The sequence below is a fragment of the Variovorax endophyticus genome (assembly GCF_025376855.1).
In the GTDB taxonomy this organism is placed as follows: Bacteria; Pseudomonadota; Gammaproteobacteria; order Burkholderiales; family Burkholderiaceae_C; genus Variovorax.
This window is the reverse complement of sequence record NZ_JAHUTH010000011.1, coordinates 109,576-222,663: the sequence shown is the minus strand read 5'-3', so window position 1 is coordinate 222,663 and position 113,088 is coordinate 109,576. Positions and strand designations below refer to the sequence as shown.

The following is a 113,088-nucleotide window of genomic DNA, read 5'->3' as shown; positions in this document are numbered from 1 at the left end:
CCGCGCCCAGGCTCACGGCGCGCGTGCTCGTGGTGTCGCCGGTCACGTGCAGGGTGGTGCCCTCGAGCGCGAGACCACCGGTGGCCGCGCCGAGGTTGGCGTCCGATGCGATCTGCAGGATGCCGCCCTTGACGGTGGTGCCGCCGCTGTAGCCGTTGCTGCCCTCGAGCACCAGGGTGCCCAGGTCCTCCTTGACCAGGCCGCCGGTGCCGTTGAGTGCCGAGGCGATGGTCGCGGTCATGCCCGCGCCGGCCGCGGTGCCGTCGCCCACGCGCACGGTGGTGGCCGCGTTGCCGAGTTGGATCGCGTCGCCCTGCACGCGGTAGCCGTCGGTGGCGAACTGCGCGCCGGTGATGCGCACGGTGCCGTTGCCGCCGTCCACGCTGACGATGCTGGCGGTGCCGCTGAAGACGGCGAACTGGTCCTGCACCCAGGCCGCGTTGATCTTGCCGTCGGCGCCAGTCCAGCCGTCGCCCGGTACGCCCACGCGCCAGGTGCCCGATCCGCCGGCGATCTGGCCGTCGTTGTACTTGCTCGCGTCGCCGCCGTCCCAGAAGTTCAGCGACAGGCCCGCGCGGTTCACGAGGTTGACCTGCTTGGCCACCGAGGTCTGCACCTGCAGATCGGCCTTGGCGCCGGGTGCGCTGCCGATGTCCAGGCCGGCGTCGATCAGGCCGCCGGTGTAGCTGATGAGCCGGTACAGGCCCGCGCCGAAGCTGCCACCCGTGGACTGCGCGACGTTGAGCGTGCCGTCCAGGCGCAGGTCGCCATTGACGTTGACGAGGTCGTTGAGCGGACCGCCCACGGTGTTGGCCTGGCCGAGCTGGTAGTTCAGCACGGCGCCGTCGGCGAGGCTCAGGCCGCCCACCGTCAAGGTGCCGGGGCCGCCATTGCCGGCCGACAGCACGCCACCCTTGGCAATGCTGACCGCGCCCGCGATGCTGCCGCTGCCCGCGAGCGTGGCGCCGGACTGCACCTGGACCGCGCCCGTGCCCGTGGCGCTGCCGAGCGGGTTGTTCACGGCGAGCGTGCCCGCCGCGACGGTGGTGCCGCCGGTGTAGGTGTTGGCGCCGCTCAGCGTGAGCGTGCCGCTGCCCACCTTGACGATGGACCCGCCCGTGCCCGAGCCCGGCTGCGTGAACACGCTGCCCTTGTCGCTCACGGTGCCCCAGAGGGTGTCGGTGGTGTTCAGCCCGCCCACGGTGAGCTGCGTGGCGCCGAGCACCACGTTGCCCGCGCCCAAGAGCGAACCCAGTTCGACGCCGGTCTTGGCGGTCGAGCCCGACACGTCGACCACGCCGCCCGCGGCGTTGCTGACCGTGGCTCCCGCGCCCGAGCTGCTGTCGGCGAAGCGCACGAGGCCGCCGAAGGCATTGCTGATCTGCGCGCTGCCCGCCGTGGCGGTGCCGCCGAAGCCCAGCAGGCTCTTGGCGCCGTTGGCGATGGTCGCCGACCCGGCGCTGGCGTTCTCGAAGAAGCTGATCGAGCCGCCGGCATTCGTGATGCTCGACGTGCCCGCGCTCGTGTTGCCGCTGAACTGCACCGAGTTCGCGCCGACCATCTGCCAGGTCGCGCCATTGAGCGTGATCTTCGAGTTCGCGGCCGTGGCGTTCTGCGAGAACAGCAGCATGTTGCCGGCGTCCGCGCTCAAGGCGCGGCCCACGGTGTAGTCGTTGCCGCCCGCGCTCGCCGTGCCGGTGTACAGCAGCAGCGTGCCGTTGCCCTGCTGGCGCACCGCGCCGCTGCCGAGCACGCCGCTCGCGGTGGTGGTGATGCTCGCGCCGTCCTGCAGCAGCGTACCGCCGCTGTAGCTGTTGGCCGTCACCAGGCCCAGGGTGCCGCCCTTGCCGGTGACGGTGAGCAGGCCCGTGCCGCTGACGAGGCCGCCCACGCCGAAGACGCTGTTGCCCAGGTCGATGGTGGCGCCGCCCGCGCCGAGCGCGAGCGCGCGCATGCTGAAGAACGGGGTGGAACCGGCCGCGATGCGCAAGGTGGCGCCATCGATCGCGAGCCCCGTGCCGAACGCGCCGAGGTTGTTGTCGGCCGCGATCTGCAGGATGCCGCCCTTGATGGTCGTGCCGCCGGTGTAGCTGTTGTTGCCGCTGAGCACCAGCGTGCCGCCGTCGTCCTTGACCAGTCCGCCCGCGCCGCCAATCGATGCGGCGATGGTCGCGGTCATGCCCGCGCTGGCATTGGTGCCGTCGCCCACGCGCACCACCGTCTGCGGGGCGCTGATCGTGAGCGGGTCGCCGTTGATCGTGTAGCCGTCGACCGCGAACTGCGCGCCGCCCAGGCGCACCGCGCCGCCCACGCCCTTGTTGTCGACCGTGACGGTGCCGGCCTTGCCGCTGAAGATCGCGAAGCCGTCCTGCACCCAGGTGCCGTTGGCCAGGCCGTTGGCATCGGTCCAGTTGTCGCCGGGACTGCCCGCGCGCCAAGTGCCCGTGCCGCCCGCGATCTTGCCGTCGTTGAAGTTCGCGCTGTTGCCGCCGTCCCAGAGGTTGAGCACGAGGCCGTCGCTGTTGATCAGGTTGACCTGGTTCGCCACCGAGGTCTGCACCGCGAGCTTGTTCGTGGGTGCCGTGCCGATGTCCAGGCCGTTGTCGGTCAGCGTGCCGGTGTAGTTGATGAGGCGGTACAGCCCCGCGCCGAACTTGCCGCCCGCGGTCTCGCTCACGTTGAGCGTGCCGTCGAGCTGCAGGTTGCCGTTGACGTTGATCAGGTCGTTGAGCGCGCCGCCCGCCACGCCGGCCTGGCCGAGCTGGTAGTTCAGCACGGAACCGGCCGCGAGGCTCAGGCTGCCGAGCGTGAGCGTGCCGGCACCGCCCGCCACACCCGCGTTGCCGGCCGACAGCACGCCGCCCTTGGCGACCGTGACCGCGCCCGCGATGCTGCCGCTGCCCGCGAGCGTGGCGCCTGATTGCACCTGCACGCTGCCCGTACCCGTCGCGCTGCCGCTCGCGTTGTTCACGGCCAGCGTGCCCGCGGCGATGGTGGTGCCACCGGTATAGGTATTGGCCCCCGTGAGCGACAGCGTGCCGCTGCCCACCTTGACGACCGAACCGCCCGCACCGCTGATCGTGCCCGACACCGTCGTGCTGGTGTTCAGCCCGCCCGTGGTCAGCGCCTTCGCGCCGAGGAACACGTCACCCGCGCCTTCGAGCGAGCCGATGCCCACACCCGCATTGGTGAGGCTGATGATGCGCAGTTTCCCGCCCGCGTTGTTCACCACCGTCGCCTGGTCCGCGCTCACGCGATCGGCCAGGTTGATCACCCCGCCGCTCTCGTTGACCAGGCGTGCCTGGCCCGCGCTCGCATCGTCGAGCAGGTCGACGCGACCGCCCGCGAAGTTCGTGATCTGCGCCTTGCCGCCATCCGCGTTGAACCACAGCGTGGTTGAGCCGCCCCGGTTCTCGATCACCGAGTTGCCCGCGCTCGATGTGCCGCGGAACTCGACCGTGGCGTCCTTGTTCGCCGTGATGGTCGCGCTGCCGGCAGAGCTGCTGTCGCTGAAGGCCAGGAAGCCGCCGTTGTCGGTCGGCGCACTGCCGCGCTGTGCCACGGTGATCGCGAGCTTGCCCGCGTCGGCCTTGTTGGTGAAGACCAGCGAGGCATTGCCCGCGACCGACACCGGGCCCGTGCCCAGTGCGCCCGTGACCAATGCCTCGACCGAGCCGGTCGCCACTTCGGTGCCGCCCGCGTAGCCGTTGGCCGCGCCGAGTTGCAGGGTGCCCAGGCCGGTCTTGCGCAGGCTGCCCGCGCCGCTGACCGTGCCGTTCAGCGCGACCGTCCGGTCGATGTCGAAGCTGTTGACGCCCGCGCCCAGGCTCACGGCGCGCGTGCTCGTGGTGTCGCCGGTCACGTGCAAAGTGGCGCCCTCGAGCGCGAGGCCGCCGGTGGCCGCGCCGAGGTTGGCGTCCGACGCGATCTGCAGGATGCCGCCCTTGACGGTGGTGCCGCCGCTGTAGCTGTTGGCGCCCTCGAGCACCAAGCTGCCCAGATCGTCCTTAACCAGGCCGCCGGTGCCGGTGATGTCGGACGCGATGGTCGCGGTCATGCCAGCGCCCGCGGCGGTGCCGTCGCCCACGCGCACCGTCGTGGCCGGAGCGCCGATCGTGAGCGCATCGCCGTTGACCGTGTAGCCGTCGACCGCGAACTGCGCGCCACCGATGCGCACCGCGCCACCCGTGCCCTTGTTGTCCACCGTGACCGTGCCGGCGGCGCCGCTGAAGATGGCGACACCGTCCTGCTGCCAACCGCCATTGAGCGTGCCGTCGACGCCGGTCCAGTTCGCGGTCGAACCGCCCGCGCGCCAGGTGCCGCTGCCGCCCGCGACCTTGCCGTCGTTGAAGTTCGCCGGATCGGCGCCGTCCCACAGCGTGAGCGTCACGCCTTCGCTGTTGATCAGGTTGACCTGCTTGGCCACCGCGGTCTGCACCTGCAGGTTCTTCGCATCGGTCGGCGCGCTGCCGATCTCCAGGCCGTTGTCGGTCAACGTGCCGGTGTAGTCGATCAGGCGATAGAGCCCGGCCCCGAACTTGCCGCCCTGCGATTGCGTCACGTTGAGTGTGCCGTCGAGCTGCAGGTTGCCGTTGACGCTGATCAGGTCGTTGAGCGCGCCGCCCGCCACGCCGGCCTGGCCCAGTTCGTAGTTCAGCACGGAGCCGGCCGAGAGGTTCAGGCCGCCGACGGTCAGCGTGCCGGGGCCGCCATTGCCCGCCGACAGCACGCCGCCGTCGGCCACCGTGACCGCCCCCGCGATGCTGCCGCTGCCCGCGAGCGTCGCGCCGGCCTGGACCTGCACCGCACCCGTGCCGGTCGCGCTGCCGCTCTTGTTGTTCACGCTCAACGTGCCCGCGGCCACCGTCGTGCCGCCCGCATAGGTGCTGGCGCCGGTGAGATCGAGGCTGCCGCTGCCAGCCTGCGCCAGGCTGCCGGACCCGCCGATCCTGCCGACGAAGCTCACGGCGTCGGAACGATCGAAGGCCAGCTCGCCGTTGGCGACCACGTCGCCCGAGATGCTGCCCGCCGTGCCGCCGTTGCCGATCTGCAGCCGGGTGCCCGCGGCAATCGTGGTCGTGCCGCCGGGGACCCTCGTCGTCAACGAGCCCGTGACCACCGCGCCCTTGCTCACGTCGAACGAGAGATTGTCGGCGGCCACCTTGCCGGTGATGCTCAGTGCCCGTCCATTGGCAAAGCTGAAGCCGCCGGTTCCGGGGACGCTGCCGGCGTCGAAATCGCCCAGGGTCGCGACCATGTTGGCGCCGGTCAGGTTGACGACGCCCACGGCGCTGCCGCTCAGGGTGTCGGCGACGATCGCGCCGGAACTCGTCTGCCCGATCGCGCCGGTCGAGAACAACACCGTGTCGGTTGCGCTCACCGTGCCGGAGATCGACAGGTTGCTTCCCATCAGGTAGGTGCTGGCACCGCCGTCCACCTTGCCCGTGACGTTCAGCTGGAGACCGCTCTTCACGGTCAGGCCCTGCGCGCTGAAGTCGCCGAGCGTGCCGATCTGGTTGGCCTCGTTGGAGAGCGCGACCGCGCCCGCGGCACTGCCGGTCAGCGTGCCCGCGGTGATCGTGCCGCTGGACTGCGCGATGCCCTGGCTGCTGTTCAGGCTCAGGGTGCCGGCCGTCTCGACATCGGCGGCCAATGCAATGCCATCGCGCCCGCCCAGCGTGACGTTGCCGCCGCGCACGGTGTTGCTGATGCCCAGTTGCCCGCCTTCCGCGGCGAGGACCACGTTGCCGGTGCCGGCATCGATGGCCTGGCTCGGCAGCACGAGCTGGCCGCCCGCGACCACCGAGACGCTGCCATTCGTGCCGTTGGCCAGCGAAGACACGGTGAGGTCGTTGCGGTCGCGGATGGCAATGCTGCTGCCCTGCAGGCTGACCGCGGCACCGAAGTCGTTGTTCGCATCGGTCAGCGCGATGGCGCCCGTCGCGTCGAAGCTGCTGGTGCCGACGACCGACAGCGCACCGGTCTGCGTGATCGCGCCGCCGCTCGTGAGGCCCAGCGTGCCGCCGACCGCGCCGGCGCTCAGCGTCAGGCCCGAGGCAGCGACGATCGAGGTGTTGCCGCCGGTGATGCCCAATGCGCCGCCGAAGCTGTTGCCCCCTTGCGTCAGCGTGATGGTGCCCGTGCCTGCATTCAGCATGGTGGTGCCGGCGACCGCCAGCGGGCCGGACTGAACGATGGTGCCGTTGTTGCTCGTGGCATTGATCGAGGCGGCGCTTCCCTGGCCGAGCGAGAGCGCCCCATTGCTGGTTGCGGTGAGGTCGCCCGTTGCGAGGTTGCCCAGCGTCAATGCGTTCGCGTCGGTGATCTCCGTCGTGCCGCCGGTCAGATGCACCACGCTGCCGAAGTCGTTGCCCGTGCTGTTGAGCGTGATGGCGCCAGTGCCCGCCGCGGCGGAGATGGTGGTCGTGCCAGCGACACTGATCGCCCCGCCCTGGACGACGGCACCGCTCGTGCTGGTGGCATCGATCGATGCGGCACTGCCTTGCCCGAGCGACAGCGCGCCGCCGCTCACGGCGGTCAGCGCGCCGGTCGCGATGTTGCCCAGCGTCAGGGAATTGGCGGCATTGATCTGCGTGGCGCCGCCCGCGAGGTTGACGAAGCCGCGGAAGTCGTTGGCCGTGTTCGTGAGCGAGATCGCGCCACCGTTCGCTTCGATACTCAGCGCCGCGCCAGCGTCGATGGCGCCGGTCAGAGCGATGGCGGAGCCCGAGCTCGTGATGCTCCCCGTGTTGGCCATGACCACCACGCTGCGCGCGCTCGTCAGATCGCCGGTCGCTGAGAGCGTACCGCCGTCGAGCACGAGCCGGCCGAGGCCCAGGTTGGCATCGCTGGCGACCTGCAGCACGCCATTGCGAACGACCGAGTCGCCCGTGTACACGTTGTTGCCGCTGAGCACCAGCGTGGCGCCGCTTGTTTGCGTGAGGTCCCCGCCACCCGAGATCACGCCCGAGAGTTGCAGGCTGTTCGCGCCCGTGAAGGTCAGCCCGCCGGTGCCGAGAACGACGTCGTTGGCGAGCGAGAGACCGGGTACCGCGGCTCCCAACGCCCCGCCGTTCGAAGTGACCGTGCCCTTGCCCAGCGACAGCGCGTTGTCGATCACCGCGGTTGCGCCCGATCCCAGCGTGGCCTGCGTGGCACCCGACACGCCGTTCAGCGTCCAGCTTCCGCTCTGGACATCGAGCTGGTTGAAGTTCAGATATTTGATGTTCGAGAGGGTGCCCGTGAGCGAGGTGCCCTGTTGCAGGCGCAGCGTGTTGTTGCCGCCCAAGCCGCCGTCGACCATGCCCGCGGCGGCGAAATTGACCGTGACGGCGCCGATGCCCAGGTTGGTCGCCAGTGCAGTTCCCCCTGCCGCATTGACCGACGAGTCGGTCGTCGCCACGAACAGGTTGGTGCTGTTGGCGCCGAGGGAGACGCTGCCATTCACGGTGCCCGAATTGGTGAAGGTATTGCCCCCGGCCGAGGAGCCCAATCCGACGCGCCCGGTGATGGTGCCGGAGTTGTCCACGTTCACCCGACCGCCGCCATAGCCCACCATCACCCCTGCGTCGGGAGCGCTCAAGGTTGCCCCGAAGATGGGGGCCGTGGACATCGTGCCCGTGTTGGTGATGTTCGAGGTGCCCCCGGCCCCGTTCTGAATCGCCAGCGCCATCCCGGTCAGCCCCACCGACAGGCCCCGGGTCCCGCCGAGGATGCCGTTGTTGGTCACGGTCTGCGTGCTTCCCGCCGCGTTGCCCATGACCACACCCGACGACAACACGCCCAGGCCCGAGCCCAGGAGGATCGGATCGATTCGGCCGTTGTTGGTCAGCGTGTCGTTGGAGCCCGTGAGCGTCATCGCATTGCCGCCCACGCCCAGGAGCACGCCCACGCTGCCGCCCGGGTTCACCGTCACGTTCAGGTTGTTGCTGCCATTGGCGTAGCTCGGCGCCAGCGGGTTGGCCGCGCCGCTGCAGCTCACGTTCGAGCCTGCTGTCGTGCATGCCGCCTGAGCGGGGAAGAAGCTCGTAGCGAACAGGGCGACCGCCGCGCCCGCAACGGCGGTCGATACGCTGCGCTTGCCGCGGGAACGGGTCGTTTCCGGTACGGCGACCCAACTGCCCGTGGCTGCATTCCAGAGGCTTCTGAAGGCGATGTTCATGGGGATGTCTCGATGTCTTGTTGACGGTTAGAACGTTTTGACACAATTATGAATTGCAGCGCAATGTTTCCTAACTGTTAATTCAGCTTTTGGTCAGTCTTGAGCTCGGGCCGTTGCGAAGAGAGAACAGTCCAGCCTCCCCGGTCGGAACGGGACACGCTCTCGCCGGCAGCACTTTCCAAGGCGCGCGACCGCAGTTTTTTCCAAGCCGCGGCGTCCCGCCGTTCCTAAGCTCTGGCCACCTTCGTTCAACCGCCATAGCCCATGCCATCCCAAAGCGACCTTTTCCACCGCCTGCATTCGGGCCCCGCGCCCCTGATCCTCGTGAACGCCTGGGACGCCGCGAGCGCCCGCGTCATCGAACGCGCCGGCGCGAGCGCCATCGCCACCACCAGCGCGGGCATCGCCTGGTCGCTCGGCTACGCGGACGGCGAACGGATGCCCGCCGATGAACTGGTCGCGGCCTGCGCGCGCATCCGCCGCGTGTCCCGCGTGCCGCTCAGCGTGGACCTCGAACGCGGCTACGGCGACAGCACGCAGGCCGTGCGCGACGTGGCGGCCGCGCTCATCGACCTGGGCGTGGCCGGCATCAACATCGAGGACGGCACACGGCCGGGCACGCGCGAGCTGGCGCCGCCCGACGTGCTGTGCGAGCGTATCGCCGCGATCCGCGCGCTCGATGCGCGCTTCTTCATCAATGCGCGCACCGACACGCACATCGTTCCCTGGGATGACCCGGCGGCGCGCTTCGAAGAAACGCTGCGCCGCGCGACGCTCTGCGCGGCGGCGGGCGCGGACGGCATCTTCGTGCCCGGCCTGTCGAGCCCCGAGGAGATCGAAGGCCTGTCCCGCGCGGTGGCCCTGCCGGTGAACGTGTACGCGGGCTATGCCGGCGCGCCCCCGGCCGAGAGCCTCGCGCGGGCTGGCGCGCGTCGCATCAGCCTCGGCTGCGGCCCGCTGCAGGCGGCGCTGGGCCTGGTGGGACAACTCGCGAGCGAGGCCTTCGCGCACGGCCGCTTCGATGCGATGGACGAACGCATGCTGTCGGTCGGCGAGCTCAACGCGCTCTTTTCACCCGCCGCATGAAAATTCAGTTTTCATTAATGCGAATCACTCTCATTCAGTGCTATAGTCGAGCCAAGTCACCAACCAGCTTCATTCCAAAGCAACCACCGCCACCATGCAAGCTCTCCTCTCTCAAGGAAGCCAACCGTCCCCGTCGGGACTGCCGAGCCAACGTCCGACCCTGCGCGTGCGCCGCGCGGCCGCGCCGCAGCCCGTCGACGTGACGGCCGAGGCCTTCGTGCACGCGCCGGTGCTCGCGGACGAAGTCGCCCGTGAAGCCGCCGCGCAGGCGACGGCCAGCCTCGACAGCGCCGCGCTGCTGCGCGGGCAGAAGGTGGTCGAGATCTCGCACAACGGATTCGTGTACAGGCTGCAGGCCACCAAGCTGGGCAAGCTCATCCTGACCAAGTAGTTTCAGTTTCATCGTGGGGCGACTCCGAGACTCAACGGTCTCCAAGGGTCGTTTTTTGCTAGCCATCGGTTCACCGGCCAGCCATGCATTTTTTTCCCACGCCGACGAACATCGACCGGACGCACGCGCATGGACGAGCACGCCGCCGCTCCCGACCTGAAGCAGACCGGGCTCAAGGCCACCCTGCCCCGCCTGAAGGTGCTGGACCTGTTCCGCACCAGCAAGCAGCGGCACATGGCGGCGGAAGACGTCTACCGCCAGCTGGTGGCCGAGCAGACCGACCTCGGCCTGGCCACCGTCTACCGCGTGCTGGCCCAGTTCGAGCAGACGGGGCTGCTCAAGAAGAGCCAGCTTGGCAACAACAAGGCCGTCTACGAACTCAACGACCGTGAGCGCCACCACGGCCACCTGGTGTGCACCAAGACCGGCGACGTGCTCGAGTTCTTCGACCCCGAGATCGAGAACCGCCTGAAGGTCATCGCGGCGGAGCTGGGCTACGAGCTCTCCGACTACGTGGTCACGGCCTTCGGCGCGCGGCGCTAGCGACCCTCGCGAAGCAGGCGAACGCCTGAGCTTCGCCGTTCGGCATACCTCCTCCGTCGGCTCCCGAACGGGAGTGTCGGGATCGACGCCGGCTCCCCAGAATCCGTTCCCTCGCTTCGAGCCCGAACGAACGGACATTTCCATGCAACGAACGAACAACCCGCGGCGCCATTGGCAGGCCGCCTTCCTGGGCTTCGCCCTGCTGCTGGGCGCCTGCGGCGGTGGGGGCGGCGGTGGCGCGATCGGCATGCCGCCGATCGCCAGCGGCAACCCCGACGGGCAGCCGCAGCAGCCCCCACCCGTGCAGGAGGTCGACAGCGCGATCCGGCTCTCGGCCATGGACCGGCTCGACCTGCAGTTCGGCCAGATCGCCGGCAATCGCGCCACGCCGACGCCCGAACAATGGGCGCAGTTGCGCGACTGGGTGCTGACCCAGCCCGAGTTCGCCGATGCCGGCGTGGACGACGCCAGCCTGTGGGCCCGCTTCAAGGACGGCCGCTATTTCCTCTACACCGACAACTGGCGCGTGCCCCAGGGGCTGGAGGAGCCGCCGCCCGAGGAGGGAGAGGAGGAGGGCCTGCGCCTCGCGCCCTTCGCCGCCGGCGTCGCCACGGCGGCGGCACCCGGCGCCGCGCGGGCCGCGCTGTTCACCCATTCGGGCGCGCCCGACGGCGACAACGAGTTCCGCCACGGCGCGCCGCTGCTGCGTTCGATGAAGCAGGCGCTGACCGAGCGCGGCTACAGCGTCGCGCGCCAGACCCTGACCATCGACAACCTCAAGCAGATGGGTGAGGTCGGCTTCTTCTACATGAACACGCACACCGCCAAATATGGCCCGGGGGATCGCAAGGAATTCGCCGCCATGCTCGACGACAACGCCACCGTCGCCAACGACTTCGTCTACCGCGAGGACCTCGACGCGGGCAATCTGATCTATCACCGCATCCGCACCCTGCCGCAGACCGGGAACTGGGGCAATCCGCCCAAGCTCGCGTTCACGTCGAAGTTCATCCAGCGCCATCTGCGCTTCTCGCCCGACGCGCTCGCCATCATGCTGTCGTGCAACAGCGGCACGCCCGATGCGAAACCCTTGCGCGACGCGCTCAAGGGCCGCGGCGCCGGCACCGTCGTCGGGTGGGAAGGCAACGCCAACCCCAATGCCTATCCCTCGATCGCGCTGCTCGTCGACCGCATGGCCGGCGTCAACAAGATCGAGCCCCTGGCCAAGCCGAACCGTTCCTTCGTCTTCCAGGACGTCTGGACCTACCTGCAGAAGCGCAAGCTCGACGTCACCGAGGGCATCGTGGACGACGACGGCAAGCGCCAGCCCGACGCGAAGATCGTCCTCGATGGCGGTGGCTTCCTGCGACTCGCGCCGGTCATCACCCACCTCGAGATGAGGGCCGACAACAAGCTCGTGGTGCATGGCGACTTCGGCAAGCAGGCGGGCGAGCTCAGCGTGGGCGGCACGCCCGTCCAGGTGACCTGGGGCGAGAACAAGCTCGAGGCCACGCTCGGCAACGCCACCCACGGCGAGGTGAGCGCGACCGTCAACGGCCTCAAGAGCAATATCCGGCAGCTGGGCTCGTGGCAGGGCCGCGTGAGCTACGAGAGCAAGCGCGTCGACGGAAGCTGCGCCGGCGCGACCTTCCTCGCCCACGTCGACATCGACCTGCACCTGCGCGCCGACATGCAGGCGCGGCGCACCGAGGTCGACGGCGCGCTGAAGAACAACAACGCGGTCATCGTGCCCGCCAACGACACCCGTGGCCAATGGTCGGCCAGCGGCCGCTGCGTGCAGGGCGACCGCGTGGCCTATGCGCACTCAGGCTCGGGCCCCCTCGCGCTGCTTCCCTTCGTCGACCACGAGGTGCTCACCGCCTTCTCCGACGCCACCTATGCGCGCCTCGATGCCGTCGAGCAGCGCTTCCACATCGGCACCACCGTCGGCAAGTCGAAGATGAACTTGCACAACGGCGACGTCACGACCCTGTCGCTGCTGCAGATCTGGTTCCAACTCTCCGACTACTTCTACAACGGTCAGCCGAACTGGCCTCGGACCGAACGCTTCGCCTATGCGTCCTACCTGCCGGTCGACGCCCGGCTGAATGCGGCCCAGGGCAAGACGGAGCGGGCGGATCCGGAGGGCGAGGGCATGAGCCTGAAGTTCCAGTGGAACGCGATGCAGGCGTCGCCGGCGCTCGATGCGGCGGTGGGACACTGACCGGCCGGAGCGGTGACATCCAACTCGGGCCCACCGCAGGGCCACTCGCCCCCGCGACAGGACTCTGTTACAGGCTCGCGAGATACTCGGGCGGTGAACCCGCCGTCTCTCTTTCTCCCTTCCCACCACGACCCGCTGATCGTCGCGGCCTCGCTGCTGATCGCCACCCTGGCCTCTTTCGTCGCCCTCGACCTGTCGCGGCGCATGCGCGGGAGCGCCGGGGATTTCCGGCCGCTGTGGTGGAGCGTGGGCTCGGTGGTGCTGGGCACGGGCATCTGGTCGATGCATTTCGTGGGCATGCTGGGCTTCACGCTGCCGATCGAGCTGGGCTTCTCGGGCTGGTACACCTTCCTGTCGTGGGTCGCGGCGGTCGCGGCCTCCGGGGTGGCGCTATGGGTCGCGAGCCGGCCCAACTACAGCCTCGGGCGGCTGGGCGTGGCCTCGCTGGTCATGGGCGGCGGCATCTGCGGCATGCACTACATCGGCATGGCGGCACTGCAGATGGCGCCCGGCATCCTGTGGCAGCCGGTGATCGTGGCGCTGTCCGCGCTGGTGGGCGTCGGAGCCTCCGCCGCGGCCTTGCTCATCATGCGCAACCTGGGCCGCGTGAGCACCGCCCGGCGCCCCGCCGTGCAACTGCTGGCGGCGCTGGTGATGGGCATCGCGATCTGCGGCATGCACTACACCGGCATGGCCGCGGCCAACTTCGCGCCCGATTCGGTCTGCCTGAGCGCCAACGAACTGCACGGCGCGGGGCTCACGGTGATCGTGGTGCTGGCTTCGTGCGTGCTGCTGCTGGGCACGCTGCTCGGCTCGATCCTCGAGGGGCGCATGCAGGTGGTCACGCAGCGCCTGGCCAACTCGCTCGAGAACGCCAACGCCGAACTCACGCAGGCCAACCGCGAACTGCAGCGCTACGCCTTCACCGACGCGCTCACCGGCTTGCCCAACCGCGTGCTGTTCGAGGACCGGCTGCAGCACGCGCTGGCGCGCATGGCGCGCGTCAACCAGCCGCTGGTGAAGGAACGCGTGGCGATCCTGTTCGTCGACCTCGACGGCTTCAAGCCGATCAACGACTCCTTCGGCCATGCGGCCGGCGACGAGATCCTGCGCGCCGCGGCCAGGCGGCTCGGGGAGGTCGCGGGCGACGGCGACACGGTGGCGCGCATCGGCGGCGACGAGTTCCTGCTGCTGCTCGAGGGCGTGAGCGACGCGGCGGAGGCCGCGCAGGTAGCCAACCGCGCGCTGCGCCGGCTGGCCGAGCCCTTCTCGCTGCAGGACAAGCCGCTGCAGATCGCCTGCTCGATCGGCATCGTGGTCTACCCGGGCCAGGGCGAGCCCGACAAGCTCGTGGCCAATGCCGATGCCGCGATGTACATCGCCAAGCGCGCCGGCGGCGCGAACTACGTGATGTTCGAATCGCACATGGGCTCCGACGTGGCGGCGCAGCTGCGGCTGCAGAGCGACCTGCGCCGGGCCGTCGACCTGAACCAGTTCGAGCTGCACTACCAGCCGAAGATGGACGGGCGCGACGGCTCGCTCAGCGGCGTGGAGGCGCTGGTGCGCTGGAACCACCCCGAGCTCGGCCTGATCGGGCCCGCGCAGTTCATCGGCCTGGCCGAGCGCTTCGGCATGATCGTGCGCCTGGGCGACTGGATCCTCGACGAAGCCTGCCGGCAGATCGCGCTGTGGCGCGCGCAGGGCCTGTCGATGCCGGTGGCGGTGAACCTGTCGGTGATGCAGCTGCGCGAGGTCGATTTCGTCGAGCGCGTCGAGCGCGCGCTGACCCGGCATGCGGTGCCGGCCTCGCTGCTGCTGTGCGAGATCACCGAGTCGGTGGCGATGGAGGACATCCGCGCCACGCACCGCACCTTCGAGGGCCTCGCGGCCGTGGGCGTGTTCCTGTCGATCGACGATTTCGGCACCGGCTACTCGAGCCTGAGCCAGTTGCGCCGGTTGCCGGCGCGCCAGGTCAAGATCGACCGCAGCTTCGTGCAGGACCTCGAATCCAAGGAGGACTCGCGCGCCGTGGTCGACGCCGTGATCCGGCTCGCGCATGCGCTGGGCCTGAGCGTGGTGGCCGAGGGGGTCGAGAACGAGATCCAGCGCGACATCCTGCTGACGATGGGCTGCGACGAACTGCAGGGCTTCCTGTACTCGCGCGCGCTGCCGGCCTCGCAGCTGTTCGACTGGCTCGCGGTGCGCGCCGCAGCCTAGGACGCGTCCAGCACCTCGCGCACCCGCACCGCCAGTTCCTCGATCGTGAAGGGCTTGCCGATCAGGTGCACGCCCGCGTCGAGCACGCCGTTGTGCACCACCGCGTTGCGCGTGTAGCCGGTGGTGAACAGCACCTTGAGTCCGGGCCGCCGCCGCAGCGCCTCGTCGGCCAGCTTGCGGCCGTTGGTCTCGGGCATCACCACGTCGGTGAACAGCAGCTGGATCTCGGGATGGGCGTCGATCAGCTTCAGCGCCGCCGCGGCGCCGTCGGCCTGCAGCACGCGGTAGCCGAGCTCGGTGAGCGCGGCCACCGTCAGCTGGCGCACCGCGGGCTCGTCCTCCACCACGAGGATCAGCTCCTCGGTGCCGCCCAGCGGTGCATCGGGGGCGGCCTCGGCCTTCTCGTCCTCGGCGGGCGCGCCGAGCAGGCGCGGCAGGTAGACCTTCACGGCCGTGCCCTCGCCGACCTCCGAATAGATCTTCACGTGGCCGCCCGACTGCTTGACGAAGCCATAGACCTGGCTCAGGCCCAGCCCCGTGCCGCGGCCCACCTCCTTGGTGGTGAAGAAGGGATCGAAGGCCTTGGCGACCACCTCGGCGGGCATGCCCGAGCCGGTGTCGCTGACGGCGATCATCACGTACTGCCCGGCCGAGAGGCCGAGGTGCTCGACCGCATAGCGCTCGTCGAGGTGGGTGTTGGCGGTCTCGATGGTGAGCCGCCCGCCGTCGGGCATGGCGTCGCGCCCGTTGACCGCGAGGTTGAGGATCACGTTCTCGAGCTGGTTGGGGTCGGCATGCGTGCGCCACAGGCCGCCGGCCAGCACGGTCTCGAGCTGGATCGCGCCGCTGAGCGAGCGGCGCAGCAGGTCCGACATGCCCGCCACCAGCCGGTTGGCATCGAGCGACTCGGGGCGCAGCGGCTGCTGGCGCGAAAAGGCGAGCAGCCGCTGCGTCAGCAGCGCGGCACGCTTCGCGCCGTCGCGCGCGGCCTCGACGTAGCGCCGGGCGCGAACGTCGTCGGCCGCGAGCTGGCGCCCCAGCAGGTCGAGCGAGCCGATCACCACCGCGAGCATGTTGTTGAAGTCGTGCGCGATGCCGCCGGTGAGCTGGCCCACCGCCTCCATCTTCTGCGCCTGGCGCAGCGCCTCCTCGGTCTTCAGCCGCTGCGCGACCTCCTCGGCCACGCGGTGCTCGAGCGAGTCGTTGAGCTCGAGCAGCGCGCGCTCGGCGCGGTGGCGCTGGGTCACGTCCTGGAACAGCACCGCGACCTGGCGGCGCTCGGGCGGCTCGACGCGGAAGGCGGCCAGCTCGAGGAAGCGGCCGGTGCGCACCAGCTCGCGCTCGAAGCGCACCGGCTCGCCCGTGAGCAGCACGCGGCGGTAGATGTCGACCCAGCCGTCGGCCTCGTCGGGCACCATCTCGCGCACCCGCTGTCCCACCACGTCGGCAATGCCGGCATTGGCCAGGTAGGCCGGGTTGGCCGTGACGTGGATGTAGTCGCTCATCGGCCCGTGCGGGCCGTCGAGGAATTCGATGACGCAGAAGCCCTCGTCGATGGTCTCGAACAGGGTGCGGAACTGCCGGTGGCTCTCGCGCAGCGCGAGCTCGGCCGCCTTGCGCTCGGTCAGGTCGAGCATGGCACCGATCATGCGCAGCGGCCGGCCCTGCGCGTCGCGCAGCACCGTGCCGCGGTCGAACACCGCGGCATGGCTGCCGTCCTTGCGCAGGAAGCGGTATTCCTGCGTCCAGGCCGTGCCGCCGCCGTCGATCACCGCATGGATGCCGGTCTCGACGCGCTCGCGGTCCTCGGGATGGATGTGGTCCAGCCACCAGTCGGCGCTGGTCTCTTCCTCCGTGTGGCCGAACAGCGTGGTCAGCGCCTGGTTCCAGACCACGTGGCCGTCGGACAGGCGCCAGTCCCAGACCGCGTCGTTGGTGGCCAGCACCGCGAGCCGGTAGCGCTCCTCGGTCTCCATGCGCTGCGCCTGGCGCCGCGTCGCCTCGTCCTCCTCCACGGCCAGCCGGCGCTGGGTCAGCACCTTGTCGGTGGTTTCCCAGACCGTGCACAGAAGGCCATGCACGGCGCCTCGTTCGTCGCGCAGCGGCGCATAGGAGAAGGTGAACCAGGTCTGTTCCTCGCGACCCTCGCGGTTCACCACGAGCGGCAGGTCTTCGCGATAGACCGGGCTGCCGGACAAGGCGGTCTGGACCAGCGACCCGACGTCGGGCCAGATCTCCGCCCAGACCTCGGCCAGCGGCGCCCCCATGGCCCGGGGATGCTTGCCCCCGAGAATCCGGGCGTAGGACTCGTTGTAGACCATGCCGAGCCGCGGGCCCCACGCCAGCCACATCGGCACCGCGGAGTCCTGCATCAGCGACACCGCGTGGCGCAGTGCGCCCGCCCAGCCCTGGGGCGGCCCGAGCGCCGAGCGGGTCCAGTCGTGCTCGCGCAGGAACGCGGCGGCGGGCGTGCCGTCCGGCCGGAAATGCCCGCCATGCTGCAGTGCGGTGCCGGGCCCGCCATGTGTCTCGCTGTTCTTCATGAGTGCGTCCGCGTGCTGGGCGCATCCCTCGATACGCCTGTCCAGGGCGGTATCGTAGGGGCGCCGCGGGACGGGACGCGTCGGCGGGCAGGCCGTTTTGGCGCGGACTTCGCGCCACCGGCAACGGGGACGGGGTCAGGCGCTTGCGTCGGGCAGAAGCACCAGCTTGCCGAAGGTGCGCCGCTCCTGCAGGTCGCTCAAGGCACGCGGCAACTCGCTGAAGCCGTAGCGGCCGCCCACGTCGGCATGCAGCTGCCCCTGCCTGAAACCCGCCAGCACGTCGTCCAGCGCCTGCCCGATCAACGGCAGGTCGCGCTCATGGCTCCAGTAGATGCCCAGCGCCGAGGCGCTCTTGAGCAGGAGCCGGTTGGCGCGGATCTCGGGAATGCGCCCGCTCGAGAAACCCACGAGGCACAGGCGCGCGCCGTGGGCCAGGCACTTGACGCTGCGGTCCGTGATATCGCCCCCCACGGGATCGATGACCACATCCACGCCCTTGCCGCCGGTGGCCTGCATCACCTGCTCGACCCAGTCGTCCTCGCGGTAGTCGATGCAGACCGAAGCCCCGCGCTCCCTGCAGCGCGCGAGCTTGTCCTGGCCACCCGCGGTGGCGATGACGCGCGCACCGGCCCGAACCGCGAGCTGGGTGGCCGCCAGCCCGACCCCGCCGGCGGCCGCGTGCACCAGCACCGTCTCGCCGGCCTGCAACCGGGCGCGCGCGAACAGGGCGATCCACGCGGTCGGCCAGACCACCGGCAGCGCGGCGGCCTCGGCCAGCGGGACCTCCTCGGGCACGCGCACCAGCCACGAGGCCTCGGCCACCGCGAACTGCGCGAAGCCGCCCCACAGGACCTTGGTGGCGACCCGGTCGCCGGGGCCGAAGGCGCCACCGCCCGAGACGCTCTCGACGATGCCGCTGATCTCCTGGCCCGGGGTGAAGGGCAGCGGCGGCCGGATCTGGTAGGCGCCGCGCGCCATCAGCACGTCCGAGAAGTTGAGCCCGGCCGCCGCCACCCGTACCAGTACCTGGCCCGGCTTGGGATGCGGCAGCGGCATCTCCATGAGCTCCGGAGGCTGGGTGGTGTCCCTGACGATCCACGCCTTCATACGGCCCCCCGCGCGCGCAGTTGCGCAAGATCCGCCGGTGCGATGCCGATGCCCTGCAACACCTCGTCGGTGTGCGCGCCCAACAAGGGGTCGGCCTGGACCTTCGCCGGGTCCCCCGAGGAGAACACGGCCGGCTGCAGCACGAACGGCCAGGGGCGCTCTGCATCCTGTGCCTGGGCGACGCGCCCTCGATCCTGCCGCGCGGCTTGCGCATGGGCCTGCTGCAGATCCCAGACCGGGCCCGCGGGCACGTCGGCCTCCAGGCAGGCCTGGACCACCTCGTCCACGGTCCGCTCGCGCGACCATGCCGTGATCGCCGCCTTCAGCGCCGGCTCGTTGCGCGCGCGCTGCGGGTTGTCGACGAAGCGCGGATCCTCGACCCACTCGGGCTTGCCGATCAACGGCGCGAAGCGGCGGAAGAAGCCGTCGTTGCTGACCACGATCACCACCCAGCCGTCGCTGGCCTCGAAGCAGTCCACCGGCGAGGTCACGGGATGGCGGTTGCCCACGCGCTGCGGCGCCGTGCCGCTGGCGAACAGGCGGCTCGCGCTCGTGAGCTGCAGGGCCAGCATCGCATCGAACATCGACAGATCGATCTGGCGTCCCTGCCCGTCCCGCTCGCGGGCGAACAGCGCCGTCATCAGCGACCAGGCACCGAACAGGCCCGTCACGAGGTCCGCCACCGAGTCGCCCACGCAGGTGGGTTCCTGCCCGGGACGGCCCGTGGTGCTCATGAGCCCGGACATGGCCTGGATGATCAGGTCATAGGCCGGCCGCCCCTTGAATTCGCCCTGCTGCCCGAAGCCCGAGATGCTCAGGTACACCAGCGAGGGATTGCGCGCCTTCAGCGTCTCGTAGTCCACCCCCAGCCGCTGCGCGACGCCGGGGCGGAAGTTCTCGACCACCGCATCGGCGGTGTCGATCAGCGCATACAGCATCTCGCGCGCGCGCTCGTCCTTGAGATTGAGCGTGACGCTCTTCTTGTTGCGGTTCAGCAAGGAGAAGTAGACGCTGCGGCCGTCGACGAAGGGGCCGAAGTGGCGCGAATCGTCGCCGGTCACGGGCGTCTCGATCTTGATCACCTCGGCCCCCACGTCGGCCAGCAGCGCGGTGCAGTAAGGCCCCGACATCACGCGCGACAGGTCGACGATGCGCAGGCCATTCAGAAGTTGTTGTTGGGTCATGAGAGGGTCATCCCAGAAGAAGGCTGTCGTCGCTGAGTTCCTTGCCGCTGCGCTGGGAGAACAGCGCCAGCAGGTCCGGAACATCGAGCCGCTCGCGTTCGCTGCCGGCGATGTCGAAGACGATGCGCCCCTGGTGCAGCATGATGGTCCGGTCGCCGTGATCGAGCGCCTGGCGCATGCTGTGCGTGACCATCAGCACCGTGAGCTTGAGCTCGCGCACGAGGTCGTCGGTGAGCTTCATCACGAACTCCGAGGTGCGCGGATCGAGCGCGGCCGTGTGCTCGTCGAGCAGCAGCAGCTTCGATTCGTTGAGCGACGCCATCAGCAGGCTGATCGCCTGGCGCTGCCCACCCGAGAGCAGGCCCATGCGGTCGTGCAGCCGGTTCTCCAGGCCGAGGCCGAGCCGGGCCAGCGCCGCGCGTATGCGCTCGCGCCGAGGCGCCGTCACCGCGTGACCCAGTCCGCGCCCATGGCCACGCGCCAGCGCGATGGACATGTTCTCCTCGATCGTCAGTTCCTCGCAGGTGCCCGCCAGCGGGTCCTGGAAGACGCGGGCGATGGCACCGGCGCGACGCGCGACCGGCCAGCCGGCGATGGCTTCGCCATCGATCGTGACGGCCCCGCCGGTGGGGGTCGTCTCTCCCGCCAGCACATTGAGCAAGGTCGACTTGCCGGCGCCGTTGGAACCGATCACCGTGATGAACTGCTGCTGGGGGATGTCCAGCGACAGGCCGCGCAGCACGTGGTTCTCGAGCGCGGAACCTGCGTTGAAGACGACATCGAGCTTCTCGACCCTGATCATGCTTTTCTCCCGCGCAGCGCGCCGGCCAGGCCCACGCCGGGCGCGACCAGTGCCAGTGCCACGAGCGCCGCGGTCACCATGTTCAGGTCCGAGGGCGTGAGCCCGATGCTGTCGACGTCCAGGGCCAGCGCCACCGCGATGCGGTAGAGCACGGCGCCCACCAGCGCGGACAAGGTCGCGCGCACGATGGTCGTGTTCCTGATCAGCACCCCGCCGCCGATCACGGCGGCAAAGCCGACGACCACCACGCCGCCGCCCATGTTGACGTCGGCCGAGCCCTGCGTCTGCGCGAAAAGCGCACCGCCGAGGGCGGACAGTCCGTTCGCCATGGCGAGCCCCAGCCAGGTCATGCGGCCGGTGTGGATGCCGTAGGCCGCCGCCATGCGCGGATTGGCGCCGGTCGCCCGCAGGGCCAGCCCGGTCTCGGAAGCGAGGAAGCGGTTGAGCAGCAGCACGATCGCCGTGCACAGCAGGACGAGCACGAGCGGCACCGCATAGGCACTGCCGGCGAAGTGCGTGCCCAGGCCCGTGAACACCGTGTCCGTGCCCAGCAAGGGCGTGTTGGGCCGCCCCATGATGCGCATGTTGATCGAGTACATCGCGACCGAGGCCAGGATGCCGCTGAGGATGTGCAGGATGCGCAGCCGGACATTGAGGAAGGCCGTGAGCGAGCCCGCGAGCATGCCGGCGACGAAGGCCAGCAAGGTGGCCAGGTAGGGGTTGGCGCCCGCGACGATCGATGCGGCCGCCACGGCACCGCCGAGCGGGAAGCTGCCCTCCACCGTGATGTCGGGAAACTTCAGCAGGCGAAAGGTGATGTAGGTGCCGAGCGCGACGAAGCCGAAGATCAGCCCCGTCTCGAGCGCGCCCAGCAAGGCGTAGAAATTCATCCCGCCCTCCTCAGCGATTGACGATGTTGGCCTGGCGGGCCACGTCGTCCGGGATGCTCAGGCCCGCGGCCTGCGCGGCGCGCTGGTTCACGACCGTGCGAAACACCTGCGGCGTTTCCACGTCGATATCGCCGGGCTTCGCGCCCTTGAGGATCCTGACCACCTGGCGGGCCGCCTCTTCGCCGACGGCGTTGTAGTCGAAGCCGATCGAGGCCACCGCGCCGCGCTCCACGGTGCGAGTCTCGGCCGTGAACACGGGAATCTTCTGCTCCTGGCCGATGCGCACCGCCGATTCGAGCGCCGCGTACACGGTCGGATCGTTGGGAATCCAGACCACGTCCGTCTTGCCCACGAGCGAACGCATGGCCGAACCGACCTCGTTGGAGGTGGGCGCATTCGCCTCGACCAGCGTCATGCCATGGGCCTTGAGCAGCGGCTTGAGCACCTCGATCTGGTAGCGCGAGCCATCGAGCCCGGTGTTGTAGATCACCCCCAGGCGCCTGGCCTGCGGCATGAAGGCCTTGATCAGGCGCAGCTGCCGCTCGATCGGCGCGAGGTCGGAGATGCCGGTGGCGTTGCCGCCCGGACGCTTCAGCGAAGGGACCACCTTGGCGCCGAGCGGATCGGTCACCACGGTGAAGACCACGGGCACCGTCCTCGTGGCCGACAAGGCGGCCTGCGCCATCGGCGTGGTGATGGTGACGATCACGTCGGGCGCCTCGCCGACGAACTTGCGCACGATCTGCGTGGCGATGCCCGCGTTGCCCTGCGCCGACAGGTAGTCGAGCCTGAGGTTCTGGCCCTCGACATAGCCCGCGCCGCGCAGCGCGTCCACCAGCCCCGTCTTGACCTGGATCAGTTGGGGAATGTCGACCATGTTCGCGATCGCCACGTGCTTGTTCTGCGCCGAGGCCATCGACGCGCCGACGACGAGCCCGAGGGCCAGGAAGTACCTTGTCCATTTCATGACGTGCTCCTTCAGAGTCAGGCTGCCAGCGAAGGCAGGTCCAGTTGGCGCTCGCGCGCGGTGCGCGCGGCGATCTCGTAGCCCGCGTCGGCATGACGCATCACGCCGGTGGCGGGATCGTTCCAGAGCAGCCGCGCGATGCGCTCGTCGGTGCCTTGCGTGCCGTCGGCCACCAGCGCCATGCCCGCGTGGATCGAATAGCCCATGCCCACGCCGCCGCCGTGATGGATGCTGACCCAGTCGGCACCGCAGGCCGTGTTGAGCAGCGCATTCAGGAGCGGCCAGTCGGCCACGGCGTCGGAACCGTCGAGCATGCCTTCGGTCTCGCGGTTCGGGCTGGCCACCGAGCCCGAATCCATGTGGTCGCGGCTGATGGCGATCGGCCCGCTGAGCTCGCCGTTGCGCACCATCTCGTTGATCGCGAGCCCGGCGAGATGCCGCTCGCCCAGGCCCAGCCAGCAGATGCGCGCGGGCAGGCCCTGGAACCTGACGCACTCGCGCGCCATCGTGAGCCAGCGGCCCAGCGCCTGGTCTTGCGGGAACAAGGCGCGCAGGCGCTCGTCCGTCTTGTAGATGTCCTGCGGATCGCCCGAGAGCGCGACCCAGCGGAAAGGCCCCTTGCCCTCGCAGAACAGCGGCCGGACATAGGCCACCACGAACGACGGAAAGTCGAAGGCTTGCGTCACGCCCTCGTCGAGCGCGACCTGGCGGATGTTGTTGCCGTAGTCGAACACCACGGCGCCGCGCGCCTTGAAGTCCAGCATCGCGCGCACATGCAGCGCGATCGATGCGCGCGCCGCCTGCTCGACCGCGCGGGGGTCGCTCGTGCGCGCAGCCTCCCAGCGCGCCACGTCCCAGCCGGCGGGCAGGTAGCCGTGCAGCAGGTCGTGCGCGGCTGTCTGGTCGGTCACCACGTCGGGACACAGGCCGCGCCGAACGATCTCGGGCAGGACCTCGGCGGCATTGCCGCACAGCGCGATCGACAGCCCGCGGCGCTGCGCACGTGCCTCGTCGACGAGTTCGAGCGCATGCGCGAGATCGCGCGCCTGCACGTCGAGGTAGCCGGTGCGCAGACGCATGTCGATGCGGCTCTGCTGGCACTCCACCACGAGGATCGCGGCCCCCGTCATCCGCCCCGCCAGGGGCTGCGAGCCGCCCATGCCGCCGAGCCCCGCGGTGAGCATCCATCGGCCCTCCATCGAGCCGCCGAAATGCCGGCGCCCGACCTCCGAATAGGTCTCGTAGGTGCCCTGCACGGTGCCCTGGCTGCCGATGTAGAACCAGGAGCCGGCCGTCATCTGGCCGAACATCATGAGGCCCTTGCGCTCGAGCTCGTTGAAGTGGTCCTGCGTGGCCCATTTGGGCACGAGGTTGGAATTGGCGATCAACACGCGCGGCGCCATCGCATGGGTACGGAACACGCCCACGGGCTTGCCGGATTGCACCAGCAGGGTGTGGTCGTCGTCCAGCCGCTCGAGCGTTTCGACGATGCGATCGAAGGCCTCCCAATTTCGCGCCGCGCGCCCCACGCCGCCATAGACGATCAATTGCGCGGGATTCTCCGCAACGTCCGGATCGAGGTTGTTCATCAGCATGCGCAACGGCCCTTCCGTGCGCCAGCTGCGGGCTCGAAGTTCGGTCCCGCGGGCTGCGCGAACGACCCGGGGCAACGATGTCTCGTGAGGCAATTTCTTCTCCTGTGCGGTCCATGCCAAGGCGGCCGATTCAGCGTTGCCACCAATTCCATTGCTCATGGATCCGGAGAAAGATGGCGTGCCTGAAACGATGGGAATTACGCCTGTTCTCCCTAGAATGCGGCGTGTCCGCGACGATTATGAAAATTGCGTTGCACGGCCGAAAGCGATTTTTCCTCCTTGGTTGATGACCAACGCTCATGCATTGAATGCGAACCCACACGCCCTCCCTTTCGTGCCTGCTCGCGTTCGAGGCCAGTGCCCGGCACCACAGCTTCACCCGCGCGGCCGACGAGTTGTGCGTGACGCAGGGCGCGATCAGCAAGCTCATCAAGGCCCTGGAGGACGAACTCGGCACGCTGCTGTTTGTGCGTGAAGGCAAGCGATTGACGCTCACGCCGGCGGCCGATGCGTACCTGCGGCGCATCCAGCCGCTGCTGCACAAGCTCGAGGCCGCGTCGGTCGAGCTCAAGGCCGGGGGCCGCAGCAGCGGCCGTTTCAACCTCGCGGTGCTGCCCAGCATCGCGGCCCGGTGGCTGATGCCGCGCTATTCCGATTTCTCGGCGCGCCATCCCGACGTCATCCTGAACCTCACCACCCACCTGTCGCCGTTCAACTTCCACATCGAGGACATCGATGCGGCCATTCATTTCGGCGCCAAGGCCTCATGGAGCGGCGCCGAGATGGAGTTCCTGCTGCAGGACGCGGTGGTGCCGATCTGCAGCCCGGATTTCCTGCGCCGCTACGGCCCGTTCGACGAGCCGCGCCGGCTGCTGGACTACACGCTCGTGCACCTGGCCTCGCGCATGGACTCGTGGAATTTCTGGCTCGGCAGCCTGGGCGTGGAGATGGGGCACACGCCGCCGGGCCCGGTGTTCGAGCACTACCTGATGATCGTGCAGGTGGTCACAGCCAGCCTGGGCATCGGGCTCGCGCCCTATTTCCTCGTGGCCGACGACATCGAGCAAGGCCGGCTGGCCGTGCCCTATCGACATATGGCCAGCGAGGACCTGGCCTATTACCTGGTCTATCCGGCGGAGAAGAAGGACTATCCGCCGCTGCGCGCTTTCAGGGGCTGGCTGGCGCAGGAGTTGGTGGCGACGCAGGGGTCGATCGACAGCTTCCGTGCAAGCTGCCCGCATCCATCGTTCAGGACCTCGATGCCATCGTGACGGGAAGAGAATCCTGGCGCCGCTGCGCCCACGCCACCACCTGCCCCAACGGCGCCGGCCGCATGAAATAGAAACCCTGCAGCAGCGGACAGCCCAGCCGCACGAGCGTCTCGAACTCCTCCTGGCTCTCGACGCCCTCGGCCACCACCTCGATGTCCATCGAGCGTCCGAGCCGCACCACCGCTTCCACCATCAGGCAACTGGCCGGCGAGGAATCGAGGCCGAACACGAAGCTGCGGTCGATCTTTACCTGGTGCACGTGCTCGCCGCGCAGCGAGGCCAGCGAGGAGTAGCCGACACCGAAATCGTCGATCGCGACCGCGACGCCGGACTCGGCCAGCGCGCGCAGCCGGGCGCGCGCGGTCGAGGTGTCGAGCGCGACCTCCTCGGTGATCTCGATCTGCAGGCGTTGCGGCGGCAGGCCGTGGGCCGCGAGCACCTGCGCGGTAATGACATCGACCGGCAACTGCGACATCTCGCGCGGCGACACGTTCATGGCCACCGGCAGTTCGGCGAAGGCGCCGCCGATGCCACCAAGTTGCACCAGGCCATGGCAGACCTCCTCGAGGATGTGGCGCAGCAGGCGTTCGGCCAGCCCGGTGCTCGCGGCCGCGAAGATCACCTCGCCGGGCGCGACCCAGCCGTGCTTCGGATGCCGCCAGCGCAGCACGGCCTCGAGGCTGTGCAGGCGCCGCCCGCGGTCGGCGAGGATCGGCTGGTACCAGGCGCAGATGGCGCGCGTCGCCATCGCCTCGACCATGTCGCGCTCGATGTCGCGCCGACGCAGCAGACGGCCGTGCAGCACCTCGTCGAAGCGGTGGCAGCGGTTGCGCCCGCGCCGCTTGGCCTCGTAGAGCGCCTCGTCGGAGAAGGCCAGCATCTCCTCGGCCGAGCGTTCGAGGCTGGTGCAGATGCCCACGCTCACGCCGAGCTGCCCGCCGTAGTGCGAGGTGGCATGGCCGATCGAGTCGATAAGCCCTTGCGCCACGTGCTCGGGCGCATCGGCCGCGCCACGCGGGCGATAGAAGACCGCGAACTCGTCGCCGCCCCAGCGGCCGACCACGGCGTCATGCTGCGAGAGCCGCTGCTGCAGCCATTGGCCGACGTCCTGCAGCACGCGGTCGCCGGTCTTGTGGCCGAAGGCATCGTTGATGGCCTTGAAGCCGTCGAGGTCCAGCATCAGCGCGGCATGCGGCGCCACGCCCGCCTGCGCGGCCTCGAAGCGCGCGGCCGCCTTCGCGAAGCCCTCGCGGTTGAGCAGGCCGGTCAGCGAGTCGTGGTTGGCGCGAAAGTCCAGCTCGCGCGTCGCGCGCGTGGACTCGGCATGGGTGCGCTGCAGCTCGGCCGCCATGAACAGCGCCTCGTTCTTCAGCCGGCTGCTGGCGCGGAACGCGCGCTCGCCGCGCCGCGAGGCGTAGACCAGCGTGCACAGGTAGACGAAGACCATCGCCGCCAGCGCATCGTGATGAAAGCCGCCGGCATGGAGCAGCCACGCGGTGACCGCGGCCAGCGCGGGTGTCACGAAGACGATCGGCACCGGGGCATAGGCCGCGCTGAAGATCACGGAGCCGGCGCAGACGCCGCAGACGATGGTCAGGAAGAACAGCGTCTCCGAGGGGTTCCCGCTGTCGCAGAACAGCGGCAGCAGTGCCCACACGCAGCCCGACAGCAGGGACGACAAGGTGATCCGGCGGAAGCGCAGAGCGAGTTCGCGCTCGTCCATGCGGGCCACGGCCCGTTCGACCGCGCGCAGCGAGCGGCAGACGTAGGCGCGGTAGGCATTCGACAGCACGACCAGCATCAGCCATGCAGCCGGCCCGGCCCAGTGGGCCGAGGCATAGAGCGCGACCCCGGCGGTCACGCAGCCCACGGCCATGCCCGAGGGCACCACGGCGCGCACGCTGCGCTGCACCGACAGGAGCTGGTCGCCCCTCACCCGCCTCGAGAGTTCGTCGGGCGACGGGCCGCTCGAGTGGTCTTGACCTGATGGAAGATCGACCATGGTGGGCAACGGGTAGCGGGAGCTCTCACCCCCTCTAACCATTGCGCACCCAATGCACCTCGGCGCGATTCGTCCATCTGCCCTTCGGGGCGTCGGCCTGCGCCGACAGAAGGCATCAGGCCGCGGACACGACCACGCCGTCCGCATCGAGCCACAGCCGATCGCCGGGCCGGAGCTCGATGCCGCCGAAGGCCAGCACCACGTCGCGCTCGCCCTTCCCGGCCAGGCTCGCGCGCCGGGGCGTGGTCCCGATAGCGAGCACGGCCAGCGGCAGCGCGGCCAGCAGTTCGACATCGCGCACGGCGCCATGGATCACGACACCGGCCCAGCCGTTGGCGAGGCCGATGCGCGCGAGCCGGTCGCCGAGCAGCGCCATGCGGCAGGTGCCGCCGCCATCGACGACCAGGATGCGCCCCTCGCCCGCGGTCGCGAGCAGGTCTCTGACCAGGCCGGCATCCTCGTGGACACGCAGGCAGGCGATGAGGCCCGAGGCGCGGCGTGTCGATCCGAAGGAGCGCAAGCCGACTTCACAGACCCTGGCATCGGAACCGAGCCGGTCGGCGACATCGGCGGTGGCCTCGTGTGTGTCGTTGCCGTGCATGCCTCAATCCAGCGTCGCGCCCGACTGCTTGACCAGCTTCTGGTGCTTCGCCAGTTCCGACTGGAAGAAGGCCGGCGCCGCATCGGGCCCGATGTCGAGCACCGCGAGCCCCTGCCCCGTGATGGCGGCCTGCGCCTCGGGCGACTTCATGGCCGCGCGGATCGCCGCGGCTGCCGCGTCCACCGCCGGCCTGGGCAGGCCCGCGGGACCGACCAGTGCGATCCAGGCATCGAATTCGTAGCCGGACACGCCGGCCTCGGCGAGCGTGGGAACCTCGGGCAGCGCGGCCGAACGCTGGCGGGTACTGACCGCGAGCGCGCGCAGCGTGCCGGCCTTGACCTGCGGCGCGACCTGCGAGACGGACACGAAGGCCAGGTTCACCTGGCCGCCGATCAGGTCGGTGATCAACGGGCCCGTGCCGCGGTAGGGCACGTGCTTCATGTCGATGCCGGTCTCGCTCACGAGCAGTTCGGCCGCGAGGTGCAGCGTGCTGCCGTTGCCGGCCGAGCCGTAGTTCAGGGTGCCGGGCTTGGCCTTGGCGTGGGCCAGGAGTTCCTTGACCGACTTCACGGGCAGGGCCGGGTTGACCACGAGCACCAGCGGCACGGTGGCGAGCACGGCGATCGGCGTGATGTCCTTGAGGCTGTCGAAGGGAATGGACTTGTAGATGCCGGGATTGATGACGTGGTTGGACGAGATCATGCCGAGCGTCAGCCCGTCCTTGGGCGCGCGCACGATCTGCTGCGTGCCCGGGATGCCGCCCGCGCCGGCGACGTTCTCCACCACCACCGGGTGGCCGGTGCCACGGCCCAGCGCGGGCGCGACGGCGCGCGCGACCGCGTCGACCGTGGAGCCCGCGGCGAGCGGCACGATCATGCGCAGCGGCTTGTCGCCGCCCAGGGCCTGGGCCCAGGCGCCGATCGGCGCGAGGGTGAACGCGGTCGCCATCGCGGCCAGCGCGCGGCGTTTCATCGAGATGCTCGTCATGGGGTCGTCTCCGTTGGTTTGAATCTTGTCGTTGGCGCTCAGGCCTCGCCATGCCTTGCGCGCAGCTGCGCGAAGGACAACAGCTCGCCCGCGATCGCGCTCGCGGCCACCGTGGGCGGGCTCGCGAGCCAGACGCTGCCGGGACCGCCGCGGCCCGGAAAGTTGCGGTTGATGGCGCTGACGGTGACCTGCGCGGCATGCGTGGATCCGCCAGGGCCGCAGTTGCCGCAGGCGCCGCACGAGGGCTGGAGGATGCGCGCGCCGACGCGCTCGAAGGCCTCGAGATAGCCGGCGGCGATGCAGTGGTCGCGCACGGCGGTGGTGCCGAACTGCAGGAACAGTTCGACGCCGGGCGCCACGCGCAGCCCGCGCGACGCGGCCCAGTGCAGCACCGCGTGGTAGTGCGCGAAGTCCTCGCGCTTGCCGGCGGTGCACGAGCCGCCATAGGCGATGTCCACGCGCACCGGCGCCGCGAGCGCCGCGAGCGGCAAGCCGTTGCCAGGGTCGCCAGGCGCGGCGAGCATGGCGCCGATCGCCGCGCAGTCGACATGCAGGGTCCGGTCGTACACCGCGCCCTCGTCGCTGCGCATCCAGGGCTCGAGTTCGAATTCGATGCCGCGCCGCTCGCGCAGGAAGCGCAGCGTCTCCTCGTCGGGCGCGACGATGCCGGTGAAGCCGCCGAGCTCGGCCGTCATGTTGGTGAGCGTCGCGCGTTCGTCGATGGACAGAGCCCGCACCGCGGCGCCCGTGAACTCGAACACCATGCCCACCCCGCCGCCCGCGCGGATGAAGGGCAGCGCCAGCAGGTGCAGCACCAGGTCCTTGGCCGTCACGCCCTCGGCGAGCCGGCCGGCGAGTTCGACGCGCAGCGAGCGCGGCATGGTGAGCCGCACGGCGCCGGTGACGAAGGCATTGGCCATGTCGGTGGTGCCGATGCCGAAGGCCACGCAGCCGAGCGCGCCGCTGTGCGGCGTGTGCGAATCGGTGCCGACGATCAGCTGGCCCGGCAGCGCATGGCGCTCGGCCACCATCGCATGCGAGATGCCGGCCACGTTCGAGCCGTCGTCGCGCGCGGCCTCGTCCTCGGTCGGCGTGCGATGGCTGCGCAGCGCGTACTGCGCGGCGAAGCGGCGCTGCGCCTCCACCATGCGATGCACGTTGGGCACCAGGCCACCGCGCACATGGGTCGGGCTTTCCTCCACGTAGGAGGTGTGGTCCTCGAACACGACGATGCTGTCGGGCCGGTGCAGTTCCAGGCGCGGACCGAAGGCGGCATGCAGCATGTGCGCGGCCATGCCGGTGTAGTACTCGTGGATGAAGCGCAGGTCGGCGCGCACGAAGGCGCCGTCGCCCGGCGCGGGCCGACCGCCGGTGACGGGCGTCGAGAGTGCATGCCGCTCGACGATCTTCTCGAACAGCGTGCGCGGACGTTCCGTGTCCGATGCCGGCGCGGCCTCGGGCTGCCGCAGGTGCGAGGCGCCGAAGCGCAGCAGCCCGCCGCTGCGCAGGATGGCGCAGGCCAGCGCATCGCGGCCCGCGAGCAACTCGTCGAGGTCGATCGCTTCGCCGGCCTCGATGCGCTCGACCAGGCCGAAATCGGTGGAAGTGAACAGGCCGATGTTGTCGGCGTTCTGGCGATAGATGCGTTCGAAGCTGCGCGCGATCACCAGCCGCACGCCGGCCAGCTTCTCGGCCGCGGGGCTGTGCTCGCGCGACGAGCCTTTGCCGTAGCGCCCGCCCGCCACCACGACCTCGATGCCCGAGGCGGCGATGGCGCCGGGCGCGATCGGCTTGCGGCCGTCGACCTCGAGGCCGGTGTAGGGAAAGCGGCCGAGCTGCTCGTCGTAGTGCGTGAGGATCGCGATCGGCGTGATCTCGTCGGTCGAGACGTCGTCGCGCAGCGCGCCGGCCGCGGCCAGGCTGGAGCGTCCACCGCGCAGCACGGCCTCGATGGCGTCGGGCGCGGTGCCGAGAAACAGGATGCGGGGATCGAAGCGAAGCGCCGCGTCGCCGAGCGGTTCTTCTTGTCTGTCGTGGAGCATGCCGCATGCTGCGGCCGCCGCCGGCGCGCGGGAAGCGCCAAGGCGGCAGAGGGGGTCACGCGAAACGCGTGATCAGGTGAAACCCGCGGCCGGCTCAGCCGCGCAGACTGTCGATCAGCGCAAGCACCAGGCGCGGCTGCGGCGAGCGGCGCAGGCTGTAGAGCTGCAGGTTGCGGTCGGCCCAGCGCTCGTCGAGCGGACGGCGCTCGAAGCGCGCGGTGCCCGCGAAGGCCGAGGCCGCGCTGCGCGGAATGATCGCGATGCCGAGCCCGGCCTCGACCATGCGGCAGACGGCGTCGAAGCTGCTGACCGACACCGTGGGCGAGAAGCGGCCGCCGCCGGCCTCGGCGCGCTCGTGCAGCGAGCGGTCGAGCGCGCCGCCCTGGTGCACGCCGATCAGCGGCTCGCGCAGCACGGCGGCGAAGGAGACGCTGTCGAGCGCGGCGAGCGCATGCCCCGCGGGCACCACCACCTGCAGCGGATCGTGCGCGAAATGCCAGGCCTCGAGCCCGGCCGGCACCGCCTGCTCCACGCCGACGCCGACGTCGGCGAGATCGTCGAGGCAGGCGCGCAGCACGTCGCGCGTGTCCTGCTCGTGCAGCGCCACGCGCGCCTGCGGATGCGCCTGCATGAAGCGCCGCAGCCGCTCGGGCAGGAAGCCGACCACGGCCGACATGTTGGCGTACAGCCGCACCGTGCCGCGCAGCTCGCCGCCCTCGCTCTGGACCTCGCGCGCCAGCGCCTCGAGGTCCTCGTCGATCTTGATGCCGCGCGTGAGCACCAGCCGGCCGGCGTCGGTCAGCGCGATGCCGCGCGGCGAGCGCACCAGCAGCGCGGTGCCGAAGGCGTGCTCGAGGTCGGTGATGCGCCGGCCCAGCGCGGAGGCCGCGATGTGCTCGCGCTCGGCCGCGCGCGCGATCGAGCCCGCCTGCGCGGCCGCGACGAAGAGGCGGATGCTGTAGGGATCGATGCGGCGTGCCATGGAGCGGGTGGGTGGAGGCTTCGCCGCATTCTCTCAGTCGCCCTCCGCGCCGATCGCGCCGCCGCTCAGACCAGCTGCAGCACCTGCGCCAGCGGCCGGCGCGGCTTGCGCGGCCAGTTCTGGGGCAAGGCATGGCCGATGGCCAGCAGCAGCACCGGGATCTCGTCGGCCGCCAGCGCGAAGGCCTCGGCGACCGCGGGCGCGTCGAAGCCGATCATCGGCGCGGAGCCGAGCCCCATCGCCTGCGCCGCATGGATCAGCGTGCCGGCGCCGAAGGTCGCGCTGCGCATCGCCTCGTCGCGCTGGCGCTGCGGCTGCTCGAAGTAGAGGCTCTTGGCGGCGCCCTCCCAGCCCGGGACCATCTCCGCCGGCATGAAGCCGGCCGCGACGGCGCCCGCGAGGCGATCGGGCAGCGTGCGGTGGTCGGCGAGCTGGCCGCAGACGATGAAGGTCACTGCGGCTTCGCTGACCTTGACCTGGTCCCAGGCCAGGGCGCGCAGCCGCGCTTTCCGCTCGGGCGTGCGCACGGCGACGAAGCGCCAGTTCTGCAGGTTGAACGAGGTCGGCGCGGTCGTGGCCAGGCGCACCAGCTCCTCGATGCGCTCGTCGTCGATGCCGCTCGCGGGATCGAACAGGTTGGTGGTGCGGCGCTCTTCGATGGCCTGGAGGATCGGGTTCGGATGGGACATGGAAATCTCCTTGGATGAAAGGGACGAACGCGTGCCGTCCTCCGCCCGCGCGCGGCGGCGCGAGCGGCTGGAACGGGACGCAGGGGATCGGGGGAGAAAGAGGCGCTAGACGATGCTGTCGACCACGCCGCCGTCGACGCGCAGCGCGGCGCCGGTGGTGGCCGAGGCCTGCTCGGAGCTGGCGTAGAGGATCATGTTCGCGACCTCTTCCACGTGCGCGGCGCGGCGGATGATCGACGTCGCCGAATGGGGCAGCTTCTCGGGGGTCGCGCGCCAGCGCGCCGTTGCCACCTCGACCGTGACCCTGGCCATCAACCAACTCGAGCAGGAGGTGGGCGCGCGGCTCATGCAGCGCTCGACGCGGCGGCTGGCCTTCACCCACGAGGGAGAGTCGCTGGTGGCGGATGCACGCCGCATCGTCTCGGAATGGGATGCGGCCCTGGGCGGCCTGCGCCAGCAGGGCGAACTGTCGGGCCCGGTGCGCGTCACCGCCACCAACGACTTCGGCCGCTCGCAGCTGCGGCCGCTGCTCGACGCCTTCCAGCAGCGCCATCCGCAGGTGCGCATCGGGCTGCATCTCAGCGACAGCACCATCGACCTGATCGAGACCCACATGGACCTCGCGATCCGCTTCGGCCCGCTGCCCGACTCGAACCTGCAGGCCCGCCTGCTGGTGCCCGGCGAGCGGCTGGTCTGCGCCGCGCCGGCCTACTGGAACGCGCGCGGCCGGCCGGCCCATCCTGGTGAGCTGGCGCAGCACAACTGCCTGGTGCTCGCAAGGCCCGGCGCGCCGCTCGCGGCCTGGACCTTTCGCGATGGCGATCGGTCCTTCAACGTCAAGGTGTCGGGCGACCGCGAGGCCAGCGACGGCTCGGTGCTGCGCGAATGGGCCGTGAACGGCACGGGCGTGATCTTCAAGAACCGGCAGGACATACGCCACGAACTGGCGGCCGGCGCGCTCGAGGTGGTACTGGGCAACTACGTGGCCGGGCCGATCGACCTGTTCGCGGTCTTCCCCGGCGGTGCGCCCAGCCGGCGCGTGGCGGCGCTGGTGGATTTCCTCGCGGCCGCGCTGCAATCGCCGGCCGCCTGAGCCTGCCGGGACTCGGCGCTCAAGGCGCGAGGCTCAGAAATGTCAGAAATGGCCCTGCGCGTCGCCCGTGCGGTCGTGCACCCATCGCATGGCCTGCAGCTGGGCTTGCCGCAGCGCCTCCTCGGCACTGCCGTGGCCGAGGTCGTCCGCGGGCAGTTCATCGGCGATGAAGGCGGGCCCGCCCGCATAGTCGAGCCGCGCCAGGTAGCGGCCGCTGCCGTCGGGTTCCGCACGGCAGATGAACGCGTGTTCCCACAGGTCGATTCTTTCCTCGAAGCTCATTCGGATGGTCCTCTCGTTGTCCAGGTCTTCAATGACTGGAAACGAGTCTATGGACGGCGCGGCCGCGCCGCGTAGGAGCCGCCCGCGTGGGTGGGTGGGTCGGCAGGCGGGACGCGCGGATGCGACGGCTCAAGTTGTCGATAGCCTCATTCCTGAGGAGTCCGCCGAACCGTCACGCGTCAGCCTTGATGCTTCGTTGAAGCAGTTGCTTTCGTCGCGCGCCGAAGTCCGCTTCGACCTCGTCATGCGGGCGCCCCTCTCCGACTCGCACGTCGCGTCGACCGGCCTCCACCTTTCGCGCCACTAATGCTTCGAGTTCCGGAACCTCGCGCTGATTGCGCACGAACTCGCGCAGCTCGGACTTCAGCTTCATCGTGAATGCGGATTCCTTGGACATAGCGACCCTCCTCGCAAAAAACGAAATTTACTGTCTGCGAACCCACTCCCGATACACAGCGATACGCAGCCCCGGCCCCTGTCCACTCCCGCGAATGAACATCCGCCCCATCGATCGCCAGGCACCGCGAACAACACCGGCGCGACAGGCCTTCGGCCCGATGCCATCCACCACCATTCGCAAGGAGTTCCCATGACGCTTTCCTCCCCGCTCGAGCGCCGCTCGTTCCTCGCCAAGGCCGCCATCGGCCTCGCCACGGCCCAGTTCGCGGCGGTCGTTCCCGCGTTCGCGCAGTCGAACACGACGTCCGCCGGCGGCACGCCGCGGCGCCTCGAGCCGCTCAAGCACATCGATGCGGGCGTGCTCAACGTGGCCTATTTCGAGGCCGGCCCCGCCAACGGCGCGCCGGTGCTCCTGCTGCATGGCTGGCCCTACGACATCCACATGTTCGTCGACGTCGCGCCGCTGCTCGCGGCCGCGGGCTTTCGCGTGATCGTGCCCTACCTGCGCGGCTACGGCGCCACGCGCTTCCTCTCGGCCGACACGCCGCGCAACGGCCAGCAGTCGGTGGTGGCGGCCGACATCTTCGCGCTGATGGACGCGCTGCGGATCCGCAGCGCCACGGTCGCGGGCTGCGACTGGGGCGCGCGCACGGCCTGCATCATGGCGGCGCTGCAGCCCGAGCGCGTGAAGGCGCTGGTGTCGGTCAGCGGCTACCTGATCGGCAGCCAGGAGGCCGGCAAGAACCCGCTGCCGCCCGAGGCCGAGTTCCAGTGGTGGTACCAGTACTACTTCGCGACCGAGCGCGGCCGCCTGGGCTACGACAGGAACCGCAACGCGTTCTCGAAGCTGATCTGGCAGCTCGCCTCGCCGAAGTGGAACTTCGATGCCGCGACCTTCGAACGCAGCGCGCGCGCCTTCGACAACCCCGACCACGTCGCGATCGTGGTCCACAACTACCGCTGGCGCCTCGGCCTGGCCGAGGGGGAAGCCCAGTACCAGCCGCTCGAGGACCGGCTCGCCAAGGCACCCGCGATCACGGTGCCGACCATCACGCTCGAGGGCGATGCCAACGGCGCGCCGCATCCCGAGCCCGCGAGCTACGCGAAGAAGTTCTCGGGCTTCTACGAGCACCGGCAGGTCGACGGCGGCATCGGCCACAACCTGCCGCAGGAAGCGCCCCAGGCCTTCGCGACCGCCGTGGTGGACGTGGCGCGACGCGCCGTCTGAGCCAGGTCTGGCCGCCACCTCGGCAGCCAGAAGTGCCAAAAAGTAGACACTTATGTTTTCATTTATTGAAAGATTTCTAAAGCTTTAGTTACACTGTCGGCTTCGAGGGTCAGACGGCGCAGACCGGTCCCGCCCTGAGGGGGTACGCGAGTACCCCTTTGTTCATTTGTTCGTGTCCGGCTTGCCGCCGCCTTGCGTCCACACGCGGGGAGGCTGTGCGTCGGCGCCAGCCACTGATTCCTCGAAATGCACGTACTGTCGATCTTCGGGACCCGTCCCGAGGCCATCAAGATGGCCCCCCTCGTCGCCGCCCTGCGCCGCGAGCCGCGCGTGCGCAGCTCGGTGTGCGTGACCGGCCAGCACCGCGAGATGCTGACCCAGGTGATGTCGCTGTTCGACCTCGAGGCCGACCACGACCTCGACGTGATGCGGCCCAATCAGTCGCTCAACGGGCTCTACGGCCGCCTGATCGCGGGCGCCGACGCGGTGCTCGAGGCCGAGCAGCCCGACTGCGTGCTCGTGCACGGCGACACCACCACCGCCGCGGCCTGCGCCATGGCCGCCTTCCATCGCCGCATTCCGGTCGGCCACGTCGAGGCCGGCCTGCGCAGCGGCGACATCCGCTCGCCCTTCCCCGAGGAACTCAACCGCCGCTTCGTCGATTCGGTCAGCAGCTGGATGTTCGCGCCCACGCCCTCCTCGCGCGACGCGCTGCTCGCCGAGAAGCCGCCGGGGCGCATCTGGGTCACGGGCAACACGGTGATCGACGCGCTCGCGGCCACGGTCGAGCGGCTCGAGTCCGACCGCCCGCTGGCCGCCACGCTCGCGAAGCGCCACGGCTGGGTCGATGCCAGGCGCCGGCTGGTGCTGGTCACCGGCCACCGCCGCGAGAACTTCGGCGAGGGCTTTCGCAACATCTGCACTGCGCTGCGCGAGCTGGCGCAGCGCGACGACGTGCAGATCGTCTACCCGGTGCACCTGAACCCCAACGTGCACGACGTGGTGAAGGCCCAGCTGTCGGGCCTGCCCAACGTGCACCTGATCGCACCGCTGGGCTACCTCGACTTCGTCTGGTTCATGCAGCGCGCCTACCTGATCCTGACCGACTCGGGCGGCGTGCAGGAAGAGGCGCCCTCGCTGGGCAAGCCGGTGCTGGTGATGCGCGACGTGACCGAACGCCCCGAGGCCGTGGCCGCGGGCACCGTGCGGCTGGTGGGCACCTCGCCCGAGCGCATCGTGGGCGAGGCGCGCCGCCTGCTCGACGACCCCGCCGTGCACGCCGAGTTCTGCCGTCGCGGCAATCCCTACGGCGACGCGCGCGCGAGCCAGCGCATCGTGGACGTGCTGTGCGAGCGGCACACCGCCGAGTTCGTGCCATGAGCGCCGAGCGCCGTCCCTCTTTTTTCCAAGTCTTTCTGCCGAGTCTTTCCATGCCTTCTCTGTTCTCGCGGCGCATCGCCCTACTCGCACCCACGGCCCTGCTCGCCCTGAGCACCGCCTTCCTCGCGCACGCCAGCCCCGCGAGCGACGCGCTGCAGCGCCTGCAGGGCGAGACCTGGGTCAACCGCAGCTTCGCGCTGTCGGACCTGGGCATCGGCGACACCGTGCTGCTCAACGGCTTCGACAGCCGCCAGGAGTTCTACCTGCCGGTGCCGCGCGGCCTTGCATTGACCGAGGCCAGCATCGACTTCAGCGGCCGCTATCACAAGGCCGAGGGCGGCAGCACCTCGATGCTGCTGACGGTCAACGGCCGGCCGGTGCAGGCGCGCCGCATCGAGGCGGCCGAGGGCGACGCGAGCCAGAGCCTCAAGGTCGACACCGGCGTCGCGCGCACGGCGAACTTCGTGCGCCTCGGCGTCCAGTGGTCGAACAACGTGGCGCGCCGCGTCTGCGAACTCGAACGCTCGACCGGCAACGTGCTCGCGATCTCGCCCGAGACGCGCTTCAATTACCGCTTCAGCAGCGGCGCGCTGACCAGCCTCGCCGACGCCTGGGCCACGCTGCCCGCGCGCCCGGTCCTGCTGGTGGCTTCGCGCAATCTCTCGAAGACCAGCTACGACAGCGCCTGGCGCCTCGGCGTTGCGCTCGAGCAGGCCAACCGCCGCGTGCAGATCCAGGCCTTCCCGGTGGCCGGCGATGTCGTCGACACCTCGGGCTGGCAGGTGCCCGCGGGGCTCGCCGCGCTGCCGGCCTTCGCCGGTCTCGCCGGCGGCAATGCGCGCTACGAACTCAAGAACGAGGCCGAGGTCGGCGCGCTGCTGGTGCTCGGCGCCACCGCGGCCAGCGGCGACCTGCTGGTGGCCGACACGGCGCTGCGCCAGCAGATCGCCAAGGCGCTCGAGGCACTGGCCGTGCAGTTCGCGGGCGACGCCGACGCGCTGCGCGCCTTCGCGCTCTGGCGCGAGCAACAGACCGCGCTCGCCGCGGATGCCGGCAGCGCCGGCCAGGTGCGCCTCGCCACGCTGGGCGCGCATCCGGTGATCGTGGTGCCCGAGAACGCGGGCGCGCAGGCGGCCGGCGTTTTCGCCGAGACCTGGCGCAACCTGCTGGTGTCGCGCCAGGCCGGCGTGCGCACGGCCGACGCGCCCGATGCGAGCGAACGTCCGGCGATCCGCCTCAACAGCCTCGGCGCCAGCGAGGCCGGCTTCGACGTGGTGTCGCGCGGCGAGTGGACCGCCACCCTGCCGCTGGGCGTGGTCGCGGCCAACGGCCGCATGCCTTCCGAGCTGGTGATCGACGTGGCGGCCGCGCCCGGCGCCTCGTCCACGCGTCCCGTGGCCTCTGTGTTCTGGAACGACGTGCTGCTGTCGGCCAAGCGCCTGGAGGCCGATGGCCGACCCGAGCGCCTCGATGCGCGCATTCCCGGCTATGCGCTGGGCCTGAGCAACGTGGTGCGCGTGTCCTTCCAGCGCCAGCCCTATTCGAACGACTGCCAGGAGATGCCGCAGGGCTTCCCGGTCAACGTGCTGCCCACCAGTTTCGTGCGCGCGGGCGACGCGCGGCCCGATGGCAGCTTCGTCGGCCTGCTGCCGCTGATGTCGGGCAACCCGCAGGTCGCCGTGCCGCAGGCCTGGCTGGCCGACGCGCCCGCGAGCCTCGCGCGCCTGGTGCGCATGGCCGTGGCCGCCGGCGTGACGCCGGTGCGCTCCGAGCTGGTGGTGGCCCAGTCCGGCGCCTTCTCGCCGACCCGGCCCTTCCTCGCGCTGCAGGTGGCGGTCGACGGCGCCGCCTCGAAGGTGGAGGTCAAGGACGCGAGCCTGCGCATCCATGGCCGCAAGGCGCCGTGGCTCGAGCTCGACGACCTGTCGCAGCTCAGCGCCATCGAGGTGAGCCGCGCGCATGGCCAGGACGGCATGCAGTGGCAGCCGATCGGCGCGCGCGCCGTGGTGCCGGCCAAGCCCTTCGTGCTGAACCGCGGCGACATCGCGATGCTCGGCGCCGACGGCCCCGTGAGCTGGCTCGACAGCGGCAATCCCGCGGACGAGAGCGCGCGCCGCGGCGGCGAAGGCGCGTTCTTCGAATGGCGCTCGTACGCCGCCTGGGGCATGCCGGTGATCGGCGTGGCCGTGTTCGCGCTGCTGCTGCTGATCCTGCTGGCCTGGCGCGCGCGGCGCCGCCATGCGCGCAAGTCGCAGCAGTAAGGACCCGACCGAAGCCGCATGTTCGAGCTCTACGGACCCTTCCTGCTGGCCGACTACTACCGCGGTCTGGAGATCGTGACCGCGGTCGTCGGCGTGGTGATCCTGCTGTCGAGCATCGACGACCTGTTCGTCGATGCCTGGTACTGGGTGCGCGAGATCTACCGCTCGCTGACCGTGCGCCGCCGCTACCGGCGCCTGACCGCCGCGCAGCTGCGCGCGGCGCGCGAGCAGCCGATGGCCATCATGGTGCCGGCCTGGCTCGAGTACGACGTGATCGCGCCGATGCTCGCCAACATGGTGTCGACGCTCGAGTACAAGAACTACGCCATCTTCGTCGGCACCTACCGCAACGATGCGCGCACCATCGCCGAAGTGGAGCGCATGCGCCGGCGCTACCGCCAGCTGGTGCGCGTGGAGGTGCCGCACGACGGCCCCACCTGCAAGGCCGACTGCCTCAACTGGGTGGTGCAGGCGCTGTTCCAGCACGAGCGCACCATGGGCGAGCCCTTCGCGGGCGTCGTGCTGCACGACAGCGAGGACGTGCTGCATCCGCTCGAGCTCAAGTACTTCAACTACCTGCTGCCGCGCATGGATTTCATCCAGCTGCCCGTGACCTCGCTCGAGCGCCACTGGTTCGAGCTGGTGGCCGGCACCTACATGGACGAGTTCGCCGAGTGGCACAGCAAGGACCTCGTGGTGCGCGAGAGCCTGTCGCGCATGGTGCCCTCGGCCGGCGTCGGCACCTGCTTCTCGCACCGCGCGCTGCAGACGCTGGCCGCAGAGCTCGACAACCAGCCCTTCAACACCGCCAGCCTGACCGAGGACTACGACATCGGCGCGCGCCTGGGCCGGCTCGGCATGAAGCAGATCTTCGGCAAGTTCGACGTCGAGTACGTGACGCGGCGCACCGCCTGGTTCGGCGCCGGCCGCGAGAAGCTCGGCTCGCTGCGCATGCCGCTGGGCGTGCGCGAATACTTCCCCGACACCTTCCGCACCGCCTACCGCCAGAAGGCGCGCTGGACCCTGGGCATCGGCCTGCAGGGCTGGGAGCAGATGGGCTGGGCCGGCTCGCTGGCCACCAAGTACCTGCTTTTCCGCGACCGCAAGGGCCTGTTCACCGCCTTCGTGGCCATCCTCGGCTATTTGCTGATGCTCAATTTCCTCCTCTTCTTCTTCGCCGACGCCATGGGCTGGTGGACCGTCTACTACCCGTCGATCTTCCAGTCGGGCGGCTGGCTCATGACGGTGATGGAGCTCAATGCCGTGGCGCTGCTGCTGCGCTTCGCGCAGCGCTTCCATTTCGTGTCGGCGCTCTATGGCTGGGAGCACGGGCTGCTGTCGATCCCGCGCATGGTGATCGGCAACTTCATCAACGCCATGGCCGCGGCGCGCGCATGGAAGCTGTTCCTCTCGCACAAGTTGTTCGGCAAGCGGCTGGTGTGGGACAAGACCATGCACGACTTCCCATCGGCCGACCAACTGGTGCAGCAGCGCCAGCGGCTGGGCGAAGTGCTGCTGTCGTGGCGCGCCATCGACGAGACGCAGCTCGACAACGCGCTCACGATCCAGCGCGGCACGGGCCGCAAGCTCGGCAGCATCCTGCTCGAGCAGGGCTGGCTCGACGCGGGCACGCTCGAAGAGGCGATCTCGTTCCAGCGCGGCGATTCGGTGCTGGCGCCGCTCGCGCCGCAGGGCGCGCAGGGAGTGCCGGCATGAAGGGGCTCGACAACCGCACGCTGCTGGCGGTCGCGCTGGCCGCGGCCTGGCCCGCGGTGCCCGCGTTCGCCGCCGTGCATTCGCTGCCGGCCGCGCCTTCGCCCTCGACGTCGGCTTCAACCGCTTCCACGCCCGGCGCCGCGCCGGCGCCGACGCGCACCGCGCCGCGCAAGCGCTCATCGCATGGCCGTGCCTGGCAACTGGCCGACCAGGCCTTCAAGGCCTATGGCCGCGGCGACTTCGAGACCGCGCTCGCGCGCGCCGATGCCGCCTTGCGGCTGCAACCCGCGGCGCAGCGCGTGCACCTGCTGCGCGTGTATGCGCTGCAGAAGCTGGGGCGCAACGACGAGGCCGCGCGCGCGGCCGAGCGTGCCATCGACCAGGGCCATGGCAACGCGGCGCTGCGCACGGCACTGGCCAACCTGCGCGCCACGCCCGCCGACGGCACGCCCGGCACCGAGGCCTACCGCGCGGGCTTCCCGCTCGCGGCGCAGGCCTACCGCGACTACGCCGAGGGCCGCGATGCCGAGGCGGCGAGGTCGGCCGAACAAGCGGTGCGCGCCGATCCGAGCCAGGGCCCCTGGGTGCTGCTGTGGCTCGACGCGCTCGCACGGCAGCAGCGCTCCGACGAAATCGTGCAGGCGGTAGCCACCGCGCTGGAGCTGGGCGCGCCGAACGCCGCCGAGATCGCCGCGCGCGTGCGGCAGGCCAGTCGTTCGATCGCGCTGCGGCATGCGCAGAAAGCCTACGACGCCCTGTCGCGCCAGCAGCCGCGCGCGGCGGTCGACGAGGCCCGCGAGGCGGTGCGCATCGCGCCCGATGTCGCGAGCCATCGCCAGTTGCTGATCGATGCACTGCAGGCCGTGCCCGACCTGGAAGGTGCCGAACAGGCGACCACCGATGCCTTGGCCGCGCAGGACGACGGCGCGGCATTGCGGCTGCAGCGCGCCTACCTGCGCCAGCAGCTGTCGCGCGGCGGCGAGGCGCAACAGGATGTCGATGCCGTGATCGCCGATGCGCAGGTCGACGAGATACAGCGCCGCGACGCGCGCCTGATCGGTGTCGACCTCGCGCTGGCCGCGCGCGACGGCGAGCGCGCGCGCGCGCTGCTCGCGCCGCTGCCGCCCGACGACACGCAGGTGCGCTCGCGCCGCCAGCGGGCCGAGGATGCGGCGAGCGGCTGGGGCTCGCCTGCCACGCCGCCGGTCACCGCCTATGCGCCCGTGAAGCTCTGCAACGACACGCCCGAGGGCCCGGCCTGCGCGCTCGCGCCCTGGGACTCGCCGCAGGCCGGCGATGCCGCCACGCGCGCCTACGCAGCCTATGCGCAGAAGCGCTATCCCGAGGCCATCGCGCTGGCGAAGCAGGCCGCGGCCGAACGGCCCGACGACGCATCGCGCCAGAGGCTGCTGACCACCACGCTCGCCGCGGGCACGACCGCGGAACGCCAGCAGGCGCTGCAGCGGCTCGACACCGCGATCGCCGCGCAGCCCGCCAACGCCACCCTGTTGCGCCAGCGCGGCTACCTGCACATCGCCAACAAGGACCCGGCGCTCGCGCTGCAGGACTTCGTCGCGGCCCGCAACACCGGCCAGGCCCCGCGCAGCAACCTGCTCGACGAGGCGCAGGCGGCCGCCGGCACCGGCGACCGCGCCGGCGCGGCCGCCACGTTGCGCCAGGCCGTCGACGACGAGGACGTGGGCTGGCTCTCGCTCGACCGTCAACAGCTCCACGACCTGCGCAGCACCATCGCCAGCTATTCGCGCGAATGGGGCGTCAACAGCACCGTCGGCTACCGCGGCGCTCATGCCGCCTCCTTCGGGCTGCCCGGCCAGCCGGTGGCCGTGCCCGGCAACGCGAGCTTCAACACCACCGAGGTGTTCTGGCGTCCGAGCGGCATTCTCAACACCAACCGCAGCATCTTCGACGTCTACGGCCGCCTCTCGACCACCCTGCACGCCGGCACCGACGTGACCGCCGCGCAGCTCGTGCAGAACCCTTGCGGCGGCATCGGCATCACGCCCGAGCAGCGCACCCGCGGCATCGCGGGCCTGCCCTCGACCAGCGGCGCCCTCGGCGTGCGCTACACGCCCGACACGTCGACCGGCCTCACCTTCGGCCTCGAGCGGCAGTTCATGCTGGGCAGCGCCACGCGTTCCGGCACCATCGATCCCGCGCCCGCGAGCCTGCGCTGCCAGCTCAACAACCGCTCCGCGGCCCTCGACTACCGCGCCGACACGGGTTCGGGCGGCTGGCAGGCCTACCTGCTCTACGGCTTCTACGAGGGCACAGGCCTGCGCGTGGACACGCGCAGCTGGTTCACCATGGAGGGCTACCTGCAGGCCGGCTACACCCTGCTCGACATGCCGGCCGCCTACACCGTGCGCGACACCGCCGGCAACGTGCTCGCCGACGGCAGCGGCCGCCTCAAGCGCGGCCAGGGCTTCGCGGCCGGCGAGGTGCGCATCGGGCGCAGCTTCGTCACCGACTACAACGATCGCCTCGTGTTCTTCCCCCACGTCACGCTCGCCGCGGACTGGTTCTCCAACCGCAACCGCGCGAGCGGCGTGCCGATCGCGGGCTTCGACAGCGTGGCCCTGTCCGACCGCGGATCGAGCTGGTCGGCCGGCGCGGGCGCGGGCATCACCCTGCGCTACTGGTTCAACGAGGATCGCTACAACGCGCAGCGCTCGCACGTGGATGCGAGCTTGCAGTACCGGACCACGCTGGGAGGGGTGGCGGGGCGAGCGAAGGGGGTGTTCTTGAATCTGACGTTGTCGTACTAGGCCCATGCGGGCCCGGTCGACGACCGCAGGCACATCAAGGATGCGTGCTCGGTTCGGATCGGTCTCTCGCTAGACGGATCTCCGTGATCAGCATCCCGGCCACGATCAATGCGGCACCGATCCAGTTCTGAAGCGTCAGTCGATCGCCGGCGAGAAAGTAGCCGAACAGGCCGCCGAATACCGGCTCCAGAACGATGATCAGAGCGATCCTGTTGGGTGATGAGGCGACTTGCGCTTTGGTTTGCACATAGAAGCCAAGCGCTGTGCCAAGGACTCCGATCACGAGTATCGCGTTGACCGCCGCCCCGGCTGTAGGAATGGCCCACTCCCCCAACACAACCGATTGGGCCAAAGACAGAAGTCCGACGACGGATATCTGAATCAGCGCGATATTGAAGGCATCTGCCATCTTGCTGGCGCGAGATAGAAGAATGATATGCAACGCAAATGAAGCCGCGCACATCAACACCAGCAGATCGCCCCATCGAACACTCAGACCTTTCAGTGTCAGCAAGGCCAATCCGATCGTCGCCAGAAAAATGCCAACGACCTGCCGTCTTTCGGGCTTCACATGGCGCCAGAAGAACAGCAGCAGCGGCGTGAAGATCACCGCCAAGCCCGTGATGAAGGCGGCATTCGAGGCCGAGGTGAACTTCAGTCCCTTGGTTTGAAAGAGAAAGGCGAGGTAGAGGGCCATCCCCACCATGCTTCCCTGCACGAGATCGATCTTCGAGATACGCCGCCGACGCGCGGCGGCCATCAACAACATCGCAACCGCTGCCACGAGAAATCTGCAGGCATTGAAGGCCGAGTCGCTCATGCCATTCAAGGCATCGTGAATGGCGACGAATGACCATCCCCACAGCGCCGCGACGAATATCAAAGCGACCTCCCATTGCCGCCTTCGATGATGTGTCTGTTCGATTGAATTCATCATGACTTTCGGATTTCCAGAACAGGGGAACATCCGGTTCGAGCGCCGTTATTCCTCGGCGCGAATTATCAAAACCCACCCGTAAGAAGTGGCGGACCGAGTGTCAGTTTTGGTGTACGCTGCATGCGACTGAAAGGGAGAGGTCCTCGCGGCCAGGACGCATGCCATCGAAGACGACGGAGCCACTTCGCGCCTTGCTGGCGCGCCGCAGCAGAGAGCTGGGGAGGTCACTCACCGCCATCGCGGCTGAAGCGGGCCTTGCCCGTACCTATCTCTACGAACTCGCCAATGGCAACAAGCGCGACCCGTCCGTACGCACGCTGATCAAGCTGGCGGGGGCGCTGCAGGTTTCGCCCCTCCTCCTCTTTCGCTACTACGCAGCCCTCGAGGGTTCGACGGCCTTCGGTGCCTTCCCCTTGCCGACCAATCGTTCGCACAATCCTCACGACCCGAACGACATCGCGGCCTTCAACGCCGACGTCACCACACCCGACCATGCGGTGGTCTCGCCCGGCGAGACATTCAGAAAGATCTGGGAGATCCAGAACCTCGGCACGCGCCCCTGGCGCGGGCGTCGCCTGATCCGCGTCGACGGCGAGTACGCGATCGCGAGACGGCTGCCGGACGGCAGCCTCGAGGCGGTTCAGGAGGCCTATCTGGCGAGCCTCTATCGCGAAGTGGAAGTGCCCGACACCTTGCCGGGGCAACCCGTGCACATCGGCGTGGACTTTGCGGCACCGAAAGACACCTGCACCGTGGCATCGATCTGGCGCATGACGAATGCGGAAGGCGTTCCTTGCTTCGGCCCCAAGTTCTTCTTCCACGTCGTCGTGACGGTGATGGCGCAGTAGGACCTAGAAAGCGACGCCCCACGCTTCGAGCAGGCGCTTCGCCTCCGGCGTCTCCCCCACCACCCACGGATCGATCGCGAACGCGATCACGCGCTCGGCGCCATAGCCGCGCGCGATCTCCATCTGCCGTCGCACGCGCTCGGGCGTCGCGGCACGCGCCTTGAAACCCTCCTCGCTCCCCAGTGGCACGGGCAACTGCTCGAACAACTCCACCACCAGATCGAAGGCCACGCCACGCCGCCGCAGCAGCGCGCGCAGCGGCTCGAGCCCCGTGAGGTTGTCCATGCCGCCCACGCCCACGCCGTCCTGCAACATCGGGCGCAGGGGCACGCGGTCGAGGATCCGAGACCAGAGTTCCGCGAGCGAGCCCTCGGTCGGCAGCCGGCTGAAGAAGGTCGACACCGCAAGCGGCTGGCCGCCCGTGCGGCGGGCGACGGTTGCGATGCGGTCGAGCCAGTCCACCAGCTGCTGCTGGCGCTCGGCCGTCGCCCAGTTGTACTGGTCGAGCTCGTAGGGCAGGTACCAGCCGCGAAAGCCCGGCAGCTTGGGCCAGCGCGCCGACTCCATGAACCGCAGGCAGCGATCGCGCGCGGTGGCCAGCAAGGACGGCAGCACCGCCGGATCCTTCGAGCCCATGGCCTTCCACCAACTCTCGTCGTAGGGCAGGCCCATGCGGATGCCCATGCCCTCGCGCGCGGCCTCCTCGAACAGCATGGCGAGCAGGCTGTCGGGCAGCGTCCAGTCGACTGCACCGCCGTAGAGGGCGCTCCACTGCAACACGATCTCGTCGCAACCGAGTGCGCGCGTGATGCGCAGCCGGCGCCTCCATTCGTCGATGGAGAGCGATTCGTGGCTCTTCCAGGGCTGCAGGAAGCTGCCCTGGAACCTCGGCGGCGGCGCGGTGCAGGCGCCCAGCAGGGCGGCCGCGGCCAGCATCAGGCAACTGCGTCGGCGAAGCAGCGGGAGCGGCAAGGGCGCGGGGAGAAAAGACATCGGGCCACAGTATCGGCGCGTCCCGCGCAACGGCTCCGCGCTCCGGCGGCGGGCCGCGGGTCGCTGTGGTCTCTAGGACACATTTGTCCACAAAGGTCAAAAGGCATAGGAAGGTTTGCAGCAACGCCAACCTATGATGAGAATCGTTTTCATTCATAGCAAGCTCGCCAGAGCCCGGCCATGCTGGCCCGCCAGCGTCGTGCCGACCCGTTTCCGACCTCGCCCCGCCCCCGCACCGGCTCGCCGGTGCCTGCTCTTTCTCGCCGATCCCCGACCGATGTCCTCCCGTTCCGCTCCCGCCTCCCGCACCGCCTCCACCGTTCCCCCCTCTTCCCTCCGCCCCCTGGCACGCCATTGCCTGGCCGTCTGCCTGGCTTTCGCCGCCGCCGGCGCCGCGGCCCAGACCGCCACCGCGCCCGCGACGGGCCAGCTCGGCGAAGTCGTCGTCTCCGGCGAAGCCGAAGCCATCGGCGGCCTGCAGAAGACCTATGCCGGCGGTCAGTTCGCGCGCGGCGGCAGCCTCGGCATCCTGGGCATCACCGACCTGATGAACGTGCCGTTCAGCACCACCAACTACACGGCCGAGCTGATCCAGAACCAGCAGGCGCTGAGCGTGGCCGACGTGGTGATGAACGACGCCTCGGTGCGCCCGCTGACCTCGCGCGGCGGCTTCGGCGACGACTTCCAGATCCGCGGCTTCACCGTGCCCAACGCCGACATCGGGCTCAACGGCCTGTTCGGCCTCACGCCCACCACGCGCGTGCCGCTCGAGATGATCGAGCGCGTCGAAGTGCTCAAGGGCCCGGGCGCGCTGGCCAACGGCGTCGGCCCCAGCGGCAGCGTGGGCGGCAGCATCAACGTGGTGACCAAGCGCGCGGCCGACGTGCCGCTCACGCGCCTGACCACCACCTACATGAGCAAGGGCCAGCTCGGCACGCACCTCGACGTGGGCCGCCGCTTCGGCGACGAGAACCAGTGGGGCGTGCGCGTCAACGGCGTGTTCCGAAACGGCGAGGGCAACATCGATAACGGCAAGCAGAAGCTCGGCCTCGGCTCGCTGGGCCTCGACTACCTCGGCACGCGCCTGCGCTGGTCGCTCGACGCCTTCGCGAGCAAGGGCGAGACGCGCGAATTCCGCCCGCAGACCAGCTTCGCGGCCGGCATCACGCGCATTCCCGAACCGCCGTCGGCGCGCCTGAACTTCTACCCGGGCACCGAGCTGAACGACAACGTCAAGACCGCCATCTCGCGCGTCGAGTACGACATCAGCGACAGCACGATGGTCTACGGCAGCGTGGGCTACACCGACCTCGACTACCAGCAGGTGTTCCCGAGCGGTCGGCCCAATTCGCTGGGCAACTTCAACGTCTCGAACGCCTACTACGACTTCTACAGCAAGACCACCGCGGCCGATGCCGGCGTGCGCACGAAGTTCAAGACCGGCAGCGTGGGCCACACGCTGGCGCTCGGCGTGAACCTGCTCGACCAGGAGTCGGGTTTCTTCTACGCGACCTCGCGCACCACGAATCCGTCGAGCCTGTACTTTCCCTCTCCACTGCCGCTGGTGACCACGCCGCGCACGCCCGCGGTGAAGTCGGCCGAGCTCAAGCAGTCGAGCGTGGTGCTGGCCGACACCATGTCCTTCGCCGACGGCCGCTTCCTCGCGACGCTGGGCCTGCGCGACCAGACCATCGAGCAGGAGAACTTCTCGCAGACCTCGGGCGCATCGACCAGTCGCTACAAGGCCAGCGCGACCTCGCCGCTGGTGGGCCTGGTGTTCAAGCCGGTGCAGAACGTCTCGGTCTATGCCAACTACACGGCCGGCCTCACGCGCGGCGGCACGGCCGGCCCGGGCACCGCCAACGTCGGCGAGACCTTCGCGCCGCAGAAGTCGAAGCAGTACGAAGCCGGCGTGAAGGTCGACTGGGGCCGCCTCACGACGCAGGCCGCCGTCTACCAGATCACGCGGCCCAATGCCCTCACCGACCCGGCCACGCTGGTCTACAGCTTCGGCGGCGAGCAGCGCAACCGCGGCCTCGAGCTCACGGCCTACGGCGAGCTCCAGCAGGGCCTGCGCGTGATGGCCAGCGCGGCCTTCAACGACGCCAAGCTCACGCGCACCGCCGGCGGCACCAACCAGGGCAAGGACGCGGCCGGCGTGCCCGACCGCACCTTCAACCTGGGCCTGGACTGGGACACGCCGTGGGTGGCGGGCCTGAGCCTGAACGGCCGAGTGATCCACACGTCTTCCGTGTATGCCGACGCCGCCAACATCCTGCGCGTGCCGGGCTGGACACGACTGGACATCGGCGCGCGCTACGCCACGAAGATGGGCGGCAAGCCCGTGACCTTCCGCGCCAACCTCGAGAACGTGTTCGACAAGAACTACTGGGTGACCAGCACCTACGTCACCGTGGGCGCGCCGCGCACGCTGATGCTGTCGGCCACCGTCGATTTCTGAACCTGAACCAAGGAGCTTTACGCATGAACCGCATCACCGCCATCGCCACCGCCGCCTTCGCCCTGCTGGGCCTCGCGGGTGCCGCGCAGGCGCACCAGATCTGGATCGAGCAGCCGGCCGGCGAGAAGACCGCCGTCGTGCGCTTCGGCGAGTTCGGCGAGAACCTGCGCGAGGTCTCGCCGGGCCTGCTCGACAAGTTCGGCAAGCCCACCGCCACCCTGGTGTCGGCCAGGGGCGAGCAGAGCGTCGACGCGCAGAAGACCGCCAGCGGCTTCGCGCTGCCCTTCGGCGCCGCGGCCGGCGAGAGCATCGTGGCCGAGGACGCGGGCTATCCGCTGTTCAACCGCAAGCAGGGCGACAAGCAGACCGTCGGCCGCTACCACCCGGCCGCGCGCCTGGTCACCGGCTTCGCGCCGCTGCAACCGAAGCTGGTGCTCGACATCGTGCCCGCGGGCAATGCCGGCGAGTTCAAGCTGTTCTTCAAGGGCCAGCCCAAGGCCAAGACCAAGGTCGCGCTGGTCACGCAATCGGGCTGGGCCAAGGAAGGCCACACCGACGAACAGGGCCTGGTGAAGTTCGACCTGCCGTGGCAGGGCACCTACGTGGCCGAGGTCAGCGTCAGCGACGCCGTGGCCGGCGAGCGGCCCGGTGCCAACGGTCCCGAGAAGTTCGACAGCGTGAGCTACGTGACGACGCTGACGTACGTGAAGGCGGACGGCATCGCGGCGCTGCCGGCGGGGCCTGCGGCTGCGCCGAACAAGTGATCGATCGCCGCCCGCGTTCTACGCGGGCGGATCGTCGGGCGCGCTCTCCGTCTCCCGCCGCCACCGCCACAAGGTCGACCGGCTCACCCCCAGCTGCAGCGCGGTCTGCTGCCGGTTGCCGCGGTTCGCGGCCAGCAGTTCGCGCCACTGCGACTTCGCGGGCACGCCGCTCACCTCGACCGGCACGGCGCTCTCGTCCGCGAACAGCTCCGGGCATTCGTGCCGCAGCTCCTCCCAGCGAATCTCCTCGATGCGCTCGAACTGCATGAGGAACACGGCGATGCGCTCGCCCACGTTTTCGAGTTCGCGCACGTTGCCGGGCCAGCCGTAGGCCAGCAGGCGCGGCATCAGCGGCGCCAGAGCACGCCGCGCATCGAGCGCGCCATGTCCCTGCCGCTGCAGGCAGCGTTCCACCAGCACCTGGGCCAGCAGCGCGACGTCCTCGCGCCGCTCGCGCAGCGGCGGCAGCACCAGGCGCAGGGTGTTGATGCGGTAGTAGAGGTCCTGGCGAAAGCGCCGCTCGGCGATCATCTGCTGCAGCGGCTGGTGCGTGGCGGCGATCACGCGCACGTCGACGGGAATCGGCGCGGTCGCGCCCAGCCGCGTGATCTCGCGCTCCTGCAGCACGCGCAAGAGGCGCGTCTGCAGGTGCAGCGGCATGTCGCCGATCTCGTCGAGGAACAGGGTGCCGGTGTGCGCGGTCTCGAACAGGCCGCGCTTGCCGCCGCGGCGCGAGCCGGTGAAGGCGCCCTCCTCGTAGCCGAACAGCTCGCTCTCGAGCAGCGCCTCGGGAAAGGCCGCGCAATTCACCGCCACGAAGGGCCGGCCCGCGCGGGTGCTCTCGTTGTGGATCGACTGCGCGAACAGCTCCTTGCCCACGCCGCTCTCGCCCGCGATCAGCACCGTGAGGTCGTTGCGCGCGAAGCGCTGCGCGGTCTGCACGGCGCGCGCGAAAGCCGGGCTGTGGCCCACCAGGCTCGCGAAGCGGTGCCGCGCCGCGCTCTGGCGGCGGCCATGCTGCATGCGCAGGCTGGTGTCGGCTTCCTGGATCGCGCGCGCGTCGTAGAGCGTGAGCGCGGCGCCGACGATCTCGCCGTGCTCGCGGATCGGCGTGCGGTTCACCACCCAGTCGCGCTGCGCGAAGCGCTGCACCAGCGCGCGCTCCTCCAGGCCCTGGTCGAGCGTGGCCTGCAGCGACAGCTCGGGCTGCATCACTTCGAGCGAGCGGCCCAGCAGGCGCGCGGGCGCATGGCCCAGCAGCAGCTGCATCGGCGGGTTGACCGCGATGATGCGGTTGTCGCGGTCGACCGCGAGCACCGCCTCCTGCAGGTTGTGCAGCACGCCGTTGAGCTGCTCGTAGCGCCCGGCCTCGAGCCGCGCCACGCGCGCGAGCTCCATCGCGTCCTCGAAGCCCTTGCGGATGCTCGACAGCGAATAGGCCAGCAGGCCGTGCAGCCCCGCCTGCTGCGCCAGCTCCACCACCAGGCTCGAGCCCACGATCACGTCGAAGCCCTCGCGGCGCAGTGACTCGAAACGCTGGCGTGCGTCGTCGGGCGTGCGGTAGGCGTACTGGCTGACCTCGATGTTGAGCAGGTCCTTGACCTCGTCGAGCTCGGGAATGGTCTGGCCGTACATCACCACGCCCACGCGCTTGGCGATGCGCCGCGCCTTGATCAGCGCCTGCATCAGGTCGAAGCCGCCGAGCTGGATCGTCGCGACCGGCGCCTCGAGGCCGGCGCGCAGGATGCTCGCATTCGAGCCCGCGCTGACGAAGGCATCGACCAGCCCGCGCTCGAGGCGGTCGCGCGCGATCGCGAGCGCGTCGCCGAAGGTGCCGTCGACCACCTCGATCTCGGCGCGGCCGACGTACTCGGCCACCACGGGCAGCGCGAATTCGCGGATCTGGCGGTAGCTCAGGAAGCACAGGCGCGGCAGGCCGCGGCGCGCGGGCGAGGCCGGGTCGGAGGGGAGCGGGCGTTCCATCATGCGTTGCATTGAAACATGCCCAGCGTTTCATTCATGTCGCACAAGACACAGTGAAAACCCGAGTCTCTTGAAAAATATCCTTTCACATCAACGACTTGCCTCCATCCCCATGCGCTGGCACATGCCGTGCAACACCAAGGTCTTTCAGGAGACACACGACTTGGCACTCGAACACATCACGGTGCTCGACCTGACGCACATGCTGTCGGGCCCCTACGGCACCATGCTGCTGGCCGACCTCGGCGCGCGCACCATCAAGGTCGAGCCGCCCGGCAGCGGCGAAGGCACCCGACGCCTGCTGGAGAACGATCCCGACTACGCACGCGGCGGCATGGGCGCCTACTACCTCACGCTGAACCGCAACAAGGAGAGCGTCTGCGTGGACCTCAAGAGCCCCGAGGGCAAGGCCGTGTTCCTCGACCTGGTGCGCCGGGCCGACGTGGTGTTCGACAACTTCAGCGTCGGCGTCACGCAGCGCCTGGGCATCGACTTCGAATCGCTGTCGCAGGTCAACCCGCGCATCGTGACCTGCTCGGTCACTGGCTTCGGCCAGACCGGCCCCGAGACGCAGCGCCCGGCCTTCGACCAGGTGGTGCAGGCGATGGGCGGCGGCATGTCGATCACCGGCACGCCCGAAAGCGGCCCCACGCGCAGCGGCATCCCGATCGGCGACCTCGGCGGCGGCATGTTCGGCGCGATGGGCGTGCTGGCGGCGCTGGCCGAGCGCGAGCGCACCGGGCGCGGGCAGCACGTCGACATCTCGATGCTCGACGCGCAGATCTCGCTGCTCAACTACATGGCGACCATGCACCTGATGTCGGGCCACGTGCCCGCGGGCATCGGCAACGGCCACTTCGTGCACGTGCCCTACAACAGCTATCCCACGGCCGACGGCCACATCATCATCGCCTGCATCGGCGACCCCTTCTTCGAGCGCTTCGTCGAGTTCATCGACCTGCCGGAGCTGCGCGACCCGGCCTACCGGCAGCAGCCGGTGCGCTTCGCGGCCAAGGCCGGGATCGACGCGCTGATCGCCGGCGAGTTGCGCAAGCAGCCGACCGCCCACTGGCTCGAGCGGCTGCGCCAGGCGCGCATTCCGTGCGGGCCGGTCAACGACTTCGCGCAGGCGCTCGGCGACACGCAGGTGCTGGCGCGTGACATGGTGGTCGAGGTGCCGCTGCACACCGGCGAGACCGTGCGCATGCCGGGCAACCCGATCAAGCTCTCGGCCGCCGCGCCGAAGGCCTACGGCAGCCCGCCGTCGCTCGGCGAGCACACGCGCCGCGTGCTCGGCGACTGGGTCGGCTATTCCGACGCGAAGCTGGACGCGCTGCGCCAGGCCGGCACCATCGCCTGAAGATGACGATGGAAGCCATCCACATCACCGACGTCGCGCCGCGCGACGGCCTGCAGAACCAGCCGGTGCACCTGGGCGCCAACGACAAGCTGCGCCTGGTGCAACTGCTCGCGGCGGCCGGCGTGCGCAGCATCGAGGCCACCAGCTTCGTGTCGCCCAAGGCCGTGCCGCAGATGGCCGACGCGGCCGAGCTGCTGCCGCTGGTGCACGCGGCGCTGCCCGCGCTGCGCTGCTCGGTGCTGGTGCCCAACCTCAAGGGGCTGGAGCGCGCGCATGCGGCCGGCGCGGCCGAAATCGCGGTCGTGCTCTCGGCCACCGAGACCATGAACCAGCGCAACATCAACATGGGCCTGGAGCAGGCGACCGAGGTCAGCGAACGCACGCTGGCCGCGGCGCAAGCGCTGGGCCTGCGCACGCGCGCCTATGTGGCCGTGGCCTTCGACTGCCCGTTCGAGGGCGAGACCCCGCTGGCCGAGGTGCTGCGCCTCGCGCAACGCATGCAGGCCGCGGGCGCCGGCGAGATCGTGATCGCCGACACCATCGGCTCGGCCTCGCCGGGCATGGTGAAAGAACGCATGCGCGTGCTCGCCGAAGCGATCACGCCCGAACGGCTCGCGATCCATCTGCACGACACGCGCGGCATGGCGGTCGCCAATGCCTGGGCTGCGCTCGAGGCCGGCATCCGCCGCTTCGACGCCAGCGTGGGCGGCATCGGCGGCTGCCCGTTCGCGCCCGGTGCGGCCGGCAACCTCGCCACGGAAGACCTGGTGCTGATGGCCGAGCGCAGCGGTTTTGCGACCGGCATCTCGCTCGACGGCCTGCTCGCGGCGATCGATTTCGCGCAGGAACGGCTGCAGCGCCCGCTCGGCGGCCGTGCGATCGCCTGGCTGCGGCGCCAGCGCGAGAAGACGAATTCATCCAACAACACATCCCCGGAGACAGCAACGACATGACGAACCCATCGACTCCCTTCACCGCGCATCCCACCCGCCGCACGGCACTCGCCGCGCTGGCCGCCATGGCCTCGGCCGGCGCCTGGGCGCAAGCACCGGCCGCCAAGTTCCCGACCAAGCCCGTCACGCTGGTCGTGCCCTACTCCGCGGGCGGCGGCACCGACATCGTGGGCCGGCTGATGGCGCAGCGCCTGTCGGACCTGTGGGGCCAATCGGTGGTGGTGGACAACCGCACCGGCGCCAACGGCGTGATCGGCTCGAACTTCGTCGCGCGCGCGCCTGCCGACGGCCACACGCTGCTGCTGGTGGTGGGTTCGCACGCGGTCAACCCGGTGCTGATGAAGAGCCTGCCCTACGACACCGACAAGGCCTTCACGCCGATCACCAACATCGCGAACTCGCCCTCGGTGCTGGTGGTGCAGGCCAACGGCCCCTACAAGACGCTGCGCGACGTGATCGAGGCCGCGCGCAAGGAACCGCTGGGCGTGGGCTATTCCGAGGGCCAGACCCGGCTGACCGGCGAGATGATCCGCCAGGCCGGCAAGCTGCAATCGACCGGCGTGCCCTACAAGGGCGGCGCGCCGATCATGGTCGACATCATCGGCGGCCACCTGCCGATGGGCGTGACCAGCGTGCTGACCGCCCTGCCCCACGTGCGCTCGGGCGCGCTGCGCGTGGTCGGCGTGGCCGACACGCAGCGCATGGCGCTGTTCCCCGATGCGATGACCTTCAAGGAGGCCGGCCTCGACGGCGTGGAGTCGCTGAGCTGGTATGGCCTCTTCGGCCCGGCCGGCCTGCCCGCGCCGATCGTGGCGCAGATCAACCAGGACCTGAAGAAGGTGGCGGCCGACCCGGCCGTGCTCAAGCAGATGGAGGACCAGGGCGCGCACATCACGCTCACGCCGCCGGCCGAGTTCCGCAGCTTCCTCGCGGCCGAGACGAAGAAGTGGACGCAGGTCGCGCAACGCGGCGGCATCCGGGCCGAGTGACGATGGCCAGCCCCCTTCTGCGCGAGAAGCTCGAACGCCGCGAGTTCATCGTCATCCCCGGCCTGCAGGACATGATCGCCGCCACCATGGCGGCCAAGGTCGGCTTCGACATCGTCTACGGCTCGGGCTTCTGGCTCACGGCCTCGAGCCTGGGCCTGCCCGACGCGGGCATCGCCACCTACACCCAGATGCTCGACCGCATGGCGACGCTGGTGCGCAGCAGCGGCGGCGCGGCCGTCATCGCCGATGCCGACACCGGCTATGGCGGCCTGCTCAACGTGCACCACACGGTGCGCGGCTACGAGGCGGCCGGCGTCACGGCCATCCAGCTCGAGGACCAGGAGTTCCCGAAGAAGTGCGGCCACACGCCGTTCAAGCGCTGCGTGCCGGTGCAGGACATGGTCGACAAGATCCGCGTGGCCGCCGAGGCGCGCGAGGACAAGAAGAACTTCCTGATCATCGCGCGCACCGATGCGCGCGCCGAACTCGGCGTGGACGAGGCGCTGCGCCGGCTCGAGGCCTATGCGCGCGCGGGCGCCGACATCCTGTTCTTCGAGGCGCCGCAGTCCGAGGACGAGATGCGCCGCGCCTGCGCGGCCTTCGAGCTGCCGATGATGGCCAACATGTCCGACGGCGGAAAGACGCCGATGCTGGACGCGCAGACGCTGCGGGAGATCGGCTTCTCGCTCGCCATCTATCCATCGATGACCAGCCTCGCGGCCGCGGCCGCGATGGAACGCGCGCTGCGCCACCTGAAGGCCAGCGGCGGCAGCCTGGCACCGGGCGACGACCTGTTCGACTTCAACGAGTTCTGCCGGCGCATCGGCTTCGAGGAGGTCTGGGACTTCGAGAAACGCTGGGCACGATAGCGCCCCACCCCTACGAACAACAACGGAGACAAGAGATGAGACATGCATGGAAGCTCGCGCTGCTCGGCATCGCGGCCGCGGCCCTGGCCGGCTGCTCGACGGGCACGCTGCAGGTGGCCGACGTCGGCAGCTATCACGTGGGCGGACGCGCCGTCACGCTCTCGGGCCTGCCCGAGAAGGAGCTGGTGTTCACGCCCGGCGCGCCGCCGCTGAAGTTCGACCCCAACGGCGACTTCGAGGTCGAGGGGCTCTATGCGCGCTACACGCGACTGGCGAACCCGAAGGGCCGCTATCCGCTGCTGCTGTGGCACGGCGGCGGCCTCTCGGGCGTGACCTGGGAGACCAAGCCCGACGGTCAGCCGGGCTGGGAAAACCACTTTCTGCGCGCCGGCTGGGACGTGTACGTGAGCGACGCGGTCGAGCGCGGTCGCGCCTCGTGGGCGCGCTATCCCGAGATCTTCAAGAGCGAGCCCTTCTTCCGGCCGAAGAAGGAAGGCTGGGAGCTGTTCCGCATCGGCGAGACCGGCTCGTACGACACCGATCCGGCGAAGCGCCGCGCGCTGCCGGGCACGCAGTTCCCGATGGCCAGCTTCGACCAGTTCGCCAAGCAGTCGATTCCGCGCTGGAGCACCAACGACGCGGCCACGCAGGCGGCCTACGACGCCTATGTGCGGAAGGCCTGCCCCTGCGTGATCGTGGTCCACAGCCAGGGCGGCAACTTCGCCTTCAATTCGGCCCTGAAGTACCCCGACAAGGTCAAGGCCATCGTCGCCGTCGAGACCTCGGGCTCGCCGAACCCCGAGACCACCGACTTCGCGCGCCTCAAGGGCGTGCCCATGCTGTGGGTGTGGGGCGACAACCTCGAGCGCTATCCGTTCTGGGCGCGCATCACGGCGCAGCAGGAAAACTTCAGGCAGCGGCTGATCGCGGCCGGCGGCACGGGCGACCGACTGCTGCTGCCCGAACTCGGCTGGCGCGGCAACTCTCACATGCTCATGATGGACCGCAACTCCGATGCGATTGCCGAGCGCGTCGACCAGTGGCTCGCGAAGCAGGGCCTGAAGCGCTGAACAGAACCAAGAGCGAATCGAAGAACGAACGAAGGAGACAAGCGATGAATGCATGGAAGAACACGCTGGTGCGCCTGCTCGCGGCCGCGCTGCCGCTCGCGCTGGCCATGGGCCCCGCGGCCGCGCAGCAGGACTACCCGAACAAGCCGATCCGCCTGATCGTGCCCTTCACGCCCGGCGGCGTGACCGACACCGGCGCGCGCGTGGTGGCCGACAAGCTCGGTGCGCGCCTGGGCCAGAGCGTGGTGGTCGACAACCGGCCCGGCGCCTCGGGCAACATCGGCACGCAGATGGTGGCGACCGCGGCGCCCGACGGCTACACGCTGCTGCTGGGCTTCGACGGTACGCTGGTCATCAACCCGCACGTCTATGCCAAGGTGCCGTTCGACACCCTCAAGGACTTCGTGCCGGTCAGCAAGATCGGCGACGCGGTGCTGATCATCGTCGTGCACCCCTCGGTGCCCGCGAAGACGCTGTCCGAACTGGTGGCCTATTCGAAGACCAACCCGGGCGGCGTGTCCTACGGCAGCGCGGGCACCGGCAGCACGCCGCACCTGGCCGGCGAACTGCTCAAGGCCCGTACCGGCGCGAACTTCGTGCACGTGCCCTACAAGGGCGGCGGCCAGTCGATGACCGACCTCGTCGGCGGCTCGCTGCCGATGCTCTACACCGCGGTGGCCGGCGCCTATCCCTTCGTGCAGAAGGGCCAGATCCGCCCGATCGCCGTGTCGAGCGCGCAGCGGCTGGCCTCGCTGCCCGAGGTGCCCACGGTCGCCGAATCGGGCGTGCCGGGCTTCGAGTCGAGCTCGTGGATCGGCATCCTCGCGCCCGCGAAGACGCCGCAGCCCATCGTCGAGCGGCTGCAGCGCGAGCTGCATGCGGTGGTGCAGTCGCCCGAGGTGCGAGAGCGGCTCGCGTCGCTGGGCATCTCGGCACTGGGCAACACGCCCGCGGAGTTCGGCCAGCAGATCCGCGCCGACCTCGCGAAATACGACCAGATCGTGAAGGCGGCCAAGGTGCGGGTCGACTGACGTCGGGCGCGCGGCGCGCCACCGCACAATGCACGCGCACGCATCCTCGTGCGACCGCCGCCGCCCCATGAACCCGATCGAGATCCGCGCCCTGCCCGCGCATGCCCTGCTCGCCCGCTACGAGGGCACGGGTGCCTACACCGACTGCCACACGCTCGCCGTCGACGGCCGCGTGCCACTGGCCGCCTACGTCGAGGCCTTCTACACCTCGCCGGCCTTCAAGCCCGAGCGCTGGCTGCTCGGCATCGTGCTCGGACGGCGCGCGAACGACGGCGACGCCGCCGCGCTGGCCGCGGGCCATGCCGAGACCTTCTCGGCCTGGCGCGTCGAGGCGCGCGCGGCCGACCAGATCGTGCTGGCAACCGGGCGCACGCGCAGCTGGCTCATGGTGGCGCCGCGCGCGGACGGCGCGGCACCGCGGACCACGCTGTTCTTCGGCTCGGCCGTCCTGCCGCGCGCGAAGGGCGGGCTCGGCTGGACGATCGATGCGCTGACGGGCTTCCACAAGCTCTACTCGCGCGTGCTATTGCGCGCCGCCGCGAAACGCGTCGCGGCTAGGTCAGGTACCTGATCACGAGCAAGGTCACCTCGTCGGTGAAGGCCTTCACCTTGCGGTTCGCGAGCAGCGCGGGGTTGTGCAGCACGGCCTCGTGCGCGAGCGTCTCGACCGAGGAGACGCAGACGAAGGCCGCGAGATCGAGGTCGAGCGTGCGCAGCTCGGCGCGGTGAGCCTCGAGGTAGGCCCGTACCAGTTCGCGCACCTCGCGGTCGAAACCCTCCACCTCCGCCAGCCGGCCGATGCGCGGAATCTGCTCGACCAGCACGCGGTGCAGCTCGGGGTCGACGCGGTGCGCGTCGATCATCAACGCGACCAGTTCGCGCACACCCTGCTCGAGCGGCATGCCCGCGACCCGCACCAGCGCGCGACGCAGCACTTCCATCATGTCGTTCTTGTGCCGCTCGATGACCGCGGCCACCAGCGCCTCCTTGGTCGGGAAGTACTGGTAGAGCGAGCCGATGCTGGCGCCGGCCTCGGCCGCGATGCGGTTGGTGCTCGCGCGCTCGAAGCCCTCGCGCACCAGAACGCGAGCAGTGGCCTCGATCAGCGCGTCGACGGTCGCGCGCGAACGCTCCTGCGAGGCCTTCTTTCTCGGGTGGACGACGGGTGCACGGGCCATGGCGTTTCTCGAATGCGAGTAGACATTGTGAGCAATTGCTCGGATTATCGATCGCAACGCAGCGAAGCGGAACACCCAGGAATCCAGGAGATGGCCATGAACAAGACCCTGCGCCCGGCGCGCGACTTCACCCCCGCGGTGCCGGTGCTCGGCGCCTACGACCCCATCGTGTCGCTGTTCACGCGCGAGCGGCGGTGGCGTTCGGCCCTGCTGGCGCAGCTCGCGCCGCGGCCTTCCGATGTGATCGCCGATGTGGGCTGCGGCACCAGCTCCTTCCTGGCGCTGCTCGGCCGTTCGGGGTCGACGCCTCGGCTGATCGGCATCGACCCCGACGAGCGCATCCTCGAGCGCGCCCGCGCCAAGCTCGCGGCCACCGGCGTGCGCTGCGAACTGCACCGCGGCTACCTGCGCGACGCGGCTGCGCTGCTGTGGCCGCTGCAGCCGACCAAGATCGTGAGCAGCCTGGTGCTGCACCAGGTGCCGCTGGCGGAGAAGCGCGCGGGCCTCGCGGCCATCCACGCGGCGCTGGTGCCGGGCGGCGAGCTGCACATCGCCGACTACGGCCTGCAGCGCACCCGGGCCATGCGAACGCTGTTCAAGGTGGTGCAGTGCGTCGACGGCTTCGCCGATACCCAGCCCAATGCCGACGGCCGCGTGCCGCTGCTGATGCGGGAAGCGGGCTTCGCCGAGGTCGAGGAGACCGCGGTGATCCCGACGCTGACGGGGTCGATCTCGCTCTATCGCGGCAGGCGCCGAGCCGCCAGCCACTCGCGCGGCGACACGCCCAGCTTCTGCGCGAACACCCGCGACAGCGCCGAGGCATTGGCATAGCCGAGCTCGTCGGCAATGGTCTTCACCGAGGCACCGCCACGCAGTTGCGCCTGCGCGATGCTGAGCCGCCAGAGCGCGAGGTAGTCGGCGGGCGTGGTGCCCACCACCTCGCGGAAGCGCTGTGCGAAGGCGCTGCGCGACAAACCCGCCTCGCGCGCCATCTGCTCGAGCGGCCAGGGCTCGCCGGGCCGCTCGTGCAGGCCGACCAGCACGCGCGCGAGCCGCGGATCGCCGAGCCCCGTCAGCAGGCCCGGCGGCAGTTCGCTCTGCGCCGGATGGTCGAGCAGCCAGCGCAGCAGCTGGATCAGCACCACCTCGAACAGGCGGTCGGCCAGCAGCCGGTGGCCGCACTGCACGCGCACGGTCTCGGAGAACAGCAGCGCCAGCGACTGCTCGAGCCCCTCGACCTCGCGCAGTGGAAGGCGGATCAGCGGCGGCAGCGCGCGCGCCAGCGGATGCGTCTCGCCGCCATCGAAGTCCAGCGTCGCGCAGACGAAGTCCGAGCCTTCGACGGGCGCGTTGTGGAAGTGGTGCGTCAGCGGGCGTGGATAGAACAGCAGGCTCGGCTCCTTCACGACCAGCTTGCGCGGCGCGCCGCTGCGCGAGGCATGCGTGACCACCATTTCGCCGCGGCGCAGCACGTGCAGGAAGCCGCGCCCCGGCTCGGCCGCGAAGGTGGTGGTGCCGCACAGCGGGCCGTTGTGGAACAGGTGCGCCCGCACGCGGAAGCGCTCGAGCAGCGAGGAAAGCCTGTCGATGGGAGGTGGCGCGGCCATTCGGACGAAAAGATATGTTTTGCAGATAAAACGATCCGAATGATACGAGGATCACCAGCAAACTTCCTTCACCGACACAACCCCTTGAAAGGAAAGCACCATGTCCCGTATCCCCCTCGTCTCCCCCGCCGAAGCCACCGGCGACACCCAGGCACTGCTCTCGCAGATCCACGGCGCCTTCGGTGCCACGCCCAACATGTTCCGCGCCGTCGCCAACTCGCCGGCCGCGCTGCAAAGCCTGTGGGGATCGTTCGGCGCGCTCGGCGGCGGCGTGATTCCCGCGCAGCTCGGCGAGAAGATCGCGGTGGCGATCGCCGACCGCAACGCCTGCCACTACTGCCTGGCCGCGCACACGGCGCTGGGTCGCAAGGCCGGTGCCTCGTCGGCCGAGATGACCGCCGCGCAGCACGGCGAGTCCGCCGATCCGCAAACCGCCGCCGCGCTGCGCTTCGCGCTCGCGGTGGTCGAGCAGCGCGGCCGAATCGACGCCGCCGAGGTGCAGGCGCTGCGCGACGCGGGCTTCGACGACCGGCAGATCGTCGAACTGCTGGCGCACGTGGCCTTGAACCTGTTCACGAACTATGTGAATGTCGCCTTCGACGTGCCCGTCGATTTCCCGGGCGTGAAGCTGCGCGCGGCCGCCTGAGCGGCGGCGCCGGGCCCTGCCATCTCATTGGAGCCAACACCATGTCGAGAATCCATCCCCCGGCGCCCGAACTGCAGGTCGATCGCTGGCTCAACACCGAGGCCCCCGTCACGCTCGAATCGCTGCGCGGCAAGGTCGTGGTGCTGCATGCCTTCCAGATGCTGTGCCCGGCCTGCGCCACGCACGGCCTGCCACAGGCCAGGAAGACGCGGCAGCTGTTCGCCGCGAAGGACGTCGCGGTGATCGGGCTGCACTCGGTGTTCGAACACCACGCGGTCATGACGCCCGTGGCGCTCGAGGCCTTCGTGCGCGAGTACCGTTATGTCTTCCCGATCGGCATCGACCGGCCCTCGCCCGGCAGCAGCATTCCGCAGACCATGCGCGCCTACCAGTTCCAGGGCACGCCGAGCGTGGTGCTGATCGACAGGCAGGGGCGGCTGCGGCTGAGCCACTTCGGCTTGCTCGACGACATGTCGCTGGGCGCGGCCATCGGGCAGCTCGCGGCCGAGGAGTTCGCCGCGCCGCTGGTCGCGGATGCGGTGCGTGCAGAGGAGTCGGCCCCCGGCGATGGCTGCGGCGACGCCGGCTGCGCGGCTCGCTGACCTTGCGCCGAAAGGCTTCAGGCCCCGACTCGCGCACACTCTTGCATTACCCCCATTGGCCGATGGTCAGGCCCGTGCCGCGCCGCCACAATGACCGAGGCGCACGCCACGCCCGCGGCCTCGTCGGAGCAGAACATCCGAATCCAACACACCGACACGCGCCGCGGGATCCCACTCCGCTCCACGTCAAGGAAAGCTTTCAGATGTACTTCGAGAACAAGACCGCCTGGGTGACCGGCGCTTCCTCCGGCATCGGCGAGGCACTCGCGCTCGCGCTGCTCGAGCGCGGCGCGCGCGTGATCGCCTCCGGCCGCCGCCCCGAGCCGCTGGCCGCCCTCGCGGCGCGCGCCCCCGAACGCGTGCTGGTGCTGCCCTTCGAGGCCACCGACTACGACGTCCTGCCGGCCATCGTCGAGCGCGCCGCCGCCTGGCAGGGCCGGATCGACGTGCTGATCAACAACGCCGGCATCGCCCAGCGCAGCCTCGCCATCGACACCGATCTCGCCGTCTATCGCCGCCTGATCGAGGTCGACTACCTCGCACCCGTCGCCCTCACCCAGCTCGTGCTGCCGCGCATGGCCGAGCGCCGCGGCGGGCACATCGCCGTGATCGGCTCGGTGGCCGGCAAGGTCGGCGCGCCGCTGCGCACCGGCTACAGCGGTGCCAAGCATGCGGTGCAGGGCTACTTCGATGCCCTGCGCGCCGAGGTCGAGCAGGCCTACGGCATCCGAGTGAGCGTCGCGCTGCCGGGCTCGGTGCGCACCGCGGTGTCGATCAATGCGCTGGGCGCCGACGGCAGCGCCCGCGGCCGTTCCGACGCGAACATCGACCAGGGCATGGAGCCCGCCGTCGCGGCCGGCCTGCTGCTCGATGGCATGGCTTCGGGCCAGCGCGAGATCGAGATCGCAGCCGGGCTGGAAGCGGCCGCGCTGCAACTGCGCCGCCACGATCCCAACCGCCTGTTCGACATGGCCGCGCAGGAGGGCGCGCGGCTCGCGGCACAGCGCGAGCAGCAGGGGGCGGGGGCGAGCTTCGATCCGGCGGATGTGCGGGCGGCGGGGACTTATGGGCAGGATGCCTTGAAGGCGGCTTGAGCGTTGCTGGTCTGGGCAGACGTGCCGCCGCGGGCTCGGCGCGAGGTCGTTGCAGAATGCGGTCCGACTCCACTCGCGGGCGTGGAGTTCGCGCTCTCGCGCGGCTTTGCATGAACCCCGAAGAAAGCATCGAATGACCGAGACCCTGCGCCAGCCCTACCCCCCGATCGAACCCTACGAGAGCGGCATGCTCGACGTGGGCGACGGCCACCGCATCCGCTACGAGCGCGTGGGCACGCCCGGTGCCAAGCCCGCCGTGTTCCTGCACGGCGGCCCCGGCGGCGGCATCTCGCCCGAGCACCGGCGGCTGTTCGATCCCGCGCGCTACGACCTGCTGCTGTTCGACCAGCGCGGCTGCGGCCTGTCGGAGCCGCATGCGGGCCTCGAGGCCAACACCACCTGGCATCTGGTGGCCGACATCGAGCGCCTGCGCGAACTGGTGGGCGCCGAGCGCTGGCTGGTGTTCGGCGGTTCGTGGGGTTCGACGCTGGCGCTGGCCTATGCGCAGAAGCACCCCGAGCGCGTGAGCGAACTCGTGCTGCGCGGCATCTACACCGTCACGCGCGCCGAGCTCGACTGGTACTACCAGTTCGGCGTGTCGGAGATGTTCCCCGACCGGTGGGAGCGGTTCCAGGCCCCGATCCCCGAGGCCGAGCGCGGCGACATGATCGCGGCCTACCGCAAGCGGCTGACCGGCGACGACCCGGTGGCCCGGATCGAGGCCGCGCGCGCCTGGAGCGTCTGGGAGGGTCAGACCATCACGCTGCTGCCGAGCCCCGCGCTCGCGGCCTCGCATGCCGACGACCATTTCGCGCTGGCCTTCGCGCGGCTGGAGAACCACTACTTCGTGCACGACGCGTGGCTCGAGGACGGCCAGCTGCTGCGCGACGCGCACCGGCTGCACGGCATCCCGGGCGTGATCGTGCACGGCCGCTACGACATGCCCTGCCCCGCACGCTACGCCTGGGCCCTGCACAAGGCCTGGCCCGAGGCGGAGTTCCATCTGATCGAGGGAGCCGGGCATGCGTATTCGGAGCCCGGGATCCTCGATCGCTTGCTGCGGGCGACGGATGGGTTTGCCGGGCGCTGAAGCGTGAATCTCTCGAGCACTGAGCGGCAAGCCCTCGATGCATATCTGGCGCGCATCCAAGACCATGATCTGCCGGGCACGGCACTGCTTCCCGACGCCGAGATCGTCCGCTGGAGCCTGGCGCTGCGTTTTCACCCGATGCTGCGACGCCTCGGCGGCCTGGTGCTCGACGATGCACGGACAAGCAACCATCACGTGCTGCTGACCGAACCACCGCTCGCTGGCGCGGTCCTGTACCTGGCTCATGACGGCGACTCGCGCGTGGTGTTTGCCGACATCGAGGCCTTTCTGGACGCGGCCCGACGCGCCGATGCCGAAGATCGAGATGTCGAGGACCTCCATCCTTCGGTCTCTCCGCTCGCCGGCGACCAGGCAGGCTTGGGCACGTTCATCCGTTCGCTGCTTGCATCCCCGGACGACGAGGATGCGGCCATCGCCTTCATTCCATCGCTGGACCTGCGCGATACCGCGCTGTTGCGCGAACTCGCCTCGCACGAGAACTTCTTCGTGGCGGAAGCGCTCGCGGTGGAGATCGCGAAGCGTCCGGCCGAAGCGCTGCGCGGGATCGCCGGGATGTGCGCGGCGCATTCGCATCCGCAGGCGGCGAATGCGGGCCAGCGGGCCGTGGCCGCGGTGGAGCGGTGGACGCGAAACGGACAGCGCTAGGATCGGCGCCATCCACACACATCATCCCGGCGTCGATGCGCGACTTCCTCTACTACTCGCTGATGCTCCTGCTGGGCTTCGCCTGGTACCGCTTCGGTCAGACACTGCTTGCGAAAGGCAACCGCGACGAGAACGACGAGCTCACCAAGGGCTTCGTCGGTCCGGTCGGCTTCCTCGTGGCGGGTGGCATCGCGTGCTACCTCCTCGTCGCCACCTTGCGCGCGCTGGTCCGGGGCGAGGTGCCCTGCATCGGCAAGGGCTGCGCGGGGCAGGTGTACACGCTGGCGATGCATGCGGGCGAGTACTGGTCGAACGTCTTCTACATGGCGTGGCTGGTGCTCGCGCTGGGGTATGCGTTGCATGTGACGTTCAGGATCTGGTTCCGGGTCTGAGGCTTCCGGCGCGTATCCACACCGCGTCGAAGACCCACGAAGCACTCGTTCACGCGGGGTGCGACAACCGCTCGCAGTGCTCGATCAACAGGTCGGTCAGCACGCGTATCTTCCTGGCCGGATGCTGGCCCGGCGGCCGGATGACGTACGCACCCGCGGGCGGCGGTGGATAGCGCGTCATGACCGGCACCAGCGCGCCGGCGGCCACGTATTCATGCGTGAGCCAGTCCGGCACATAGGCGATCCCGAGGCCCGCCACCGCGGCCGCGACCAGTGCCGTGCCGTTGTCGGCCTTGAATCGTCCCTGCGGTCGGACCGTGATGATCCGGTCGCCATCCCTCAGTTGCCAGGCCTCGGTGCCCTGCATCAGCGCTTCATGGGCACCGAGTTCGTCCGGCGTCTCGGGCGACCCGTGCGTGTTGATGTAGTCCGGGCTCGCCACGAGCTTGCCGTAGATCGGGCCGACGCTCCTCGCGATGAGGTTGGAGTCCTCGAGATAGCCGACCCGGATCGCGCAGTCGAAGCCTTCGGCGATGAGGTCGACGAATCTGTCGCTGTAGCAGGTCTGGATGTGGAGCTGGGGATGGCGCTTCGCCATCTCGGCGAGCATGGGCGCGAAGTGGGTCGGGCCGAAGCTCAACGGCACCGCGATCCTCAGGCGCCCGCGAAGCTCGCCCGCGGGCAGGATCGTCTCCATGGCCGTGTCGATGTCGATGCAGACCTTGGCCGCATGGTCGCGGAAGGTGCTGCCCGCTTCCGTGAGCGCGGCGCCGCGCGTGGATCGCGCGAGCAGTTGAACGCCCAGTTCCGCTTCGAGCCGAAGCAGCCGCCGGCTCACCATCGACTTGGAGATGCCCATCCGCACGGCGGCCGGTGAAACCCCTCCCGCGCTGGCCACTTCGACGAATGTACGCAGGTCCTCGATGTCCAAGCTGGCGTTCCTCCAATCGCGACACAGTTCGCCGAAAGATGGTACTACCGGGCGAAGAGATGGCTCGCAATACTCCCTGCGGACGACATCGCCACGAGCGGACTCGTCGTCTCGAACCCCTCCCGCAACAGCGGCAACACAGGAACCAGCCATGACTTCTCGCAACGGCCTCTCTTCGCTTCTTCGTCCCGAAGACTCGGTCCTCGTCCTGATCGACCATCAGCCCTACCAGCTCGCGAACCTCAACTCGCACGAACCGCAGATGGTCATCAACAACACCGTCGGCCTCGCGAAGGCCGCCAAGGCCTTCGGTGTGCCCACCATCCTGACGAGCGTGATCGCCGAGCGCGGCGGCCTGCTCTTTCCCCAACTCACCGAGGTCTTTCCCGGGCAGGAGGTCATCGACCGCACCTTCATCAACACCTGGCAGGACAAGGTGGTGGTCGACGCGGTCAAGGCCACGGGGCGCAAGCAACTGATCATCGCGGGCCTGTGGACCGAGGTCTGCGTCGCGATGCCGACGATCCAGGCACTCGGCGAAGGCTGGGACGTCACCGTGGTCACCGATGCGTCCGGCGGCGTCTCGGTCGAGGCGCACCATGTCGCGATCCAGCGCATGATCGCGGCCGGCGCGAACATGCTTACCTGGCTCGCGGTCGCCTCGGAATGGCAGCGGGACTGGGCACGCACCGACAGCGCCGCCGCATTGACCCAGGTGATCACGCAGCACGCGGGAGGCAGCGGCATCGCCTACCTGTGGGAGCAGCAGCTGCTCAAGACCCCCGTGCCCGCCGACGCGGCATGACGATGGATAGGAAGGCGTGAAGGGCCTTCATCCGCGCGTCATGCCGTGCGCCAGTTCGGCGTCCTCGCCAGCGCGCGGAAGATGGCGGCCGCGTCCGCGCCCGGCGTTTCGTAGAGATCGAGCACCTGCCCCGTGACGAGGCCATGGAAGAGGGTCTCGAGGCGCTTGTCCCATTTCAGCAGCGCCATCGACCAGGCCGGAAAGAAGCGCGCCGGGATGCCCACGAGCTCCAGCAAGCGCGGCGACTGGTGGCGCCTGTCGCGCTCGATCGCGGCATAGAGCGCGCGCACCTCGCGTTCCTCGCCCTCCAGGTACTGCATGTAGGCGCCGTCGAGGAAGCACAGCGCGCCGGTGATGCCGAACCGCGGGTTTCGGGTGCGCGATGTGTGGAGGATGCTCGAGAGATCGCTGGGATGCGGCGAGGACGCACGGCTCGCGTAGATCAAACGTACTAGCATTTATGAATGCTACGCCATGCGGAATACAGCAGCACCGCGAGCCGAGCGAGCTGCCATGGGATCTTCACGCCCGACGCGGCTCGACCTGGGCTCGCTTTCTCAGGTGGGTAGCCCACCCGACATCGAGGACGGTCGAGAACGTGAACATCAGCTCGCTTCTCGAACTCGCCGTGCGCATGGCAGCCTCGACATCGACCGTGTCGTCGACATAGATCAGCCAGAGCCGAACACCATCGCCGACTTCGGCCATGACCAGCTTGGAACGCTGTCCCTCTTCGAGCGCCAGACAGAGTTCGTCCTCCAGCCTGCGCAAGGCCTCGAGTTCGGTCTCGGTCGGCATCCCCCTGTCTTCACCACCGTAGTCGACGGTCACACGCAGCAGACGCGACATGCACCGCAGCTCGTCGTCGCCGGGCTCCCGATCCAGGATCCGGCCAACGACCCGCTTCCCGCCATCGGTCTCTCCTTCGACGATCAGCCATGGCTCGACCGCGAGTGGTTGTGCCCACGGCTGGGCCGGACGCATGAGCGTTGCGCCGACTCCGAACGCGAACGCCAGCCAACGGCGCCGCGAATGCCGCTGCGTCTCGCCGCTCATTGCGCTCGCAACGCCTTCCAACCGATCTTCAACTCGTTGTCGGTCACGACGGTCACGCCGATCTCGGGGCCCGCGACTCGCAATGCCCGCACCACCTTGTCGGTCAGGCCGTCCGCGTGGCACACGCCGGCGCCCAGGCCCAGGGTCGCCGCAATGACCATCCACGATGCACGCCGAAAGCGCCAACTGCGCATCGACGGCCGTTTCACCTCGTGTTCCCTCATCACTGCCACACCGTCATTTCGCGTCTCCTTGCGCTCGTTGATCCCCCTCGATTCCGCATCGTCTGCACAGCCCCCGCACACGCGGCTTCTTTCGAGACTTACCTGACCTCGCCATCTCGCTCGGCAGTCATGCCGGCACGAACTAATTTCCGGCTTGACGAATTTGCAAGCCTCGCGCAATCTTCACCGAGGGGAGCGACCGCGGAGAGAGGGGTTGACATGATGATTCGTGTTCGCTTGCAGCAAGCACGCCTTGCTCTTCAACCGGACACCATGGCCATGCTCGTCGTGTATGGATCCGTCGGCCTCTGGGTGGTTTTCTGGTTCGGCGACTAGCAAGGCTTCGGGGAAGTTTCGGCCGCATCGGTATATCTCGGGCGAAGGCGTTCGGATCGAACTCGTAGCGCAGGATCGCGGTCCGGGCACGGCCGAACGGCATCGGAGATCGCCCCCCCCGGAATTCAGTGGGCCGATATCGCTCGCTAAAGTGCCATCACCATCTCGTGCCAGGACATCCCCCCATGGTCCGACGGTGAAGGCCGCACGTAGATGTACCCCTGCCGCGCATAGAGATCCACATGCCGCTCCTTGCACATCAGGTGGATCGTGCGCTTGCCGGCCCGCCGCATCCGCTCGACGAAGGTCTTCATCATCACGGTGGCGTATCCCCGCCCCTGGAACAGCGGGTCGATGACCACCGACATGATCACGACGTTGGGCGCCTCGGCGTCGTGGCCGACCAGTTCCTTGAACGCCTCGTCGGACATCACGACCTCGTGCGCGCATCCGCTGTTGATGAAGCCGATGACCTGCCCCTCGAGTTCCATGACGAGGAAGCCCTGCGGGTACTGCGCGATGCGGGTGCGAATCTTGGCCAGGGTGGCGGCCTCGTCGCCTTCGTAGGCACCGATCTCGATCGCGTAGCAGCGTTCGGCATCGGAAGAAAGGGCTTGGCGGAAAACGGGGTCTGACATGGAGAGCGGGTCGAGGCGAATGGCGAACCCGCCATGGTACGGACTCGCGCGGCGGCTCAGCGTGCCGAACGGCGATGGCGCGCGCGCAAGGTATCGGAAGGCGACTCGCCGAATTGCGCCTTGTACTGCTGCGCGAGACGGCTCAGGTGAAAGAAGCCATGGGCGAACGCGATGTCGGTCACCGTATCGTCGTCCTCCCCGTCCAGCAAACGCTCGCGCACCTGCGCCAGACGGATGCGCCGCAGGTATGCCGTCGGCGTGATGCCGCGGTGCGCCTGGAACGCCAGCTGCAAGGCACGCACGCCGACGCCCAGCGAAGCGGCGATGTCGGACACCGTCAGCGACAGGTCCGCGATGCGGTCGTGAATGAACGACTCGGCCAGGGTCGCGAGGCGCGCCGGCCGCGACGCCGGCCGCTCTCCGCGCATCCAGCCGGTGTAGTTGTGCGGATGCCCGTGGAGCAGCGACATGAGGACGAACTGCTCGAGCGACCGATAGGCCGGCGCCGGCAGCGCCGCGGGCAGGGTATCGACCAGGTCCCACACGCCGGACCATGAACGCTCGAGCGCCGACGTGAACGGCACCGGATCGAACTTCAATCCATCGTCGAGCGGACGGCCGACGAGGCTGGCGCAGCAAGCCTCCAAGGCGGCCGTGTCGGGCCGGAAGGTGATCTGCTCGAAGCTGGCGCCGAAATCGAAACGGGTGGGCCGGCCGGCCGACACGGGGATCGTCGTGCCGGCCCGCCAGGTGGCGCTGCGGTTGCCCTGGGAGACGGTGCCTTCGCCGGCGGTGCAGCGCATGAACAGGAACAGGCCGGGGAATTCGCCCGCGTCGACTTCCACGCGCGCACCGTAGGCCAACTGGACCAGCGCCAGCGGCCGTGCCTCGGTCGCGCTCAACCGCGTGTCCAGGGCCCTGGCCCGGCGATCCAGGTGGAGTTCGTGCGGGCAGTACACGGCGCCCACGGCGTGGATCGCTTCGTCGAGATCATGGGTTCGATAGTGCATGGTCGCCCCTTCCACGGACTGCGTGGCGGCTCGTGCGCACCGCGGCCGCGCGAGCATTCTAGGGGTGCGTTCCCCGCATGGAAACGCGATGCGGGAACGCCCGGAGGCCTCTTCCTGCGCATCGCGGATAGCGCTTCGCATTCCGGATCGCGGCGCGCCGCTTCTTCCTCAAGACTGGCGCCAGCCGAGCCGACCGAGCCAACCGGGCCGGTCGCGCTTCCATCCATCCATGCAGAGGAATCCCCTGATGAGCTCGATTGAATCCCCTGATGAGCTCGATTCAAGACCTCGGTCTTTCCGAAACCTACGGTGCCTTCATCGACAACGCGTTCCAGCCGGTCGACGGCCCCACCTTCGCGGCCCTGCATTCCGGCACGGGCGAGCAGATCGCCCGCATTGCCCGTTGCGGCGCGGCCGAGGTCGATGCGGCCGTGCAGGCCGCCGCCAAGGCCTTCCCGGCCTGGCGCGCCACCGCGCCCGAGGAACGCTCGGCCCTGCTGCTGAAACTGGCGGCGGCCGTGGAGGCCGATCAGCAGCGCCTCGCGCGCATCGATTCGGTCGACATCGGCCGGCGCCTCTTCGAGACCGGCCTCGACCATCAATTCGCGATCTCGCAGTACCGCTACTTCGCGGCCGCGGCCATCACGCACGAGGGATTCGGCCGCCCGATTCCCGGCGGCTACATGGTCGCCCGCCGCGAGCCCTACGGCGTGTGCGGCCAGATCATTCCGTGGAACGTGCCCGCGATCATGGCGGCCTTCAAGATCGCACCCGCGATCGCGGCCGGCAACACGGTGGTGCTGAAGCCCGACGAGAACGCTTCGCTCAGCACGCTGGAGCTGTGCAGGCACATCGCGAAGATCTTTCCGCCGGGCGTCATCAACATCGTGCCCGGCTTCGGCGAGGAAGCAGGCGCCGCCTTGACCGCGCACCCCGGCGTGGCGAAGCTGGCCTTCACGGGCAGCAGCGAGGTCGGCCGGATCATCTCGCGCGCCGGTGCCGAGCGGCTGGTGCCCGTGTCGCTGGAACTGGGCGGCAAGAGCCCGAACATCATCTTTCCCGACATCGAGGACATCGACGCGGTGGTCGACAACGCGATGTTCGCGACCCTGTACTGCAACGGCCAGTCCTGCCTCGCGGGCACCCGGCTGTTCGTGCACGACGCGGTCTACGACGCCGTGATGGACCGCCTCGTCGCCGGGATGGAGCGCGTCAAGGTCGGAGCGGCGCTCGCGCCCGACACCGTGCTCTCGAACCTCGTGTCGCCCGAGCAGGGCGAGCGCGTGATGAACTACATCGGCATCGGCAAGGCCGAAGGCGCGCGGCTGATGACCGGCGGCCAGCGCATCGCCGTCGAAGGGCAGGCCCACGGCCATTTCATCGCGCCGACGGTGTTCGAGGCCGACAACTACATGCGCATCGCGCAGGAAGAGATCTTCGGCCCGGTGCTCAGCGTGATCCGCTGGAAGGACCACGACCGGATGATCGAGGAGGCCAACGGCGTGCGCTACGGCCTGGCCGCCGGCCTCTACACCAGCAACCTGCGCAACGCCTGGGAAACGGCCGAACGGCTGCAGGCCGGCTCGGTGTGGATCAACCACTACTTCAACCTCGCGAGCGGCTCGCCCTTCGGCGGCTTCAAGGAGAGCGGGATCGGCAGCGAGTACTGCCACGAGACGCTCAACATGTACACCCACCTCAAGGCGGTGACGATCCAGACGCGAGTGGCCGCGCCCTGGTTCGCACCCAAGGCCTGAGCACGCGACACGCAGCCCTTCGCCCTCCCCTCATCCCCATCACCTGAAGAGGTCATCCCATGCAGATCACAGCCGCCGTCATGCGCGAGAAGGGTGGCAAGTTCACCCTCGAGGACATCGAGCTGGAGCCGCCGCGCGACGACGAAGTGCTCATCCGCATGAAGAGCTGCGGCGTCTGCCACACCGACACCCTGCCCCGCGACCAGGTGGTGCCCGCGCCCTTCCCCGCGGTGTACGGCCACGAGGGCGCGGGCATCGTCGAGCAGGTCGGCAGCCGCGTGAGCAAGCTCCAGCCCGGCGATCACGTCGTGATGAGCTGCAACTCCTGCGGCCACTGCGACACCTGCCAGACCGGCAAGCCCATGTACTGCCGGCACTTCTTCAAGGCCAACTTCGGCTTCGCGCGCATGGACGGAACGCCCACCATGCACAAGGGCAGCGACGTCGTGCACGGTGCCTTCTTCAACCAGTCCTCGTTCGCGACCTACGCCCTGGGCACCGAGCGCAGCGTGGTGAAGATCCCGTCCGATGTGCCGCTCGAGATCATGGGCCCGCTGGGCTGCGGCGTGCAGACCGGCGCGGGCGCGGTCATCAATTCGCTGCGCCCGCAGGCCGGCGATTCCATTGCCATCTACGGCGCGGGATCGGTCGGCCTCTCGGCCCTGCTCGCGGCCAACGTGACCGGCTGCGCGATCCGCATCTGCGTCGACCCGAACGAGGCGCGCCTGCGGCTCGCGCTCGAGCTCGGCGCCACCCATGTGATCAACCCGCGAACCACCGACCCGGTGCGGCGCATCCAGGAGATCACCGGCGGTGGCGGAACCCAGTTCTCGCTCGAGACCTCGGGCAATCTCACGGCCCTGCGCCAGGCCGTCGACTCGATCCAGATCATGGGCGAGTGCGGCATGATCGGCGCGCCCGCATTCGGCAGCGAGATCGGCCTCGACACCTGGGGCCTTCTGCTGGGCCGCAAGATCCGCGGCATCTGCGAGGGCGACTCGGTGCCGGACCTGTTCATCCCCAAACTGGTCGAGCTGTATCGGCAGGGGCGCTTCCCCTTCGACAGGCTGATCCGGTTCTATGCCTTCGACCAGATCAACGAGGCGGTGGAAGACGGCGAGCAGGGCCGGACCATCAAGGCCGTGCTGCGCTTTCCCGACTGAACGACGCGCCCGACCCTCAGGTCCGATCCGCCGCCCGCTCCGTCTCCTCGAGAAAGCGCAGCAGGCCCTCGATCTCCGTGGACTTGTCGAACACCGCATCGGCGCCCAGCAGCATCGCGCGCTCGCGCATGTCGGGCGTCGCGAAGTTCGAGAAGATCACCATGCGCTGGCGCGGCAGGCGGTCCTTGCAGCCCATGAGCACGCCGAAGCCGGTGCCGTGGCGCAGGAAGAGATCGACCACGGCCACATCCCATTGGCCGTCGGCATCGTGCAGCCAGGCCACGGCCTCGGCCTGGGTTTCGGCCGTGCCCACCATGTGCACGGGCGCGAGCTCTTCCAGTGTCGCGATCAGGCTGTCGCGGATCAGGGGGTTGTCCTCTACGAGGTAACCGTTCAGGCTCATGGTGTTTTCGCCATCGTGTGGACCCTTGGCCCTCAGAGCGCGAACGACCGGCGCAACCGCTCGCCCGCGAAGGCCTGCGCGTCCCGCGCCTTCTCGAGCACCGCCGCGGCGCCGAAGAACTCGTGCGCCACGCCTTCGTACTCCTTGCGCGCGATCTCCACGCCCGCGTCGATCAGCGCGCTCTCGAGCCGCGCGCCGTCGCTGCGCAGCGGATCGAGCCGAGCATTGACGATGGTGACGGGCGCCAGCCCGGCCAGCGGCGCATCGACCAGCGACAGCCGCGGGTCGTCGAGGTCCTGCTCGCTGCGCGTCACATGGGTGAAGAACCAGTCCATCATCGCGCGGTTGAGCGGCTTGGCGATCGCGTTCTCGAGGTAGGACTCGGTGTTGCGGCTGGTCTGCGTGACGGGATAGACCGACAGCACATGGCGTGGCGCGCTGAGGCCGGCATCGCGCGCGGCGATCGCGGTCGCCACCGCGAGATTGCCGCCAGCCGATTCGCCCGCGAGCGCGAGGCGCGAAGCATCGCCGCCGAGCGAGGCCGCATTCTCGATCAGCCAACGATAGGCCGCCAGCGCGTCGTCCCACGCGGCCGGAAACTTGTGCTCGGGCGCGAGCCGGTAGTCGACCGACAGCACCATCGCCTGCGCGGCCGCGGCGAGCCCGCGCGCGCCACCGTCGTACACCTGTCGGTTCGCGATCACCCAGCCGCCGCCATGGAAGTACAGGACGACGGGAAAGGGCCCCTGCCCCGCGGGCGTGTAGAGCGTGGCCGCCAGCGGGCCGGTGGCGCCATCGACCGTGAGTTCGCGCGTGGTCACGCCGGGCACCAGCGCCTCGGGCACGGCCGAACGGTTCTGCTGCTCGAGCACCTTCTTCACGGCATCGGCCGGCGTGGGCTGACGGCGCGCCTCCTGCGGCGTGAGCTTCTCGATCGCCTGGGGCTCCAGCGCGTCATGGGCCTTCGCCACCGCGATCTGGTCGTCGTCCGCGCGCAGCGCCGCCACGACGTTGGACACCGCATTGAGAAGAGGGTTGGGCTTCTTGTCGTCGCTCACCGGTTGCTCCTGGGGCTGAAGAGGGAAGAGGTTGAGCAACTTGTACGACGCAAGCACCCCGGGGGGCTTGTCGGACGTGGGCGCGCGAGGGCGTGAGGCTTCGAAACCCCTCGCCCCGCCGCGTGCCCCGCGTGGGTCGGATTCAGCGCGCCGGATCGGCGAGCCCGAGCAGGCCCAGCGCCTGCCGGTGCGTGCCCGATGCCGGGTCCGCGAGATCGGCCAGCACGCTCATGTGGTTGCGGTTCGCGGGCCGCTCGGCGCCCACCACCACGCGGCGGCCCCAGGCCTTGGCGATCAGCTCGGCCTGGCGATGAAACTCCTCGCTCTCGTCGCCGCCGACCACCGTCACCAGCGTGCCCTGCTTCGGCGCGGGCATCGCGGCCGGGCTCAGCCGCAGCGCCGAAGCCTCGGTCAGCCCGATGTCGGCCGCGAGGAAAGGCGCGTGCCGCAGGGGCTCGAGCTCGTAGACGCCCGAGATCGGCAGCGCCGCCTTGACGAGGTCGCGCGGCAGGTCGGACCCGACCCGTTGCCAGTCGCAGGCCAGCAGCATGGTGGCGAGATGGCCGCCGGCCGAATGGCCCGCGACGACGATGCGCGCGGGATCGCCGCCATGCGCAGCGATGTTGCGATGCACCCAGGCCAGCGCCCGCGCCATCTGCCGCGCGATGTGCTCGATGTCGACCGCGGGGCACAGCGCGTAGTTGAGCTGCACGAAGGTCGCGCCGGCATCGGCCAGCGGCGGCGCGAGGAAGGCATGGTCACGCTTGTCGAGCGCGCGCCAGTAGCCACCATGGATGTAGACGAAGACCGGCGCCTTCCCGGCACCCGATGCGGCCGGCAGGATGTCGAGCCGCTCGCTCTCGTCGTCGCCGTAGGCCAGATCGCGAATCCATTCGGGTCGCCGCAGCGCCTGCGCCGACGCATCGGCCCAGTACTTCAGGATCGACGGATGTTCGGGAATGCGCGCACGGTTGTTGTACTGCGCATCGAACCATTCGGGCGCCGGCGGCGGTGTCGACGCGGCCGCCGTCTCGGCCGCCGCGCGCTTCGCCGCCGACTCGCGCAGCGCCGCATCGACCAGCGCATCGGCCATCCACAGCGCGGTGCGCTCGACCTCGCGGTCCTCGAGGCCCCAGATGTCCTTGAGCACCACGTAGGGCTCGATGCCGTAGACGATCGAGAGGGCATGGTGCAAGCGGTCGCGCATGCGCGGGTTCAAGAGCGGCGACATCGGCTCGAGCGCATGCTCGAGGATGCGCACGCGATGGCCGCGCCGGTACGGTTCCTCGGCCAGCAGGCCCGCGCGCTCGAGGCCCCACTGCTCGAGCGAGAGCTGCGCCGCGGCGCGCATCGGTGCCTCGAATTCCTTGAAGCGCGGGAAGGTCTGGCAGAACAGCTCGTGCAGCCGCTCGCGGCCGTTCGGGTTGTCCGACGCCATCTGGCGCACCGGGCCCAGCGAGCTGTCGACCACCGCGGTGACGAGCGCGCTGCGGCTCGGGAAGTAGCGGTAGGCGGTCGCGCGCGACACGTTCGAATGCGCCGCCGCCTCGGCCACCGAGGGGATGTGGCCCTTCAATCGAATGATGTCCATCGCGGCCTGCAGCAGCTGGCGGAAGGTGGCGGCGCGAACGCCGCGTTCCGGCGCGCGCGGCGCCTCGCTCGGGGTGTGCTTGAGTCTTGCCATCGGGTTTGTACGGGGATGGGAAATGCGGAAGTCGTCTTGTGGAGATGGTGACACGGCTCGTATGATCCGCGCACCCAGATTTGAGACTCACGTCTCAAAAATGCCGAATGACTTCCGGAGCCACCGGGGCGATCGCAGCGCGACGACCCCGGGGCCATATGGAGACAAAGTCGATGCGCTTCGCAAGCTGGAGTTGGGGTGGCCGCAACCATGCGGGCACGATCTCGGCCGACGGCCGGGAAGCCACGCCGTTGGCGGTGGGCGACGCCTCGCGCGGCGTGCTGCCGCTGATCGAGGCGCTGGCACGCAACGAGCCGCTGCCGCAACCCTCGGGCACGCGGCTGCCGGTCGAGGTGATCACCCTGCGCGCCCCGCTGCCGCGCCCGCTGCGCGGCCTGTTCTGCGTCGGGCGCAACTACCGCGCGCATGCGGCCGAGCTCGCGGGCTCGGTATTTCGCAGCAGCATGCCCGAGAGCGATCCGTGGCCGATCGTGTTCGGCAAGCTCGGCGAATGCGTGATCGGTCCGCGCGATCCGGTGCGGCTGCCGCGGTCCTCGGTGTCGGTGCAGATCGACTACGAATCCGAACTCGCGGTGATCATCGGCCGCGGCGGGCGCGACATCCCGCGCTCGCAGGCGATGGAGCACGTGTTCGGCTACACCATCGTCAACGACGTCACGGCGCGCGACGTGCAGATGCGCCACCAGCAGTGGGACTTCGGCAAGAGCTTCGACACCTTCTGCCCGATGGGCCCGTGGATCGTGACGGCCGACGAGATGGACGGCCGCGCCACGCGCGTGCGCGGCTGGGTCAACGGCGCACTGCGCCAGGACGGCCTGACGCGCGACATGATCTTCGACATCCCGACGCTGATCGAGACCTGCTCGCGCGGCATCACGCTGCATCCGGGCGACGTGATCGCCACCGGCACGCCCTCGGGTGTGGGCATGGGCCTGAATCCGCCCCAATGGCTGGGCCGGGGCGACACGGTGCGCATCGAGATCGACGGCATCGGCGTGATCGAGAACCGCTTCGAGGCACTCGCATGAGCTTCCAGTTCATCGACCGCATCGCGGTGGAGGACGAGGGCGAAGGCCCGGTGGTCGTCTGCGTGCATGGCCTGGGCGGCAGCTCGAACACCTACACGCCGCTGATGCCCGCGCTGGCGCGCCATCGCGTGGTGCGCATCGACCTGCCGGGCAGCGGCCGTTCGCAGCGCGCCGAAGGGCCGCTCACGATCGAGCGCTATGTCCAGACCGTGCTCTCGGTCTGCGAACGCCTGGGCATCACGCGCGCTCACTGGGTCGGCCATTCGATGGGCACCATCGTCTGCCAGCACATCGCCGCGGCGCATCCCAAGTGCGTGGCGAGCCTCGCGCTGTTCGGCCCGCTGATCTCGCCGCCCGATGCCGCACGCACCGCGATGAAGGCCCGCGCAGACAAGGCACGCGGCGGCGCGGTGGGCATGCACGAGATCACGCAGGCGCTGCTGCAGGGCGCGATCTCGGCCGACACGCGCCAGCGGCTGCCGGTGGCGGTGGCCTTCGTGCGCGAGAGCCTGATGCGGCAGGAAGGCGAAGCCTATGCGCGCAGTTGCGAGGCCCTGGCCGGCGCGCAGCCCGCGGCGGTGGAGAACATCGAGGCCGCGGTGCTGCTGGTGACCGGCGACGAGGACGGCGTGGCGCCGCCGCAGGCCGTGCGCGCCATGGCCGACCGGCTGCACCGCGCCGCGAGCAAGCGCGTGGTGGTACTGCCGAAGTGCGGCCATTGGACACCCGTCGAGCGCCCCGACGAGTGCCAGCGCGAGTTGCGCGAATTCCTGGCGGCGCAGGCGAGGAGCTGACCGTGGCCGACGTGCTGTTCACCAACGTCCGCATCTTCGACGGCGGCGGCGAGGCGCCCTTCGCCGGCGACGTGCTGGTGCAGGGCAACCGCATCGCGCGCGTCGTGAAGACTTCGCACGGCGCGCGCTCCGCGCCCGTGCATGGCGCCCAGGTCATCGACGGCGCGGGCGCCTTCCTGATGCCCGGCATGGTCGAGGCCCACACGCATTTCTCGTGGAACGACCAGCCCAGCCTCGACGCGATCCAGCGCATGCCGCCCGAGGAGCACATCCTGTGGTGCGCCGAGGTCGCGAAGCGCTACCTCGACATGGGCTGGACCAGTTGCGTGGGTGCCGCCACCGCCAAGCCGCGGCTCGACGTGGTGATCCGCAACGCCATCAACGACGGCACCATCGTCGGTCCGCGCTACCTGGCCGCGAGCCAGGAGATCACCGTGCCCGGCGGGCTCGGCGACACCACGCAGCCGCACCTGCCGCAGCCCGAGTTCGCCTTCGGCGCGGTGGTCAGCGGCGCCGAGGAGATGCGCCGCTGCGTGCGCATGTTCGCCAAGTACGGCGTCGATTCGCTCAAGATCAATCTCTCGGGCGAGTCGATCACCGGCATGCCCAGCGAGATGAGCCAGTTCACCGAGGAGGAGATCCGCGTCTGCGTGGAGGAGGCCAAGGCCTGGGGCAAGCGCGTGGCCGCCCATGCGCGCTCCACCTGGTCGATCAAGCAGTGCGTGAAGCACGGCATCGAGGTGATCTACCACGCGAGCTTCACCGACAACGAGGCGCTCGACCTGCTCGAGGCGCACAAGATGGAGCACTTCATCGCGCCCGGCCTCGCGTGGCTGATCAACACCTGCCACCACGCGAGCCAGTGGGGCCTGACGAAGGAAGTCACCACGAAGATGGGCTACCACCGCGAGCTCGATGCCGCGGTGGAGAGCATGCGCGCGATGCGCAAGCGCGGCATCCGCATCCTGCCCGGCGGCGACTACGGCTTCGCCTGGACGCCGCACGGCACCAATGCCAAGGACCTCGAGTACTTCGTGAAGTACGTGGGCATGAGCCCCATGGAGGCGCTGCTGTCGGCCACCGCCTGGGGCGGTCCGATGATGCGCATGGGCAAGGTGCTGGGCTACATCCGCGAGGGCTACCTGGCCGACATCCTGCTCGTGGACGGCGATCCGCTGGCCGACATCACGGTGCTGCAGGACAAGTCGCGCATCCTGGCCGTCATGAAGGACGGCGAGTTCCACCGCGCGCCGCCGCTGCGCCAGGCGCAGGGCCTGCGCGTCGCCCCTCCCACCCGCTGGGCCGCCTAGGCCTTCCGCATCCCGACCGGAGCACCGCATGGCCGACGTCGTCTTCACCAACGTGCGCATCCTCGACGGCACGGGGCAGAACCCCTACAGCGGCAGCGTGCTGGTGCGCGGCAACCGCATCCGGCAGGTGGGCCGCAGCACCGCGCCGATCGCGCCCGGCGGCGCCACCGTGATCGACGGCGCGGGCGCCACGCTCATGCCCGGCATGTGCGAGGCCCACACGCACTTCTCGTGGAACGACGCCGCCACGCTCGCGGCGATCCAGACCATGCCGCTCGAGGAGCACGTGCTGTGGTGCGCCAAGGTCGCGAAGCGCTACCTCGAGGCCGGCTTCACCTCCTGCGTGGGCGCGGCCTGCGCCAAGCCGCGGCTCGACGTGGTGATCCGCAACGCGATCAACGCGGGCCAGATCCCCGGGCCGCGCTACCTCGCGGCGAGCCAGGAGATCACGGTGCTCGGCGGCCTCGGCGACGAGACGCTGCCGCACCTGCCCTTTCCCGAGTTCAGCTTCGGCGTGAACATCTCGGGCGCCGACGAGATGCGCAAGGCGGTGCGGCTGTTCCTCAAGTACGGCGTCGACTCGATCAAGCTCAACCTCTCGGGCGACAACTTCACGCCGCAGTCGCCCTCGGAAACGACCTGGATGCTCGACGAGGAGGTGGCCGCCGCGATGCGCGAGGTCAAGATCCGCGGCAAGCGCGGCGTGGCGCATGCGCGCTCGTCGGAGAGCGTGAAGCAGGCGCTGCGCCACGGCATCGACCTGATCTACCACGCGAGCTTCGTCGACGAGGAAGCGCTCGACATGCTCGAGGCCGCCAAGGACCGCGTCTTCGTCGCGCCCGGCATCGCCATCCTCTACGCCATGCTGCACGAGGCCGAGCCCTATGGCGTCACCTACCAGATGGCGGCCGACATGGGCTACCAGATCGAATGGGACGCGGCCTGCGTCTCGCTCGCCAAGATGCACAAGCGCGGCATCCGCGTGCTGCCCGGCGGCGACTACGGCTTCGCCTTCACGCCGCACACGCAGAACGCGCGCGACCTCGAGTTCTTCGTCAAGTACCTGGGCTTCACGCCGATGGAGGCGATCCGCTCGACCACGCTGTACGGCGGCCAGATCATGATGCGGCCCGACGACCTCGGCCTGGTCAAGGAAGGCTACCTCGCCGACCTGATGCTGGTCGACGGCGATCCGCTGGCCAACCTCTCGATCCTGCGCGATTCAAAGCGCATCCTGGCCGTGATGAAGGACGGCGAGTTCGCCAAGGCACCGGCGATCGCGTCCGAGCGCGGCTGGGACCGGGGCTGGGAGCGCGCGGCATGACGCGCGCCGCACTCACGCGCTGGGCCCTGTGGCTGGTGCTCGGCGTGCCGATCGCGGTGTTCGCGGTCTGGGCCGTGGCCGACAACGCCTCGCTGTTCTTCAAGACCCTGCTCAACGGGCTCACGCTGGCCTCGCTCTACTTCCTCGTGGCCAGCGGCTTCACGCTGGTGTTCGGGCTGATGCGCAACGTGAACCTCGCGCACGGCTCGCTCTACCTGTTCGGCGCCTACGTGGGCTGGTTCGTCGGCGAGCACACCGGCTCCTGGGTGCTCGCGGTGATCGCGGGCTTCCTCGCGGCCGCGGTGCTGGGCCTGCTGATGCAGCTGCTGGTGTTCCGCTACATGCAGGGCCAGGACCTGCGCCAGACGCTGGTGACCATCGGCCTGTCGATCGTGTTCGCCGACCTGATGCTGTGGATCTGGGGCGCCGAGATCTACACCTTCGATCCGCCCTCGTGGATCTACGGCTCGACCACGCTGCCGCTGGTCGAGAAATTCCCGACCTACCGGCTGGTGGTGCTGCTGGCCTCGGTGCTGATCGGCGTGGGCCTGTGGCTGCTGCTGGCGCGCACGCGCATCGGCATGATGATCCGCGCCGGCGTCGACGACCGCGGCATGCTGGCCGCCTCGGGCGTCAACGTGCAGCTGGTGTTCGCGCTGACCTTCGCCATCGGCGCCGGCCTCGCGGGCCTGGCCGGCGTGGTCGGCGGCACGGCCCTGTCGATCTCGCCGGGCGAGGACACGCGCTACCTGCTGGCCTCGCTGGTGGTGGTGATCGTCGGCGGCATGGGCAGCGTGGTCGGTGCCGCCATCGGCGCGCTGCTGATCGGGCTGGCCGAGCAGTTCGGGCTGGCCTATGCGCCGACCTACAGCGTGGTCTTCACCTTCGTGATCATGGTGGTCGCGCTGGCCTTCAAGCCGCGCGGGCTGATGGGGAAAGCCGCATGAGCGCGGCACAGTGGCGTCGTGCCATGAAGTCGGGCGGGTCGATGCCCGCGCAAGAGGCGCGCGTCACCGCGTTGCCGCGCGCGGTCGCATCGCCATCGCAACCCGCCGAGCCGCCGCCGGCCCATGGCGAGCTGCCGCGCTGGCTGGGCAGGCTGCTGCGCCCCGTGCGCTGGCGCCATCTGGTCGTGGCGCTGCTGGTGCTGGTCTATCCCTTCGTCGCCTCGCCCTTCTTCACCTTCCAGATCGGCGCCCAGTCGCTCGCGCTCGGCCTGATCGCGCTGTCGCTGACCTTCCTCGGCGGCTATGGCGGCATGGTCTCGCTCGCGCAGATGACGGTGGCGGGCTTCGCGGCCTACGTGGTCGCGATCGTCGGCAGCAGCAGCAACACGGCGATCAGCCTGGGCTGGCCCTGGTGGCTCGCGGTGATCGTCGCGCTGGCGCTGGCCACGCTGTTCTCGGCCGCGGTGGGCTGGCTCTCGGTGCGCACCGAGGGCATCTACACCATCATGATCACGCTGGCCGTGGGCGTGGCCTTCTTCTACCTCGCGCAGCAGAACTACACGCTGTTCAACGGCTTCCAGGGTTTCAGCAAGCTGGCCGCGCCCACCGTGTTCGGGCTCGACCTGCGCGAGCCCGTGCCCTTCTACCTGCTCACGCTGGGCTGCTCGGCGGCGGGCTACTTCTTCATCAAGCACCTGATCCGCGCGCCCTTCGGCGTGGCGCTGCAGGGCATCCGCGATAACCCGCGCCGCATGCAGGCGCTGGGCTTCGACGTCACGGCGCACCGGGTCGCGGCCTATGCGGTGTCGGGCTTCCTGGCCGCGGTCGGCGGCGTGCTGCTGGTCTGGTACAACGGCCGCATCTCGCCCGGCACGCTCGGCATCGGCGCGATGATCAACATCCTCATCATCGCCGTGCTCGGCGGCATGAAGCACCCCATCGGTGCCTTCATCGGCGCGATCGTCTTCGTGCTGCTGCAGAACTTCGCCATCGACCTGGTCGACCGCGAACGCTTCAATCTCGTGATCGGCGGGGTCTTCCTCGCGATCGTCCTCTTTTCCCCCGACGGACTGCTGGGCCTGTGGCATCGCTTGCGCACGCGCCTGGGCGCACCTTTCCCCACCCGTGGCTCAGGCCGCATTCACCAGTGACAACAAGGAGCGAGACATGAAGAGAGTCGAGAAGGCGTTCGGACGCGGCATCGTCGCCGCCGCTGCAATGTTGGCGATGGCCGGGGCCGCGGGCCTCGCGCAGGCGCAGGAAACCCTCAAGATCGGCCTGCTGGCCTCGCTCGAGGGACCGTTCGCGGCGCCGGGCCAGGACGGCATGCGCGGTGCCGACCTTGCGCTGAAGGAAAAGAAAGGCATGGCCGGCGGCAAGAAGATCGAGTTCGTGAAGGTCTCGTCGGACGCCACGCCCGACAAGGCCGTGAACTCGACGCGCAAGGCGGTCGAGCAGGACAAGGTGCAGATCATGATCGGCCCGCTGTCGGGCGACGAGGGCATCGCGGTCAAGAACTACGCGAAGACGCAACCCAACGTCACCTTCATCAACGGCTCGGCCGGCGCGCAGGCCGCGACGCTGCAGGACCCGGCGCCCAACTTCTACCGCTTCAACACCGAGGGTGCGCAGTGGATGGTGGGCCTGGGCGAGCATGCGCTGTCCAAGGGCTACAAGCGCACCTTCCTGATCGCCGAGGACTACGGCTTCCCCTACTCGCAGGTGCAGGGCTTCATGGCCAGCTACTGCGCCAAGGGCGGCAAGGTGGTCGACAAGGCCTGGGTGCCGCTGGGCACCAAGGACTACGCCTCGGTGATCGCGAAGATCCCGAAGAACGTCGATGCGCTGCTGGTGGTGCTCGGCGGCTCCGACGCGGTGAACTTCCTGACCCAGTACGAGCAGGCCGGCGGCGACAAGCCGATGATCGGCGGCTCGATCACGGTCGACCAGACGGTGCTGAACTTCAAGGGCAAGCGCCGCGAATCGCTGCTGGGCACGGCCTCGGCCGGCCCGATGGCCGACTCGATCGACACGCCCGAGTGGAAGAAGTTCGTGGCCGACTACAAGGCCAGCTTCAAGGACGGCTTCCCGAGCCCGTCGCTGTTCGCCTACCTCTACTACATCAACACCAAGGCCACGCTCGATGCGCTCGACGCGGTCAAGGGCGACCTGTCGAACAACCAGAAGGCCTACCGCGAGGCGCTGCAGAAGACCAACTTCAAGGGCCCGGCCGGCGACGTGAAGATCGATGCAAACCGCAACGGCGTGGGCACGACCTACATCACCGAGGTGAGCAAGGCGCCCGACGGCTCGTTCTACAACAAGGTCGTGAAGTCGGTGCCGAACATCTCGCAGACGCTGGGGCTGTCGGAGGCCGAGTTCAAGAAGATGGGGATGGGCACGCGCGACGTGCCGGATTGCCGCACGTGATTCACACCGGTGGTCTTTCTCCCTCCCCCGCTGGGGGAGGGCCGGGGTGGGGGCACGACGGCCTGCGCGACCGCGCGGCGTTTGTCGGGCACCGCCCCCATCCCGGCCTTCCCCCAGAGGGGGAAGGAGCAAGACATCGCCCCACACGGAGCTGAGATGGCCACGATCACCACGCTGCGACCGCCCGCTTCGCGCACGCCCCAACCCGCGCGCGGCGGGAGCACGCAGCTCCTGTCGGGCGATGCGCTGCGCCTGGACGGCGTGACGCGCGCCTTCGGTGCGCTGCGCGCGGTCGACGGCGTCTCGCTCGCGGTCACGGCGGGGCAGAAGTACGCCATCCTCGGATCGAACGGCGCCGGCAAGACCACGCTGTTCAACGCCATCACGGGCGACTTCCCGCCGACCGCGGGACGCATCCATTTCTTCGGCGAGGACATCACCGACCTGCCGCCGCAGGACCGCATCCGCAAGGGCCTGCGGCGCACCTACCAGTCCTCGCTGCTGTTTCGCGACCTCTCGGTGCGCGACAACCTGTTCCTCGCGGTGCGCGGCGTGGCCAGCGGCCGCTTCAGCTTCCGCCGGCCCGGCGCCGGCCATGCCAGCACGCGCGCGACCGAGGACCTGCTCGAACGCGCGCGCCTCGCGCACATCGCCGACGAGAAGGTCGCCAACCTCGCGCACGGCCAGCAGCGCCAGCTCGAGATCGGCATGGCGCTGGCCGGCGCGCCGCGGCTGATCCTGTTCGACGAGCCCGCGGCCGGCCTCTCGCCGGCCGAGCGGCGCGAGCTGGTGGCGCTTCTGACCTCGCTGCCCGCGCACATGAGCTTCGTGCTGATCGAGCACGACCTGGACATCGCGCTGCGCGTGGTCGACCGCGTGACGGTGATGCACAACGGCCGCGTGTTGCGCACCGGCAGCCCGGCCGAGATCGAGGGCGATGCGCAGGTGCAGGCGATCTACATGGGGAGCAAGCACTGATGGCCTGGTTCGGCGGCGGCGATCGCGACACGGCAGCCGGCCGGTCCACCGCGCTGGTGGTCGAGGGCCTCGACGTCTACTACGGCCGTGCCCATGCGCTGCAGGGCGTGAGCCTGTCGATCGAGCGCGGCGTGCTCGGCATCGTCGGACGCAACGGCATGGGCAAGACCACGCTGTGCAACGCGCTCACCGGCCTGGTGCCGGCGCGCGGCAGCGTGCGCTTCGGCGGCGAGGAGATCCTGGGCCTGGCGCCCAACGAGATCACGCGCCGCGGCATCGCCTACGTGCCGCAGGGCCGGCGCGTGTGGCCCTCGCTCTCGGTCGACGAGACGCTGCGGCTGGTGGCGAGCCGCCGGCGCGAGGTCGACCGCGTCTATGCGATGTTCCCGCGGCTGGCCGAGCGGCGCGGCAACGGCGGCGCCCAGCTCTCGGGCGGCGAGCAGCAGATGCTCGCGATCGGCCGCGCGCTGCTGCTGAACCCCAAGCTGCTGGTGATGGACGAGCCGACCGAGGGCCTGGCGCCGGTCATCGTCGACCAGGTGGCGCAGGCGCTGCGCGATCTCGCGGCCGAGGGCCGCATCGCGGTGCTGCTGATCGAGCAGAACCTCGGCGTGGCGATCTCGGTGGCCGACCGCATCGGCCTGATGGTCAACGGCCGCATCGCGCGCGAGATGCCGGCGGCCGAGCTCGCAGCCGACCGCGAGCTGCAGGAGAAGCTTTTGGGCGTGCGCTCGGGCGGCCATGGCGACGAGGCCGAGCCGGAGCAGCCGGCGCCGCGCGCGGGCGGGGACGACGGCCGCGACAACGCGCCGCGCGTCTACACCGTGCGCCGCGCCCATGGCGACGGCGCGCCCTCGCTCGACGACCTCGCGCCGGCCAGCGTGCGCGGCTTCACGCGCTGGAACGCCGGCGGCACGGCCGCGCCCGCGGCCGACATCCCGCGCCTGATCGCACCGCCCGAGCCCGCGCCCGAAGCGGCGCAGCCCGCGGCCGCCTCGGGCCAGGTGTTCGACTTCCCGGTGGCCGCGAGCAGCGTGCGCGCGGCCTACGTGGCCGGCACCTTCGATACCAAGAGCCGCGAGCTGTTCTTCCTGCGCCAGTGCATCGAGCGGCTGGGCCTGCGCGTGGTCACGGTCGACCTCTCGACCTCGGGCAAGCCCTCGCCCGCGAGCGTGCATCCGCGCGAGGTGGCGCGCCACCATCCCAAGGGCGAGTCGGCGGTGTTCAGCGGCGACCGCGGCAGCGCCACCGCCGCCATGGGCCTGGCCTTCGAGGCCTTCCTGCGCACGCGGCGCGACCTCGGCGGCCTGATCTCGGCCGGCGGCTCGGGCGGCACCTCGATGGCCACGCAGGGCATGCGCGCGCTGCCGATCGGCGTGCCCAAGCTCATGGTCTCGACCATGGCCAGCGGCGACACGCGGCCCTACGTGGGCCCGAGCGACATCTGCATGATGTATTCGGTCACCGACGTGCAGGGCATCAACCGCATCAGCGAGAGCGTGCTGTCGAACGCGGCCAACGCACTGGCCGGCATGGTGGCGCATCCGGCTTCCGTGTCGGCCGTGACCCGGCCCGCCATCGGCCTCACGATGTTCGGCGTGACCACGCCCTGCGTGCAGGCCGTGACGCGGCGGCTCGAGGACGACTGGGACTGCCTGGTGTTCCATGCCACCGGCGTGGGCGGCCAGTCGATGGAGAAGCTCGCGGACTCGGGCCTGCTCGCGGGTGCGATCGACGTGTCGACCACCGAGGTGGCCGACGAGATCGCGGGCGGCGTGCTGTCGGCCGGGCCCGACCGGCTCGACGTGTTCGCGCGCCACGCACTGCCCTACGTGGGCTCGTGCGGCGCGCTCGACATGGTCAACTTCGGCGCCTGGGAGACCGTGCCCGAGCGCTTCCGGGCGCGCAATCTCTACCGCCACAACACCACGGTGACGCTGATGCGCACCACGGCCGACGAATGCCGCGCCATCGGCGAGTTCATCGCCGCCAAGCTCAATGCCATGCGCGGGCCGGTGCGATTCCTCATTCCCGAAGGCGGCGTCTCCGCCATCGACCGGCCGGGCCAGCCCTTCCACGACCCCGAGGCCGACCGCGCGCTGTTCGCCGCGCTCGAGGCCGGCTTCAGGCCCGGACCCAACCGTCAGCTCAAGCGGCTGCCACTGCACATCAACGACGAAGCCTTCGCCGATGCGCTGGTCGAGGCCTGGCGCGAGGTCTCGCGGGCCGCGCCCGGCGCGCGCCGCGCATGAGCGAAGAACAACCCAGGAGGAGCCCCCATGACCCGCATCTCACGCACCGCGCTGCTGGAGCGCTTCCGCACCAAGATCGCCTCGGGCCGGCCGCTGATCGGCGGCGGCGCCGGCACCGGCCTGTCGGCCAAGTGCGAGGAAGCCGGCGGCATCGACCTGATCGTGATCTACAACTCGGGCCGCTACCGCATGGCCGGGCGCGGCTCGCTCGCGGGGCTGATGGCCTACGGCAATGCCAACGAGATCGTCTGCGAGATGGCGCGCGAGGTGCTGCCGGTGGTGAAGCACACGCCGGTGCTCGCGGGCGTGAACGGCACCGACCCGTTCATGATCCCCGACGAGTTCCTGCACCGGCTGATCGCGCTGGGCTTCTCGGGCATCCAGAACTTCCCGACCGTGGGCCTGATCGACGGCACCTTCCGCGCCAACCTCGAGGAGACCGGCATGGGCTACGGCCTCGAGGTCGAACTCGTGGCGCGTGCGCGCGCCCTCGACCTGCTGACCACGCCCTATGTCTTCGGCGAGGCCGATGCGCGCGCCATGGCCGGCGCGGGCGCCGACATCGTCGTGTGCCACCTGGGCCTGACCACCGGCGGCGCGATCGGCGCCGAGACGTCGCTGAAGCTCGACGACTGCGTGCCGCTGATCAACCGCTGGGCCGCGGCCGCGCAGGAAGTGAACCCCGGGGTGATCGTGCTCTTTCACGGCGGCCCCATCGCCACGCCGGAGGATGCGCAGTACGTGCTCGCGCGCTGCCCCGCCTGCGACGGCTTCTATGGCGCCAGCTCGATGGAGCGCCTGCCCGCGGAGGTGGCGCTGACCGAGACCACGCGCCGCTTCGTTCAGATCACGCGATAAACCAGGAGACGACATCCATGTCAGGTTCTCAATTCGGAAGTTTCATCCTCGGGCTGCTGGTGGTGGCGATCGCGGTCGCGATCGTCGTCTGGCTGCTGCACTGGCTCTACCTGCGCAGCTCCAAGGAACGCGCCTTCGTGCGCACCGGCCTGGGTGGCCAGAAGGTGGTGCTCGACGGCGGCGCCTTCGTGCTGCCGATCGTGCACGACGTGATCCCGGTCAACATGAACACGCTGCGGCTGGAGGTCAGCCGCGGGCGCGACAAGGCGCTGATCACCAAGGACCGCATGCGCGTCGATGTGATCGCCGAGTTCTACGTGCGCGTGGCGGCGAAGGCCGAGTCGGTGGCGGTGGCCGCGCAGACGCTGGGCCTGCGCACCATGGAGCCCGAGCAGCTCAAGGAACTGGTCGAGGGCAAGTTCGTCGACGCGCTGCGCACCGCCGCGGCCGAGATGACGATGGAGGAACTGCACGAGAAGCGCGGCGCCTACGTCAAGCGGGTGCGCGAGGCGGTGGCCGAGGACCTGACCAACAACGGCCTGGAGCTCGAGGCCGCCTCGCTCACGCAGCTCGACCAGACCGGCATGGAGTTCTTCAATCCCAGCAATGCCTTCGACGCGGAGGGCCTGACGCGGCTGACCGAGCAGATCGAGCGCCGCAAGAAGCAGCGCAACGACGTCGAGCAGGACACGCTGATCGCGATCCGCAACAAGAACCTCGAGGCCGAGAAGCTGTCGCTGGAGATTGATCGCGAGAGCGAGCATGCGCGGCTGACGCAGCAGCGCGAGGTCGAGATGGCGCGCTCGCGCCAGCGCGCCGAGGTGGCGATCGAGCGCGCGCAGCGCGAGCAGCATGCCGAGAGCGCGCAGATCGCGGCGCGCCAGAGCATCGATGCCGCGCGCATCCGCTCGGAGCAGACCATCGAGGAGGAGCGCATCGGCAAGGAGCGCGCGATCCAGAGCGCCGAGCTCGAGCGCCGCACCTCGCTCGAGCTGGCCGAGCAGCAGCGCTCGATCGCCGTGGCGCGCGAGAGCAAGGCGCAGAGCGAGGCCCAGGCTGAGGCCGAGGCCGCGCGCGCCCAGGCGGTGACGGCCGAGGAGAAGGTGTTCACGGCGCGCGAGGTCGAAAGCGCCGAGCGCAAGAAGACCATCGAGCTGATCGCGGCCGCGCTGGTCGCCGAGCGCGAGGCGCTGCGGCTGACCTCCGCGGCCCAGGCCGAGCACGACGCGAGCGCGCACCGCGGCGCCGCGCTACGCGCCCAGGCCGAGGCCGATGCCGACGCCGAGAAGATCCGCGCCGATGCCACGCGCGTGCGCGCCGAGATCGAGGCCGAGGCCGCGCGCTGGATGAACGAGGCGCACAACATGCTCACGCCCGAGGCGCGCCTGTCGGCCCTGCGCATGCGGCTGGTGGAGAAAGCCGAGGGCATCATCCGCGAGTCGGTGCGGCCGATGGAGCGCATCGAGGGCATCAAGATCCTGCAGGTCGACGGCTTCGGCGGTTCCTCGGGCGGCGCGCGCAATGCCGAGGGCGGCGGCAACTTCGCCGACGGGCTGGTGAACTCGGCGCTGCGCTTCCGGGCCCAGGCGCCGCTGGTCGACCAGCTGCTGCGCGAAATCGGCATCGAGGGCGGCGACATTCAGAAGCTGGTCAACGAAAGCAGCGGCGCGCGTGCCGCGTTGGGCGCCGGCACGCCCAAGGAATAAGGCATGGTGAACGTCTACGTCTCGAGCGTGATCGACGCGAGCGCCGACAACGTGTGGGCGCGCGTGCGCGACTTCAACGGCCTGCCGCAATGGCATCCGCTGATCGCCGACAGCCGGATCGAGAACAACCAGCCGGCCGACCGCGTGGGCTGCATCCGCCATTTCCACCTGCGCGACGGCGGCATGATCCGCGAGCGGCTGCTCGCGCTCTCGGACTACGACTACAGCTGCAGCTACGAGATCCTCGAGAGCCCGATGGGCGTGAGCCACTACACCGCCACGCTCAAGCTCACGCCGGTGACCGACGGCGGGCGCTGCTTCGCCGAATGGAGCGCCGAGTTCGACTGCGAGGAACACCGCGAGCGCGAGCTGGCCGACTCGATCGGCGAGGGCGTGTTCCAGGGCGGCTTCGATGCGCTGAAGCGGCACTTCGGGGGACGCTGATGCTGCAGCGGGTCGTGCGCTCCACCGTCATCGACGCGCCGATCGAGCGCGTGTGGGCGGTGCTGCGCGACTTCAACAGCCATGCCGACTGGCACGAGGTGGTGGAGGCCAGCCGCATCGAGGGCGACGAGCGCGGAGACCAGGTGGGTTGCGTGCGCAGCTTCACGCTGCGCGACGGAAACCGCATCCGCGAGCAGCTGCTGAGCCTGTCGGACAGCGAGCACAAAAGCACCTACTGCATCGTCGAGGCCACCCTGCCGCTGCAGCGCTACGTGGCCACCGTCACCCTGAAGCCCGTGACCGATGGCGACCGCACCTTCTGGCATTGGGAATCGACCTTCGCCACGCCGCCGGGCCGCGAACGCGAGCTGCGTGACACGGTGGCGCGCGGCGTCTACGAGGCGGGGTTCGAGAACCTGCGGCGCTACCTGGAGCGCGGGGCGCCCACGTCTTCCGTGGGCATCGCCGCATCGGCCGCGCTCGCGCTGCCGCGGCGCGGCGTGGGCCTCGAAGCCTATGGCGGCCCCGAGGTCCTGCGCCCGCGCGACGACGAAGCGGCGGCGCCGGCCGAGGGCGAGGTGCGCATCCGCCAGCGCGCGATCGGCGTGAACTTCCTCGACGTCTACCTGCGCCGCGGCTGGATGCCGTCGATGCTGCCGGTGTCGGAGGGCGCGCCCGGCGTGCCCGGCATGGAGGCGGCCGGCAGCGTGATCGATGTCGGCCCCGGCGTCAGCGGCCTCTTTCCCGGCGACCGCGTGGCCTACCTCGGGCCCATGCCCGGTGCCTACCGCAGCGTGCGCTCGGTGCCCGCGGACTGGGTGGTTCGACTGCCCGCGGCCGTCGAGGACGACGAGGCCGCGGCGCTGCTGCTCAAGGGCCTCACGGCCGACTACCTGCTGCGCGACCTCGGCCGCGTGCAGCGCGGCACGCGCATCCTCGTGCATGCCGCGGCCGGCGGCGTCGGCCTGCTGCTGTGTTCCTGGGCGCGCAGCCTCGGCGCGGTCGTGGTGGGCACCGTCTCGAGCGAGGAGAAGGCCCGCGTCGCGCGCGACCATGGCTGCGAGCACGTGATCGTCACGCGTGACTACCGCTTCGCCGATGCGGTGCAGCGCGCCTGCGGCGGCGTCGACGTGCTGGTCGACGGCCTCGGCGAGGCCGCGCGCGCCGAGAACCATGCGGCGCTCGCGCGCCGCGGCCACTGGATCAGCCTCGGCCAGGCCAGCGGCGCGCTGGCCGCGCTGCCGCCCGACCTGCTGATCGCCAAGTCGCTGAGCTTCTCGCGGCCCGTGGTGTTCGACTACGTCGCCACGCCCGCACAACTGGCCGAGCGCGCGCAGCGCCTGTGGGATGCGCTCGCCAGCGGCGCCATCCGCAAGCCGCCGATCGAACGCTTCGCGCTCGATGCCGCGGCGCGCGCCCATGAACGCCTCGAATCGCGCGCCAGCATCGGCGCCTTGGTTCTGCTGGCCTAGGGCCTGTTAACGCTATGCAAGGAGAACGCCCGTGATCGTCGGCATGAACCACTTCACCGTCACCGCGGAAGACGAGCGCCAGACGCTGGACTTCTACACCGGCCTGCTCGGCCTGCGCGTGGGCCACCGGCCCGACCTCGGCTTTCCGGGCGCCTGGCTCTACGGCAGCGGGCCGCAGGCCGTGCTGCACCTGTACTTCGGCCGGCCCGTGCCCGCGCAGCGCACCGGCGTCATCGACCACATGGCCTTCACGGCGCAGGACCTGCGCGCGGTGAAAGCGCGCTTCGACGCGGCGGGCGTGAAGTACGAATTGCGGCAGCAGGCGGGCGCGGGGACCTGGCAGCTGTTCTGCCACGATCCGAACGGGGCGAAGGTGGAGCTGGATTTCGATCCGGCGGAGACGCTTTAGGACAGGTGTTCCGCTGGCCTACCGACCCTTGGCGTGGGCCATGCCATCGCTCCAGATGTCTCGCATCTGTGCCAGCAGCTCCTTGGGAATCCGCGGGTCACGGGCCGCCAGGTCCAGTGTCTTGCCCATTCCCTCGGCGATTCGCGCGAGCACCCTTTCCGGCTTCGCGACCGCGCAGACCTTGCTGCCGAACTGCAGCAGTTCCTCGGTCGTCGGATAGGCCTTGGTGTGGCCCTTGCCGGCGAAGAGCTTGAGGGCCAATGTGCGGTCCTCGAGCTCGGGTCCGCCTTCGTAGCGCGTGTACCGGTAGAGGGACGTCGTCACCACGTCGAACATCGGCGCGAGGCGGCAGTCGGCCGCCGAGGTATAGAGCATGCCGTAGTTCTTGAGATGGCCGTCGCCGTTGCGCACCATGACGCTGAAAGCAACCTGCTCGAAGAAACGCTCGAGGTTTTCGATCGGCAACTGGAGGTACCGCATCAGCTCGGCGATGCGCTGGTAACTCCCGTGGTACTTCCGGTCGGATTGGATATCGCGCACGCGAAGCCCCATCAGCGCCGCGATGTCCTCGAAGGCGATGCGGGAGCCATCGGCGGCGATGTCGAAGCGGTCGACCAGCAGCAGTTGTCCGTCGTCCGAGAGGTCGAAGGTGGGTGTCTCGATGCCGGCGTGGCCGGCCGCTGTCAGGCACAGGAATTCGTTGGCCGACAGGCCGGGGTAGGACGGCGCGGCCGCCTTCACGATGATGGTGGGCACCGGAACGCTGACCCGGTCCGGCACCATGATCTTCGGCTGCATGCCGCCGATGCCGGCACCGGTGCTCATGTACGCCCGCACCAGTTCGTCGAACACCTCGGGCGTGTAGCGGGTGGCCAGCAAGGTCTTGCGGTCGATGAGCCGGGGCGCGGCGAGCGCCGGCGCCCCCGGCAGCCGGAAGCCCAGCCGGCCGATACCGTTCGACCCCACCACCGCGAGCAGGTGCATCGGGGTCAGCTCCTGCTTCGGAAACATGGCACGCAGCCGCAGGTACAGATCGCCCTCGGGCAGGTTCTGGTCCATCACCGCGAAGAGGTTGCCGTCCTGGTAGGTCGGCCGGGTCGGCGGCATGAGCAATGCGACCGAGGGCTGCTCAGTCTGGCTGTCCAGGTACCGGAACTCGTAGATCGAATGCTTGAGCAGTTGGCCGGCCGGCGCGCCGGCGATCTCGACCTCGAGCTGCCTGATCTTTTCAGGAAGCATCGTCGTCGTCCTCGTCCTGCCCGAAGCGCTGCGCGACTTCCTCCAGCGTGGGCATGCCCAGGCGCTCCAGGCGGATCGTGAGATCCATGGCGCGCAGGATGTCCAGCAGCGATGCGACGGTGATGTCCTCCCCGCGTTCGAGCCGATAGAGGACGTTGCGCGCGCGGCCGGAGCGCGCGGCGATGTCGGTCGCCTTCAGGCGGCCTTCCTTGCGCGCGCGTTGAATGGCTTGGCCGAGGTCGATAGGCAGCCTGATTTTGTCCTGCATACGCCACATTTTCCGGAAAAATCCAGAAAATGTCCATTATCCAGGACACTTTCGAAGAAGATCCGTTACGGGACCGCCCCCTTCACCCCCAACGCCTGCGACAGCCGCGCGCAAGCCTCGACCACCTGCCGCCCCAGCGCATCCACATGCCCTTCGCCGATGCGCGCGGCCGGGCCGAAGATGCCGATCGATCCCGCGACGCCGCGGCCGTTGTAGAACGGCGCGGCCACGGCCACGGCGCCTTCGATCAGTTCGTCGCGGCTGACGGCATAGCCGCGCTCGCGCGTGCGCTCGAGTTCGGCGCGCAGTTTCTTGAGGTCGATCTTCAGGTCCCTGGTGTACTGCTCCAGCCGTTCGTCGGCACCGGGCATGAAGGCCAGGATCGCGCGGCCGCTGGCGCCGCGCGCGATGCGCTCGGTGTAGCCGACGCCACGCTTGAAGTTCAGCGGCTGCGGGCTCGGCATCTCGGCCAGGCACAGGCGCATCTCGCCCTGCGCCACGAACATCGCGACCGTCTCGCGGGTCTCGCTCCACAGCCCGCGCATGATCGATTCGGCCAGCGCCGACAGGTCCAGCGTCTCGGTCCACACGTGCGACAGCCGCGCCACCGAGGGCCCGAGCCGGAAGCGCTGCGGGTCGCCGACCGAGACGATGAAGCCCTTGGTCTCGAGCGTGTAGAGGATCCGGTAGAGCGTGGGCCGGCTCAGGTCCACGCGCTGCAGCAGCTCGCCGGCGGTGAGCTCGGCGTCGTCCTTGGTGAACGCCAGAAGGATGTCGAGGGCGCGGTTGACCGCGCGCACGTTCTCCGAATTCTTCTCCTTCGGCTCCATGGCCCCTCCTGTGTCGTCGCTTTGCATCGCGGCATTTTCGCTTCCCGCCCGATCCCCTCCCCGCGCCGCACGGCCGCGCCGGCGCGGCCCGATTGCGCGATCGAATCTTGTCCGTATAATGAGCGTACAGTCCACACAATGGACAAAACGCACCGACAAGCGATTGGAGACACGATGAACCCCGCCACCCCTTCCCGCCTCCGCGGCCGCTCTCTGCTGGCGGGCGCCGCCCTCTTTCTTGCAGCCCTGGCCGCGCCCGCGCAGGCCGCCTACCCCGACAAGCCGGTGCGCGTGGTGGTCGGCTTCGCGCCCGGCGGCACCAACGACATCCTGGCCCGGCTGATCTCGGTCAAGCTCTCGGAGCGGCTCAAGCAGTCCTTCGTGGTCGACAACCGCGCGGGCGCCAACTCGATCATTGCGGCCGAGCTGGTGGCCAAGGCGCCGGCCGACGGCTACACGCTGTTCGTGGCCTCGTCGGGCGCGATGACGGTGAACCCGGCGGTCTACGGCAAGCTGCCCTACGACCCGGTCAAGGACTTCCAGCCGGTGGCGCTGCTGGGCTCGTTCCCGCTGGTGGTGACGACCAACGCCGCGTCGAGCGCGAAGACCATGGCCGAGCTCAAGGCGCTCGCGGCCAAGGCACCGGCCGGCGGACTCAACCACGGCGTGGCCTCGTCCTCGTTCCAGCTCGCGGCCGAGCTCTACACGAGCGAGGGCGGTGCGAAGTTCACGCACGTCAACTACAAGGGCACGGGGCCGGTCATCACCGCGCTGCTGGGCAACGAGGTCGACCTCGGCTTCCTCGACATCGCGGCGGTGCTGCCGCAGATCCAGGCCGGCCGGCTCAAGGCCGTGGCCGTGACGACAGCCAAGCGCTCGAGCGTGCTGCCGCACGTGCCGACCATCGCCGAGTCGGGCACGCCCGGCTACGACGTGCCGATCTGGACCGGCCTGGTGGCACCCGCGGGCACGCCCACCGAGGTGGCGGACCGCATCCGCGCCGCGCTCAAGGAAGTGCTGGCCGAGCCCGACACGGTGAAGAAGCTGCAGGCCCTCGGCATGGAGCCGGGCCATGTCGACAGCGCGGCCTTCGGCAGGCAGATCGCCGCCGACATCGCGCGCTGGACCGCGCTCGCGAAGAACGCCAACCTCAAGGTCGACTGACCGGCGCACCCAAGGAGCCAACGATGAGCGCCAGCGTCGCGATCACCCTGCTCTTCGCCGATGGCGGCACGCGCCGCGTCGATGCGAATCCCGGCGACACCGTCGTGGCCGCGGCCGCCGAGGCCGGGCTCCACCTGCTGACCGACTGCAGCAACGGCCAGTGCGGCACCTGCACCGCGCAGCTGGTCTGCGGCAGCGTCGAACTCGGCGACTACGACCGCGCCGTGCTGCCCGATGCCGACCGCGCGGACGGCGCCACCTTGTGCTGCGTCTCGCGCGTCACGACGCAAGACTGCGTGATCGAGCTGCCCTACGACCTCTCCGAGGCCACGGCCGAGGAGCCGCCGCCGATCGCGGGCACGGTCAGCGCGATCGAGCGCGTGGCGCTCGAGACGATGCGGCTCGAGGTCCGCGTCGATGCGCCCGTGACTTTCCAGCCCGGCCAGTACGTGCGCCTGCGCGCCGCGGGCAGCGAGGCCTGGCGCTCCTACTCGATGGCCAATGCCTCGGGCGACAGCACGCTGGTGTTCTACGTGCGGCTGGTCGACGGCGGTGCCTTCTCGAGCTGGCTCGCGCAGTCGGCCGCGGTCGGCGCCACGCTCGAACTCAGCGAGCCGCGCGGCAGCTTCTTCCTGCGCCAGGAACCGCGGCCGCGCCTGTTCGTGGCCGGCGGCACCGGTCTCGCGCCCTTCCTCTCGATGCTCGAGGCGATCGCCGCGCGCGAAGGCGCGGCGATGCAGCCGACCACGCTGCTGCTCGGCGTGCGCACCGGCGCCCACCTGTTCGCGCTCGAGCGCATCGAACAGCTCAAGCAACGGCTGCCGGCGCTCGAGGTGCGCCTGGCCGCCGAGGCCGAGCCCGGCGACGCCTGCCATGGCGGCTATGCCACCGACCTGATCGGCACGCTCGCGCTCGATCCCGCCACGCGCATCTACCTGTGCGGCCCGCCGCCGATGGTCGAGGCCGGCCGCAGTGCCGCGGCCTCGGCCGGCCTGGCGCGCGCCGACATGCTCTGCGAACGCTTCAACTGAAGCGCCGCTTTCCGATTCCCCACCCGACGCACACGACGACAAGGACGCAACGAATGACGACGACGACACCGATGGTCTATCACCGGATGGTCGACCTCAAGCAGGGCACGATCAGCCGCGAGATCTTCTCGAGCAAGGACGTGTACGAGGAAGAGCTCGAGAAGGTGTTCACGCGCGCCTGGCTCTTCGTGGGCCACGAGAGCCAGATCCCCAAGCCCGGCGACTACTTCACCTCGCGCATGGGCGCGGAGTCGGTGATCCTCACGCGCGACAAGAAGAACAAGGTGCACGTGTTCCTCAACTCCTGCCGCCACCGCGGCATGAAGGTGTGCCAGTACGACCACGGCAACACGCAGCTCTTCACCTGCCCCTATCACAGCTGGAGCTACACCACCGAGGGCAAGCTGTTCGGCGTGCCGCAGTTCAAGGCCATCTACGACGGCTGCCTCGAGAAGGAGAACTGGTCGCTGATCGAGGTCGCGCAGCTCGCGATCTACAAGGGCACGGTGTGGGCCACCTGGGACAAGGACGCGCCCGACTTCCTCACCTACCTGGGCGATGCGCGCGCGCATCTCGACCTCGCGCTCGACTGCCGCGACGGCCGCGAGGGCGGCTCCGAGGTGCTGGTGGGCGTGCAGAAATGGGTGATCCCCTGCAACTGGAAGTTCGCGGCCGAGAACTTCCTCGGCGACACCTATCACAACGTGAGCCACCGCTCGGTCGACCTGATCGGCATCGGCCCGAGCGCCGAGGTCGGCGTGAAGGGCCGGCGCGACAACGAGCTCGAGTACGCGCAGCACCTGTGGGTGAACTTCCCCGCCGGCCACGGCGTGCACAGCGCGCTGCTGCCGGAAGACACGCCCTTCGTCGACACCTACAAGAACAACCCGGTGATCGCCGAGTACTTCCGCCATTGCCACGAGGAGCGCAAGCGCCGGCTCGGCGCCGAGAAGAACCGGCTGGTGCCCTTCGTCGGCACCATCTATCCGAACACCTCGTTCCACGGCAAGCAGCCGCGCAACCTCTGCGTGTGGCATCCCAACGGGCCGGAGTCGACCGAGGCCTGGCGCTTCTTCCTGGTCGACGCCGACGCCCCGCAGGAGGTGAAGGACTTCCTGCGCACCTACTACATGCGCTATTCGGGTCCGGCCGGCATGACCGAGCAGGACGACATGGAGAACTGGAACTACGCCACCGCGGGCAGCCGGGGCACCATCGCCAAGCGCTATCCCTACAACTACCAGCAGTCGATGGGCAAGGTCACGACCGAGGGTCCGGTGCCCGGCAACGTCAGCCTGCAGGTCAGCGAGGAGAACCCGCGCCAGTTCTACCGCCGCTGGCGCGACTACATGGACGGCGCCGACTGGGACATCCTGCTGGGCCGCCACGACACCGGCGCGGCGAGCTTCGCCGAATGACGGCAGCGGAATCAACAGGCATGGCGCACCAGCCCGTCACCCTCGTCACCGGCGGCACCTTCGGCCTCGGCGAAGCCATTGCGCTCGAGCTGGCCCGGCGCGGCCACCGCGTGCTGGCCTTCGGGCTCGCGCAGCCGCAGGTCTCGAGCACCGCGCAAGGCCTCGAGGGCGTGCGCGCCGCGGCCGAGGCCGCGGGCCTGGCCGAGCGCATCGAGGTGCTCGAGGCCGATGTGTCGAGCGCCGCCGATGTCGAACGCGTGGTCGAACGCGCGCTGTCGCGCTTCGGCCGCATCGACGGCCTGGTCAACAACGCCGCCATCGGCCCGCTCGGCACGGTGCTCGACACGAGCGAGGAGATGTTCGACCGCATCCTGGCCGTCAACGTGAAGGGCGTGTACCTCGCCTCGCGCGCCGTCATCCCGGTGATGGCCGCGCAGGGCGGCGGATCGATCGTCAACATCGGCTCGGGTGCCGGCCACGGCAAGCCCAACATGGCGGCCTATGCGGCCAGCAAGGGCGCGGTGCTCGCGCTCACCACCGCGATGGCCTACGACCACTTCCACCAGCACATCCGCGTGAACCTCGCGATTCCCGGCGGCGGCGGCATCGTCTCGGGCATGAGCGTGGGCCGCGTGGGCGGCGACGCCGCGCTGTTCGCGGGCCGCAAGGTCGCGGGCACGGTGGCGGGCCGCCCGGCCACCGGGCGCGACCTGGCCAACGCCGTGGCCTTCCTGCTGTCCGACGACGCCGCCACCGTCTCGGGCACGGTGGTCGACGTCGGCTGCTTCGCGAACCAGGGCGGGCCGATCCCGCCCGCACCGAATTCCTGACCGAACCTCCCACGAAGGACGCATCGATGACCGAGACACTCACCGAACCGACCGCCGTCGCCAGCCCGCCGCCGAGGCCGCCACGCGACGCGCGCTACTACGAACTCAAGCGCGATATCGAGGAGTTCCTCTACGACGAGGCCGAGATGCTCGACCAGCGGCGCTTTCGCGAATGGCTGGACACGCTGGCCGAGGACCTCGTGTACTTCATGCCGATGATGTTCAACGTCAAGTTCGGCCAGCACGAGACGCGCGAGAAGACCCGCTACGAGAAGGACATGAGCTGGTTCAACGAGGGCAAGTGGACCCTGACCAAGCGCGCCGAACAGATCCTCACCGGCGTGCACTGGGCCGAGGAACCGCTGTCGCGGCTGTGCCGCCTCGTCACCAACGTGCAGCTCACCGCGATCGAAGAAAACGCCGCCGGCCAGCAGGAGGTGTCGGTGCTCAGCGGCTTCCTGATCTACCAGAACCGCTGCGAGCACGAGGAGTACTACTTCGCCGGCAAGCGCAGCGACGTGCTGCGGCGCGTGGACGGCCGGTGGCAGCTCGCGCGGCGCGAGATCCGGCTCGGCCAGAACGTGCTGCTGGCCAAGAACCTCACCATGTTCTTCTGAGGCCCGCCCATGCTGAACATCATGCACCTCGAGCCGGGCCGCCGGCTCGAACTGCGCAGCGGCGCCATCGGCGAGATCGTCGAGAACATGGGCGACGGCATCTGGGTGCAGCTGCGCATCCTGAGCGCGCCGCGCGGCGACTTCGCCGCGGGCGACGAAGAGCTGATCCATTGCGAGGACATCAAGGACCTCGCGCCCGACTGACATCGACACACGACGGGCAGGACCGGGCCATCGAAGCCCGGCCGTCCGTCGACGCCACCCACGAACCGGAGACAAGCCCCATGAAGATCCTTTCGACGCGCCTCGGCGCGCGTGCGCTCGCGAGCGCCGCCCTCGCCCTTTGCGCCTTCGCCGCCACGGCGCAGCCCTTTCCTTCCCGGCCGGTGACGCTGGTCGTTCCTTTCGCGCCAGGCGCCTCGGCCGACGGCATCGCGCGCATCGTCGGGCGCGAACTCTCGACCGCGCTGGGCCAGCCCGTGGTGGTCGACAACAAGCCCGGCGGCGGCGGCGCCACCGGCCTGATCGGCGTGGCGAAGTCCGCGCCCGACGGCTACACCATCGGCATGGGCGCCACCGGCGCGATCGTGGTCAATCCGAACCTGCCCGATGCCGCGCCGCTCAAGCCGCAGGAGCAGCTCGCGCCGGTCGCGAAGGTGGCCGACATCCCGCTGGTGCTGGTGGCCGGCGCGAAGACCGGGCTGCGCGACCTGCGCGGCTTCATCGAGAAGGCACGCGCCACGCCCGAGGGCACCAGCTACGGCACCACCGGCCAGTACACGGCGCAGCACCTCGCGGGCGAACTGCTGGCCAGCATGGCGAAGCTCAAGCTGGTCGCCGTGCCCTATCGCGGCAGCGGCCCCGCGGTGACCGACCTGCTCGGCGGCCAGCTGCCGGTGGCGGTGGTCGACCTGACCTCGGCGTATCCGCACATCAAGAGCGGCGCGCTGGTGGCGCTCGGCGTGACCAGCGCCACGCGCAGCGCGGTCGCGCCCGAAATTCCGACCCTCGCCGAGGGCGGCGTGCCCGGCTACTCGGCCACCGCGTGGATGGGCCTGTTCGCGCCCGCCAAGGCACCGCCCGAGGCGATCGAGAAGCTCGCGGGCGCGATCCAGGCCGTGGTCGCCAAGCCCGAGGTGCAGTCGCAGATCGTCGGGCTCGCGGCCGAACCGCGCTACCTCGGGCCGGCCGGCTTCAAGAGCTTCATCCACGCCGAGTCGGACAAGTGGGCGGGCGTGATCGCCTCCATTCCCGCGCCGCAGAAGTAGCCCGCCAAGGAGACGCCATGAACCGCCTGAAGAGATTCGCCAGCCTGCTCGGCCTCGCCATGCTGGCCGGCGCCAGCACCGCCGCGCCCTGGGCGCCCACCAGGCCGGTGCGCGTCATCGTGCCGATCACCGGCAGCACCAACGACACGGTGGCGCGGCTGGTGCAGCCGAAGCTGCAGGAGGCGCTGGGCCAGCCGGTGATCGTCGAGAACCGGCCCGGCGCGGGCGGCAACATCGGCGCTGACTACGTCGCCAAGTCGCCGCCCGACGGCCACACGCTGCTGGTGGGCTACAACGGGCCGATCGCGATCAACGCCACGCTGTTCCGCAAGATGCCCTTCGATCCGCGCAAGGACCTGGCGCCGATCACGCTGGCCGTGACCTCGCCGCAGTACCTCGTGGTCAATGCCGACCTGCCCGCGAAGACGCCGGCCGAGTTCGTGGCGCTGGCCAAGGCGCGCAAGGGCGGGTTGTCGTATGCCTCGGTGGCGGTGGGCAGCGCCTCGCACCTCACGATGGAGATGCTGAAGTCCGCCGCGCAGGTCGACATCACGCACGTGCCGTACAAGGGCGCCGGGCCGGCGTTGGTCGACCTCGTGGCCGGCAACGTGCAGAGCGCCTTCCTGGTGCCGGGCAACGTGCAGCAGTTCGTCAAGGACGGCCGGCTGCGCGTGATCGCGACCACGGGCGAGAAGCGCTTCGCGAACGTGCCCGAGGTGCCGACCATGGTCGAGTCGGGCTATCCCGATTTCGTCGCCACCTCGTGGGTCGGCTTCCTCGCGCCCGGCGGCACGCCGCGGCCCGTGATCGACCGGCTCAATGCCGAGATCGTGAAGATCGTGCGCTCGCCCGAGATCAGCGCGAAACTCCGGGAGCTGGAATTCGACGTGGTGGCCGGCTCGCCCGAGGATTTCTCGCGCTGGATCGACAAGGAAGTGGACCGCTGGGGTGCGGTCATCAAGTCGACCGGCGCCACCGTCGACTGACCAGCGCACCCACGATCCGAACGAAGAACCCAGGAGACACACGAATGACGATGGATGCGGCCTCGGCCCCACCCGCTCCCCCCGCGCCGGCCGGCATGCCGGCCGCCGAATGGACCGCCCGGCTCGACCTGGCCTGCTGCTACCGGCTGTTCGACCACCTCGGCTGGACCGAGCTGATCTTCAACCACATCACGCTGCGCGTGGACGAGGCCGGCGAGGGATCGGAAGCGCGCTACCTCATCAACCCCTTCGGCCTGCACTACGCCGAGGTCACGCCACTGAACCTGATCTGCACCGACATCGGCGGCAACTCGCAAAGCGAGAGCGCCTACACGGTCAACAAGGCGGGCTTCGTGATCCACAGCGCCGTGCATGCCGCGCGGCCCGATGCGCACTGCATCATGCACGTGCACACCACCGCGGGCTGCGCCGTCGCGTCGAAGGAAGAGGGCCTGCGGCACGACAACTTCTACAGCGCGATGATGTACGGCGACGTGGCCTACCACGACTACGAGGGCGTGACCACGAACCTCGACGAGCAGCCGCGGCTGGTGCGCTCGCTCGGCCAGGCCAACCACCTGATCCTGCGCAACCACGGGCTGCTGGCCGCGGGGCCCGACATCCCGACCGCCTTCAACCGCCTGTGGACCCTGCAGCGCGCCTGCGAGATCCAGCTCGCCTCCGATGCCGGGCGCGGACCGAACCGCGCGATTCCCGCCGAGATCCTCGAGACCGTGCCGGCCACGCGCGTCGCGGGGCGCGGCCCCGTCAACCGGCTGGTGTTCGAGGCCATGCTGCGGCGCGCGGGCATCTCGCGCGCGATGTTCGGCTGAGCGGGCGCCGCACGCCATGGCCGCCGGCAGCAAGGGCACCCTTCCCCCGCTGGACCGCGAATCCGCCGAGCCCTTCTACCGCCAGATCTACGAACGCTTTCGCAACGCCATCGCGAACGGCACGCTGAACCCGGGCGACCGCATCCCCTCGGCGCGCGCGCTCACGCAGGAACTGGGCCTGGCGCGCGGCACCATCGATGCCGCCTACGGCCTGCTCGCGGCCGAGGGCTACATCCAGGCGCGCGGGCAGGCGGGCACGGTGGTGTCGCCGGGCCTGCGGCCGCGCATGCCCCTGGCGCGCGAACGGCCCGCGCCCGCGGCCAGGCCCTACGCGCCGAGCTTCCGGCCCGATTCGATCCTGCCGTTCCAGATGGGCCTGCCCGCGCTCGACGTCTTCCCGCGCAAGATCTGGGCACGACTCGGGGCACGCGCCGCGCGCGCGATGCAGCCCATCGACATGACGCATCCGGCGGTGCCGGGCCTGCCCGCGCTGCGCGCCGGGATCGCCGCCTACCTGCATGTGTCGCGCGGCATCGACTGCGCACCCGCGCAGGTCTTCCTCACCTCGGGCTACCGCCACACGCTCGAGCTGGTCGCGCAGGCGCTGCTCGAACCGGCCGACCGCGTGTGGTTCGAGAACCCCGGCTATCCGCCCACGCGCGAACTGCTGGCGGCGATGCGGCTCGCGGGCGTGGCGGTGCCGGTGGACGCCGAGGGCCTGGTGGTGGACGAAGGCCTGCGGCTCGCCCCGAAGGCGCGCGCCGCGGTGGTCACGCCCGCGCACCAGAGCCCGCTGTGCGTCTCGCTGTCGCTGCCGCGCCGGCTCGCGCTGCTCGACTGGGCCCGGCGCAACCGGTCGTGGATCGTCGAGGACGACTACGACGGCGAGTACCGCTATGCCGGCCGCCCGCTGCCCGCGCTCAAGAGCCTGGACCGCGACGGCCGCGTGATCTATGCCGGCACCTTCAGCAAGGTGCTGTTCCCGAGCCTGCGGCTGGCCTACCTCGTCGTGCCCGAGGCGCAGGTCGGGCGCTTCGAGCAGGCCTTGTCGATGTTCGCGGGCGGCAGCCCGCAGCTCACGCAGGCGATCGTCGCCGACTTCATCGCCGAGGGCCACTTCGCGCGGCACATCCAGCGCATGCGCAGGCTCTATGCCGAGCGCCGCGATGCCACGCGCGCCGGCCTCGAGCGCGTGCTCGGCGCCAGGGTGCGCATCGACGAACAGCCCGGCGGCATGCACCTGATCCTGCGGCTGCAGGGCCGGCGCTCCGACCGCCGGCTGGTCGCGCGCATGCGCGAGGAAGGGCTGTTCGCGGAGGCCCTGACCGACTGGGCCGTCGACCGGGACATCGCGCCCGCGCTGATGGTGGGGTTCACGAACGTCGATTCGCAGGCCACGGCCGAGGCGCTGGCGCGGCGGATCCTGAAGCTGCTGTGAGCGAGCGGGAAGGCCGGATCATGGCCTAGTGCGCAAGGCCGATCTTGGCCCTTTCGAACTATGCCAAGCACGGGCACCATGAAGTCCTTCATCGCCACATCGCATCCAGAGGATTCCGTCATGACCCATCGCATCGACTACGCCAAGGTTTCGCCCGAAGGCTACAAGGCCTTCGGCGGGGTGTACGCCGCGCTCCAGAAGAGCGGCCTGCCCAAGGAACTGGTCGACCTAGTCTACCTGCGCGTTTCGCAGATCAACGGCTGCGCCTACTGCATCGACATGCATTCGCGCGACCTGCTCAAGGGCGGCCTCGCCGTCGACAAGCTGGTGCTGGTGCCGGTATGGCACGAGGCCGGCGCCGTGTTCGGCGCGCGCGAACGCGCCGCGCTGGCCTGGGCTGAAACGGTGACCCGCGTGGCCGACACCGGCGTGCCCGATGCCGACTACCAGGCCGCCAGAACCGAATTCAGCGAGAAAGAACTGGTCGACCTGACCTATGCCATCGGCCTGATGAATGCTTTCAACCGCCTTGGCGTGACCTTCCGCGCCACGCCGGCCGCGGCCGTGGCCGCCGCCAAGGCCTGAAGCGGCGGCCGCTCCCACGCGCAGGAGGCATTCAGTTACAGGCCCCATCGGCGCCGTCCGACGTGCCTTCCCCTGCGCCCCTCGCGATCATTACGGCCATATTCCTGGAGGTTCCCAAATGGCTGTGGCGCAAAAGAACTGGATCGCGGATGGCGGCGGCCACAAGGAGGCTTCGCTCGCCACATGGACCGTGCTCGTATCGCTGGTGGTGGTCGTCGTCACGATGGGCTGCCTCTACCTCGCGGTCCAGCGAGAGCGGGCGGCCGTGGCGCAGGCACCCGTGTCGGCCGTGTCGATGCAGACGCAGCCCGAAGAGATTTCGCTGGCGAGCATGCCGGTCGGGTTGGCCAAGTAAGGCCCGCTCGCGAAGCTCTCAGGCGAGTGGCCGCAGCGCCACGCCCATGTCCCGCCAGTCCTCGGGATGGCAGGTGAACAGCAGCACCTGGTGCCGCTGCGCCGCGTCGAACAGCACGCGCTTCATCTGCGCCAGGCGCGGCGCATCGCTGTGCACCAGCGCGTCGTCGAGGATCAGCAGGGTCGGACGGCCCGCCTCCTGCAGCAGGTCGGCATAGGCGAAGCGGCTGATGAGCCGCAACTGCTCGCGCGCGCCGAAGCTCAACTCCTGCAACTGCCCGCTCTCCACCGTGCCGCCCAGGCGCGCGCGCGTGAGCGTGGCGGGCGCGAGTCCCGCATCCATCTCGACCGTGGCGCCGGGCATCAGCAACGGCAGGTAGTGCTGCATGCGCGCCTGCAGCGGCGCCTGCAGCCGGGTCAGCGTGGCCTGGCGCTTCTGCTCCAACTTGCGGCACAGCAGCGACAGCGCCTCGGCGCGGCGTTGCAGGTCGGCCTGCCGGCGCTGCGCCTGCGCGAGCTGGCCGGCCAGCGCATCGCGCTGTTCCTCGAGGCCCTGGGCGCCGGCCTGCTGCAGGCCGCTCTCCAGCACCAGCAGCTGTTCGCGCCGCTGCTGGTGGCCGCGCATCAATTGCTCGATGCTGCGTCGCAGCCGTTCGATGTCCTGCAGCACGATGTCGGGTCGCGCGGCCCGCAATTCGGTCTCGGTGAGGTCGATGCGCGCGGCCAGGGCATCGGCCTCGGCGCTCGCGGCCAGCAGTTGCTGGTTGGCCTGCGCCTGGCGCTGCTGGCGGCCGGGGTCGGCCAGCGTGGCCTGGGCCGCGGCCAGTTCGCGCCGCGCTGCCTCGCTCGCGCCCTGCGCGGCCGACTGGCGGCGCTGCGCCTCGCCCAGGGTCTTGCGCAGCGCCTGCTCGGCCGCCACGGCGGCTTCCTGCGCGGCCTCGGCCTCTTCCATCGAGGGCAACTCGCCCGCGGGCGTTGCGGGCAGCCGTTCGAGCGCGACCTGCGCGCCCGCATGGCGTGCCTGCGCCTGGGCGTGCTCGCCGCGCAGCGTGTCGATGCCGCGCGGCGCGACGATCGCCAGCGCCTGCTGCGCGAGCCGGGTCTGGGCCTCGAGGTCGGCCGCGGCGCGCTGCCGCGCCTGGGCCTGCGCGACCTCGTCCACGCCGAGCGAACGCAACGCGGCCTGCAGCGCCTCGCGCGCATCGGCATGCTGGCGCGCCAGGCCCGCGAGGTCGTTGCCGCCGGGCGTGATGATCAGTTGGCCGCCGCCGGGCAGGTGCAGCGTGGCGGGCGCGTCGACGAGCCGTTCGCCCTCGGCGCGCAGCTCGTGGCTTTCGCCGCGCGCCTGCAGGCGCAGCGCCTGGCCTTCGGGCAGCATGAACTGCAATCGCGTGGCGACAGCCTGGCGGCGCAGGTCGGCATCGCGCTCGGCGCGCTCGAGCTTGAGCAGCCGATCGAGTTCGGTCGGCTGGATCGCCGGTGTGGAGGCGGCCGTGGCGCGCAGGGCCGCGAGCCGCTCCTGCGCTTCCTCGGCACGCGCGAGGTTCTCGGCATGGCGCACGACCTCGGCCTGGGCCTGCTGCAGTTGCTGCTGCAGGCCACGCCGCTGCGCTTCCTGGCTCGCCGCGCGCCAGGCCTCGCGCGCGGCATCGACGCGCCGTTGCGCCGCATCGGCCTGCGTGCGCGCCTGGGCCACGGCCTCGTCGCTCTCGCGCAACTGGCGCTCGGCCTCCTCGGCGGCCCGCTCGCGCGCCTGCGCGGTCGCCTGCTGTTGCGCCAGGCCTTCGAGCGCCTTGGCGAGCAGGTCGCGCGTCTCCTGCAGCTGGCGCAGCCGTGCGCGGTCGCCAAGCAATTGCGCCTGGCCGGCCTGCAGCGCCTCGTTGCGGGTCTGCGCGGCCTGCAGTTCCTCGCGCAGCGCATCCCAGGGCCGGGCCGTCTCGTCGGCCTGGTGCTGCTGGCGCATCAGCGCGAGCTGGTCGACCTGCTCGCGGTAGGTGGTGATCTGCGCATCGAGCGCGGCCCGCTGCGCCTGCAGCGCGGCGGCCTGCTCGATGACCTCGGCATAGGCGGCGCGCGGCTTGCCGGTCGAGGTCAGCAGCTCGTCGCGCTGCGCGCGCAGGCTGTCGAGCAGCGCATCGCCGCCGCTCGCGGCCAGCGGCGCCGCGGCATCGCCGGCCGGGTCGCGCAGCGCATCGTGCAGGTGGTCGCGCGCATGGCTCACGTCGAGCTCCTGGCCGCGTCCCTGCTCCACCCACAGCAGACCCGGAATGCCCCAGTTCTCGGGCCGGCTCGCGCCCTTGGCCGCGAACGAGAAACCGAACAGCTGTGCCAGGTGGTCCTCGGCCTCGGTGCCCTCGAGGCTGCGCGCGCCGGCATCGAGCACGCAGCGCTTCTTCGCGAGGAAGCTCTTTATGAGCCGGTGCGGCTGGCCGTCGAGCAGGAAGTCGAGCTCGACCTGCGGCGCGGCGCCCGTGCCCTCGCCCCAGGGGCGCAGGTCCTCGACCTGGGTGGAACGGTGGCGCTCGAAGAAGGCCGCGCGGATGGCGCGCACCAGCGTGCTCTTGCCGGCCTCGTTGGCGGCCGCGACGATGTTGAGCCCGGGCTCGAAGCCGTCGAGTTCGAAGGGCGCGCGAAAGCGCCGCAGCTGTTCGACACGCAAGCGGGTGATCTGCAGCTTCATGGCCGGGCCCCCTCCGCCGCGCCGCGCGCGAGTTCGGCCGCGAGCAGTGCGAGTGCGTCCTGCGCGATGCGCGCCTGCGCCGGGTCGGCGCCGGCCTGGGCCTCGCGCAGTTCCTGCATCACCTCGCCGAGGTAGCCATCGGCGCGCAGGCCGGCGATGTCCTCGTCGGTGGGCTCGAGCCGCAGCGCCGACAGGTCTGCCTGCAGATGGCGTGCACGCGCCTCCGCGCGGCCGATCGTGGCCTGCAGCCGCTGCAGCCCCGCGAGGTCGATGCGGCCCTGCACGCGCAGGTCGACCACGTCGTGCGCATCGAGCCCCTCGAGCTGCGCTTCGAGCGCATCGGCGTCGGTCGCGACCTGCAGCACGCCGGCGATGGCCTGCCAGCGAAAGCGGCCGACCGAGAGCTGCGTGACGCGCGGCTCGGCACCGGGCGCGTCGATCTCGACCAGCAGCGCCTGGCCCGAGCCGTTGTCCTTGAAGCGGTCGGGCTCGGGCGTGCCCGCGTACCAGGTGCGTGCGTCGATGCGCTTGCAGCCGTGCCAGTCGCCGAGCGCGAGATAGTCGAGCCGCGCGCTCGCCGCGCGCTCGGGCGCGATCGGGTTTGCCGAGTCGATGTCCTCCGACAGCAAGCCCTGCACGCTGCCATGCGCGAGGCCGATGCGCAGCAGGCCCGCGGGCGTGTCGGCCTCGTCGAACCAGGCCGTGAGGTCGTTGTAGGTGTGGCGCTGCGCGAGCGGCGCAGGCAGCACCGCGAAGCCCTGGGCCTCGAACAGGCGCGGCTCGGGCGCGAGCAGCAGGTGCACGTGGGGCGGCACCGCGCCCAGGCGCTGCGCGCGCGTCCACACGCTCTCGGCCAGCGCGGCGTCGTGGTTGCCGGGGATCAGCAGCCAGGGGCCCGGATAGGCGGCGAGCGCATTGAACAGCCGGCGAAGCGTGCGCTCGGACACGGTCTGGGCATCGAACACGTCGCCCGCGACCAGCACCGCGTCGACCCGGTGCTCGAGCGCGAGCGCGGCGAGGCGCTCGACCACGGCGATGCGCGCCTCGGCCAGGATCGGCGCGTGCTCGGGGTCGAAGCTCGCGAACTGGCGGCCGATCTGCCAGTCGGCCGTGTGGAGAAAACGTGTCATGAAAGGATGGGAGGGTGCGGCGCGCTAGCGCCGTGGCGTTGCATTGTCGGTGCTTCGCTCACGCGTCGAAGCCCTCGGCCAGGGTCTCGCGCAGCCAGGCCACGAACACGGCCACGGCGCGCGGCACGTGGGTGGCATAGGGGCGGATCGCATAGAGCTTCTCGCCGAAGGCACCGACCGAGCGCCATTGCGGCAGCACTTCCTGCAGCTTGCCCGACTGCAGCGCCGACTGTGCGCTGAAATCGGGCACCAGCGCGATGCCCAGGCCGCTCACGGCCGCGTCGCGCAACGCCTCGCTGTTGTTGGCCACCAGCGGCCCCGACACCGGCACCGTGATGCGCTGCACCGCCGCCTTCGAGGCCGCGGCGCGCGCCTCGAAATGCCAGGTCGGCGTTTCCTGCGCGCGCGGGTAGTGCAGGCAGTCGTGCTCGGCCAGCGCCTGCGGCTCACGCGGCGTGCCGCGGCGGCGTAGGTAGGCGCGGCTCGCGACCAGCACCGAGCGGGTGTCGCACAGGGTCCAGGCGACGTGGGTGTCGGGCGGCGCCGCCGTGTGGCGGATCGCGAGGTCGAAGCCCTCCATCGCGAGCGAGCTCAGGCGGTCCGACATGTCGAGCTCGATGCGCACCTCGGGCTGCGCGCGCAGGAAGGCCGCGAGCCGTGGCACCAGTTGCTGGCGCGCCAGCGCCACCGGCGCGGTGACGCGCACCAGCCCGCGCGGCACGCCGGCCAGGTCGCGCACGCCCTCGAAGCTGTGGGCGATCTGCTCGAAGGGCCCGCGCATGTCCTCCACCAGCCGCTGGCCGGCCTCGGTGAGCCGCACGCTGCGCGTGGTGCGCTGCACCAGCGAGGCGCCGGCCGCGCGCTCGAGCTCGGCGATGCGCTGGCTCATGGCCGCCTTGCTCACGTTGAGCCGCAGCGCCGCCGCCGTGAAGCTGCCCTGCTGCGCCAGCACCGTGAGCCAGTGCAGGTGGGTCCAGAGCGACTCGATATTTTGGGTCTTCATGGATCCATTGTTCACTATCGCAAACAATAAGTTCAAGCTTCGCGTCTAGGCGGCGGCGGCCTCGCTGCCTAAACTGCCCTCGATCCCCCGCATTCCCGCCTCCTTTCACACGAGAGACACGCACCATGCCCATCCAGTCCATCGATCACTACATCGCCGGCAAGGCCGTCGCCAACACCTCGGGCCGCACGCAGGACGTGACCAACCCGGCCACCGGCGCCGTCACCGGCCGCGCCGGCCTGGCCGATGCCAGCCAGGTCGCCGCCGCCGTGGCCGCCGCGCAGGCCGCCTTCCCGGCCTGGGCCGACACCCCGCCGCTGCGCCGCGCGCGCGTGATGTTCAAGTTCCTCGAGCTGCTCAACCAGCACAAGGACGAGCTGGCCCACCTGATCACCGCCGAGCACGGCAAGGTGTTCACCGACGCGCAGGGCGAAGTCAGCCGCGGCATCGACATCGTCGAGTTCGCCTGCGGCATTCCGCAGCTGCTCAAGGGCGACTTCACCGACCAGGTCTCGACCGGCATCGACAACTGGACCCTGCGCCAGCCGCTGGGCGTGGTCGCGGGCATCACGCCCTTCAACTTCCCGGTGATGGTGCCGATGTGGATGTTCCCGGTGGCGATCGCCGCGGGCAACACCTTCATCCTCAAGCCCAGCCCGACCGACCCGAGCCCCTCGCTGCGCATCGCCGAGCTGCTCAAGCAGGCCGGCCTGCCCGACGGCGTGTTCAACGTGGTGCAGGGCGACAAGGCCGCGGTCGACGCGCTGCTCGAGCATCCCGACGTCAAGGCCGTCAGCTTCGTGGGCTCGACCCCGATCGCCAACTACATCTACGAGACCGGCGCGCGCCACGGCAAGCGCGTGCAGGCCCTGGGCGGCGCCAAGAACCACATGGTGGTGATGCCCGACGCCGACATCGACCAGGCCGTCGACGCGCTGATCGGCGCGGGCTACGGCTCGGCCGGCGAACGCTGCATGGCGATCAGCGTGGCGGTGCTGGTGGGTGACGCGGCCGAGAAGATCATGCCCAAGCTGATCGAGCGCACCAAGACGCTGAAGGTGCTCGACGGCGAGAACCTCGAGGCCGAGATGGGCCCGATCGTCACGCGTGCCGCGCACGAGCGCATCACCGGCTACATCGCCCAGGGCGAGAAGGAAGGCGCGAAGCTGCTGGTCGATGGCCGCCAGTTCGACGGCGCCAAGGCCGGCAAGGGCTGCGACGACGGCTTCTGGATGGGCGGCACCCTGTTCGACCACGTCACGCCCGAGATGCGCATCTACAAGGAAGAGATCTTCGGCCCGGTGCTGTCGTGCGTGCGCGTCGCCAACTTCAAGGACGCCGTCGACCTCGTCAATGACCACGAATTCGGCAACGGCGTGAGCTGCTTCACCCGCGACGGCAACGTGGCACGCGAGTTCGGCCGCCGCATCCAGGTCGGCATGGTCGGCATCAACGTGCCGATCCCGGTGCCGATGGCCTGGCACGGCTTCGGCGGCTGGAAGCGCTCGCTGTTCGGCGACATGCACGCCTATGGCGAGGAAGGCGTGCGCTTCTACACCAAGCAGAAGTCGATCATGCAGCGCTGGCCCGAGAGCACGCCGAAGGGGGCGGAGTTCGTGATGCCTACGGCAAAGTAAGCGACTCGACGTTTCGTTCGCTGATTGAACGCCCCCTCGAGGGGCAATGCAGCCGCCGCCGGGGAACCCGTTGGCGGCTGCGTGCATTGGGGGTCATGGCACGGGCCGACGACGGAATGGGGACTGCTTCATGCGTCGGGTTCGATGCGGTAGTCCCGTTGCTGCTCGAACTCGCGGTACTTCTGCGACACCTGCTCATCGGCGTATTCGCCCTCGACGGTGTCCTCGATGCCTCGGCCGCTCAGACCCGGCAGCCCACCGATCGCGCCGCCCCACAGGTGCCGCTCCTGCGGCACGCCCACGAACGCCAGCAGATACGCATCGAGGATCCCCTTGCCCGGCGACGCGATCTCCGCGCTCAGTGCCGCAAGGTAGTCGGCCTTCCGTGTCCGGTGCCACTCGATGCAGAAACCGGCGCGATGGCACAGCTCGCTATGGATCACGAGCATCGTCCGCCCGTTGCCGTCCAGAAACGGATGCCCATAGGCGAACAGCCCCATGACCTCTCCGGGCCGCTGCCGCAATTGCCGCGGGTTGGCGGCCATGCGCAGTCCGGCCTCCACCGCGCGACGCGCATCGCGCGGATGACTGAACCACGTGCCGGCCTTGGAGACGGCCGAATCGGGCGCCGTGGCCGCCCGGTCCTGTCCCGCCCAGGGGTAGAAGGCCGAGAACAGGATCCTGTGAACTTCCAGGAACTCCGCGTAGGCCACGGTCCGCCGCGTCGCGAGGAACGCCAACGCTTCATCGAGCCCCGCTCGAAACAGCTGGTGCTCGAGTTCCTGGACGATCTGCGGGTCTTTCTCCGTGTAGAGATTGCGGAGGTAGCCCCGCTCGTCGAAGTCCTTAAACGGATCGAACACGCTGCTTCTGTTCGCGCAGGTGATTGACCAGCAAGGTGGCCATGTCCTGGGTGGAGAGCTTGCCCGCCCGCTTCAATGCAATGAGCAGGTCCTGCACATCGCCGGAGCGGACCTCGTCGCCCGCCAGCCGCGTGACCGTGTCCGCCCATTGATCGGCCGGTGTGCGGGTGTAGCGCACACCGAGCTCGTGCGCGAGATTCCGGACGAAGGCCTCGACACCGCTGACAGGCAGCACCAGACCGCGGGGGAGCATGTGCCCCTTGTGCGCGCGCGAAGGCGTGTGCGTGCGATCCTGGAGTTTCATGGGTGTGTCGATGGCCCCCGCATTTTATCACCCCGCCCGAAAATTATTCAAAAACCTCAATTACATCAACAACTTACATGCTGCCAACGAACCGACGGCCAGCCGACTCAGCTCGCCCGCATCCGGCAAGCCGCCCGCACGATCCGCGCCGTCGGATTCGGCGTCATGTCGAGAAAACGCATCGGCTTGGGCGAGGCGCTGTAGTCGGCCACATGGTGCGGCTCGCCGCGCCACAGCGGCTCGGCATAGAAGCGCGCCTGCACGTAGGTCGCGCTTTTCGCCTGGCAGTCGAAGACCACGCGCGACTCATACGAGCGATAGGGGATGCGGTCCCAGTTGAAGCGCGGGCCCGAGCGGTTCACGCGCACGTTCATCTCGATCAGCGGCTTCTCGGGCGCGGCTTCGCCTTCCGCGGGCGGCGGTGCCGCGATGCGGTTCGGATCGACCTGCACCGTGTCGGCCGCCTTGTCGAGCGGATCGCCGACCACGGTGAACCATGCGGGCTGCGCCCATGCCAGGCTGCCCGCCACTGAAAGACCCGCCGCCAGCCACCAATGCCTCACGCGTTTGCTCCTCGTTGTCGCGACCGGGCCCCGCCAGGTCGGCAGGG

The 113,088-nt window shown here is 69.9% G+C and carries 98 protein-coding genes and 2 pseudogenes; 60 read left to right on the top strand and 40 right to left on the bottom strand.

Going from position 1 to position 113,088, the window contains the following annotated elements:
- Positions 1–8,161: autotransporter-associated beta strand repeat-containing protein (locus tag KV106_RS17050; protein WP_261211251.1), on the bottom strand; the 8,161-nt coding region annotated here is incomplete at its 3' end.
- A gap of 264 nt (positions 8,162–8,425) precedes the next feature.
- Here KV106_RS17050 and KV106_RS17045 point away from each other — a divergent pair.
- From KV106_RS17045 to KV106_RS17025, 5 genes are all read left to right on the top strand, one after another.
- Positions 8,426–9,247, top strand: coding sequence for an isocitrate lyase/PEP mutase family protein (locus KV106_RS17045; protein ID WP_261211249.1), 822 nt, complete (start codon positions 8,426–8,428; stop codon positions 9,245–9,247).
- Positions 9,248–9,476: 229 nt separating this feature from the next.
- On the top strand, positions 9,477–9,638 hold the full coding sequence (hemP, locus tag KV106_RS17040) for a hemin uptake protein HemP (protein ID WP_261211258.1): 162 nt from the start codon (positions 9,477–9,479) through the stop codon (positions 9,636–9,638).
- Positions 9,639–9,767: 129 nt separating this feature from the next.
- Entirely contained in the window at positions 9,768–10,181 is a 414-nt protein-coding gene (locus KV106_RS17035; RefSeq protein ID WP_057594672.1) for a transcriptional repressor, read from the top strand.
- A gap of 142 nt (positions 10,182–10,323) precedes the next feature.
- Positions 10,324–12,405, top strand: coding sequence for a hypothetical protein (locus tag KV106_RS17030; RefSeq protein WP_261211244.1), 2,082 nt, complete (start codon positions 10,324–10,326; stop codon positions 12,403–12,405).
- A gap of 93 nt (positions 12,406–12,498) precedes the next feature.
- On the top strand, positions 12,499–14,622 hold the full coding sequence (locus KV106_RS17025) for a putative bifunctional diguanylate cyclase/phosphodiesterase (RefSeq protein ID WP_057594671.1): 2,124 nt from the start codon (positions 12,499–12,501) through the stop codon (positions 14,620–14,622).
- Here KV106_RS17025 and KV106_RS17020 read toward each other — a convergent pair.
- From KV106_RS17020 to hutU, 7 genes are all read right to left on the bottom strand, one after another.
- Positions 14,619–17,165, bottom strand: coding sequence for a hybrid sensor histidine kinase/response regulator (locus KV106_RS17020; protein WP_261211243.1), 2,547 nt, complete (start codon positions 17,163–17,165; stop codon positions 14,619–14,621). The two genes, KV106_RS17025 and KV106_RS17020, sit on opposite strands and share 4 nt — an antisense overlap.
- Before the next feature lie 135 nt (positions 17,166–17,300).
- Positions 17,301–18,221 (bottom strand): NADPH:quinone oxidoreductase family protein, encoded by a 921-nt coding sequence (locus KV106_RS17015; protein WP_261211241.1) that lies wholly within the window; start codon positions 18,219–18,221, stop codon positions 17,301–17,303.
- Between the two features lie 47 nt (positions 18,222–18,268).
- Entirely contained in the window at positions 18,269–19,456 is a 1,188-nt protein-coding gene (locus KV106_RS17010) for a CaiB/BaiF CoA transferase family protein (protein WP_261211239.1), read from the bottom strand.
- 7 nt (positions 19,457–19,463) lie between these two features.
- A complete protein-coding gene (locus tag KV106_RS17005) occupies positions 19,464–20,258 on the bottom strand; it encodes an ABC transporter ATP-binding protein (protein WP_261211237.1) in 795 nt (264 codons plus the stop codon).
- Positions 20,255–21,148 (bottom strand): ABC transporter permease, encoded by an 894-nt coding sequence (locus KV106_RS17000; protein WP_057594666.1) that lies wholly within the window; start codon positions 21,146–21,148, stop codon positions 20,255–20,257. The genes KV106_RS17005 and KV106_RS17000 overlap by 4 nt, the downstream gene beginning before the upstream one ends.
- 10 nt (positions 21,149–21,158) lie before the next feature.
- Complete coding sequence (locus KV106_RS16995; RefSeq protein WP_057598460.1) at positions 21,159–22,115, bottom strand: ABC transporter substrate-binding protein; 957 nt, start codon at positions 22,113–22,115, stop codon at positions 21,159–21,161.
- A gap of 17 nt (positions 22,116–22,132) precedes the next feature.
- Positions 22,133–23,869: a urocanate hydratase gene (gene hutU / locus KV106_RS16990; protein WP_261211234.1), complete on the bottom strand. Its 1,737-nt coding sequence runs from the start codon at positions 23,867–23,869 to the stop codon at positions 22,133–22,135.
- A 149-nt stretch (positions 23,870–24,018) separates the two neighbouring features.
- Between hutU and KV106_RS16985 the strand changes: the two genes are divergently transcribed.
- Positions 24,019–24,981 carry a LysR substrate-binding domain-containing protein gene (locus KV106_RS16985; RefSeq protein ID WP_261211233.1) on the top strand — a complete coding sequence of 321 codons (963 nt, stop codon included), beginning with the start codon at positions 24,019–24,021 and terminating at the stop codon, positions 24,979–24,981.
- Here KV106_RS16985 and KV106_RS16980 read toward each other — a convergent pair.
- The 7 genes and pseudogenes from KV106_RS16980 to KV106_RS16950 form a co-directional block, all read right to left on the bottom strand.
- Complete coding sequence (locus tag KV106_RS16980) at positions 24,959–26,917, bottom strand: putative bifunctional diguanylate cyclase/phosphodiesterase (protein WP_261211231.1); 1,959 nt, start codon at positions 26,915–26,917, stop codon at positions 24,959–24,961. The two genes, KV106_RS16985 and KV106_RS16980, sit on opposite strands and share 23 nt — an antisense overlap.
- Before the next feature lie 181 nt (positions 26,918–27,098).
- The gene (gene rraA / locus KV106_RS16975; RefSeq protein ID WP_261211229.1) at positions 27,099–27,584 is read right to left on the bottom strand and encodes a ribonuclease E activity regulator RraA; all 486 of its coding nucleotides are present in this window, start codon (positions 27,582–27,584) and stop codon (positions 27,099–27,101) included.
- Between the two features lie 3 nt (positions 27,585–27,587).
- Complete coding sequence (locus KV106_RS16970) at positions 27,588–28,571, bottom strand: Bug family tripartite tricarboxylate transporter substrate binding protein (RefSeq protein ID WP_261211227.1); 984 nt, start codon at positions 28,569–28,571, stop codon at positions 27,588–27,590.
- A gap of 38 nt (positions 28,572–28,609) precedes the next feature.
- The gene (locus tag KV106_RS16965) at positions 28,610–30,613 is read right to left on the bottom strand and encodes an aconitase family protein (protein WP_261211225.1); all 2,004 of its coding nucleotides are present in this window, start codon (positions 30,611–30,613) and stop codon (positions 28,610–28,612) included.
- 94 nt (positions 30,614–30,707) lie between these two features.
- On the bottom strand, positions 30,708–31,595 hold the full coding sequence (locus tag KV106_RS16960) for a LysR family transcriptional regulator (RefSeq protein WP_261211223.1): 888 nt from the start codon (positions 31,593–31,595) through the stop codon (positions 30,708–30,710).
- A 65-nt stretch (positions 31,596–31,660) separates the two neighbouring features.
- A complete protein-coding gene (locus tag KV106_RS16955; RefSeq protein ID WP_261211222.1) occupies positions 31,661–32,284 on the bottom strand; it encodes a nitroreductase family protein in 624 nt (207 codons plus the stop codon).
- 105 nt (positions 32,285–32,389) lie between these two features.
- Positions 32,390–32,533 (bottom strand): annotated as a pseudogene (locus KV106_RS16950) (SDR family oxidoreductase); the annotation flags it as partial.
- On the opposite strand from KV106_RS16950, the gene KV106_RS16945 reads away from it, so the two are divergent.
- Positions 32,514–33,377, top strand: coding sequence for a LysR family transcriptional regulator (locus KV106_RS16945; RefSeq protein ID WP_261211221.1), 864 nt, complete (start codon positions 32,514–32,516; stop codon positions 33,375–33,377). The pseudogene KV106_RS16950 and the gene KV106_RS16945 overlap by 20 nt on opposite strands.
- 42 nt (positions 33,378–33,419) lie before the next feature.
- Here the strand turns inward: KV106_RS16945 and KV106_RS16940 are convergent, their stop codons facing one another.
- The gene (locus KV106_RS16940) at positions 33,420–33,659 is read right to left on the bottom strand and encodes a hypothetical protein (protein WP_057594656.1); all 240 of its coding nucleotides are present in this window, start codon (positions 33,657–33,659) and stop codon (positions 33,420–33,422) included.
- Positions 33,660–33,831: 172 nt separating this feature from the next.
- Entirely contained in the window at positions 33,832–34,056 is a 225-nt protein-coding gene (locus tag KV106_RS16935; RefSeq protein WP_261211220.1) for an antitoxin of toxin-antitoxin stability system, read from the bottom strand.
- Positions 34,057–34,248: 192 nt separating this feature from the next.
- Here KV106_RS16935 and KV106_RS16930 point away from each other — a divergent pair, with 192 nt between their 5' ends.
- From KV106_RS16930 to KV106_RS16910, 5 genes are all read left to right on the top strand, one after another.
- Complete coding sequence (locus KV106_RS16930) at positions 34,249–35,286, top strand: alpha/beta fold hydrolase (RefSeq protein WP_261211219.1); 1,038 nt, start codon at positions 34,249–34,251, stop codon at positions 35,284–35,286.
- Between the two features lie 246 nt (positions 35,287–35,532).
- Complete coding sequence (gene wecB, locus KV106_RS16925; RefSeq protein WP_261211218.1) at positions 35,533–36,666, top strand: non-hydrolyzing UDP-N-acetylglucosamine 2-epimerase; 1,134 nt, start codon at positions 35,533–35,535, stop codon at positions 36,664–36,666.
- Positions 36,667–36,716: 50 nt separating this feature from the next.
- Entirely contained in the window at positions 36,717–38,927 is a 2,211-nt protein-coding gene (locus KV106_RS16920; RefSeq protein ID WP_261211217.1) for a cellulose biosynthesis cyclic di-GMP-binding regulatory protein BcsB, read from the top strand.
- An 18-nt stretch (positions 38,928–38,945) separates the two neighbouring features.
- The gene (locus KV106_RS16915) at positions 38,946–40,643 is read left to right on the top strand and encodes a glycosyl transferase family protein (protein ID WP_261211215.1); all 1,698 of its coding nucleotides are present in this window, start codon (positions 38,946–38,948) and stop codon (positions 40,641–40,643) included.
- A complete protein-coding gene (locus KV106_RS16910; RefSeq protein WP_261211213.1) occupies positions 40,640–43,429 on the top strand; it encodes an NfrA family protein in 2,790 nt (929 codons plus the stop codon). Before KV106_RS16915 ends, KV106_RS16910 begins: the two co-directional genes overlap by 4 nt.
- 34 nt (positions 43,430–43,463) lie before the next feature.
- Here KV106_RS16910 and KV106_RS16905 read toward each other — a convergent pair whose 3' ends face one another.
- Complete coding sequence (locus KV106_RS16905) at positions 43,464–44,363, bottom strand: DMT family transporter (RefSeq protein ID WP_261211211.1); 900 nt, start codon at positions 44,361–44,363, stop codon at positions 43,464–43,466.
- A 161-nt stretch (positions 44,364–44,524) separates the two neighbouring features.
- On the opposite strand from KV106_RS16905, the gene KV106_RS16900 reads away from it, so the two are divergent.
- Positions 44,525–45,214, top strand: coding sequence for an NBR1-Ig-like domain-containing protein (locus KV106_RS16900; RefSeq protein ID WP_261211209.1), 690 nt, complete (start codon positions 44,525–44,527; stop codon positions 45,212–45,214).
- Positions 45,215–45,217: 3 nt separating this feature from the next.
- On the opposite strand, the gene KV106_RS16895 is transcribed toward KV106_RS16900, so the two are convergent.
- The gene (locus KV106_RS16895) at positions 45,218–46,207 is read right to left on the bottom strand and encodes a DUF4434 domain-containing protein (RefSeq protein ID WP_261211208.1); all 990 of its coding nucleotides are present in this window, start codon (positions 46,205–46,207) and stop codon (positions 45,218–45,220) included.
- A gap of 277 nt (positions 46,208–46,484) precedes the next feature.
- On the opposite strand from KV106_RS16895, the gene KV106_RS16890 reads away from it, so the two are divergent.
- Together KV106_RS16890 and KV106_RS16885 are read left to right on the top strand one after the other, a co-directional pair.
- A complete protein-coding gene (locus KV106_RS16890) occupies positions 46,485–48,668 on the top strand; it encodes a TonB-dependent receptor (RefSeq protein ID WP_261211206.1) in 2,184 nt (727 codons plus the stop codon).
- Between the two features lie 23 nt (positions 48,669–48,691).
- A complete protein-coding gene (locus KV106_RS16885; protein WP_261211205.1) occupies positions 48,692–49,432 on the top strand; it encodes a DUF4198 domain-containing protein in 741 nt (246 codons plus the stop codon).
- Positions 49,433–49,450: 18 nt separating this feature from the next.
- Here KV106_RS16885 and prpR read toward each other — a convergent pair whose 3' ends face one another.
- The gene (prpR, locus tag KV106_RS16880) at positions 49,451–51,415 is read right to left on the bottom strand and encodes a propionate catabolism operon regulatory protein PrpR (protein ID WP_409976529.1); all 1,965 of its coding nucleotides are present in this window, start codon (positions 51,413–51,415) and stop codon (positions 49,451–49,453) included.
- A 163-nt stretch (positions 51,416–51,578) separates the two neighbouring features.
- Between prpR and KV106_RS16875 the strand changes: the two genes are divergently transcribed.
- The 7 genes from KV106_RS16875 (at position 51,579) to KV106_RS16845 (ending at position 58,258) form a co-directional block, all read left to right on the top strand.
- The gene (locus tag KV106_RS16875) at positions 51,579–52,775 is read left to right on the top strand and encodes a CaiB/BaiF CoA transferase family protein (RefSeq protein ID WP_057592729.1); all 1,197 of its coding nucleotides are present in this window, start codon (positions 51,579–51,581) and stop codon (positions 52,773–52,775) included.
- Positions 52,776–52,783: 8 nt separating this feature from the next.
- A complete protein-coding gene (locus KV106_RS16870; protein ID WP_314733643.1) occupies positions 52,784–53,728 on the top strand; it encodes a hydroxymethylglutaryl-CoA lyase in 945 nt (314 codons plus the stop codon).
- Entirely contained in the window at positions 53,725–54,717 is a 993-nt protein-coding gene (locus KV106_RS16865) for a tripartite tricarboxylate transporter substrate binding protein (RefSeq protein ID WP_057592716.1), read from the top strand. Before KV106_RS16870 ends, KV106_RS16865 begins: the two co-directional genes overlap by 4 nt.
- 2 nt (positions 54,718–54,719) lie before the next feature.
- Complete coding sequence (locus KV106_RS16860; RefSeq protein WP_261211200.1) at positions 54,720–55,586, top strand: isocitrate lyase/PEP mutase family protein; 867 nt, start codon at positions 54,720–54,722, stop codon at positions 55,584–55,586.
- A 35-nt stretch (positions 55,587–55,621) separates the two neighbouring features.
- Positions 55,622–56,656 carry an alpha/beta hydrolase gene (locus KV106_RS16855; RefSeq protein WP_261211199.1) on the top strand — a complete coding sequence of 345 codons (1,035 nt, stop codon included), beginning with the start codon at positions 55,622–55,624 and terminating at the stop codon, positions 56,654–56,656.
- 107 nt (positions 56,657–56,763) lie between these two features.
- Positions 56,764–57,687, top strand: a complete 924-nt coding sequence (locus KV106_RS16850; RefSeq protein WP_261211257.1) for a Bug family tripartite tricarboxylate transporter substrate binding protein — start codon at positions 56,764–56,766, stop codon at positions 57,685–57,687.
- Positions 57,688–57,754: 67 nt separating this feature from the next.
- Positions 57,755–58,258 carry a hypothetical protein gene (locus KV106_RS16845; RefSeq protein WP_261211198.1) on the top strand — a complete coding sequence of 168 codons (504 nt, stop codon included), beginning with the start codon at positions 57,755–57,757 and terminating at the stop codon, positions 58,256–58,258.
- Here KV106_RS16845 and KV106_RS16840 read toward each other — a convergent pair.
- Positions 58,242–58,865, bottom strand: coding sequence for a TetR/AcrR family transcriptional regulator (locus KV106_RS16840; RefSeq protein WP_261211196.1), 624 nt, complete (start codon positions 58,863–58,865; stop codon positions 58,242–58,244). The genes KV106_RS16845 and KV106_RS16840 overlap by 17 nt on opposite strands.
- Positions 58,866–58,961: 96 nt before the next feature.
- Between KV106_RS16840 and KV106_RS16835 the strand changes: the two genes are divergently transcribed.
- The gene (locus tag KV106_RS16835; protein WP_261211195.1) at positions 58,962–59,696 is read left to right on the top strand and encodes a class I SAM-dependent methyltransferase; all 735 of its coding nucleotides are present in this window, start codon (positions 58,962–58,964) and stop codon (positions 59,694–59,696) included.
- On the opposite strand, the gene KV106_RS16830 is transcribed toward KV106_RS16835, so the two are convergent.
- Entirely contained in the window at positions 59,603–60,472 is an 870-nt protein-coding gene (locus tag KV106_RS16830; RefSeq protein WP_261211194.1) for an AraC family transcriptional regulator, read from the bottom strand. The genes KV106_RS16835 and KV106_RS16830 overlap by 94 nt on opposite strands.
- 100 nt (positions 60,473–60,572) lie before the next feature.
- On the opposite strand from KV106_RS16830, the gene KV106_RS16825 reads away from it, so the two are divergent.
- The 6 genes from KV106_RS16825 to KV106_RS16800 all read left to right on the top strand — a co-directional run bounded on the left by KV106_RS16825 (position 60,573) and on the right by KV106_RS16800 (position 64,962).
- Positions 60,573–61,118: a carboxymuconolactone decarboxylase family protein gene (locus KV106_RS16825; RefSeq protein ID WP_261211193.1), complete on the top strand. Its 546-nt coding sequence runs from the start codon at positions 60,573–60,575 to the stop codon at positions 61,116–61,118.
- Between the two features lie 41 nt (positions 61,119–61,159).
- Positions 61,160–61,720: a peroxiredoxin family protein gene (locus KV106_RS16820; RefSeq protein ID WP_261211191.1), complete on the top strand. Its 561-nt coding sequence runs from the start codon at positions 61,160–61,162 to the stop codon at positions 61,718–61,720.
- 203 nt (positions 61,721–61,923) lie between these two features.
- Positions 61,924–62,814 (top strand): SDR family NAD(P)-dependent oxidoreductase, encoded by an 891-nt coding sequence (locus tag KV106_RS16815; RefSeq protein ID WP_261211189.1) that lies wholly within the window; start codon positions 61,924–61,926, stop codon positions 62,812–62,814.
- A 133-nt stretch (positions 62,815–62,947) separates the two neighbouring features.
- Complete coding sequence (gene pip / locus KV106_RS16810; protein WP_261211188.1) at positions 62,948–63,904, top strand: prolyl aminopeptidase; 957 nt, start codon at positions 62,948–62,950, stop codon at positions 63,902–63,904.
- Between the two features lie 3 nt (positions 63,905–63,907).
- Complete coding sequence (locus tag KV106_RS16805; RefSeq protein ID WP_261211187.1) at positions 63,908–64,570, top strand: hypothetical protein; 663 nt, start codon at positions 63,908–63,910, stop codon at positions 64,568–64,570.
- Positions 64,571–64,605: 35 nt separating this feature from the next.
- Positions 64,606–64,962, top strand: a complete 357-nt coding sequence (locus tag KV106_RS16800; RefSeq protein WP_261211186.1) for a hypothetical protein — start codon at positions 64,606–64,608, stop codon at positions 64,960–64,962.
- Positions 64,963–65,011: 49 nt separating this feature from the next.
- On the opposite strand, the gene KV106_RS16795 is transcribed toward KV106_RS16800, so the two are convergent.
- Entirely contained in the window at positions 65,012–65,893 is an 882-nt protein-coding gene (locus KV106_RS16795; RefSeq protein ID WP_261211185.1) for a LysR family transcriptional regulator, read from the bottom strand.
- Between the two features lie 151 nt (positions 65,894–66,044).
- Between KV106_RS16795 and KV106_RS16790 the strand changes: the two genes are divergently transcribed.
- Complete coding sequence (locus KV106_RS16790; RefSeq protein ID WP_261211184.1) at positions 66,045–66,698, top strand: hydrolase; 654 nt, start codon at positions 66,045–66,047, stop codon at positions 66,696–66,698.
- A 38-nt stretch (positions 66,699–66,736) separates the two neighbouring features.
- Here the strand turns inward: KV106_RS16790 and KV106_RS16785 are convergent, their stop codons facing one another.
- The 5 genes from KV106_RS16785 to KV106_RS16765 form a co-directional block, all read right to left on the bottom strand.
- Positions 66,737–67,156 (bottom strand): BLUF domain-containing protein, encoded by a 420-nt coding sequence (locus KV106_RS16785; RefSeq protein WP_261211183.1) that lies wholly within the window; start codon positions 67,154–67,156, stop codon positions 66,737–66,739.
- 64 nt (positions 67,157–67,220) lie between these two features.
- The gene (locus KV106_RS16780) at positions 67,221–67,754 is read right to left on the bottom strand and encodes a DUF695 domain-containing protein (RefSeq protein WP_261211182.1); all 534 of its coding nucleotides are present in this window, start codon (positions 67,752–67,754) and stop codon (positions 67,221–67,223) included.
- On the bottom strand, positions 67,751–67,963 hold the full coding sequence (locus KV106_RS16775; protein WP_261211181.1) for a hypothetical protein: 213 nt from the start codon (positions 67,961–67,963) through the stop codon (positions 67,751–67,753). The genes KV106_RS16780 and KV106_RS16775 overlap by 4 nt, the downstream gene beginning before the upstream one ends.
- 497 nt (positions 67,964–68,460) lie before the next feature.
- Positions 68,461–68,952 carry a GNAT family N-acetyltransferase gene (locus tag KV106_RS16770; RefSeq protein ID WP_261211180.1) on the bottom strand — a complete coding sequence of 164 codons (492 nt, stop codon included), beginning with the start codon at positions 68,950–68,952 and terminating at the stop codon, positions 68,461–68,463.
- Positions 68,953–69,008: 56 nt separating this feature from the next.
- The gene (locus KV106_RS16765; RefSeq protein WP_057598457.1) at positions 69,009–69,962 is read right to left on the bottom strand and encodes an AraC family transcriptional regulator; all 954 of its coding nucleotides are present in this window, start codon (positions 69,960–69,962) and stop codon (positions 69,009–69,011) included.
- A 269-nt stretch (positions 69,963–70,231) separates the two neighbouring features.
- Here KV106_RS16765 and KV106_RS16760 point away from each other — a divergent pair, with 269 nt between their 5' ends.
- The gene (locus KV106_RS16760; protein ID WP_261211178.1) at positions 70,232–71,719 is read left to right on the top strand and encodes an aldehyde dehydrogenase family protein; all 1,488 of its coding nucleotides are present in this window, start codon (positions 70,232–70,234) and stop codon (positions 71,717–71,719) included.
- A gap of 59 nt (positions 71,720–71,778) precedes the next feature.
- Positions 71,779–72,882, top strand: a complete 1,104-nt coding sequence (locus KV106_RS16755) for an NAD(P)-dependent alcohol dehydrogenase (RefSeq protein ID WP_261211176.1) — start codon at positions 71,779–71,781, stop codon at positions 72,880–72,882.
- A gap of 16 nt (positions 72,883–72,898) precedes the next feature.
- On the opposite strand, the gene KV106_RS16750 is transcribed toward KV106_RS16755, so the two are convergent.
- The 3 genes from KV106_RS16750 to KV106_RS16740 all read right to left on the bottom strand — a co-directional run bounded on the left by KV106_RS16750 (position 72,899) and on the right by KV106_RS16740 (position 76,027).
- Positions 72,899–73,285, bottom strand: a complete 387-nt coding sequence (locus KV106_RS16750) for a response regulator (protein WP_057592693.1) — start codon at positions 73,283–73,285, stop codon at positions 72,899–72,901.
- A 32-nt stretch (positions 73,286–73,317) separates the two neighbouring features.
- Positions 73,318–74,343, bottom strand: a complete 1,026-nt coding sequence (locus KV106_RS16745; protein ID WP_057592692.1) for an alpha/beta hydrolase — start codon at positions 74,341–74,343, stop codon at positions 73,318–73,320.
- A gap of 142 nt (positions 74,344–74,485) precedes the next feature.
- Complete coding sequence (locus KV106_RS16740; protein WP_261211175.1) at positions 74,486–76,027, bottom strand: alpha/beta hydrolase fold domain-containing protein; 1,542 nt, start codon at positions 76,025–76,027, stop codon at positions 74,486–74,488.
- Positions 76,028–76,200: 173 nt separating this feature from the next.
- On the opposite strand from KV106_RS16740, the gene KV106_RS16735 reads away from it, so the two are divergent.
- The 15 genes and pseudogenes from KV106_RS16735 to KV106_RS16665 all read left to right on the top strand — a co-directional run bounded on the left by KV106_RS16735 (position 76,201) and on the right by KV106_RS16665 (position 92,000).
- Positions 76,201–77,076: a fumarylacetoacetate hydrolase family protein gene (locus tag KV106_RS16735; RefSeq protein WP_261211174.1), complete on the top strand. Its 876-nt coding sequence runs from the start codon at positions 76,201–76,203 to the stop codon at positions 77,074–77,076.
- Entirely contained in the window at positions 77,073–77,870 is a 798-nt protein-coding gene (locus tag KV106_RS16730) for an alpha/beta fold hydrolase (protein ID WP_261211173.1), read from the top strand. Before KV106_RS16735 ends, KV106_RS16730 begins: the two co-directional genes overlap by 4 nt.
- A gap of 2 nt (positions 77,871–77,872) precedes the next feature.
- Positions 77,873–79,180 carry a metal-dependent hydrolase family protein gene (locus KV106_RS16725; RefSeq protein WP_261211172.1) on the top strand — a complete coding sequence of 436 codons (1,308 nt, stop codon included), beginning with the start codon at positions 77,873–77,875 and terminating at the stop codon, positions 79,178–79,180.
- Positions 79,181–79,208: 28 nt separating this feature from the next.
- Positions 79,209–80,504, top strand: coding sequence for a metal-dependent hydrolase family protein (locus KV106_RS16720; protein WP_261211171.1), 1,296 nt, complete (start codon positions 79,209–79,211; stop codon positions 80,502–80,504).
- Positions 80,501–81,451 carry a branched-chain amino acid ABC transporter permease gene (locus tag KV106_RS16715; RefSeq protein WP_261211170.1) on the top strand — a complete coding sequence of 317 codons (951 nt, stop codon included), beginning with the start codon at positions 80,501–80,503 and terminating at the stop codon, positions 81,449–81,451. The genes KV106_RS16720 and KV106_RS16715 overlap by 4 nt, the downstream gene beginning before the upstream one ends.
- Complete coding sequence (locus tag KV106_RS16710; protein WP_261211169.1) at positions 81,448–82,602, top strand: branched-chain amino acid ABC transporter permease; 1,155 nt, start codon at positions 81,448–81,450, stop codon at positions 82,600–82,602. Before KV106_RS16715 ends, KV106_RS16710 begins: the two co-directional genes overlap by 4 nt.
- Positions 82,603–82,618: 16 nt before the next feature.
- Positions 82,619–83,881: an ABC transporter substrate-binding protein gene (locus tag KV106_RS16705; RefSeq protein ID WP_261211168.1), complete on the top strand. Its 1,263-nt coding sequence runs from the start codon at positions 82,619–82,621 to the stop codon at positions 83,879–83,881.
- Positions 83,882–84,037: 156 nt separating this feature from the next.
- Positions 84,038–84,859, top strand: a complete 822-nt coding sequence (locus tag KV106_RS16700) for an ABC transporter ATP-binding protein (RefSeq protein WP_261211167.1) — start codon at positions 84,038–84,040, stop codon at positions 84,857–84,859.
- Positions 84,859–85,356 (top strand): annotated as a pseudogene (locus tag KV106_RS16695) (ABC transporter ATP-binding protein); the annotation flags it as partial. The gene KV106_RS16700 and the pseudogene KV106_RS16695, both read left to right, overlap by 1 nt.
- A gap of 537 nt (positions 85,357–85,893) precedes the next feature.
- On the top strand, positions 85,894–87,111 hold the full coding sequence (locus tag KV106_RS16690) for a Tm-1-like ATP-binding domain-containing protein (RefSeq protein WP_261211255.1): 1,218 nt from the start codon (positions 85,894–85,896) through the stop codon (positions 87,109–87,111).
- A gap of 27 nt (positions 87,112–87,138) precedes the next feature.
- Complete coding sequence (locus tag KV106_RS16685; RefSeq protein ID WP_261211165.1) at positions 87,139–87,969, top strand: phosphoenolpyruvate hydrolase family protein; 831 nt, start codon at positions 87,139–87,141, stop codon at positions 87,967–87,969.
- 17 nt (positions 87,970–87,986) lie between these two features.
- The gene (locus KV106_RS16680) at positions 87,987–89,675 is read left to right on the top strand and encodes a flotillin family protein (RefSeq protein WP_261211164.1); all 1,689 of its coding nucleotides are present in this window, start codon (positions 87,987–87,989) and stop codon (positions 89,673–89,675) included.
- A 3-nt stretch (positions 89,676–89,678) separates the two neighbouring features.
- A complete protein-coding gene (locus KV106_RS16675; protein ID WP_057592685.1) occupies positions 89,679–90,119 on the top strand; it encodes an SRPBCC family protein in 441 nt (146 codons plus the stop codon).
- The gene (locus tag KV106_RS16670) at positions 90,119–91,591 is read left to right on the top strand and encodes an SRPBCC family protein (RefSeq protein WP_261211163.1); all 1,473 of its coding nucleotides are present in this window, start codon (positions 90,119–90,121) and stop codon (positions 91,589–91,591) included. Before KV106_RS16675 ends, KV106_RS16670 begins: the two co-directional genes overlap by 1 nt.
- 31 nt (positions 91,592–91,622) lie before the next feature.
- Positions 91,623–92,000, top strand: a complete 378-nt coding sequence (locus tag KV106_RS16665; protein ID WP_208512416.1) for a VOC family protein — start codon at positions 91,623–91,625, stop codon at positions 91,998–92,000.
- An 18-nt stretch (positions 92,001–92,018) separates the two neighbouring features.
- Here the strand turns inward: KV106_RS16665 and KV106_RS16660 are convergent, their stop codons facing one another.
- The 3 genes from KV106_RS16660 to KV106_RS16650 all read right to left on the bottom strand — a co-directional run bounded on the left by KV106_RS16660 (position 92,019) and on the right by KV106_RS16650 (position 94,337).
- Positions 92,019–93,239, bottom strand: coding sequence for a type II toxin-antitoxin system HipA family toxin (locus tag KV106_RS16660; RefSeq protein ID WP_261211161.1), 1,221 nt, complete (start codon positions 93,237–93,239; stop codon positions 92,019–92,021).
- The gene (locus KV106_RS16655; protein ID WP_261211160.1) at positions 93,229–93,507 is read right to left on the bottom strand and encodes a helix-turn-helix domain-containing protein; all 279 of its coding nucleotides are present in this window, start codon (positions 93,505–93,507) and stop codon (positions 93,229–93,231) included. The genes KV106_RS16660 and KV106_RS16655 overlap by 11 nt, the downstream gene beginning before the upstream one ends.
- Positions 93,508–93,572: 65 nt before the next feature.
- Positions 93,573–94,337, bottom strand: a complete 765-nt coding sequence (locus tag KV106_RS16650; protein WP_261211158.1) for an IclR family transcriptional regulator — start codon at positions 94,335–94,337, stop codon at positions 93,573–93,575.
- A 174-nt stretch (positions 94,338–94,511) separates the two neighbouring features.
- Between KV106_RS16650 and KV106_RS16645 the strand changes: the two genes are divergently transcribed.
- The 12 genes from KV106_RS16645 (at position 94,512) to KV106_RS16590 (ending at position 104,862) form a co-directional block, all read left to right on the top strand.
- Complete coding sequence (locus tag KV106_RS16645) at positions 94,512–95,501, top strand: Bug family tripartite tricarboxylate transporter substrate binding protein (protein ID WP_261211157.1); 990 nt, start codon at positions 94,512–94,514, stop codon at positions 95,499–95,501.
- A 23-nt stretch (positions 95,502–95,524) separates the two neighbouring features.
- Complete coding sequence (locus KV106_RS16640; protein WP_261211156.1) at positions 95,525–96,532, top strand: 2Fe-2S iron-sulfur cluster binding domain-containing protein; 1,008 nt, start codon at positions 95,525–95,527, stop codon at positions 96,530–96,532.
- A 53-nt stretch (positions 96,533–96,585) separates the two neighbouring features.
- A complete protein-coding gene (locus tag KV106_RS16635; protein WP_261211155.1) occupies positions 96,586–97,950 on the top strand; it encodes an aromatic ring-hydroxylating oxygenase subunit alpha in 1,365 nt (454 codons plus the stop codon).
- A 20-nt stretch (positions 97,951–97,970) separates the two neighbouring features.
- Complete coding sequence (locus tag KV106_RS16630) at positions 97,971–98,780, top strand: SDR family NAD(P)-dependent oxidoreductase (protein ID WP_261211154.1); 810 nt, start codon at positions 97,971–97,973, stop codon at positions 98,778–98,780.
- Positions 98,781–98,806: 26 nt separating this feature from the next.
- A complete protein-coding gene (locus KV106_RS16625; RefSeq protein WP_057592676.1) occupies positions 98,807–99,397 on the top strand; it encodes a 3-phenylpropionate/cinnamic acid dioxygenase subunit beta in 591 nt (196 codons plus the stop codon).
- A 9-nt stretch (positions 99,398–99,406) separates the two neighbouring features.
- Positions 99,407–99,601 (top strand): hypothetical protein, encoded by a 195-nt coding sequence (locus KV106_RS16620; protein ID WP_057592675.1) that lies wholly within the window; start codon positions 99,407–99,409, stop codon positions 99,599–99,601.
- A gap of 80 nt (positions 99,602–99,681) precedes the next feature.
- The gene (locus KV106_RS16615) at positions 99,682–100,665 is read left to right on the top strand and encodes a Bug family tripartite tricarboxylate transporter substrate binding protein (protein ID WP_261211153.1); all 984 of its coding nucleotides are present in this window, start codon (positions 99,682–99,684) and stop codon (positions 100,663–100,665) included.
- A 17-nt stretch (positions 100,666–100,682) separates the two neighbouring features.
- Positions 100,683–101,651, top strand: coding sequence for a Bug family tripartite tricarboxylate transporter substrate binding protein (locus KV106_RS16610; RefSeq protein ID WP_261211152.1), 969 nt, complete (start codon positions 100,683–100,685; stop codon positions 101,649–101,651).
- A gap of 44 nt (positions 101,652–101,695) precedes the next feature.
- On the top strand, positions 101,696–102,484 hold the full coding sequence (locus KV106_RS16605) for a class II aldolase/adducin family protein (RefSeq protein ID WP_064266408.1): 789 nt from the start codon (positions 101,696–101,698) through the stop codon (positions 102,482–102,484).
- A 16-nt stretch (positions 102,485–102,500) separates the two neighbouring features.
- Entirely contained in the window at positions 102,501–103,922 is a 1,422-nt protein-coding gene (gene pdxR, locus KV106_RS16600; RefSeq protein WP_261211151.1) for a MocR-like pyridoxine biosynthesis transcription factor PdxR, read from the top strand.
- Between the two features lie 120 nt (positions 103,923–104,042).
- Positions 104,043–104,507 carry a carboxymuconolactone decarboxylase family protein gene (locus KV106_RS16595; RefSeq protein ID WP_261211149.1) on the top strand — a complete coding sequence of 155 codons (465 nt, stop codon included), beginning with the start codon at positions 104,043–104,045 and terminating at the stop codon, positions 104,505–104,507.
- Positions 104,508–104,625: 118 nt separating this feature from the next.
- On the top strand, positions 104,626–104,862 hold the full coding sequence (locus tag KV106_RS16590) for a hypothetical protein (protein WP_261211148.1): 237 nt from the start codon (positions 104,626–104,628) through the stop codon (positions 104,860–104,862).
- An 18-nt stretch (positions 104,863–104,880) separates the two neighbouring features.
- On the opposite strand, the gene KV106_RS16585 is transcribed toward KV106_RS16590, so the two are convergent.
- From KV106_RS16585 to KV106_RS16575, 3 genes are read right to left on the bottom strand one after another with little or no spacing between them, the layout of a single operon-like run.
- Positions 104,881–107,541, bottom strand: coding sequence for an AAA family ATPase (locus KV106_RS16585; protein ID WP_261211147.1), 2,661 nt, complete (start codon positions 107,539–107,541; stop codon positions 104,881–104,883).
- Entirely contained in the window at positions 107,538–108,671 is a 1,134-nt protein-coding gene (locus tag KV106_RS16580; protein WP_261211146.1) for a metallophosphoesterase family protein, read from the bottom strand. The genes KV106_RS16585 and KV106_RS16580 overlap by 4 nt, the downstream gene beginning before the upstream one ends.
- A gap of 58 nt (positions 108,672–108,729) precedes the next feature.
- Positions 108,730–109,674 (bottom strand): LysR family transcriptional regulator, encoded by a 945-nt coding sequence (locus KV106_RS16575; protein WP_057592669.1) that lies wholly within the window; start codon positions 109,672–109,674, stop codon positions 108,730–108,732.
- 125 nt (positions 109,675–109,799) lie between these two features.
- Here KV106_RS16575 and KV106_RS16570 point away from each other — a divergent pair, with 125 nt between their 5' ends.
- Positions 109,800–111,311 carry a CoA-acylating methylmalonate-semialdehyde dehydrogenase gene (locus KV106_RS16570; protein WP_261211145.1) on the top strand — a complete coding sequence of 504 codons (1,512 nt, stop codon included), beginning with the start codon at positions 109,800–109,802 and terminating at the stop codon, positions 111,309–111,311.
- Between the two features lie 128 nt (positions 111,312–111,439).
- Here KV106_RS16570 and KV106_RS16565 read toward each other — a convergent pair whose 3' ends face one another.
- The 3 genes from KV106_RS16565 to KV106_RS16555 form a co-directional block, all read right to left on the bottom strand.
- Entirely contained in the window at positions 111,440–112,174 is a 735-nt protein-coding gene (locus KV106_RS16565; RefSeq protein ID WP_261211144.1) for a Fic/DOC family protein, read from the bottom strand.
- On the bottom strand, positions 112,158–112,478 hold the full coding sequence (locus KV106_RS16560; protein ID WP_261211143.1) for a hypothetical protein: 321 nt from the start codon (positions 112,476–112,478) through the stop codon (positions 112,158–112,160). Before KV106_RS16560 ends, KV106_RS16565 begins: the two co-directional genes overlap by 17 nt.
- Before the next feature lie 107 nt (positions 112,479–112,585).
- Complete coding sequence (locus KV106_RS16555; RefSeq protein WP_261211142.1) at positions 112,586–113,041, bottom strand: surface-adhesin E family protein; 456 nt, start codon at positions 113,039–113,041, stop codon at positions 112,586–112,588.
- Between the last annotated feature and the right edge of the window lie 47 nt (positions 113,042–113,088).

What these genes read in the sequence shown, in the direction of transcription:
- KV106_RS16955 (WP_261211222.1), bottom strand. Translation starts at nt 32,284, where the DNA reads ATGTCCCATCCGAACCCGATCCTCCAGGCCATCGAAGAGCGCCGCACC.
- KV106_RS16760 (WP_261211178.1), top strand. Translation starts at nt 70,232, where the DNA reads ATGAGCTCGATTCAAGACCTCGGTCTTTCCGAAACCTACGGTGCCTTC.
- KV106_RS16845 (WP_261211198.1), top strand. Translation starts at nt 57,755, where the DNA reads ATGAACCCGATCGAGATCCGCGCCCTGCCCGCGCATGCCCTGCTCGCC.
- pdxR (WP_261211151.1), top strand. Translation starts at nt 102,501, where the DNA reads ATGGCCGCCGGCAGCAAGGGCACCCTTCCCCCGCTGGACCGCGAATCC.
- KV106_RS16830 (WP_261211194.1), bottom strand. Translation starts at nt 60,472, where the DNA reads ATGGCCGCGCCACCTCCCATCGACAGGCTTTCCTCGCTGCTCGAGCGC.
- KV106_RS16870 (WP_314733643.1), top strand. Translation starts at nt 52,784, where the DNA reads ATGGAAGCCATCCACATCACCGACGTCGCGCCGCGCGACGGCCTGCAG.
- KV106_RS16765 (WP_057598457.1), bottom strand. Translation starts at nt 69,962, where the DNA reads ATGCACTATCGAACCCATGATCTCGACGAAGCGATCCACGCCGTGGGC.
- KV106_RS16610 (WP_261211152.1), top strand. Translation starts at nt 100,683, where the DNA reads ATGAACCGCCTGAAGAGATTCGCCAGCCTGCTCGGCCTCGCCATGCTG.
- KV106_RS16890 (WP_261211206.1), top strand. Translation starts at nt 46,485, where the DNA reads ATGTCCTCCCGTTCCGCTCCCGCCTCCCGCACCGCCTCCACCGTTCCC.
- KV106_RS17005 (WP_261211237.1), bottom strand. Translation starts at nt 20,258, where the DNA reads ATGATCAGGGTCGAGAAGCTCGATGTCGTCTTCAACGCAGGTTCCGCG.
- KV106_RS16730 (WP_261211173.1), top strand. Translation starts at nt 77,073, where the DNA reads ATGAGCTTCCAGTTCATCGACCGCATCGCGGTGGAGGACGAGGGCGAA.
- KV106_RS16615 (WP_261211153.1), top strand. Translation starts at nt 99,682, where the DNA reads ATGAAGATCCTTTCGACGCGCCTCGGCGCGCGTGCGCTCGCGAGCGCC.
- KV106_RS17015 (WP_261211241.1), bottom strand. Translation starts at nt 18,221, where the DNA reads ATGCCGCTGCCGCATCCCAAGCCGGGCCAGGTACTGGTACGGGTGGCG.
- KV106_RS16620 (WP_057592675.1), top strand. Translation starts at nt 99,407, where the DNA reads ATGCTGAACATCATGCACCTCGAGCCGGGCCGCCGGCTCGAACTGCGC.
- KV106_RS16840 (WP_261211196.1), bottom strand. Translation starts at nt 58,865, where the DNA reads ATGGCCCGTGCACCCGTCGTCCACCCGAGAAAGAAGGCCTCGCAGGAG.
- KV106_RS16940 (WP_057594656.1), bottom strand. Translation starts at nt 33,659, where the DNA reads ATGAGCTTCGAGGAAAGAATCGACCTGTGGGAACACGCGTTCATCTGC.
- KV106_RS16945 (WP_261211221.1), top strand. Translation starts at nt 32,514, where the DNA reads ATGATCGACGTCGCCGAATGGGGCAGCTTCTCGGGGGTCGCGCGCCAG.
- KV106_RS16885 (WP_261211205.1), top strand. Translation starts at nt 48,692, where the DNA reads ATGAACCGCATCACCGCCATCGCCACCGCCGCCTTCGCCCTGCTGGGC.
- KV106_RS17020 (WP_261211243.1), bottom strand. Translation starts at nt 17,165, where the DNA reads ATGAAGAACAGCGAGACACATGGCGGGCCCGGCACCGCACTGCAGCAT.
- KV106_RS16655 (WP_261211160.1), bottom strand. Translation starts at nt 93,507, where the DNA reads ATGCAGGACAAAATCAGGCTGCCTATCGACCTCGGCCAAGCCATTCAA.
- KV106_RS16680 (WP_261211164.1), top strand. Translation starts at nt 87,987, where the DNA reads ATGTCAGGTTCTCAATTCGGAAGTTTCATCCTCGGGCTGCTGGTGGTG.
- KV106_RS16750 (WP_057592693.1), bottom strand. Translation starts at nt 73,285, where the DNA reads ATGAGCCTGAACGGTTACCTCGTAGAGGACAACCCCCTGATCCGCGAC.
- KV106_RS16645 (WP_261211157.1), top strand. Translation starts at nt 94,512, where the DNA reads ATGAACCCCGCCACCCCTTCCCGCCTCCGCGGCCGCTCTCTGCTGGCG.
- KV106_RS16705 (WP_261211168.1), top strand. Translation starts at nt 82,619, where the DNA reads ATGAAGAGAGTCGAGAAGGCGTTCGGACGCGGCATCGTCGCCGCCGCT.
- KV106_RS16905 (WP_261211211.1), bottom strand. Translation starts at nt 44,363, where the DNA reads ATGAATTCAATCGAACAGACACATCATCGAAGGCGGCAATGGGAGGTC.
- KV106_RS16835 (WP_261211195.1), top strand. Translation starts at nt 58,962, where the DNA reads ATGAACAAGACCCTGCGCCCGGCGCGCGACTTCACCCCCGCGGTGCCG.
- KV106_RS16580 (WP_261211146.1), bottom strand. Translation starts at nt 108,671, where the DNA reads ATGACACGTTTTCTCCACACGGCCGACTGGCAGATCGGCCGCCAGTTC.
- KV106_RS16685 (WP_261211165.1), top strand. Translation starts at nt 87,139, where the DNA reads ATGACCCGCATCTCACGCACCGCGCTGCTGGAGCGCTTCCGCACCAAG.
- KV106_RS16930 (WP_261211219.1), top strand. Translation starts at nt 34,249, where the DNA reads ATGACGCTTTCCTCCCCGCTCGAGCGCCGCTCGTTCCTCGCCAAGGCC.
- KV106_RS16970 (WP_261211227.1), bottom strand. Translation starts at nt 28,571, where the DNA reads ATGACGAGCATCTCGATGAAACGCCGCGCGCTGGCCGCGATGGCGACC.
- KV106_RS16660 (WP_261211161.1), bottom strand. Translation starts at nt 93,239, where the DNA reads ATGCTTCCTGAAAAGATCAGGCAGCTCGAGGTCGAGATCGCCGGCGCG.
- KV106_RS16625 (WP_057592676.1), top strand. Translation starts at nt 98,807, where the DNA reads ATGACCGAGACACTCACCGAACCGACCGCCGTCGCCAGCCCGCCGCCG.
- hutU (WP_261211234.1), bottom strand. Translation starts at nt 23,869, where the DNA reads ATGAGCAATGGAATTGGTGGCAACGCTGAATCGGCCGCCTTGGCATGG.
- pip (WP_261211188.1), top strand. Translation starts at nt 62,948, where the DNA reads ATGACCGAGACCCTGCGCCAGCCCTACCCCCCGATCGAACCCTACGAG.
- KV106_RS16670 (WP_261211163.1), top strand. Translation starts at nt 90,119, where the DNA reads ATGCTGCAGCGGGTCGTGCGCTCCACCGTCATCGACGCGCCGATCGAG.
- KV106_RS16605 (WP_064266408.1), top strand. Translation starts at nt 101,696, where the DNA reads ATGACGATGGATGCGGCCTCGGCCCCACCCGCTCCCCCCGCGCCGGCC.
- rraA (WP_261211229.1), bottom strand. Translation starts at nt 27,584, where the DNA reads ATGCACGGCAACGACACACACGAGGCCACCGCCGATGTCGCCGACCGG.
- KV106_RS16920 (WP_261211217.1), top strand. Translation starts at nt 36,717, where the DNA reads ATGCCTTCTCTGTTCTCGCGGCGCATCGCCCTACTCGCACCCACGGCC.
- KV106_RS16755 (WP_261211176.1), top strand. Translation starts at nt 71,779, where the DNA reads ATGCAGATCACAGCCGCCGTCATGCGCGAGAAGGGTGGCAAGTTCACC.
- KV106_RS16800 (WP_261211186.1), top strand. Translation starts at nt 64,606, where the DNA reads ATGCGCGACTTCCTCTACTACTCGCTGATGCTCCTGCTGGGCTTCGCC.
- KV106_RS16590 (WP_261211148.1), top strand. Translation starts at nt 104,626, where the DNA reads ATGGCTGTGGCGCAAAAGAACTGGATCGCGGATGGCGGCGGCCACAAG.
- KV106_RS16815 (WP_261211189.1), top strand. Translation starts at nt 61,924, where the DNA reads ATGTACTTCGAGAACAAGACCGCCTGGGTGACCGGCGCTTCCTCCGGC.
- KV106_RS16935 (WP_261211220.1), bottom strand. Translation starts at nt 34,056, where the DNA reads ATGTCCAAGGAATCCGCATTCACGATGAAGCTGAAGTCCGAGCTGCGC.
- KV106_RS16675 (WP_057592685.1), top strand. Translation starts at nt 89,679, where the DNA reads ATGGTGAACGTCTACGTCTCGAGCGTGATCGACGCGAGCGCCGACAAC.
- KV106_RS16560 (WP_261211143.1), bottom strand. Translation starts at nt 112,478, where the DNA reads ATGAAACTCCAGGATCGCACGCACACGCCTTCGCGCGCGCACAAGGGG.
- KV106_RS16915 (WP_261211215.1), top strand. Translation starts at nt 38,946, where the DNA reads ATGTTCGAGCTCTACGGACCCTTCCTGCTGGCCGACTACTACCGCGGT.
- KV106_RS16790 (WP_261211184.1), top strand. Translation starts at nt 66,045, where the DNA reads ATGACTTCTCGCAACGGCCTCTCTTCGCTTCTTCGTCCCGAAGACTCG.
- KV106_RS16720 (WP_261211171.1), top strand. Translation starts at nt 79,209, where the DNA reads ATGGCCGACGTCGTCTTCACCAACGTGCGCATCCTCGACGGCACGGGG.
- KV106_RS17030 (WP_261211244.1), top strand. Translation starts at nt 10,324, where the DNA reads ATGCAACGAACGAACAACCCGCGGCGCCATTGGCAGGCCGCCTTCCTG.
- KV106_RS16825 (WP_261211193.1), top strand. Translation starts at nt 60,573, where the DNA reads ATGTCCCGTATCCCCCTCGTCTCCCCCGCCGAAGCCACCGGCGACACC.
- KV106_RS16910 (WP_261211213.1), top strand. Translation starts at nt 40,640, where the DNA reads ATGAAGGGGCTCGACAACCGCACGCTGCTGGCGGTCGCGCTGGCCGCG.
- KV106_RS17010 (WP_261211239.1), bottom strand. Translation starts at nt 19,456, where the DNA reads ATGACCCAACAACAACTTCTGAATGGCCTGCGCATCGTCGACCTGTCG.
- KV106_RS16850 (WP_261211257.1), top strand. Translation starts at nt 56,764, where the DNA reads ATGGGCCCCGCGGCCGCGCAGCAGGACTACCCGAACAAGCCGATCCGC.
- KV106_RS16575 (WP_057592669.1), bottom strand. Translation starts at nt 109,674, where the DNA reads ATGAAGACCCAAAATATCGAGTCGCTCTGGACCCACCTGCACTGGCTC.
- KV106_RS16735 (WP_261211174.1), top strand. Translation starts at nt 76,201, where the DNA reads ATGCGCTTCGCAAGCTGGAGTTGGGGTGGCCGCAACCATGCGGGCACG.
- KV106_RS16700 (WP_261211167.1), top strand. Translation starts at nt 84,038, where the DNA reads ATGGCCACGATCACCACGCTGCGACCGCCCGCTTCGCGCACGCCCCAA.
- KV106_RS16740 (WP_261211175.1), bottom strand. Translation starts at nt 76,027, where the DNA reads ATGGCAAGACTCAAGCACACCCCGAGCGAGGCGCCGCGCGCGCCGGAA.
- KV106_RS16710 (WP_261211169.1), top strand. Translation starts at nt 81,448, where the DNA reads ATGAGCGCGGCACAGTGGCGTCGTGCCATGAAGTCGGGCGGGTCGATG.
- prpR (WP_409976529.1), bottom strand. Translation starts at nt 51,415, where the DNA reads ATGGAACGCCCGCTCCCCTCCGACCCGGCCTCGCCCGCGCGCCGCGGC.
- KV106_RS16570 (WP_261211145.1), top strand. Translation starts at nt 109,800, where the DNA reads ATGCCCATCCAGTCCATCGATCACTACATCGCCGGCAAGGCCGTCGCC.
- KV106_RS16770 (WP_261211180.1), bottom strand. Translation starts at nt 68,952, where the DNA reads ATGTCAGACCCCGTTTTCCGCCAAGCCCTTTCTTCCGATGCCGAACGC.
- KV106_RS16595 (WP_261211149.1), top strand. Translation starts at nt 104,043, where the DNA reads ATGACCCATCGCATCGACTACGCCAAGGTTTCGCCCGAAGGCTACAAG.
- KV106_RS16715 (WP_261211170.1), top strand. Translation starts at nt 80,501, where the DNA reads ATGACGCGCGCCGCACTCACGCGCTGGGCCCTGTGGCTGGTGCTCGGC.
- KV106_RS16960 (WP_261211223.1), bottom strand. Translation starts at nt 31,595, where the DNA reads ATGGCACGCCGCATCGATCCCTACAGCATCCGCCTCTTCGTCGCGGCC.
- KV106_RS16780 (WP_261211182.1), bottom strand. Translation starts at nt 67,754, where the DNA reads ATGAGCGGCGAGACGCAGCGGCATTCGCGGCGCCGTTGGCTGGCGTTC.
- KV106_RS16985 (WP_261211233.1), top strand. Translation starts at nt 24,019, where the DNA reads ATGCGAACCCACACGCCCTCCCTTTCGTGCCTGCTCGCGTTCGAGGCC.
- wecB (WP_261211218.1), top strand. Translation starts at nt 35,533, where the DNA reads ATGCACGTACTGTCGATCTTCGGGACCCGTCCCGAGGCCATCAAGATG.
- KV106_RS17000 (WP_057594666.1), bottom strand. Translation starts at nt 21,148, where the DNA reads ATGAATTTCTACGCCTTGCTGGGCGCGCTCGAGACGGGGCTGATCTTC.
- KV106_RS16650 (WP_261211158.1), bottom strand. Translation starts at nt 94,337, where the DNA reads ATGGAGCCGAAGGAGAAGAATTCGGAGAACGTGCGCGCGGTCAACCGC.
- KV106_RS16860 (WP_261211200.1), top strand. Translation starts at nt 54,720, where the DNA reads ATGGCCAGCCCCCTTCTGCGCGAGAAGCTCGAACGCCGCGAGTTCATC.
- KV106_RS16965 (WP_261211225.1), bottom strand. Translation starts at nt 30,613, where the DNA reads ATGCTCCACGACAGACAAGAAGAACCGCTCGGCGACGCGGCGCTTCGC.
- KV106_RS16640 (WP_261211156.1), top strand. Translation starts at nt 95,525, where the DNA reads ATGAGCGCCAGCGTCGCGATCACCCTGCTCTTCGCCGATGGCGGCACG.
- KV106_RS16635 (WP_261211155.1), top strand. Translation starts at nt 96,586, where the DNA reads ATGACGACGACGACACCGATGGTCTATCACCGGATGGTCGACCTCAAG.
- KV106_RS17035 (WP_057594672.1), top strand. Translation starts at nt 9,768, where the DNA reads ATGGACGAGCACGCCGCCGCTCCCGACCTGAAGCAGACCGGGCTCAAG.
- KV106_RS16995 (WP_057598460.1), bottom strand. Translation starts at nt 22,115, where the DNA reads ATGAAATGGACAAGGTACTTCCTGGCCCTCGGGCTCGTCGTCGGCGCG.
- KV106_RS16900 (WP_261211209.1), top strand. Translation starts at nt 44,525, where the DNA reads ATGCCATCGAAGACGACGGAGCCACTTCGCGCCTTGCTGGCGCGCCGC.
- KV106_RS16630 (WP_261211154.1), top strand. Translation starts at nt 97,971, where the DNA reads ATGGCGCACCAGCCCGTCACCCTCGTCACCGGCGGCACCTTCGGCCTC.
- KV106_RS16820 (WP_261211191.1), top strand. Translation starts at nt 61,160, where the DNA reads ATGTCGAGAATCCATCCCCCGGCGCCCGAACTGCAGGTCGATCGCTGG.
- KV106_RS16865 (WP_057592716.1), top strand. Translation starts at nt 53,725, where the DNA reads ATGACGAACCCATCGACTCCCTTCACCGCGCATCCCACCCGCCGCACG.
- KV106_RS16785 (WP_261211183.1), bottom strand. Translation starts at nt 67,156, where the DNA reads ATGCTAGTACGTTTGATCTACGCGAGCCGTGCGTCCTCGCCGCATCCC.
- KV106_RS16855 (WP_261211199.1), top strand. Translation starts at nt 55,622, where the DNA reads ATGAGACATGCATGGAAGCTCGCGCTGCTCGGCATCGCGGCCGCGGCC.
- KV106_RS16585 (WP_261211147.1), bottom strand. Translation starts at nt 107,541, where the DNA reads ATGAAGCTGCAGATCACCCGCTTGCGTGTCGAACAGCTGCGGCGCTTT.
- KV106_RS17045 (WP_261211249.1), top strand. Translation starts at nt 8,426, where the DNA reads ATGCCATCCCAAAGCGACCTTTTCCACCGCCTGCATTCGGGCCCCGCG.
- KV106_RS16895 (WP_261211208.1), bottom strand. Translation starts at nt 46,207, where the DNA reads ATGTCTTTTCTCCCCGCGCCCTTGCCGCTCCCGCTGCTTCGCCGACGC.